We start from the raw sequence: 112,034 nt of genomic DNA, 5'->3' as shown, positions 1-112,034 counted from the left end.
CAGCTACTTCAAGCCTATGCCACACCTGCTGATCGTCGATGACGATGAAAATACCTGTGCCGCGTTGGCCGAGATCGCCGCGGCCGAAGGGTTTACGGCTGCCACCGCGGGCGACCTGCGCGAGGCGTGCCTGCAGATCGGCTGGCAGATGCCGGACGCCGTGCTGGCCGACCTGAAGCTGCCCGACGGCGACGGCAAGGACCTGTTCAACGAGATCGGCTCGGCGGGCGTCGACATCATCCTGATGACCGGCTATGCCAGCGTCGAGAGTGCGGTCGATGCGCTGCGCCTGGGCGCCACCGACTACCTGGTCAAGCCGATCAACGTGGCGCGCCTGCAGACGGTGCTCAAGCGCATCGCCACCACCGGCGACCTGCGCGCGGAAGTGCGCTCGCTGCGTGGCGAGCTGCGCCGGTTCGGGCGTTTCGGCCGGCTGCTGGGCAGCTCGGAAACGATGCAGAGCGTCTACGATCAGCTCGGCAAGGTGGCCCCGACCGAGGCCACCGTGCTTCTGATCGGCGAAAGCGGTACCGGCAAGGAATTGGCCGCGCAGACCGTGCACGAGCTGTCGGCGCGCCGCCGCCAGCCCTTCCTCGCGGTGAACTGCGGCGCCATCTCGCCGAACCTGATCGAGTCCGAGATGTTCGGCCACGAGCGGGGCAGCTTCACCGGCGCGGAGCGCCAGCACAAGGGCTACTTCGAGCGCGCGGCCGGGGGCACGCTGTTCCTGGACGAAATCACCGAGATGCCCATCGAGCTGCAGGTCAAGCTGCTGCGCGTGCTGGAGGCCGGCACGTTCATGCGGGTAGGCACCAACCGCGAGCTGCGCGCCGATGTGCGCGTGGTCGCGGCCACCAACCGCAATCCGGAAGAAGCGGTCGCCGAAGGCAAGCTGCGCGCCGACCTCTATCACCGGCTCAACGTCTTCCCGATCGAGTTGCCGCCGCTGCGCGCGCGCGGCGACGACGTGGTGCAGCTGGCCAATGCCTTCCTGGACCAGCTCAACGCCGAGCATGGTACCCAGCGCAGCTTCAGCCCGGACGTGCTGGTCAATGTCCGCATGCATGCATGGCCCGGCAACGTGCGCGAGCTGCGCAATTTCGTGCAGCGGGCGTACATCATGGCGGAGACCGACGTCATCGCCGAATCGCCCGTGCCGCTGCAGGCCGCGGCGGTGCATTCGCCCACTACCGCCGTCGTGTCCGTGCCGGTCGGCATGTCGCTCGCGGACGCTGACCGCCAGCTGATCTTCGCCACCCTGGAGCAATGCGCCGGCGTGAAGAAGCATGCGGCGGAAATTTTAGGCATCAGTTTGAAAACCTTGTACAACCGGCTAGAGGAATACGCCGCGGGCGGCAAGTTGCCGGACTCCTTGAAGCCCGGGGGCGGCAACCCTGTCGAGGGCCGCTCCACGGCCTCCAACTGAGGTGGCGCGGCCCACAAGCACGGCACGCCGCGACACCGCTCCCGGGCATGATGTCCCGCACCGCCCGTTGCACCCGCATCCCGACCGGGCACGACCATCCGAGGGACGCTCCTTGGCCCAAGGTATGCTTGGCATCCGGCAACCACAAACCTTTCCGCCCGCGATGGTGGTTCATCACAACCTGAGTGCCCATGTCTGAGCGGCCCCAATTCTCCCCCTCCTCCGAGCAGCATGCGGCTGCGGGGCGCGACGACGGCGGCGCGGTACCCGCGCCCTCCGAGGCGATGCCGGAGGCTTCGGGCGTCGGATCGGCAGCGGAAGTGGCCTCGCTGATCGACCAGGTGGCGCACGACCTGCGCTCCGCCCTGAACGGCATCCAGAGCTGGGCCTATGTGCTGGACCACTCGCTGGACGCCGCGCCCCCGCCCGCGCAACGCGCGCTGGCAGGCCTGCGCACCGCCATGCAGCTGGTACTGATCGAACATATGGAGGAGTCGGTGCGGCTCCTGGCGGACGACGCGCCGCCGCTGTGGCAGCCCACGGAGCTGAAGGCCGCTGTCAACGCCGCCATCGATGGCGTGCGCCCGGCCACCGAGCCGCGCCGCATCGCGCTGCCCGAGGTGGTGGTGGACGCCGTGAACGGCAATGCCGACACCACGGTCCAGGGCGACCCGCGCCGGCTGGAACCGCTGTTGCGCCATCTGCTGCTGCACTGCCTGAAGCAGGCGCGCAACGGCGACACCATCACGGTACGGCTGACGCCGTCGGACGAGGAGGTCCAGCTGCGCATCACCGAGAGCCACGTCCATGGCAGGCGCGCCGAGGAGCGCGTGTCCACACTGACGGACTTCTTCGGGCGCCGCGCCGTGCCGGGCAGCCGCACGCCGCCGCGGCAGAGCTCGGGGCTGATGCTCACGCGGCGGATGGTGGAAATGCTGGGCGGGCGTCTGGCCGCCGAGCAGGAGGACCAGTGTTCGGCCAACCATGGGAACGTCTGTATCGCCGTGATTTTCCCGAGGGCGCCTCGGCCGCATTGACTTGGGCCGCCGCACGCCGCGGTGCCCCGCCGCGCCACTGTACTTTTTACCGCTTCTGCATAAAAGTGCACCTAGGGACGCTGCAAATTCCCCGCGTTTTCCCTATTTTCCCGGCTTTCCCGACTGGCCCGTGCCTTGCATAGCCATGGTGGGTACACCTCGAAAGGAGTCCACCATGCAGAAGGCCAAATCCGCCGCCTCCACCTCCGCGAAGCCCGCCGCCAAAAGCACTGCGAAGAGCAGCGCCGGGACCGGCAAGGCGTCGTCCGACGCCCAGAAGAAGCCATCCGCGATGGAAGGGCGCGATGCCGATGAAGGCAGCAAGACTTACCAGGGCGCCGTCGACGAATCGCTGGAGATGACCTTCCCGGCCAGCGACCCGATTTCGCCCAGCGCAGCCATGCACGCCGAGAAGCAGACCGCGACTTCCCAGGACGACACGGACTGGGAGCTTCCCCCGGGCAGCGAACACCAGCCCCCGGAAAAGCCGGCCGCCAAGCGCGCCGGCAAGACCGACGGCAAGTCCGACGCCGACAGCAAGTCCGCCAAGGCCAAGTCGGGCAAGTAGACCGCGCGCCGGGCGTCCGGGACCCCAACCACCCAAGACCCCCGCGCAGCGCCGCCGGCGCTGCGTTCGCTTGATCCGCAGGAGAAGCCATGTCGCTCATCATTGCCGGTCGCTTCGACACATTCGTCGCCGCGGAAGCTGCCGCCGGCCAGCTTTTTTCGCGCGGCTTTCAGGAAGACGACGTCACCCTCTTCTTTGTCAATCCGGCCGGCCAGCACGGCCGCTTTCCGATCGGCGGCGATGTGAAGGTCGATGCCGGCGCCAAGAAGGCCGGCGCGGGTGCTGGCCGCGGCATCGTGATCGGTGCGATCGCCGGTGCCGTGCTGGGCGCGGTGGCGCTCGCGCTGATGCAGGCGTCGGTGCTCGTCATGGCGTTGGCCACGGGCCTGGGCGCCTATCTCGGTTCGCTGGTCGGCGCGCTGGCCATGACGCGCGATGGCGCCTCCAATGCGCCGCGCGAGGAAAACCTGCCGGCGACCAACACCATCGACGGCAAGACGGAACGCGATGCGGGCGTGCTGCTGGCCGTGCGCGTCGACGAGAACAACCGGCAGACCGCGGCCGACGTGCTGCGCGAGGCTGGCGCGATGGATCTGGAACGCGCCTATGGCCGCTGGAGCGAGGGACGATGGGTGGACTTCGATCCGCTGGTGCCGCCCGTGCCGGCCAGCCGGCCGTGAATTCACCCCGCTTCACCCGTTGATCGCGCGGCCGTTGCCGCCGGTCGCGTACCAGGTTCACCACCGAGCAGGAGGTAATGCAGATGAATCCAGTTGAACCCCCCACCGGCGATCTTCCCACCGGCGGCGCCGCCATCGTCGGCGACATCGACGAGAACCGCAGCGGTCCTGGCCCCTTCGTGATGGCCGCCGATACGCTGGAAGGCAACAACGTGATCGGCCCCGGCGGCGAGGACCTCGGCACCATCGACCACATCATGCTCGATGTGCGCGGCGGCCGCGTGGCCTACGCCGTGCTGTCGTTCGGCGGCTTCCTCGGCATCGGCGAGAAGCTGTTCGCGGTGCCGTGGTCCGCGCTGACACTGGATACCCGCCGTAAATGTTTCGTGCTCGGCGTGGACAAGGAAAAGCTGCAGGCGGCGCCCGGCTTCGACAAGGAGCACTGGCCGACCATGGCCGATTCGCAGTGGGCCACCAGCATCCATGATTACTACGGCGCTTCGCCGTACTGGAAGGAAGATCGCTACGATCCGTGGGCCTGAGCGTCGATGCCGCGCCGGTGGTCAAGCCGCCCCCGGCGCGGGCGCCCGGCTCAGGCTGTCTTGCGCTGAGCCGCCTTGGTCGCCGGCCGCTTCGCTGAAGCGGCCGTTTTCTTTTTCGCCGGTGCCCGCTTGGTGCTGGCCTTCGTGCTTTTCTTCGCGGCAGGCTTCTCCGCTTTCTCCGCTTTCTCCGGCTTCTCGGCCTTCGCCGATTTGCCCGCCGCCTTGCCGTCGCCGCCGCGCTGGGCAATGCTCTGCTTGAGCAGCGCCATCATGTCGATGACGTCGGCGGACTTGCGCGTGCCGGTGTCGCCCGCGTCCGCGGGCGTGAGCACATGGGTCTTGCCGGCCGAGATCTTTTCCTCGATGCGCTTGAGCAGATCGTCGCGGTAGGTATCGCGGTAGGCCTCGGGGGACCAGTCTTCCTGCATGTCCTCGACCAGTCTCGCCGCCATCTCGATCTCGCGCGGACTGACGCCGGCACTCTTGGTGCCGCCAGCAGGCAGGCGCAGGTCGTCCATCGGCAGCACTTCCTCGGCCCAGCGCATCGTGTTGAGCACCAGCGCCTGGTCCAGCACCAGCACCGCGGCCAGATGCTGCCGGTTGTGGATCACCACCAGCGCAAGCGCCGCGCGGCCGGTCTGGCGCAGGGTCTCGCGCAGCAGCGCGTAGCCCTTGTCGCCGCGCTTGTCCGGCTCCAGGTAGTAGGGCGTCTCGAAGTAGTACGGCGGAATCCGGTCCGCCTCGACGAAGCTGACGATGTCGACCGTCTGCGTGGCCTCCACGTTGGCCTGGCGGAAGTCTTCCGGCGACAGCAGCACGTACTCGCCTTTCTCGTACTGGTAGCCCTTGACGATGTGGTCCTTGTCGACCGTCTTGCCGGTGCGCTTGTTCACCCGCTGATAGCCGACCGGCGACATGTCACGCTCGTCCAGCCAGTCGAAGTCCAGCGCGTTGTCGCGCGCGGCCGCCTTCAGCACCACGGGGATATTGACCAGGCCGAACGAGATGGCGCCCTTCCAGATGACGCGTGGCATGGCAGTTCTCCCGCTAGTGGCGCCCGTAGGCGAAGCGCGCCGCCCGGCGCGATCTGGTGCGTTGCGCCGTCATCGCTCAGGCGCGCTGCGGCGGGGGCGGGGGAATGTCGCCCGGCGGCGGATCCATGACGGGCTCGTGCGGATCGGGATCGGGCACCTCGGGGCCGGGCGGCACCGGCGGGGTATCCGGCGTGGTGTCGGGTTCGGGCGTGGTATGCATGGTGGTCTCCTTGTCTGTCTTGTCGGCAGGTGCGGAAGCGGCGCCGTCGCCGGAAGCGCCGCCATCGGCGTTCAGCACCCGCGACAGCTCTTCCAGGTCGACCGGCTTGGTCAGGTGATGGTCGAACCCCGCCGCCTTGGTGCGCACCCGGTCGGCCGGCTGGCTGTAGCCGGTCAGGGCGATGATGCGCATGTGGGCGAGGTCCGGGATGGCGCGCAGCCGCTGCGCGATCTCGAAGCCATCCATGCCCGGCATTCCCAAATCCAGCAGGACCACGTCCGGCTTGTACTTGAGCGCGCGGACCATGGCGGCACCGCCGTCGAGCGCGGTGATCACGGTGTGGCCCAGGGCCTCCAGCGTCATCGCCATCGCTTCGAGCGCATCGACGTTGTCGTCGACCACCAGCACGTTGCGGGGACGGCCGGCGGGTTGGTGCAGCGAGCGCGTTGACGGCTTCCAGCTGCGCCACGGCTCCACCGGCAGCGACACGATAAAGGTGCTGCCGTGGCCGGGGCCCGCACTTTCGACCGAGAGCCGGCCGCCGTGCAGGCTGACCAGCTTGTGTACCAGCGACAGGCCGATGCCCGGGCCATCGCCGCCCGAGACGGCGACCGCCCCGGAGTCCGTGGTGGCGAAGCTGTCCCGCATCGCGCGCACGCGTTCGGGCGACAGGCCCGTGCCGTTGTCGGTGATCCGCACCGTCACCATGCCCTGATCGGCGGTGACATCCAGCGTCAGCAATCCGTCGGGCGGGGTGTACTTGGCAGCGTTGTTCAGCAGGTTGCCGAAGATCTGCGTAAGGCGGACCAGATCGCCGCGCACCGGCATCGGTCCCTCGGGCACCGACAGCCGCAGCGTGTGGTTGCGCGATTCGATCAGCGGCTTGACCGTCTCCACGGCGGTGCTCAAGGCGTTGCGCAGCTCGACCAGGTCGTGCCGCAGCACGATGCGGCCCTGCGTGAAGCGGGAGATGTCGAGCAGGTCGTCCACCAGCCGGGTCAGGTGATAGAGCTGGCGCGCGATGATGTCGCGCGCCTTGAAGTTGTCTTCGCGCGACGGCGCCAGATGCATCATCAGATCCGCGGCGCTGCGCATCGGCGCGAGCGGGTTGCGCAGTTCGTGAACCAGCATCGCGAGGAAATCGTCCTTGCGGCGCTCCTCCTCGACCAGCATCTTCTCGGCGCGCTTCTGCTCGGTGACGTCCTCGCAGACGCCGGCCACGCGATAAAGCTCGCCCTTGACGTTGGTCACCGGGAACGCGCGCGCGCGCACCTGGCGCGCCTCGCCGTCGGGGCGCAGCAGCGAGAACTCGATGTCCAGGCGGCCATCGCGCAGCATGGAGTCGCACGCGGTGCGAACGCGCTCGCGGTCCCTGGGGTCGATCCACTCGAAGCTGCGGCTCCCGCCGTTCTGCAGCGCCTCGGGGGGACGCCCGCTCAGCGCGAAAAACGCCGGACTGACGAACAGGAAACGCCGTTCGGCCGGATCGAAGATCCACAGCACATCGGAGAGGTTGTCGGCCAGCTGCCGGAACAGCAGTTCATTGTCGCGCAGGGCCTGCGACGTCCGGTGATACGCCTCCTCGGCCTGGCGCAGCCGCAGCAGCGCCTTGACGCTGGCCACCAGTTCCTCCGGCTCGACCGGCTCGACCAGATAGCTGTCGGCGCCGTGATCCAGCGCCTCGGCGCGGTAGCGGGGATTGCTGGTGTTGCCCGAGGTATGCAGGATCAGCGTGCGGCCGCTCTCGGGGTCGTCCTTGATCAACTGACACACCCGCAGGCCGTCGATGTCGGGTAGCCGCATGTCCAGCAGCACCAGGTCGGGACCATAGCGGCGCACCAGCGCAAGCGCCGACTCGCCTGTGCTCGCTTCCAGCACGGCGTAGCCGGCGCGGCGCAGGATGCGGCTCTTCACATAGCGGGACCCATCGTTGTCATCCACCACCAGCAGCAAAGGGCGCGTCGCGTCAGCGGGACCGGGCGTGGACGGAGGGGGTTGACTATTCATGGCGTGTTCAGGGATATCGTTTTTCAAATCAGCCTGTTGCATTCGGCGAGGTCCGGGCTCCCGGGCACGGACCGCCGGTCTACGCATGGTGTGTTGTAGGAATTACCAGCGTGCCGAAAGACGTGTTGTAAAGAATGCGTGGCTCCGCAGATCCCGGCGTTACCCGCCGGGAAGGTCTGACCCTCCAGTGGTCCGGGCGCCTCAACGGCGTTGCGCTTCGCCAGAGTGAGCCTCCGCGCTAGGTGCGGTGCCCCCGCGCGGGCCGCTGGTGCCGGGCGCTTCGACTGCCTTCTGGGGCAAGTCGCCGGGAGCGGTCTGCGAGGTGGGGGTGCTGGGGCCCTTGCCGAAACGGGCGGCAATGGTGTCCTGCACCTTGCCCAGCGCCTCCGCCTGGCGCTTGGCTTCCTCGGCTTCGCGAGCCTTCTTGGCGTCGGCCGCCTGCTGCTGCTCCGGTGTTGGCGGGGGCAGCTTCGCATGCGCGGGCAGGGCGCCCAGCGCGGCGGCAAAGGCGGCTGCGGCCAGCCACGGTCGAGGGGCAAGGGCGCGGGCGACGGAGGTCGCGAAGTTGGCAAACGGAGAACGGTTCATAGGGCCTCCCTGCGGCGAACGGTCGTGATGCGCCCGCGGCCGGGCAGGCCGGCGAGCGTTTCCATGCGCACAGAGTGGCAAGAACCGTGCCCTCCGCGGTGCCGGCTGCACCCGCCGCGTCGGGGCCCTTCAGTTCAGTCGGCGCGGATGCGCTTGATGGCAGCGGCGAGGGTTTGGCGCGTGGACGCGTAGCCGGCCCAGGGATCGTCGTCCGCCATCTCGTTCACCCGCGCGATGGCGTCGTCGATGGTCCATTGCGCGCCCGAGCGCAGCGATTTGAGTTCTTCCCAATGGATCGGCATGGAGACGCCCAGCCCCGGGCGGGCCCGCGCCGAGAAGGCGGCCGCCGTGGTGGCGCCTCGGCCGTTGCGCAGGTAGTCAATGAAGATCTTGCCGACGCGGTTGCGCGGCCCGCTCTTGGCCACGAAGCGTTGGGGGATGGTCCGGGCCATATGGACCACCACGTCCTGCGAGAACGCTTTCACCTCGTCCCACTCCAGCTTGCGCTGCAGCGGCACGACCACGTGCAGCCCCTTGCCGCCGCTCGTTTTCAGGAACGGCACCAGACCCAGCTCCTCCAGCATGGCTCGCGTGAGGGCGGCCGCCTCGGTGACGTGCTGCCAGGGTACGCCCTCGCCGGGGTCCAGGTCGAAGACGATGCGGTCCGGCTTCTCGATGCTGCGCTTGTCCGCATTCCACGTGTGGAATTCGATGACGTTGAGCTGCGCGGCGGCCACCAGCCCGGTCTCGGTCGCGACCTCCAGCAGCGGCGGGTGCTCCGGCCAGAGGCTGGGGTCCAGCTGCCGGATGCCGGGCATGCGCAGCGTGTCGCCATGCTTCTGGAAGAACAGCTCGCCGCCCACGCCCGTGGGGCCGCGCACCAGCGCCACCGGGCGCCCGGCCAGGTGCGGCAGCATGACCGGTCCGACGGCCTCGTAGTAGCGGACCAGGTCGCCCTTGGTCAGTCCCGTCGACGGGTCGATCACGCGGTCGGCATGGCTTACCTTGATGCCGCCGATCGTGCCGGCGCCGCCCTTGCCGCCAGAGCGGGCCGCGGCAGCGCCCGTGGTCCCCCCCGGGGCGGGGCGGCCGGCCTTGCCCGCGGCGGGCCCGGCTTTGGCGGCGGCCCTGGCCCCGCGCGGCGGCGAGCCGCCGCTATCGCTGTCGGGCGGTGGCACCGCCTTCTCCCGGCCGATCGCGCCCGCGCTCTTGTCGGTGCGCAACCCATGGAACACGGAGTGCCGGATCAGGCCGTCCTTGGTCCAGGCGCCGAACGAGACCTCGGCCACGAGCTTGGGCCGCACCCATAGTCCCTTGACGCCCGTGGGCACGTGGTGGAAGGGCGCTGCCTCGGCGCGCACGGCGTCCAGTTTCCTGCGGATGTCCTGCAGCGTATCGGTATCGAAGCCGGTTCCGACCTTGCCCGCGTACACGAGCCGTCCCTGTTCGTCATGGATGCCGAGCAGCAGCGCCCCGATGCCGGTGCGGCTGCCCTGCGGCTCGGTGAAGCCGCCGATGACAAACTCCTGGCGCTCGCTGCATTTGAGCTTGATCCAGCTGTCCGAGCGGCGGGACACGTACGGCGCGTCGAGCCGTTTGCCGATGACGCCCTCGAGCCGCAGCCGGCACGCCGCCGTCAGGATCTCGCCCGCGCCCACCTCGAAGCTTTCGGAGAAGCGCACGCGGTGCGGCGGAGCATCGGACTGGAACAGGCGCCGCAGCAGCGCGCGCCGTTCCACCAGGGGTACCTTGCGCAGATCGTGTCCCGCGTAGAAGGGCAGATCGAACACGAAGTACTGGATGCTGTCGGTGCGCGCGCTGTCAAACGCGTTCTGCAGCGCCTGGAAATCGGTGTTGCCATCCTCGCCGACGACCACGATCTCGCCGTCCAGCCAGCCCGACGGCAGGCCGAGCGCTGCGACCTGCTGCGCCAGCGATTTGAGCTTCGCGGTCCAGTCGTGGCCGTTGCGGGTGAACAGCGTCACCTTGCCGCCGTCGACGCGCGCCAGGATGCGATAGCCGTCGAACTTGACCTCGTAGACCCATTGGTCCGGATGGGCCGGGGCTTCGCTCACCAGCGTGGCCAGTTGCGGCGCGAGCGTCAGCGGCAGCGGGCCGGGGCGCGCCCCTTCGGGCAGCGCCGCGTCGTCGCGCTTGCCGCGTGCGCCGCGCTTCGCGGGACGCGGGGCGTCGTCCCTCTCGCCCTCGTCCACATCCTCGTCCTGCTCGAGTTCCTCGACGGCCGCGGCGACGCGCGACGCCTTGGCGCCCGCCGCGCCGGCCGCTGTCTTCTTCGCCTTCGTGGCGCCGGCGGCCGGCATGACGCCGGACAGCACGCTGTCCGGCAGCGCCTGCGTGATGTCGAACTCCGCGGCCGGACGCGCCCAGTCGTCGCGCTCCTTGATCAGCAGCCAGGGCTCCTGGCGCGCGTCGGCGCGGTTCTTCATCTTCACCAGGGTCCAGCCGCCGTGCAACTTCTCGCCCTGCAGCTCGAACTTCAGCTTGCCGCTGCGATAGCCTTCGTGCGGATCACCGACCGGCACCCAGGTGCCTCGGTCCCAGACGATCACGGTGCCAGCCCCATACTGCTTTTCCGGTATCACGCCTTCGAAGCTCGCGTATTCGAGGGGGTGGTCTTCGACATGCACGCCCATGCGTTTGTCCGCGGGGTCCAGGCTCGGCCCCTTCGGGATGGCCCAGCTTTTCAGCGTGCCGTCGAGTTCCAGCCGGAAGTCGTAGTGCAGACGGCGCGCGGCGTGCTTCTGAATCACGAAGGACAGCGCGGGCGTTTTTTTCGCGCGTGTCGCGCTCTTGCGCGCCGGCTCGCCCGCCGCGCCGCTGGGCTCGCTGGTCGTGCCGAAGTCCCGCATGCCGCGATATCGCGCGAGCGGGTCCGCCGCCACGTCATGCTTTGCCGGCGCCGTCTTCCGAGGCTTCGGATCCTTCGCTGTCTTTGATGTCCTCGCTGTCTTCGATGTCTTCGCTTTCTTTGCAGGCGTCGCCGTCTTCGCGGCCTTCGCAGACTTCGTGGCGGCGCGCGGTGTCGAGGCGGTTGGGCTCCTGGCCATATGAACGCTCCGTTAAGACGTCGTTGATGCCACGCGCTGCAACGCGCGACGCTATGTGCGGGTTCTAAGTGTGCTTATAAGACACAGCGGTGAAGGGGAACCATCGGGCCACGTCCTACAGTCCTCGAGGCGCGCGACTCGCGCCATGAACTTTATGCAGCCGCTGGTAAAAAGTACGAAACAGAAGCGGTCCCCGATGTCGAGCACGCGGCACACCGCGCGCTTGCGGTGACGGGTTGCCGGGCGCAAATGCGCTTGCCCACGCGAAGCGCGAACGCGGCAACGTGCACGGCGCAGCGCATGTTGGCATGGGTTTCGCGTCGTTTCCCCTTGGTTGCGCATCGCCCGACAACCTAGAGCGATGCCGGCAACACGTAGTCTTGTCCGTCAACGCCCAGCGGTGCGGACTGCTTATTCACCGTCCTGCGCAGGGGTTTGCCGCGGCTTGCCGCGGCCAGCGTCTCGCAGGCATAGCAGGAGTGATTCAATGACATTGCAAAGCCTCTCCAAATCCGCGCTCGTAGCCATGGTTCTGGCGGGCTCGTGCATCACGGTGGCCCAGGCACAGACCAGCACTGCGCCGACGACGCAGTACAGCCCCGCAGGCGATCCGGCGCCAGGGGGCACCCGCGACCCGTATACGAGCGGCGCGCGTACCGACCGCTTCGATCCTTACACCCAGGGCGCGAACCAGTCCACGCGCCAATCGCTTGCGCCGACGGGCGCCGAGTCGATGTCGGGCACGTATGGGGCGCATGGGTACATGGGCAGCGACGACACGCACTATCACGACCTTTACACGCTCGGCTCGCGCGTCGGCCGGCGCAGCCAGTTCCTCGACGGCGGCAATTGAGCCGCTAATGGAACCCGCCAACTGAGCGGCGGCCCGGCGGCAAGATGTGCGCCGGGCCGTGTTGCTTTTATCCGTGCTGTCTCAGCGGCACGGCGGAAACACGCACCACGATCCGTCGCGGTGCCGGAAGAAGATGATCGACAGCAACTCCCCGGCACGCTCGACGGCGACGCTGACGTAGGGCACGCGTCCGGCACCCGTGCGGCCGAAAGCGGTGACGCGGGCGGGTCCTTCGGCCACCGGTAGCCACTTGCGCACCATGGGACGCAGCGAGCGCTCGCTGGAACGCTTCCCGGATTCCTCTCGTATCCTCATGCACCGATCTCCCGTTCACGAAGCCGGACCAGGCTGGTCCGGACGCGGCGCGCGTGCGCGCGGTCCATGCCTGTAGCCTAGGACGGCAGCGTGCCGCTGGCCGTCGGCGCGGCCGACATGGCCGCGGCAGGCCGGCCGATTTCCTTGTCAGCGAAAGACCACAACCGCGGGGGCCGACCGCGCACGGATTGGACGCACGGATGGCAAAGAAAAGCCGGGTTGGATCTGGTTTTCCAACCCGGCATCCGAGGCCTGAGCCTCGACACTGTCCGCGCCCCGCGAACGGGGCGGCGCTGCGGCAGGCAGCGTGTCAGCGCATTATTTCAGCATCAGGTGTCGTGGGCCTTACTTGCGTTGGCCCTGGCCGCCCCCCTGGCTGCCTTGCTGGCCTTGCTGGCCTTGCTGACCTTGCTGGCCCTGCTGTCCCTGCTGACCTTGCTGCGGCTGGCCGCTGCGTTGGTCTTGCGTGCCCGACTGGCCTGACTGGTTGCCCTGGTTCTGGCCTTGCTGGCCGCCCATGCCGGATTGCTGCTGCGGTTGCTGTTGCTGCTGCTGACCACCGGAGGATTGACCTGGCTGTTGCTGTTTCATCACTGTCTCCATGTCGCGGCGGAACTGCCGCAACCGGAAAGGTGCAAGGGATATGCCAACGGCGTGACGGGCGATCCAAGGATGGCTCACGGCATGACGACCGCGCCGCACTGGCGCCTAGCGCCGCATGCGCTGATACATCTGCATCAGCGGCGTGGCCGTCGAGCCATGCAGCACGATGGAGACCACGACCGTGCATAGCGTGATGTGCAGAAGCAGGTCGGCGGCGGGAAGCCCGGGCGCGTGGGCCATCGCGTAAGCAAGGTAGTACAGCGATCCGATGCCCCGGATGCCGAACCACGCCGTCAGGCGCCGCTGCGCGGGACGCAGTCGCATGCCTGCGGTGGACGCATAGACGGACAGCGGCCGGATCAGCATGATCAGCAGCAGCGCAACGCCCAGGCTCTGCACACTGAAGCTTTCGCGCGTCAGCATGGCGCCGACGATCAGGGTCACGCACAGTTCCGCGAGGCGCTCCACATCCAGCGAGAATTCCGAGACGGTCTGCGCCAGATAGGCCGCGGCCTTGTTCTTGTGCGTCGCGATCTGTTCGAGCTCCTTGTGCTGCATCGGCCCGATGACGTCCTCAGGCGGCGTGGACGGGTTCTCCTGCCGCTCCACCTGCCGCATCGCCACGCCGGCGGCGAACACCGCCAGGAAGCCGTAGGTGTTCGCCGCGAGCGCGGCACCATAGGCAAGTCCGATCAGCCCCAGCGTAAAGAAGCTCTCCAGGCCGACCGCTTCGTGAAAGCGCATGCGCAACGCGAGAACCGTCCTGCTCGTGAGCCATCCCAGCACCGTGCCGATGCTCAGCCCGCCGAGGGTGGCCCAGATCAGGTCCACGCCGATCCAGCGCGTCAGACCGCTGCCCAGTTCATGATGGCCGAGCAGGCCAAGCCCCAGCATGATGAACGGAAACGCCGTCCCGTCGTTCAGGCCGCCTTCGCCCGTCAGTCCCATGCGCACCAGATCCCGGTCCTCGGTGGTCGCCATCTGCACGTCGGAAGCCAGCACCGGATCCGTCGGCGCGAGAATGGCACCGGCCAGTATCGCGATGCCGAGCGGCATGCCGAGCCATCCCATGCCGAGCGCAGCGACACCGGCGATGGTGAGTACCATCGCCACGGTGGCGAGCCGGATCGGCAGGCGCCAGACGGGGTACAACATGCGGATGCGCAGGCGCAGGCCGACGCCGAACAGCGATATCAGCACGGCCACTTCGGTGATCACTTCGAGCGCGCGGACGTGATCCGGGTCGTGCAGGTCCAGCACGATCAGCCCGGCGCCGGCCGGACCGAGCGCTACGCCGAACACCAGGTACAGCGCCGATGCGGAGATGGGCAGGCGCCTGACCACCGAGCCGATCAGTCCCATGGTCACCATCAGTCCGCCGATCACCAACGCCCACGTTGCGAACACGCTCGTCTCCGTATGGCAGTGGCGGCGGCCGCGAGCGGAGCGCCCACGCGATGTGCGCAGCGGCCGGCCGCCTGCCCTAATCGATCCAACTTAGCCCACACGGCAACGCGGCAGTGTCCGGCGCAGTCGCAGACCGCTGTAGGCCAACATCGGTAACGCTGGCGCCGTTCGACATCCATCGCGCGGGAACGGAGTTTGCGTGTTCGAGGTGGACAGCGGTCGACTTGCCGCGGCAGCGGCACGACCGATAACAACGACGATGACCACAGGAGCAAGCGATGAGCGATACCGCAGGCGACAAGAACGGCTCGCGCACGGGCGTCAAGAAGAGCGAAGCCGGCAAGGCGACCGCAGGCCCGGACGGCACGGTGCCCGACAAGGAAGCGAACCCGCCGGGCACTCGCGCGCAGGACGGCCAGTCCGACGCGATGCCCCGGCTGCCGCACGAGCGTGACGAAACTCACCAGAGCCAGCACAGCGGCCCGCGTCCGGTGGTCGAGCAGGCCGCGAGCGACAAGGAGCGCGGACTCGAGGAAACCGACCTGTACGGCTCGCGCGGTCAGCGGGTGCCGCCTCCCGACAACGGCGGCAAGCAGTAGGCCGCGAGCGCCTGCCCGATGCTAGTAGGGCTGCGACACGCGCTCGCGCGTGCGCCAGTTCTCGACGTAGCGATCGACCAGGCGGGCATCGCCGCGGATCAGGATGCCGTTCTCGGTGTTGCGCTCCTCGGCCGACTTGGTGAAATTGAAGGAGCCGGTAAAAACTGCCTCCTTGTCGAAAATCATCACCTTGTTGTGGGCGATCGCCGGCTTGCGGTCGATCAGTACCGCGATACCCTGGTTCTTCAGGAAGGTCGCGCTGGTATAGCGCTCGGATACCTGGCTCTTGTCCACGATCACGCGCACATCGACACCGCGCTTGCGCGCATGCAGGATGGCCTGCGCGATGGGCTTGCTGGTAAACGAATACGCCTGGACCAGCAGGCTGCGGCGGGTGCGGTCGATGGCGTCGATCAGCAGGTCCTGGCAGCTGGCGCCGTCGGGGGTGAAGCACAGCGTGTAGGTCGCGCCATCGGAGAAGGCGCGCGGCTTTTCCTCGGTGAACGGCTGCAGGCTGCGCTGGAAGGCGGCCGACACGGAGGGCGCAAGCGACGCGACGGCGTCGGCGGCGGTGGCGGAAGCGGCCGGATGGGCCGCAAGCATTCCCGCCAGCAGGGCGAGACAGGACGTCAATGGGCGTAGGCGCGGAAACACAGAAGTCACGATGTCGGCAAGGGCCGGCAGGCTAGCAGCCTATGCGTTGCGTGACAAGGCGTGACGTATGAAGGTCAGTGCGGTCGCGGGCCGAGGCGCACCGCGGTCTTTTTTCTTTATCAACCGGCAGATGCCAAGGAGAGTGAGATGTCGAACCATACCTACAAGCTTGTCGAAATTGTTGGCTCGTCGCCGGACGGCGTGGACGCGGCCATTCGCAGCGCCGTGTCCAAGGCCGCGGAGACGATCCAGAACATGGAGTGGTTCGAAGTGGTCGAGACGCGCGGCCATATCGTCGACGGCGCGGTGGCCCATTTCCAGGTCACCATCAAGGTCGGCTTCCGCGTGAACTGAGGCCCGGAAGGGGCGGCCGTGGCCGCCCCTTTCTTCCATGCCGCCCGCTTTCCGCACGCCGTCGCAGGACGGTGCGCGGGGCGGGCGGCGTCCGTTGGGGCCGCCTTGACCTGCCGATGCCGCAGGTGTAACCTCGTGTTCAATTAGCGAATTGAAGTTCGTAATTCGAACAACAGGTGGCCGGGCTGCCGATGTCGAACCGCGGACGCAATCGCACGGACCGCCGCAAAGAGCGAACAGGCCCCCAAGAGCCGCACGAAGTCCAACCAGATTCAGGTCTGCTAGCCACGTCCGCCGTGCCCGCCCTTTGCGGTGCCGAGCCGGACCCCTCGCCTGGCCAGTCCTCCGGAGACAGCACGTTCGCGCCGCGCCTTGCGGCAGCTCCGGTCGACCAGGACCGGGCTTTCGAACTGGAACGCACGTGATCAACAAGCTTTTTGACTCGGTGGAAGCGGCGGTGGCCGATATCCACGATGGCGCCACCATTCTCATCGGCGGCTTTGGCCTGGCGGGTATGCCGGCCGAACTGATCGACGCCCTGATCGCCCACGGTGCCCGCGATCTGACCATCGTCAACAACAATGCCGGCAACGGCGAGACGGGCCTGGCGGCCCTGCTCAAGGCCAAGCGCGTGCGCAAGATCATCTGCTCGTTCCCGCGCCAGGTCGATTCCTATGTGTTCGACTCCCTGTATCACGCGGGCGAGATCGAACTGGAACTGGTGCCGCAGGGCAACCTGGCGGAGCGCATCCGCGCCGCCGGCGCCGGCATCGGTGGCTTCTTCACCCGCACCGCCTACGGCACGCCGCTGGCCGAGGGCAAGGAAACGCGCATCATCGACGGCCAGGGCTATGTCTTCGAGTCCCCGATCCATGCCGACTTCGCGCTGATCAAGGCCGACACCGCCGACCGCTGGGGCAACCTGACCTATCGCAAGACCGCCCGCAACTTCGGCCCGATCATGGCCATGGCCGCCAAATGCGCCATCGTGCAGGTCAGCCGCGTCGTGGAACTCGGCGAGATGGATCCCGAGCACATCGTCACGCCGGGGCTGTTCGTCAAGCGCGTGGTCAAGGTGGGCGCCGCCGGCGCATCCGCCGAGAACGCCAACGCCGCCTGAAGCGCAAAGGAGAAACGATATGCAACGCCTGACACGCGATCAGATGGCCGCGCGCGTGGCCAAAGACATTCCGGACGGTGCCGTGGTGAACCTCGGCATCGGCCTGCCCACGCTGGTCGGCAACCATTTGCCGGCCGACAAGGAAATCCTGCTGCACAGCGAGAACGGCCTGCTGGGCATGGGCCCGGCGCCCGCGCCCGGCGAGGAAGACGGCGACCTGATCAATGCCGGCAAGCAGCCCGTGACCATCAAGGCCGGCGGTTCCTACTTCCACCATGCCGACTCCTTCGCCATGATGCGCGGCGGCCATCTGGACTACTGCGTGCTCGGCGCGTTCCAGGTTTCGCAAGGCGGTGACCTCGCGAACTGGCACACCGGCGCCGCTGGCGCGATCCCCGCGGTGGGCGGTGCGATGGACCTGGCCATCGGGGCCAAGCAGGTGTTCGTCATGATGGAGCACCTGACCAAGCAGGGCGAGAGCAAAATCGTGCCGGAGTGCACGTATCCGCTGACCGGCATCGGCTGCGTGACGCGCGTCTATACCGATCTGGCCACCATCGACGTGACGCCCGACGGCCTGGTCGCGCGCGACCTGGTCGAGGGACTGACCTTCGAGGAACTGCAGCGCCTGACCGGCGTGCCGCTCAAGCAGGCCCAACCCGCCTGAACGGGTTCGCGCCGATATCCACGACAAACACGAGACAGACGAGACAACCATGACCGAAGCCTTTATCTGCGACGCCATCCGTACCCCCATCGGCCGCTACGGCGGCAGCCTGTCCGCGGTGCGCGCGGACGACCTGGGCGCGGTGCCCCTGAAGGCGCTGATGGCGCGCAACCCGAACCTGGACTGGTCCGCGATCGACGACGTGATCTACGGCAACGCCAACCAGGCCGGCGAAGACAACCGCAACGTGGCGCGCATGTCGCTGCTGCTGGCCGGCCTGCCCGAGAGCGTGCCGGGCGCCACCATCAACCGCCTGTGCGGCTCCGGCATGGATGCCACGGGCACGGCCGCGCGCGCCATCCGCGCCGGTGAAGCGGGCCTGATGATCGCCGGCGGCGTCGAGAGCATGAGCCGCGCCCCGTTCGTGATGGGCAAGGCCACCACGGCCTTCTCGCGCGATGCGCAGATCTTCGACACCACCATCGGCTGGCGCTTCGTCAACCCCGCCATGCGGGCGGCCTACGGCGTCGATTCGATGCCGGAGACGGCCGAGAACGTCGCCACCGACTACAAGGTAAGCCGCGAAGACCAGGATCTGATGGCGCTGCGCAGCCAGGAGAAGGCCTCGCGCGCGCAGGCCGACGGCACGCTGGCGCAGGAGATCACCGCGGTCTCGATTCCGCAGAAGAAGGGCGAGGCCATCGTGGTCGAGCGCGACGAGCACCCGCGCGCCACCAGCATGGAAGCGCTGGCCCGGCTCAAGGGCGTGGTCCGCCCGGACGGCACCGTGACCGCCGGCAACGCCTCGGGCGTCAACGACGGCGCGTGCGCCCTGCTGCTGGCGAGCGAAGCCGCGGCGAAGCAGCACGGCCTCACGCCGAAGGCCCGCATCGTCGGCATGGCCACCGCCGGCGTCGCGCCGCGCGTGATGGGCATCGGCCCGGCGCCCGCCACGCAGAAGCTGCTCAAGCAGCTCGGCATGACGATGGACCAGATCGATGTGATCGAGCTGAACGAAGCGTTCGCGGCCCAAGGCCTGGCGGTGCTGCGCCAGCTTGGCGTGGCCGATGACGACGCCCGCGTGAACCCCAACGGCGGCGCCATCGCGCTGGGCCACCCGCTCGGCATGAGCGGCGCGCGCCTGGTGACCACCGCGATGTACCAGCTGCACCGTACCGGCGGCCGCTTCGCCCTGTGCACGATGTGCATCGGCGTGGGCCAGGGCATCGCCATGGTGATCGAGCGCGTCTGAGCGCCCGCGTTCGGGCCGGCATCTGCCGGCCCTGACCCTCTTGCCCTCAAGTCGGCCGCGGGGTCTGCCGTTATAGCCAGCAGGAAACGGCTCGGCGGCATCCGTCGCGGCGTCTCAGGTTTCCCAACGCAGTAAAGCTTAGCGGCCGGGCCGACTGGCTCGCCGGTCCCGCCGCGTCCTTTTTGCGCATGCCCGGTACGTTACCGTGCCGGAGTGGAGTCAATGATGTCTCTTCCCGTCGCCACGCTGGTGACCGGCGCCAGTTCCGGCATTGGCCGTGCCATCAGCGAGATGCTGCTGGCCGATGGTGTGACCCAGGTCGTCAACGTCGACTATGTCGCGCCTGACTGGTCGCATCCCAACATGACGTTTTTCCAGGCTGACCTGACCGATGCCGCCGCCACGCGCGCGGTGGCGCAGCAGGTGACCTCGCGCTTTGCCGTGACCCGGCTGGTCAACAATGCCGGCGCCACGCGTCCCGGCACCGCCGACACCGCCAAGGTGGAAGACCTCGACTACGTGGTGGGTCTGCACCTGCAGGCGTCCCTGCTGCTGACGCAGGCGTGCCTGCCCGCGATGCGCGCGGCCGGCTTCGGCCGCGTGGTCAACATGGCGTCGCGCGCCGCGCTGGGCAAGCCGGAACGCGTTGTGTATTCCGCCACCAAGGCCGGCCTGATCGGCATGACCCGCACACTCGCGATGGAGCTTGGGGGCGATGGCATTACTGTGAACGCCGTCGCGCCCGGTCCCATCGCCACCGAACTGTTCCGCCGCAGCAATCCCGAGGGCAGCGAACAGACCCGTCGCATCCTCGCGAGCATCGCGGTGAAACGCATGGGTACGCCAGAGGACGTGGCACGTGCCACGCTCTTCTTCCTTTCCCCTGAAAACGGTTTTGTCACCGGACAAGTGCTGTACGTCTGTGGCGGGACCACATTGGGCGTTGCGCCCGTATAACAAGTCAAGGCGCGCCGCGGCGTGCCGGCCTGACACACTCTCTCCCTGGAGCACACGATGAAGTTCAACACCCAACCCTCGCGCCGGCGCCTGCTGGCCGCCGGTGTGGCGCTGGCCGCCGGCTTTGCCGGCGTGTCCGGCTCGGCCTTCGCGCAAGGCACGTACCCGACCAAGCCGATCACCATGATCGTGCCGTTCTCCGCCGGTGGCACCACCGACATCCTGGCCCGCATCGTCAGCCTGCAACTGGGCAAGGCGCTCGGCCAGCCGGTGGTCGTGGACAACCGTCCGGGCGCAGGCGGCAATATCGGCGCGTCGCTCGCCGCGAAGGCACCGGCGGACGGTTATACGCTGTTCATGGGCACCATCGGCACGCACGCGATCAACCAGTCGCTGTACTCGAAGCTGCCGTACGACCCGGTCAAGGACTTCGCGCCGATCACCCGCGTGGCCATGGTGCCGAACGTGGTGGTGGTGAACCCCGCCGTGCCGGCGAAGAACATCAAGGAACTGATCGCCTACGTGAAGGCGAATCCGGACAAGCTGTCGTACGGTTCGTCGGGCAGCGGCTCGTCGATGCACCTGTCGGGCGAGCTGTTCAACTCGATGACGGGCCTCAATATCCAGCACATCCCCTACAAGGGCAGCGCGCCGGCGGTCAACGACCTGCTGGGCAACCAGATCGGCCTGATGTTCGACAACCTGCCGTCGTCGTACCAGCACGTGAAGGCCGGCAAGCTGCGTGCGCTGGCCGTGACCTCGGGCAAGCGTTCGCCCGCGCTGCCGGACGTGCCGACCGTCGCCGAAGCCGGCGTGCCGGGCTATGAGGCAACCTCCTGGTTCGCGCTGTACGCCACCGGCGGCACGCCGCAGGCCATCGTCGATCGCCTGAACGCCGAAGTGGTCAAGATCCTGGCCATGCCGGAAGTCAAGAAGCAGATGGACGGCCAGGGCGCCGAGCCGAATCCCGAGAAGCCCGCGCAACTGGCGGCCTTCATGAAGGCGGAAACCGCCAAGTGGGCCAAGGTGGTGAAGGCTTCGGGCGCAACGGTGGACTGATCCCCAACGCGCTTCGCAAGCAGCACGCAGTTCGCAACGAGCCGGCCTAGCGCCGGCTCGTTGCATTGGCGGCGCCGGTTCCGCACGGGACGTCTGTCCAGGCCCGCAGCGCGCGCGACAGCTGCGCGACGCCGTTGGCCAGCGCCGCCGTGTCGTGCCGGCGCAGCGCGAGTTCCAGAGCGTGGCAGCAGCGCGCCACGCGCTCGCAAGCGGCCATCCGCGCGGCCCCCTTGATACGGTGCAGCGCGGACCCGAAGGCATGCCAGTCCGCATCGCGCACGGCCTCCTGGAGCGAGCGCAGGTCCGCGGCGTTGGTCGACTGCAGCAGCTCGCGCAGGCGGTCGCGCCCGCGCGCACGGGCCACACCGAGGTCGACGGGCGTGGCACATGGCGCGTGGCATGCGCGGCCGGACGCCAGACGCAGCAGCAGCCTGCCGAGCTGTTCGATATCCACCGGCTTGACCAGGCACGCATCCATGCCGGCCTGCCGGGCGCTGGCCTCGTTCTCCGGGCTCGGGTCGGCCGTATAGCCGATCACGGGCTTGCGCGGCCAGTGGTGCCGCCGCTCCAGCGCGCGCCATCGCCGCACCGCTTCGAAGCCGTCCACGACGGGCATATTGCAGTCGATCACGAGCGCATCCAGTTCCTCGCGCCGCGACTGCGCCAGCCCGAGCGCCTGGGCCCCGTCGCTGGCGAAGATGGCTTCGTGCCCCAGGTACCGGAGCTGACGTGCCAGCAGCAGGCGGCAGACGTCATGGTCGTCGATCACCATGACGCGCAGGCGCACCGCGCGCTGCGCCGGCCGCCGCGCCGCGTGCCTGCGCGCGCGCTGGCAAGGCCCGGCATGGCGGGGCAGCACCAGCGACAGCGTGGCCACCGTGCCGACCCCCGGCTCGCTGTCCACCTCCAGGTCGCCGCCCATCTGCCGCGCCAGTTGCCGCGCCATCGGCAGGCCGAGCCCGGTGCCGGGGATGCCGCGCGCCGTGGCGGCACGGAAGAATGGTTCGAACAGGCGCGGCAGTTCGGTGCGGTCGATCCCCATGCCCTGGTCGCGAACGGTCAGGCGCAGGCGGTCGCCCTGGGCGGTTTCGCCGCAGTGCTCCAGCGCGATCGAGATCTCGCCTTGCGCGCTGAACTTGATGGCGTTGCCGATCAGGTTGGCAAGGATCTGCCGCAGCCGCGCCGGGTCCGCCAGATGCCGGTGCGGCATGGGCGCGGCATGCGCATTGAGCCGCAGCCCCTTGTCCGTGGCCATGGGCCGGTACATCCGTACCGCTTCCCACAGCAGCGAGCCGACATGGACGGCCTCGGGCCGGATGGCGGGGCCGCGCTCGCCGGTGCGGGCGATGGCCAGCATATCGTCCACCAGCCCGAGCAAGGCGCGCGCCGCGCCGTGGGCGGTGGCCAGCTGGCGCCGGACACCGCCACGCAGGCCGTGCTGGCGCAGCAGCATATCGAGGATGCCGATCAACGCCTGCAGGGGCGTGCGTATCTCATGGCCCGCCATCGCCAGCGCGGAGGGCTGGGCGATGCCGGCATCCGCGCAGTCCGCTGCAGGGCTGATGTCGACGAAGCCGCCCATCATTCCGGCCACGCCGCCATCGGCGGCGATCAGCGGGCGGGACCAGTGCCGCACGCGAATCTCGCGATCCCCGCTGCGCCAGCTGTGGCCGCAGCGGATCGGCCGCCGGGAGGCCAGCATTCGCTGGTCTTCCTGCCGTATTGCCATCGCCACCTCCGCCGGGATGGCGCTCGTCCGGGCGTCCGCCTGATTCAGCGTCTTGCCGAGCAACTGGTCGCGGCAGATGCCGAGGAAGCGCTCGTAAGCCGTGTTGCAGCCGATCAGGCGGGCCGAACCGTCGCAGAGATAGATCGGGTCGGGCAAGCCTTCGAACAGGGCCGCATCGAAAGCCATGCAGACGCGCAGCGTGCGGGTGGCCCGCGTCAGATGCCGGCCGCGGCGCCGCAATGCGAACAGCGCCGCCAGCAGCGCCACCGCGCTCACTGCCAGCATCAGCACGGCCCACATCAGCCACGCCCGCAGCGACATGCCGGCGAGCAGCTCCGGGGGCCGGGGAAACGCAGCGGCAGGCAAGGCCGGCAGCGCATCCCCGTTGCCCTGCCGGGCCGCGATCCGCGCACCGGCAAGGGACGCTTCACGCCTGAGCGGCATCACCACCTTGTCGTCCCCATAGCGCAACGCCACGGAGGTCGTTGTCATGGCCGGGGGAGGGGCCGCATGCGCCGGGGCCGGGCCGCCGCGCGTGGCCGCCCGCGCCATCTGGCCCGGCAGCAACGCCACGCACACCGCCGCCGCGCAACAGGCGGCCGCACTGGAACGCCGCTGTTCGCTATGCATGGCGTGGCGATGCGGCAAGGTGGGCACGGGGAGAGGGCGAATAGCAGGCGGGGCGGCGAATGCGGTGCGGCCGCGGCCCGCAACGGCGGACCGCGAGAATGCGGCGTGGCAACGGCATACAGGTTTCTCCGGTCAGCTCGTCGGGATGGAGCTGCCGGGAAAAGCTAGCCGGTTGCGGAATGTGAAACTATCGAACTTCGCCCAAACGGTGTCTGTCACGGTGGGCCAGGCTATCGCCCGGCGGACGCGGCGCGTCGGCGGCGATGGACTTGCTGGCGCGGTGCAGGGCGATGCTGTCGATGTCGAGCGCGGCCTCGGTGGTCGCTGCCGCTCCGCCAGGGCGCGTCAGGTTGGCCCATTGGGCGAGGATCTGGCGCGCGGTAGGCTCCATCCGCAACGCGTGCGGCGTGGGCTCCAGCATGCCGTTGCGCTTGACGAACAAGGGATCCCCCGTGATCTCGCGCAGCCGTGCGAGGCCGTAGGCAACGGTCGGCACGCGCCCCTGCGTGCGCACCGCCACGGCGTGCAGGTCGCGATATTCCATCAACAACACAAAGACGCCCAAAAGTTTGGTGCTGACGTGGCGCATAGGTCTTCCTTTCGTGTGTGAAGTCCAGTCCAGCCGCAATGTCGTTGGCCATCATCGGGCCTTGCCGCCCGGGAGATTGCCCGGGCGTCGTTCAGTGTCGTGCCTTGGTGGCGAGCGCGGGGCGCTAGGAGAAAGGGGGGCGGCGCGGTGTGGGTGAGGCGCCCGGCGCGGCGGGTGGTGCGCGCAAAGCGAGGAACGCGGCGCGGGCAGTGCCGGTTCTGGCGATGGTGGTAACAGACATAGGGTGGCTCCCTTGTCGGTGCATCCGACAAACAGGTAAAGCGACCCCGGATCCTCAGGCCCGATGCTGCGCCAGGATGCCGGAGCGGCGGCAAACTGCCGTTCCGGCTCTGCGATGCTGCCCTTGCTGAACGGCGAGTTTGGCCGCGGCTCGCGGGCAATCGATATGGCGCATTGCGGAAGTAGCTTAATACACCGCTTTGCAACTTCCTAGGGTTGGCGCGCCACTTTCTGATTGAGAACGATTGCGAATGTCGCGTGGTGGCGCGACATGACTGTCCGCGCGGGCGCGCGAAAACTCAGGTATCGCAGCTGCCTGGCGCGATGGCGACTTCCCCGACGGGACGGTTGCCGATGCCGGTGTACTGGAACACGAGCGTCAGTCCCAGGCGCCCGAGCACGGGCACGTCGGGATTGCGGCAGATGCCACGAACGAGCGCGGGCCGGGCGCTGGTCATGAAGGCGGTGGTCCCTTCGCGCGTGGCGTCGAACGTGACCAGGTTGAGGCGGAAGATCACGCGTTTGGCCGTGCCGGTGTGGCAGCCATCGAGCCGGGTGGCGGTATCGAGCGGAAAGGGCCCGGCACGGGTCAGCTCCCGGCAGGCGGAACCCAGGGCCGAATCGACGGCGCCCGGGCTGGTCAGGCGGGTGACGCCCGTCATGCCGGTCGGCTTGCCCTCGGCCACGCCGAACAGCAGCCGCGCCAGCGGCGTGAACGACGGGGGAGTCACGGACTCGGCGACCACTTGCTGCTGCTGCGCCGCGGCCGCGAGAGGGAGCAACGCGGACAGCGTCGCGAGGGAGAAACAGAGGCCGGGAGACGAATGTCGCATTGAGATCAGGTTATGAGCGTCGCCCTTCGTGGCGGGATATTCCTCCCTGTGCCGCGATGCAGGCCAGCGGCACAGTGCGACCATAACCAGCTTGGCCTCGCTACGCTGTCCGGCATCGTCCTACAAGGAGGGCCGCACTTCGGGTGTCAGCATTGTGACAACGCTGCCACTTCCCTTAATGTTTTGTCATAGAAACAACTACGGCCGGATTTTTTCCGGCTTTAGGTGCATTTTAAAGCGCAAAGCGGCCTGTTAGGGCTTCGAGGCTGTGCTACGCTGCAATGCAGCATTCCGTTGGAGTGCGGTTTCAGACAAGCAGGGAACAGCAATGATCAAAAGCCTTTCTGCCGAGTGGCACGAGCAGTTGCGGCAAATCGGCCGTGGTCCGCGCAAGGCGGCTTCGCACTGGAAGCGGTGGCTGGAGCGTCTCGAAGGGTTCCATCCCGCGGCACCGACGCCAAGAACGCGCGCGCCCGGGCCGGTGCGCGAAGCGCCGAGCGGCCCCTTGCCGGGCGGGTGGAGTTCGCACCGCTGTCGGCTGGCGCCGCTGCCCGGCGAGTTGCTGCCCCAGCTGTCATACCGCCTGTACGAGCCTGTGCGCGACGCGGGCATGCCGCGTCCGCTGGTGGTAATGCTGCACGGCTGCAAGCAGACGCCGGAGGACTTCGCCGCCGGCACGCGCATGAACGCGCTGGCCGAGCGCGAGGGCTTTCTCGTCGCCTATCCGGAGCAACCGCTGCGCCGGCAGTTGCAGCGCTGCTGGCAATGGTTCGACCTGCGCGCCGGCGAGGGCGGCCGCGAAGTGCAGGCGCTGGCGACGCTGGTCGATGCGCTGGCGGCCCGCCCCGATGTGCGCCCTGACCGTATCTATCTGGCCGGGCTGTCGGCCGGCGCCGCCATGGCGGCGGTGCTGGCGCTGCGGTATCCGCGCAAGTTCGCCGCGGTGGCGCTGCACTCCGGCGTGGTCATCGGCGCCGCCGATTCGCCGCGCGCGGGCCTGAAGGTGATGCGGCAGGGCGCGGCGGGCGATCCCGCGCTGCTGCTCGACGCGGCGGGCATCAGCCCGGGCTGGGAACCGATGCCCGCGCTGATCCTGCATGGCATGGACGACGACGCGGTGCATCCGGTCAACGCGCGGCTGCTGGCCCGCCAGTTCCTCGCCTACAACAACCTGCCCGACCGGCTCGACGACCAGATCGACGGCACGCGCGACGGGCGCGAGGCCGCCTCGGCCATGCCCCCGGGGCACTATGTCGACGCGCGCTTTCGCACGCAGCAGCGCGATCTCGTGCAGCTGTGCGAAATCGCCGGGCTGGGCCACGCCTGGAGCGGCGGGGACGACAACTTCCGCTTCCATTCGGCCACCGGCCCCGACGCCGCCCGGCTGATGTGGGAGTTCTTCCGCCAGCATCGCCGGGGCGCCTGAACTCGCGACGAAAAAAAAACGGGAGAGCCATGCTCTCCCGTCTTGCTTGCGAGCCGCGCAGCCGGTGCTCAGGCGCGTTTGCCGACGTTGGCGAACAGCGCGGTCGCCATGCCGAGCGCGCACAGGGCGACGACGTAGTGCGCCGGCGCCAGCGGATCGTTCCTGAGCATCAGCGTGACGATCATCGGCGTGAGGCCGCCGAAAATCGCATACGACAGGTTGTACGAGAACGACAGGCCGGAGAACCGCACATGCGCAGGGAAGGCGTTGACCAGCACATAGGGCACCGCGCCGATGGTGCCGACGGCGAAGCCGGCCAGCGCGTACAGCGGCACCAGCAGGTCCGGCCGCGCGCCGATGGTCGTGTAGAACGCGTAGGAACTGGCCGCCAGCAGCAGGCCGCCGAAGAACAGCGTGCGGCGGGCGCCGATGCGGTCGGCCAGGATGCCGGCCACCACGCAGCCGATCGACAGGCACAGCGTGGCGACGCTGTTGGCCACCAGCGCGGTGCGCGCATCGAAGCCGTATAGCTTCTGCAGGAAGGTGGGCGTCATCAGGATCACCACCACGATGCCCGCCGACAGCATCCAGGTCAGCAGCATCGACACCGCGACGGCGGCGCGATGGTCGCGCACCACGGCCTTGAGCGGCATTTCGGCGGCCAGGGCCTTCTTCTTCTGCAACTCGGCGAATACCGGCGTTTCATGCAGCCAGCGGCGCAGATACATCGACGCGATACCGAACACGCCGCCCAGCAGGAACGGCACGCGCCAGCCCCAGTCCGCCAGTTCGGCCGGATCGAAGATGGTGTTGATGCCGGTTGCGACCAGCGAACCGAGCAGGATGCCCGCCGTCAGGCCCGCGGTCAGCGTGCCGCAGGCGTAGCCGACATGGCGTGCCGGCACGTGCTCGGAGACGAACACCCAGGCGCCCGGCACTTCGCCGCCGACGGCCGCGCCCTGCATCACGCGCAGCAGCAGCAGCGCCACCGGCGCGAACAGGCCGATCGCATGGTAGGTAGGCAGCAAGCCCATCAGCAGCGTCGGCACCGACATCAGCAGGATGGACAGCGTGAACATCTTCTTGCGGCCGAGCAGGTCGCCGAAGTGGGCCATGATGATGCCGCCCAGCGGACGCGCCAGGTAGCCGGCGGCGAAGATGCCGAAGGTCTGCAGTTGCCGCAGCCATTCGGGAATCGAGGGCGGGAAGAAGAGTTGGCCGATGACCGCCGCGAAGAACACGAAGATGATGAAGTCGTAGAACTCGAGCGCGCCGCCGAGGGCGGCAAGGGACAGGGTCTTGTAATCCTGGCCGGTCAGGGGACGCGCGCCGCGCCCGGGCTGCGCGTCGGCCGTGCCGACGGTACTGCTGGTGGTGGACATGAAAAAACTCGCATGAGAAGGCACTCGCATGCGAAGCGTTGGCACGGAATACGTGACGGGGATGGCCGAGGGGTACAGCGCGGGAAATGCCGAAGCCAACGGCGGATAAGCCACTGGCATGCGGGGAGACGCTTCGCGAAGCCGAAACGATACCAGAGGTCGCTTTCAAAACCCTTTCGTTCCTATCAACAATGGCACGGGCATTTGGCGCCTTCCGGTCCTTCCCGCCTGCCCGAATTGCCTTTGCTTTGCCGCTATCCGTTGCGATAATGTCGGCGCAAAAAGTGAAATTCGGGGCACAAAGACCGGCGTAGCGGACAAAGAGCCGCCTTTTCCGGGCGGGGTCGCATCTTCTGGAATCACATGGCATCCAAGTTTTCCTTCGGGGCGGCGACCGCCACGCCGCGTCGCCGACTGGCCCTGCGCGTCGCGGGCGGCGTGGTCGCCGCGGTGGCGCTGTTCGCAGTGGCCGGCTACGCCGGCGCACCCGTGCTGATCAAGTCGTTCGGCGCCAGCAAGGCCAGCGAGGCGCTCGGCCGCAAGGTGACGATCGGCGACGCGCGCGTGCGGCCGTTCTCGCTGGCCGCGACCGTCTCCGACGTGACCATCTACCAGCCCGACGGCACGACGCCGATGGTGACGCTGCGCTCGGCGGACGTGGATGCGGCCTCGGCATCGCTGTGGCGCTTCGCGCCCGTGGTGGACACCGTCCATCTCGACGGGCTGACCGTCAACCTGGCGCGCGATGCCGCCGGCCGCATGAGCTACGCGGACATCCAGGAACGCCTGGCGGCGCGGCCGGCCGAGCCCTCGCCCAAGGAGCCGGCGCGGTTTTCGATCAACAACATCGCGCTGACCGGCGGCACGGTGGTGTTCGATGACAGGCTGCTGGGCCAGACCCAGCGCATCGAGCACCTGACGATCACGCTGCCGTTCCTGTCCAACCTGCCGCACGACGTCAATATCGTCACGCAGCCCACCGTCAGCGCGCAGGTCAACGGGTCGCCGCTGGCGCTCAGCGGCACCATGCTGCCGTTCGCGGACGCGCGCGAGGCCAATCTGAACCTGCATGTCGATGGCCTCGACGTGGCGCGCTACATGGTCTTCGCGCCTCCGCTTGCCGACGCGCGGGTCCAGGGCGGCAAGCTCGATACGCGACTGGCGGTGGGCTTTCGCCAGGACAAGGACAGGCAGGACATTTTCCTGTCGGGCACGCTGGCGCTGCGCGACGCCGATGTACGCAAGCGCGATGGTTCCCCGCTGTTGAAGGCAGGCACGCTGGCCGTCGACATCGGCCGGCTGGAACCGCTGGCGCGCAAGGCGCACGTCAAGGCCGTGGCGCTCGACGGGCTCGACGTGCAGGCCCTGCGCCGCGCCGATGGCTCGCTGGACCTCGCCACGGCGTTCGTGCCGACGCCCGCCGCCAAGCCTGCCCCGGCGGCGGCCGCGCCGGCACCCCTGGCATCGGCCGCACCCGCCTCCGCACCCGCCCCCGCGAGCGCGGCCGCGGCGGCCAGCGCTCCCCATGCCGCCAGCGCGCCCGCGCCTTCGGGCACGGCGGCCGCGCCCGCGACCGATCCCGCGCCCTGGACCTATGCCGTCGACCGCATCTCCGTGAACCAGGCCAGGCTCGCACTGCGCGACGAAGCCGCGCCTTCGGGCCCCGGCACGCTGGCCATCGGGCCGCTCGACGTGCGCGTGGACAACCTGTCGGGCAACAGCGACAAGCCCGCCGCGCTCGATGCCACGCTTGCGGTCGCGAAGGGCCAGACGGTCCGGCACAACGGCGCGCTGTCGCTGCGCGACCGCTCGCTTGCCGGCACGGTGCGGCTGGACGGCGTCCGCCCGCAGGGGTTCGCCGCCTGGTGGCCCACCGCGCTGCAGTTGCAGCTTGGCGAGTCGGCCGTGCAGGCCGAGCTGAACTACCGCATGTCATGGGCGGAGCCGGTGTTCCAGTTCGTGCTCGACAAGTCCCGTATCGAAGTCAGTCCGCTGCAGGCGACGCTGCGCAATGCCGTCGGCGTGCCGACGGGCGCGGATACCGGCACCCGCAATGGCGCCGCCGATGCGCAGCAGCAGGCGCGGCGCGAGCGGCGCGAGCGCATCGCGCGCGAGCGCGGCGATCTGGTGGGAGACAAGCTGCCGCTGATGCGCGCCGACAAGGTGGCCGTCGAGGGCCTGACCTTCGATCTGGCCCGGCAATCGGTGCAACTGGACGAGGTGCGGCTCGCCAGGCCGCAGTTCGCCGTGACGCGCGACCATCGCGGCGAACTGCTCGAGACGGCGCGGATCTGGGCCGTCGAATCGCGCGCGGCGCAGAGCCGCGCGGCCACCGCGCCGCCTCGGTCCCGCGCGGATGCCACGGCGTCCGCCGCGGCATCCGCCGCACGCCCCGCGCAGCCGGCGCCATGGAACGTGCTGGTCGGCAAGGTGGCCGTGGAGGGCGGCGCCGTGCGCCTGTCCGACTACGCGCCGGCCGCCGCGAACCGCAACCGCCCGGTGGTCCACCAGCTGCGCAACGTCGCGCTCACCACGGGTCCCATCCGCTGGCCGATGACGCCGGCCGCGATCCCGCTGAGCTTCAAGGCCGAATCGGGGCGGCGCGGGGCCCTGGCGATCGATGGCACGGTGGCACCCGCCACACCGGCCATGCAACTGCAGCTCGATCTGAACGACCTCGACATCGCCCCGCTGCAGCCCTACCTGGCCGATCGCTTCAACGCCGCGCTGCGCGGCGGCACCGCATCCGCCAAGGGCAAGCTGGCGCTGGTCGCGGCGCCGGGAAAACCGCTCGCCGTGAGCTATGCCGGCAATGCCCGGCTGGCCAATGTGCGGACCGTCGACCGCATCAGCGGCGAGGACTTCCTGCGCTGGCGCAGCGTCGCGGTGGCCGGCATCGATTTCCGCATGGACGAGGCCAAAGGTCCGCTGAAGCTGGGCCTGGACAACATCGTGCTGTCGGACTTCTATGCGCGCGTGATCCTGAACGCCAATGGCCGGCTCAACCTGCAGGATGTGATGTCGGGCGGCGCGGACAAGGGAGAGAGCGCGCCCACCAGGAGCCTCACGCAGGCGTCGCCCGGCGCGGCCAGCGCACCGGTGGCCGAGACGCCGGCGGGTCCGAAGCCGGAGATCCGCATCGGGGGCGTAAAGGTCGAGAAGGGCAATATCAACTTCTCCGACTTCTTCGTGCGGCCCAACTACACCGCCAACCTGACGGGCATGAAGGGCTCGGTGTCGAAGGTGGCCACCGGCGATCCCGCGCCGGCGGACCTGGTGCTGGAGGGCCGGCTGGACGACGATGCGCCGGTCACGATCAGCGGCAAGCTCAATCCGCTCGGCGAGCAGCTCTACCTGGATATCGCGGCCAAGGCGGCCGGCGTCGAGCTGACGCGCCTCACGCCTTACGCTGCCAAGTACGCGGGCTATCCGATCACCAAGGGCAAGATGACGGTGGATGTGGGGTACAAGATCGAGAATGGCAGGCTCGACGCGCGCAACCATCTGTTCCTCGATCAGCTCACCTTCGGCGATCGCGTGGACAGTCCCGACGCCACCAAGCTGCCCGTGCTGCTGGCCGTGTCGCTGCTCAAGGACCGCAACGGCGTGATCGACGTCAACCTGCCCGTGTCCGGCTCGCTGTCCGACCCGGAATTCAGCATTGGCGGCGTGATCGCACGGGTCATCGTCAACCTGCTCACCAAGGCGATCACGTCGCCGTTCTCGCTGATCGCGTCCGCGTTCGGCGGCGGCGACGAGCTGGGCTATGTCGAGTTCGCGCCCGGCACCGCGACCCTGGGCAAGCAGGAGCGCGAGAAGCTCGCCACGCTCGCCAGGGCGATGAACGATCGCCCGGCGCTGCGGCTGGAGATTACTGGCCGCATCGATCCGGCCACCGACGCTGAGGGCGCGCGCAAGGCATGGCTCGACGCCCAGGTGCTCGAGCAGAAAGTGCGCGACCAGCGCCAGCGCGCACGTGGCCAGAGCGCCGCCGAGGAGGCCGACGGCGACGGCGGCGAACAGGGCGCCAAGGTCACCGTGACGGCGCAGGAATATCCGAAGTACCTCGCGCAGGTGTACGACCGTGCGGACTTCAAGAAGCCGCGCAACGTGATCGGGCTGACCAAATCGCTGCCCACGGCCGAGATGGAGAAGCTGCTGCTGGAGAACGCACCCGTGACCGATGCGGGGTTGCGGGAGCTGGCCGAGCGCCGGGCGCTGCTGGTCAAGCAGACGCTCGAGCGCGAGGGCAAGGTGCCCGAGGCTCGCCTGTTCCTGACCGCACCGAAGCTGACGCCGGAGGGCATCAAGGACAAGGGGATGCCCAACCGTGTGGACTTCATGGTCAGGCAGTAGACGAGCGTGTGGCGGGCGGGCCCCATTGTGCGGCAGCTTGCGCCGGGGCAAGTGGGCTGCGCGCCGCTATGGCGGGTGCGGGAATGTTGCGACGCAAATCCGCGTATGATTCCGCCCGGAATCGATCGAGGTCATACAGGAGTTTTGCTTTGCAACAGGAAGCCGTCGCCTACAAGACGTGGGTTTGCGTGATTTGCGGATGGGTCTATGACGAGGAACAGGGCTGGCCCGAGGACGGGATCGCCGCGGGCACGCGTTGGGAAGACATCCCCGAAGACTGGCGCTGCCCCGAATGCGACGTCGGCAAGGCCGAGTTCGCCATGATCGAGATCTGATGATCCGATAGCGCGCGGTTGCACGCGCGCACGCCGCCCGGCGTTGCGCGCCACACCGCTGCGCACCGGGCGGACCACCCGGATGGCGCCGCCGCTAGATCAGCAGCGGTATCGCCTCCAGCACCAACACCCCGAACAGCACCCCCGCCACGACGCCGATGGTCCGGCAGCTGATCTTCAGCGCCCGCGCCGCCACCGGCACCAGTCCCATGAGGATCATGCCGACCAGCGCCATGGGGATCAGGAACACGAGATCGTGCAGATGGAATGACATGGCCGTCTCCTGTCTCTCTCAGTGGTGTTCTGTTGTGTTTTCAGTATAGGGAGGCGAGAACGAAGCAAACCTAGGGTTCTCCCTAGTGTCGCTGTGATCCGTCATGCCCGGCTTCGCACGTCGTGTGCCGCCGCAATGTCATGGCATGCGCGTCTCTCTCGCCCGGGGGCGTTGGCAATGGCGCCACAGCGCCTTGCACAGCGGTATGTTTCTCGCGCGCGTGTCCTATCCTGTGCAGTAGGTTCTGTCTCGTCACAACGTGTGGAGGTGGATATGGAATTGCACATGCACTCGCACCACTATGTGCGCCGTACCCCGGACTGGAGCGCGGCGGCGGTGTCCGGGCTGGCGGCTGGCGCGCTGCTGCTGGTGGCCGAATTGTTCTGGTCGACCATGATGGTCGGCACCAATCCCTGGCCCACCACGCGCATGATCGCGGGCATCGTCATGGGACCGGAGGTGTTGCAGAGCTCCATGTTCAGTCTCGGCACGACGGTCGCCGCCCTGGTGATCCACTTCGTGCTCGGCGCCGTGCTCGGCATGATCCTCGGCGCCATCATGGCGCCCTTCACGCTGGACTCGAGCATCGGCATGGCCATGCTGACCGGCGCGGTGTTCGGGCTGGTGATCTACCTGCTGAACTTCTATGTCATGACGCGCTTCTTCCCGTGGTTCGTGGATGCGCGCGGCTGGCATACGCTGTTCGGCCACCTGCTGTTCGGCGCGTGCGCGGCCATCGCGTACTGGAAGCTCGAGAGCAAGGACGTCCTGCACTGAGCGGTTCCGGAGCGCGCGGCGGCTACGACGGGCGGCCCATCACGGGCCGCCTTTTTCTTTTGCCGCGGCGCGCCATCCAAACATCCGGATGTCGCCTTGCGATGGCCTGAGCGCATGCACTAGTCTTAGCTCAACCCTGCGGGTCTTTCCGCAGCCTCATGCCGTGTCCGGGCATTGGAGGGGGTTGATATGGCAATGGCCATCGTTCTGGTCGTCATGGTGCTTGCCTCGGTGCTCTTCCATGTCCTGAGCCCGTGGCGGGCGACGCCGCTTGCGTCCAACTGGCAGCAGATGGACGACACGCTGACCATCACGCTCCTCATCACCGGCGCCTTCTTCATCGGCATCAACCTCTTTCTCGGCTACATGCTCTGGCGCTACCGCCATCGCGACGGCCAGCGCGCCGCCTACCAGCCGGAAAACCGCAAGCTCGAACTCTGGCTGATCGGCGGCACGACGATCGGCGTGATCGCGTTGCTGGCGCCGGGCCTGTTCGTCTATGCCGACTATGTGCGTCCGCCGCGCGACGCGATGGTGGTCGAGGTGGTCGGCCAGCAGTGGTCCTGGGGCTTTCGCTTTCCCGGTCCCAACGGCGAACTGGGCACCACGGATACGCGCTTCGTCGGGCCAGGCAATCCCCTCGGCCTCAATCCGCAGGACCCCAACGGGCAGGACGACATCATCATCACCAGCCCCGAGCTGCATCTGCCGCTGCACCGCCCGATCAAGGTCCTGCTGCGCTCCAAGGACGTGCTGCACGACTTCTACGTGCCGCCCTTTCGCGCGCGGATGAACATGGTGCCCGGCATGGTCACCTCGTTCTGGTTCACGCCCACGCAGGCGGGACGCTTCGACATCCTGTGCGCGCAGCTTTGCGGCGTGGGCCACTACAACATGCGCGGCAACGTGGTGGTCGAGGACCAGGCCGCGTTCGCGGGCTGGCTGCAGCGCCAGCAGAACTTCGCGGCGATGCAGGTGGCGGCCCCGCCCGTGGCGGCCGCGCGCGCGCCGCAGCCCGCCGGCGAAGGCGCGGGCAGCCCGGCGCAGAAGCCGGGCGCGGCCACGCCCGCCACGCTGATCGAGCAGGGCAGGGCGCTGGCCCAGAGCAAGGGCTGCGTGGGATGCCACAGCGTGGACGGCGCCCCGGGCGTGGGACCGACGTGGAAAGGCTTGTACGGACACACCAGCACGTTCGCCGACGGCAGCAGCGCAAAGGTCGACGATGCCTATCTGCGCCGCGAAATCGTCGATCCGCAGGCGCGCGTGGTGAAGGGCTTCCAGCCCATCATGCCCAAGATGCCGCTGCGCGAGGACGAGGTCGAGGCGCTGGTGGCCTATATCCGCTCGCAGGCGGGGGACGGCAAGGCCGAGGCGGCCGGCAAGTAGCCGCGGTACCGCGGGCCGCGAAGCCGCGGGACGACGCAGCAGGCGAAGACGGAGCCCGGCCACCGCGTACGGGCCCCGGGCACACAGGAGGGACACCATGGCATACGCCGACGATGCCGCCCATCACGCCCACGGCAGCTTCTGGACGCGCTATGTCTGGAGCCAGGACCACAAGGTCATCGCGGTGCAGTACACCATCGTCGCGATCATCGTCGGTCTGGTGGGCGTGGCGCTGTCGAACCTGATGCGCATGCAGCTGGGCTTTCCCGGCCGCTTCGAGTTCATCGACGCCAACCGCTATTACCAGTACGTGACCATGCACGGCATGATCATGGTGATCTACCTGCTGACTGCGCTCTTTCTTGGCGGCTTCGGCAACTACCTGATCCCGCTGATGGTGGGGGCGCGCGACATGGTGTTCCCCTTCCTGAACATGCTCAGCTTCTGGGTCTACCTGCTGTCGGTGATCGTGCTGCTCGCCAGCTTTTTCGTGCCGGGCGGCCCCACCGGCGCGGGCTGGACGCTGTACCCGCCGCAGGCCATCCTGCCCGGCACGCCCGGCTACGACTGGGGCATCATCCTGATGCTGGTGTCGCTGCTGATCTTTATCGTGGCGGCCACGATGGGCGGGTTGAACTACGTCACCACCGTGCTGCAGGCGCGCACGCAGGGCATGACGCTGATGCGGATGCCGCTGTCGGTATGGGGCATCTTCATGGCGACCATTCTGGCGCTGCTCGCGTTTCCGGCGCTGTTCGTCTCGGGCGTGATGATGCTGCTGGACAAGGTGATCGGCACCAGCTTCTTCATGCCGGCCATGGTGTCGATGGGCCAGCAACTGGACTACAAGGGCGGCAGCCCGCTGCTGTTCCAGCACCTGTTCTGGTTCTTCGGCCATCCCGAGGTCTATATCGTCGCGCTGCCCGCCTTTGGCATCGTGTCCGACCTGATCAGCGTGCATGCGCGCAAGAGCATCTTCGGCTATCGGATGATGGTGTGGGCCATCCTCGCGATCGGGCTGCTGTCGGTCGTGGTGTGGGCCCACCACATGTTCGTCAGCGGCATGAATCCGTACTTCGGATTCTTCTTCGCCACCACCACGCTGATCATCGCCGTCCCCACCGCGATCAAGGTCTACAACTGGGTGCTGACGCTATGGCGCGGCGACATCCACCTGTCCGTGCCGATGCTGTTCGCCATCGCCTTCATCAGCACGTTCGTCATCGGCGGTCTGACCGGGCTGTTCCTCGGCAACGTCAGCGTCGACATCCCGTTGTCCAACACCTATTTCGTGGTGGCGCACTTCCATATGGTGATGGGCGTGTCGCCGATCCTGGTGGTCTTCGGCGGCATCTATCACTGGTATCCCAAGGTGACCGGGCGGATGCTGAACGACACGATGGGCCGTATCCATTTCTGGGTGACCTTCGTCGGCACGTACGCGATCTTCTTTCCGATGCACTACCTCGGCGTGCTGGGCATGCCGCGGCGCTACTACGCCTTCGAGAACTACAGCTTCATTCCCGAATCCGCGCACACGCTGAACGCCTATATCTCGGTGGCGGCCTTCGTCGTCGCCACCGCGCAATTGCTGTTCGTATTCAACCTGATCTGGAGCGTGCGCCGTGGCCAGCCCGCCGGTGCCAACCCATGGCGCGCGGCATCGCTCGAATGGCAGACACCCGAAACACCGCCGGGGCATGGCAACTGGGGGCCGCATCTGCCGGTGGTCCATCGCTGGGCCTATGCCTACAGCGTGCCGGGCGCGAACGAGGATTTCATCGCGCAGAACGCCGCGCCCGACGAGGGCGGGGCGGAACCGGAGCCGCATGCCAGCAAGGGAGCTATCGCATGACACCCGATGCCACCTACAAAGTCGTTCGCGACGACTTCGGGCCGGCCCCGACCGATCCGGATGGCGCGACCGGCCGCGGTTTCGGCGCGCAGCCAAACAGCATCGGCCTGTGGGCCTTCATGGGGGTGGCCACCTCGCTGTTCTCGCTGTTCGTCGTGGCCTTCGCGCTGCGCATGGATTCGCCGGATTGGCACGCCGTCGCGTTGCCGTGGCAGGTGTGGCTGTCCACGGCCCTGCTGGCCGCGGGCAGCCTCGCCATGTCGCTGGCCGTGCGCGCGGCGCAAGCCGGCGAGCCGGAGCGGGCGCGGCTTGCCATGACCTGGGGCGGTGTGGCGGCCGCCGGCTTCGTGGCGAGCCAATGGTGGGCCTGGCAGGCGCTGCAAGCGGCCGACGTGTTGCCAGCGAACAATCCCGCCGCCGGGTTCTTCTATCTGCTGACCGGCATGCACGCGCTGCACGTGGTCGGCGGGCTCGTCGGCTGGGGCATGGCGCGCTTCGGCCGGCGCCACCAGGTGGACACGGTGCTGCGCATGCGGCTGTGCGCGCGCTACTGGCACTTCCTGTTCGCGGTCTGGCTGGTACTGCTGGCCGCGCTGGGCTGGCTGACGCCGGAGATCGTCCGCTTCATCTGCGGCACGGACTGACGCACGCCGCCGCAACCGCCTGCGCCTTCGACCACGACACAGGAGCCGCCATGTCCACGCCCATGCCCTCGCATCTCGCGCCGCCGGCGCCCGGCACGCCGGATCTTCCCGCCGGCCTGCGGGGCCTCGTCGCCGACTGGTCGTCGGACCAGTCGGCGTTCAAGGTGTCGTGGGGCAAGGCGATGATGTGGATCTTCCTGCTGTCCGACACCTTCGTCTTCAGCTGCTTCCTGATCGCCTACATGACCGTGCGGATGACCACCACGGTGCCCTGGCCCAATCCCAGCGAGGTGTTCGCGCTGCATATCGGCGGCGCGGACGTGCCGCTCGTGCTGATCGCCATCATGACGTTCGTGCTGATCACCAGCAGCGGCACCATGGCGATGGCGGTCAACTTCGCCTACCGGCGCGATCGGGCGCGCTGCGCCGCGCTGATGTTCGCGACGGTGCTGTTCGGCGCGACCTTCGTCGGCATGCAAGCCTTCGAATGGACCAAGCTGATTTCGGAAGGGGTGCGGCCCTGGGGCAATCCGATGGGCGCCGCGCAGTTTGGCTCGGCGTTCTTCATGATCACCGGCTTCCACGGCTTGCACGTGTCCTGCGGCGTCATCTATCTGCTGGTCGTCGCCCTGCGCGTGCTGCGCGGGCGCTACGAGCGGCTGGGCGACTATCAGATCGTGGAGATCGCCGGCCTGTACTGGCACTTCGTCGACCTGGTATGGGTCTTTATCTTTGCGTTCTTCTACCTGTGGTGAGGCATGCCATGGCAGATTCGGCCACCACCCCCCCGCCCGGCGCCGCCGCGCATCCGCCCGACTCCGCCACGGCGGCCGGCTCGCACGCGCCCGGACGCGTGCATCCCATCGGGGTGTACCTGAAGGTATGGGCGCTGCTGTTCGTGCTGTCCGCGTTCTCGTACGCGGTTGACTACTTCCACGTGCAAGGGATGCTGCGCTGGACGCTGATCATCCTGTTCATGCTGCTCAAGGCGGGGCTGATCGTGGCGGTCTTCATGCATATGGCATGGGAGCGGATGGCGCTGGTCTACGCCATCTTGCTGCCGCCGCTGTGCCTGCTGGTGCTGGTGTGGCTCATGGCCGTCGAGGCCGACTACACGTTCCTGCTGCGCGGCGAGTTCTTCCGCTAGCGAGAGGCCGTGGCCGTGGCGTCGCCGAGCGGCTCCGTCACGTGCGGCAGCACCGCGGCGCGCCAGCGGGCATAGCCCTTGCCGTTCAGATGCACGCCGTCATGCGTGTATTCGCGGCCGAGGTCGCCGTCGCTGTCGAGCAGGCCGCTGCCCACATCGATGTACCGGATCAGCGGATCGCTCTGCGGCAGGCCCGCGAGCAGCCGGTTCAGTGCCGTCACTTCGCGGTTGTCGCGCCCCGTGTCGCGCACCGAGCGGTTGACCGGCAGCGTGCTCTGGACATAGATGCGCGTGGCCGGGGAGATGGCGCGGATGCGCTCCACGGTCTGCTGATACTGCGCAAAGACCTGCCTGTGGTCTAGCACGGCCAGGTCGTTGATGCCCGCCATCAGGAAGATCTTGGCCGGCCTGGTCTTCGCGATGGATTCGATCCGGTTGAGCACGCGCGCGATCGAATCGCCGCCGATGCCGCGGTTGACCACGTTGGCGTTGCCGAGGAATTCGCCCCATTCGCCCGCCTCGGTGATCGAGTCCCCCACGAACACGATCTTTCCGGTGCCACCGCGCTGGTCCATCGCCTGCAGGTGTTCCAGCCGGCCCACGCTGTATCCGGAGCCGTCGTCGCCATTGCGGATCTTGAAGGCGAGGTATTCGAGGCCCCCCAGGCGATGGATCGCCATGCCGATCACGCCGGCGAGCGCCACATTCAAAGCGAGGGACGCGATAAGAACCTTGCGGGACAGCATGACGGCGCTCCGGCGGAAGACATCGGTCCCCACAGCTTGCGCACGCCGGCGGCGCGCTTCTGTCTGTTACCGCGCACAGGTAAGCAAGCCCTCGCCTTATCGGGCGTCGCGCTGGTCTCCGCCGTGGAAGACCGCCTCGATGTTGTAGCCGTCGGGGTCCAGCACGAACGCGCCGTAGTAGTTGGCGTGATAGACCGGCCGCAAGCCGGGCGCGCCGTTGTCCTTGCCGCCGGCGGCCAGCGCCGCCCTGTGGAAGGCATCGACTTCGCGGGCGCTCGCGGCGCGGAAGGCCAGATGGATGCGCGGGGTCGATGGCGGACCTTCGAACAGCCAGAAGTCGCCGCTGGGGTCGCCTTCGCGGGCGTCGGCCTCGGTGCCGAATCCGGCTGACTTGTCGCGTTCCTTGCGGATGGCGTAGCCGAGCGGCTTCAGGGCGGCCTCGTAGAAGGCCCTGCTCTTGCCGAAGTCGCTGACGGTGATGCCGGTGTGGTCGATCATGGTGGTCTTCCGTGAAAGCTGTCCGGACCCCGGTCGGGCCGCTTCAGCCGATGTCGATGGCGTCGACGCGGTCAGGGTAGAAGGCGAGGTAGCCGCCGATGGCGGCGACCGCCGCGTGCGGCGCCTCGTAGGTCCAGACCGCATTGGTGGCGCGCTCGCCGCCGTGCGGGATGCTGAAGTAGGCAGCATCGCCCTTGTAGGGGCAATGGCTGGCATGGTCGGTGCGCGCGAGCAGGGTCATGTCGACGTCCTCCCGCGGAATGTACTGCACCGGCGGATAGGAGGCCTCGCGCAGCGTCAGCGCGGCGCGCGTATCGGCGACGATGCGGCCGGCTACCGTTACCACCACGCGCGCCGGCTGGGGCGCGATGTCGATGGGGTGGTCCGGGCCCGGTATGCGGACTGGCTTGGCTGGCATGATCGCGTGTCCTGAAAGAGGTTTGCCGCGAAAGAGCGGGGCGCGGCCCGGGCCGGCCCCGAAATGAAGAAACGCCACGAAGAGATGGCAGGGCCGGCGATGCGCGTCCTGCCGGCCCTGCAGACCAGAGTAGCAAGCACCCGCCCCGGAAGAAATGCCCGGGTTGGAATACACCGGTCAGCAATCCGCAACGAACGCGGAACGCGCGGCCGGCCGGCACAGGCTCGCGGCGGTGCGGCAATGTCTGGTTACACGTTCAAAGATTCCGTCACCACGCCGCAACCCGCCGTGCGTTGCATTGAGGCATGCTTGCGGCTCATTCGCTTCTTTCAGGAGTCCATCATGCGCAATGCCCTTCGGCTGGCTGCTGTCGCATTGCTTTGCACAACGACGCTGGCCTCGGGCCAGGCAATGGCGCGCGACCACTATCACGGACATCGCGGCCATGGACACGCCTACCGCGGGGGTGGGGGCGACAACGGCGCGGCGCTGGCGGTAGGGGCGATCGTAGGCCTGGCGCTCGGCGCGGTGGCATTGAGCGCCGCGGCGGCGCCGCCGCCTGCGCCCGTGGTCGTCTCGCCCGCGCCGGTCGGCTATGCCCCGGCGCCCGTGACCTACGCCCAGCCGGCCATTCCGCCCGGCTATTGCTATCGGGAATACGACCGCGCCTATGTCCCCTGCCAGGCGGCCCCCGGGGGCTACTATCCGGGGCAGGCGTCGTACGGGTATTGACGGACCGGGCCGGGCGGCGCGGTCCGTCCGCGCCACCTCAGTCCGCCGTGATGCGGTTGGCCCGCACCACATCGCCCCACATCTTGTAGTGGGTCTGCGTCAGCGTGCCGAGCTGTTCCGGCGTACCGCCGCCGGGCTCGTCGCCACGGTCGACGATGTTCTTGACGATGGTCTGGTCCTTGAGGGCGGTGTTCATCCCGGCGTTGGCCTTCTTCACGATGTCGGCGGGAAGCCCCGGCGGCCCGTAGAGGCCGATGAACGAGATGATGGTGAAGTCCTTGACCCCCGCCTCGGCGGCCGTCGGCACGTCCGGGATCATGCCGACGCGCTTGGCGCCGGTGACCATCAGCGGCCGCAGCTGGCCGGACTTGATGAACGGCGCGACGACCGACGTCGCGTCGAACATCGCGTCGAGGCGCCCGGCCATCAGGTCCATCATCGCGGGGCTGCTGCCCTTGTAGGGCACGTGGTTCATCTTCGGCCCGCCCATCCGTTCGCGCAGCAGTTCCATCGTGACGTGCGGCAGCGCGCCGTTGCCGCCGGAGCCGTAGTCGATCGCCTTGCCCGCCTTGTCGCGCGCCTTCACCTCTTCGACGAACTGCGCATAGGTCTTGATCGGCGACGTCGAAGGCACCACCAGCACCAGCGGCGATTGCAGCAGCACGCCGATCGGCGTCAGCTTCTGCGGATCGACGATGCCCAGCTTGGTGTACACATGCGGCATGATGGTCATCGAGCCGTTGCCCACCAGCAGCTTGCTGCCGTCGGGCGGCGCGCGCATGACCTCGATGGAGGCGATATTGCCGTTCACCCCCGCCTTGTTGTCGATCACGAACGGCTGGCCCAGCGCGTTCTGCAGCCCGTTGAGCAGGACGCGGCCGGCGAAGTCGGTCTGTCCGCCCGGGGGGAAGCCGACCAGCAGCGAGACCGGCTTGGTCGGCCAGCTGTTCTGCGCCCAGGCGCTCGTCGCACCCATCGCCCCGAGGGCCAGCGTGGCGATACCCGCGGCCAGCGCGAGGCGGCGCGATGCCGCGAAAGTGTGTTTGGTGATTTCCATGACTCGTCTCCAGTTGTTCTTCTTTGGGATGGCGACACGCGCCGCGTCCGTCAGGACGCCTTGTCCAGCGCTTCCCACATGCCGTTGATATAGACCGCCCCGAGGGCCCGATCGTAGAGGCCATAGCCGGGTTTGCCGGTCTCGCCCCAGATCATGCGGCCGTGGTCCGGACGGAAATAGCCGTCGAAGCCGACGTCGTGATACGCCTTGACGATGGCCGCGATGTCCAGCGAACCGCAGCTGGACAGATGCGCGGTCTCCTCGAAATCGCCTTCCGGCGTCACCTTGATATTGCGCAGATGGGCGAAGTGAATGCGCCCCATGCCGCCGAATTCGCGCACCAGCGCCTCGACGTTGTTCTGCGGGCCGGCGCCCAGCGATCCCGAGCACAGCGTCAGGCCATTGGCCGGCGTGTCGGCGATCTTCAGGATGCGGGCCAGGTCGTCGCGGTTCTTGACGATGCGCGGCAGACCGAAGATCGGGCGGGGCGGATCGTCGGGATGGATGGCCATGCGCACGCCGCATTCCTCGGCCACCGGGATGATGGCGCGCAGGAAGTAGGCCAGATGCGCCCACAGCTTTTCCTCGTCGATCTCGCGATATTCCGTCAGCAGCGCCTGCAGTTCCTCGGGCCGGTAGCTCGAATCCCAGCCGGGCAGCGAGATGCCCTTGCTGATATCGATCTCCTCGACCTCTTTGGTACTGAAAGCGAGGCACGTCGAGCCGTCCTCCAGCTTCTTCGAGAGCGTCGTGCGGGTCCAGTCGAACACCGGCATGAAGTTGTAGCAGATCACCTCGATCCCGGCCGCGGCCAGGTTGCGGATGTTCTGCTGGTAGTTCGCGATCAGCCGGTCGCGGGTCGGCTTGCCCAGCTTGATGTCCTCGTGCACGGGCACCGATTCGACCAGCGTGAACTGCAGCCCGGCGGCCTCGATGGTGGCCTTGAGGGCGAGGATCTTTTCCATCGGCCAGACCTCGCCGACGGGCTCGTCGTAGATCGCCGAGACGATATGCGTCATGCCGGGGATCTGCCGGATGTATTCGAGACTGACCGGGTCGGAGGTTCCGAACCAGCGGAATGACATCTTCATGGATGCGGCCTTTGATGAGCGGTTGTGGCGAAGATGGACAGCGGCCGAGCCAGCGCCCATATTGGTGAACCATAGTGGTTCACCAATTATGAACTGGGTGCCCAATTTTGCCCTCATGGTTTACCATGGTGCGCATGGGTCGGACCGCCCGTTGCCGCGCGGCCGGTCCACCACTCAGCAGTCCGACGCCCTCATATCGATGCGACCAGCCACCAGCGCCCCCACTTCCCCTCCAACAATAGAAGAGTCCGCCGCCACCGACCGGTCTTATCTGAGCCTGGCGGGGCAGGTGCGTGCGCTGATCGCCTCCGGCGAGTTTTCGCCGGGCATGCGGCTGCCGTCGGAGCGGACGCTGGCCGAGCGCTTCGGCGTCAGCCGCACGCTGGTGCGCGAGGCCATCATCGCGCTGGAAGTGCAGGGAATGGTGGAGGTGCGGGTGGGTTCGGGGATCTATGTATGCGCCGCCCCGGGCGCGGCCGCGGCCCCGGATCCGTTCGCGCTGGCGTGGCGGCCCGGACCCATCGAAACGCTGCGGGCCCGCGTGCTGATCGAGGGCGAAGTCGCCAGCCTCGCGGCGGCCGAGCGCAAGGACGCGGACCTGGATCGGATGTTCGTCGCCCTGAGCCGGATGCGCGAGCACATGCACGACAAGCAGGCCAACGAGGCGGCGGACCGCCAGTTCCACCTGTGCCTGGCGGAGTCCACCGGCAACCAGGTGCTGTCGCACATGGTCGCGGCGCTATGGGACAGCGCGCGCGGCGATCCGTTGTGGAGGAAGATCGAGGAACACTTCCACACCACGTCGCTGCGCGAGGCCACGCAGGAGGATCACCAGAAGATCTTCGCCGCCGTGATGGAGCGCGATGCCCACGGGGCGCGCGCGGCGATGCGCGGCCATCTGGAGCGGGTGATCGGGGAGTTTACGCAGGCGTGGCGGTGAGGTGTTTCTTCCCTCTCCCGCTGGCGGGAGAGGGAAGCAAAACGGCGGTGTCTCAGACCTGGGTAATAAACTTCGTCACCAGGTAGCCGTCGAACGTCTCCGTGCCGCCCTCGCTGCCGATGCCGGAGTCCTTGATGCCGCCGAACGGCGTTTCCGACAGCGCCATGCCGAAGTGGTTGATGTTGACCATGCCGGCCTCCAGCCCGTTGGACACCAGCGTGGCCGTCTTCAGCGAGTTGGTGAAGACATAGGAGGCAAGGCCGAACGGCAGGCTGTTGGCCCGGCGCAGTGCGTCCTCGGCGTCCTTGAAGCGCACCACCGGCGCCACCGGTCCGAAGGGCTCGTCGACCATCAGCTTGGCATCGTCCGGCAGGTCCGTGATGACCGTGGGGGCGAAGAAATAGCCGCGGTCGCCGATGCGCCCGCCGCCGGCCACGACCTTGCCGCCGCGATGGCTGGCATCGTCCAGGAACTGCTCCATCGAGGCAATGCGCCGCTCATGCGCCAGCGGGCCCATCTGCGTGCTGTCCTGCAGGCCGTCGCCGACCTTGATCGAACCCATCACTTCGGTAAAGCGGGCCAGGAACTTGTCGTAGGCCTTTTCCTGGACGTAGAAGCGGGTCGGCGATACGCACACCTGGCCCGCGTTGCGGATCTTGAAGCGGGCCAGCATCTCCGCGGCCGGCTCGATATCGGCATCGTCGAATACCAGCACCGGCGAATGCCCGCCCAGCTCCATCGTCACGCGCTTCATGTGCGCGCCCGCCAGCGCGGCCAGCTGCTTGCCCACCGGCACCGAGCCGGTAAACGAGATCTTGCGCACGATTGGCGACTCGATCAGGTAGGTCGATACCTCGCTCGGCACGCCCCACACGATATTGAGCACGCCGGGCGGCAGGCCTGCATCGTGGAACAGCTGCGCCAGGGCGACCACGGCGCTGGGCGAATCTTCCGGACCCTTGAGGATCAGCGTGCAGCCGGCGCCCAGCGCCGCGACGATCTTGCGGATGGCCTGATTGAACGGGAAGTTCCACGGGGTGAAGGCGGCGCAGACGCCGATGGGCTCGCGCACGACGATCTGGCGCACATTGGGCTGGCGCGGCGGAATCACGCGGCCATAGATGCGGCGCCCTTCCTCGGCATGCCATTCGGCATGTTCGGCGCAGACCATCACTTCGGCCACCGCCTCGGCGAGCGGCTTGCCCTGGTCCAGCGTGATGTTGCGGCCGATGTCCTTGGCCCGCTCCCGGGTCAGTTCGGCCACGCGGCGCAGGATCTTCGAGCGCTCCAGCGGCGAGGTGGCCTTCCAGGTGGTGAAGGCGCGCTGCGCGGCGGCCAGTGCCCGGTCCAGGTCGGCGGTGGTGGCGTGCGGCAGCTTGCCGAGGACTTCCTGCGTGGCGGGATTGATCACGTCCTGTTCGCGACGGTCCCCACCTTTGACGAATTCTCCATCGATATAGAGGGCGAGATCCTGGTACATGCCTTGTTCTCCTGGTCTGGGATGGCCGGCGCCCGGCTGGCGCCCGCGGTCGAAACCGCAAGCTTAGCGCGTCGGCGGTGACTCTGCACCCCGGGGCGCCCGCACCGGCCTCGGGCGGGGTCTGCAACACATCCTTTCATTCTCCCTTCAACACGCCTGCACCGCGCTTTCACGCGCCTTACCGCCAGCTTTCAAATTCCATCACGGCGTGATCCGACGTGGTGGTTAACCCTTGGACGCCCACAGTGAAAGGCCACTGAAAGCGGCCTGAAAGAGCACTGAAAGAACGCATCTCTAACGTTGCATCCGTTTTGCGGATGCGCTTGCGCATCGCTTGCGCCAGTCACGACGGCGCGCCGATTGATACATTGTTGAGGAGAATCGTTTTGCGCATACGCAGCCAAAAGGACTTTGCCTCCGGCCTGATGTTTGTCCTGGTCGGACTTGGCTTTTCCTGGGTCGCCCGCGGCTATTCCATGGGAAGCGCCGCCAAGATGGGACCCGGTTATTTCCCCTTCCTGCTCGGTCTCGTGCTCGCCTTCCTCGGCGCGCTGGTGCTGATCGGCGCGCTCTCCAGCAAGGGCGAAGAGGACCAGCTCGCGCGCTGGGACGTGAAGATCCTGCTATGGATCCTCGGCTCGGTGGTGCTGTTCGGCCTGCTGCTCAAGCCCCTGGGCATGGTGCTTTCGGTGCTGGTGCTGGTGCTGGTGTCGTCGATGGCCAGCCATGAATTCAGCTGGAAGGGCGCCATCCTGAACAGCATCGTGCTGGTGCTGATCAGCATGGGCGCGTTCGTCTACGGCATCAATCTGCAGATGCCGGTGTGGCCTGCGTTCATTACGGGCTAAGGAGACGGCCAAATGGAATTGTTCGAGCATCTTTCGCTGGGGTTCTCCACGGCGCTTTCGATCCAGAACCTTGCGTACGCGTTCCTGGGCTGCGTGCTCGGTACGCTGATCGGCGTGCTGCCGGGCCTCGGGCCGCTGGCGACCATCGCCATGCTGCTGCCGGTGACCTACACGCTGCCGCCGGTGGCCGCGCTGATCATGCTGGCCGGTATCTACTACGGCGCGCAGTACGGCGGTTCGACCACGGCCATTCTGGTCAACCTGCCCGGTGAATCGTCGTCCGTGGTGACGACCATCGACGGCTACCAGATGGCCCGCCGCGGCCGTGCCGGCGTGGCGCTGGCCACCGCCGGTCTGGGCTCGTTCTTCGCCGGCTGCGTGGCCACGCTGATCCTGGCGGCCTTCGCCGGTCCGCTGTCGGAACTGGCGTTCAAGTTCGGTCCCGCCGAATACTTCTCGCTGATGGTGCTGGGCCTGATCGGGGCCGTGGTGCTGGCCTCCGGTTCGCTGGTCAAGGCCATCTCGATGATCGTGCTGGGCCTGCTGCTGGGCCTGGTCGGCACCGACGTGAACTCCGGTGCGGCGCGCTTCTCGTTCGACGTGCCCGAGCTGACCGATGGCATCGACTTCGTCGCGCTCGCCATGGGGATGTTCGGCTTCGCGGAAATCATCGCCAACCTGGAGCAGAAGGAAGCCCGCGAGACGTTCACGGACCGCGTGACCAACCTGTTCCCGACGAGGGAAGACTTCAGGCGCATGATCCCCGCGGTGCTGCGCGGCACGGCGCTGGGTTCGGCGCTGGGCATCCTGCCCGGCGGCGGTGCGGCACTGGCGTCGTTCGCGGCCTACTCGCTGGAAAAGAAGACCTCGAAGTTCGCGCACGAGTTCGGCAAGGGCGCCATCGAAGGCGTGGCCGGTCCGGAGTCGGCCAACAACGCGGCCGCGCAGACCTCGTTCATTCCGCTGCTGACGCTGGGCATTCCGCCCAACGCGGTGATGGCGTTGATGGTCGGTGCAATGACCATCCACAACATCCAGCCGGGTCCGCAGGTGATGACCAGCAACCCCGCGCTGTTCTGGGGCCTGATCGCCTCGATGTGGATCGGCAACCTGATGCTGATCATCCTGAACCTGCCCATGATCGGCGTGTGGGTCAAGCTGCTGACCGTGCCGTACCGCTTCCTTTACCCGGCGATCCTGGTGTTCTGCGGCATCGGCGTGTATTCGGTCAACAACCAGACTTTCGACGTGTTCATGGCCGCTGGCTTCGGCATCGTCGGCTACCTGTTCCTGAAGCTCAAGTGTGAACCGGCGCCGCTGCTGCTCGGCTTCGTGCTGGGGCCGATGATGGAAGAGAACTTCCGCCGCACGCTGCTGCTCTCGCGTGGTGATTTCAGCGTGTTCGTGACGCGGCCGCTGTCGGTGGGCCTGCTGATCGCCGCCGCCGCGCTGGTGGCCGTGGTGGCCTTGCCGTCGATCAAGGCCAAGCGCGAAGTCGCGTTCCAGGAAGAATAAGCGGACAGGGGCGGGCGGCGTTCATCGCGCCTCCGCCCCGCGTTGTCCGCGCTTTGCCCGCATGAAAAGACCGGCTCTCGACAGTCTCGTCTCCCGCCTCTACATCCTCAAGTTCGTCCGCTCGCATCCGTCCACCGTGCTCTCGCTGGCCGACCGGCTGCGCGAGCGCGGCATCGACAAGGACATCCGCGCGCTGCGGCCCATCCTGCGCAGCCTGATGATGGCCCGCGCGATCACCGCCCAGCTCGAAGAGGGCACCGGTCGCGTCTACAGCATCACGGACCGCGGCCGCGAGGAGCTGGACGTCTATCTCGCCCATCTTGACGTGCTCCATAACGACATCGGCGACGCCCCGTAAAGGGCGCCGCCGATGTCGTTGGTGCCGTCGTCGCGAGCCGGCCCGACCGGAGCCGGGGCCCGCCCGGCCGCGAGGCTTACTGGTCGAGCAACTCCGTCGCGGTCTGCGCGTCGTCGTTGGCCTTGGCGACCAGGACCTTGATATTGCCCGGCACGACCGCGCTGATGCCGTCGGTCGGGATCGTGGTGATCAGCCAGTCGGCGTTGTTGCCGATGTTGACCACGCCGGAGTTGAAGATCTCCGTCTTGGTGCCGGCCGCGGTCACGCGGATCACGTAGTCGCCGCCGTTCAGGTCGATGGAGTCGCTGCCCGATGCCGGCACGGCGCTCTTGTAGCCCACGTTGGCGAACGTCGGCGTGACATTGGCCAGGTTCGTGTTGGCCGGCGTCACATAGATATCCACGTTCGGCGCGTTGAACGACGCGTTCAGGCCGCGCACGCGCGCCTTGTCCGAGAACACGCCCTTGCCGTACGGATCGTCGATGGTCAGGATATCGGCGCGGCCTTCGCCCGGCAGGGCGACCACGGTGTACTTGTGGCCGTGTTCGCCGTTGAACGTCGTGCGGCCCAGCTCGGTGGTGGTGCCGGCGACGTTGATCGAGAAGGTCTGGTCGTTGTCGCTGTCGATGTCGAAGTACTTCGACACGAACTTGTACGGCACGTTGACGATGCTCGTCTTGCCGCCGTTCTGGTACACGTCGACGTTCGGGCCCGCCGGGATGGCGTGGACCACGCGGACCGTCGGCTTGCTGATGCTCAGTCGATCGTCGATGCCGTCATCGTCGCCGCCGCCGCAGGCGGTCAATGCGACCGTGGCCGCCATGGCCAGTCCAAGCGCGATCCCGGTTTTGGAAAAGATCTTCATAGGGTTCCCCTTACAGGTGAAATCGAAAAACTTGCCGGCTGCTCGCGCCGTACCGTGTTATCGAATATGACGAAAAGGGCAGTCGCGTGCCGTGATGGAACGATAGCGGCGAGCGCGCGGGGGAACCACATCGCCGGGTCCGATACGGGTGTCGGACAATTCCCACACCGCTGGACCGCGCCGGACCCGATCCGGAAGGGAAACGTCAGGCCATCATGACCTGGTTGCGGCCGTTGCGCTTGGCCATGTAGAGCCCCGAGTCTGCCGTCTCCACCAGCCTGCTGAACGGCACGTCGATGGCCGGCACCAGCACCGCGGCGCCAATGCTCACGGTGACATAGGGGCTGACGGTAGAGCCCGCATGAGGGATCTGCATGCCCTCGATGGCGCGGCGCGCCTTCTCGGCAAGCAGCCGCGCGCCGCCTGGCGAAGTCGAGGGCAGGATCATGGCGAACTCCTCGCCGCCGAAGCGCGCCGGCAGGTCCGCCGGGCGGGCGCAGTTGTCGCGGATCACGGCCGCCACGCGCCGCAGCACGTCGTCGCCCGCCACGTGGCCATAGGTGTCGTTGAACGCCTTGAACGAATCCACGTCCAGCATCAGCAGCGCAAGCTGACTCTGTTCGCGCTGCGCGCGGCGCCACTCCGCGCCGAGGTATTCGTCGAAATAGCGGCGGTTGGACAGGCCCGTGAGGCCGTCCGAATTGGTCAGCCGCTGCAGTTCGAGATTGGTCTCCAGCAGCTGCTGCTGGCTCTGCCGCAGCGCGCGATAGGCCTCGTCGCGTTGCAACAGGTTCAGGTAGGAACGCGAGTGGTAGCGCACGCGGGCCACCAGTTCGATGCTGTCCGGCAGCTTGACCAGGTAGTCGTTGGCGCCCGCCGCGAAGGCGGCGCTCTTCATCGTCGGTTCTTCCTTGGTCGACAGCACGATGATCGGGATATCGCGCGTGGCCGGATTGGCGCGGTAGTGCCGCACCAGCGTGAGCCCGTCGATGCCCGGCATCACCAGGTCCTGCAGGATCACGGTGGGCTTGGTGCGCTGCGCGACCGCCACCGCGTCCTCGGGCCGGGCGCAATAGTGGAAGTCGATGTCGCGTTCGGTGGCGAGCGCGCGCCGCACGGCTTCCCCGACCATGGCCTGGTCGTCCACCAGCAGCACCATGGCCTGGTATTCGTCGCCCACGCGCGTGGGGATGAGTGGCGGGGGAGTTTGGTTGGCTTCCATAGCCTCGTATCGATTCCTGTGAATGCGTCGTGTGGATCCGTCCGGCGATCCCGGGCGTTCATGTCGTTTGGGCCCGGGTCCCGCGGCCGCGCCATCCCGTTCGCATGGTCCTTGGCGTTCGCGCCCCTCTCAGAGCCGGCGTATTCCGCAGGCCTGCATCAGCCGCGGCGCGATCCGCTCCAGCGGCAGGATCTCGCTGGCCGCGTCGATGGCGGCGGCCGCCTTGGGCATGCCATATACCGCGCTGGTGGCCTCGTCCTGCGCGATGGTCAGGCAGCCGCGCGTGCGCATCGCCTTCAATCCCTGCGCTCCGTCCCGGCCCATGCCGGTCAGCAGCACGCCGATGGCGGGCTCCTGCCAGTAGCGGACCAGACTTTCGAAAAATACGTCGATCGACGGCCGGTACACGTGTTCGACGGGTTGTCTCGTGTAGACCAGCCGAGCCGGCGCCTTCGGTCCGGCGGGCGTGGCGTCGGCCGGGGCAAAGCGCAGATGATCGTTGCTGCCGGCCAGCAGCACCACGCCCGGCTGCGGACGGTCACCGTCACATGCTACCCGCACTGGCAGCCGGCATTGCGCATCGAGCCAGTCGGCCATGCCCGCCGCGAAAGCCTCGTCCACGTGCTGCACCGTCACGATGGCGGCGCCGAAGTCGGCCGGCAGCGCGCCGAGCAGGCCGGCAAGCGCCGCCGGTCCTCCGGCCGATGCGCCGATCGCCACCAGGCACGAAGAGCCGCCGGTGACGCGCGCGCCGACCTGCGGCGCCGGCACGCGGCCGGTTCGCGCGGCCAGCAGGTTGCCGATGTTGCCGATCTTGCGCAACAGGGGCCCGGCGAGCAGCCGTGCGTCCGGTTCGGTCAGCGTGGGCGTGTCCACCGCATCGATGGCGCCATGGCTCATGGCGTCGAACACCAGGTTGGCATTGCGCCCGAGGTCGGTGGTCACCACGACGATCGCGCACGGCGTCGCGGCCATGATGCGGCGCGTGGCCTCGACGCCGTCCATCACCGGCATCAGCAGGTCCATCAGGATCAGGTCGGGCGTATCGGCCGCGGCGCTGGCGACCGCCTGCTCGCCATCGGCCGCCTCCCATGCCACCTGGAGGCCGGGTTGCAGTGCGAGGGCGCGCCGCAGCGACGCAATGGCCAGCGCGGAGTCGTTGACGATCCCGATCCTCATGCCTGCGCCTCCCCGATCAAGTCATGCACCGCGTCGAGCAGCGCCGCATCGTGGAAGCTGCTCTTGGCCAGATAATAGTCCGCCCCGGCCTCCAGGCCGCGCTGGCGGTCCTGTTCGCGGTCCTTGTACGAGACCACCATCACGGGCAACTGGCGCAGCCGCGCATCCTGCTTGATCAGGCCGACCAGCTCGATACCGTCCATGCGCGGCATGTCGATATCGGTGATGACCAGGTCGAAGGCCTCGGCGCGCAGCTGGTTCCAGCCGTCCATGCCGTCCACGGCCACGGCCACGTCGAAGCCGCGGTGGGTCAGCAGCTTGCGCTCGAGCTCGCGCACGGTCAGGGAATCGTCGACCACCAGCACGCGCTTGCGCCGCCCGGGCACCGCCGCCGCGCCGGCGCGGCGCACGCCTTCGACGCGGCCCTCGGACAGCAGCCGCTCCACCGAGCGCACCATGTCCTCGACATCGAAGATCAACACCGGCGTGCCGTCCTCGGCGAGGCTCGCGGCCGCGATGTCCTTGATCTTGCCCAGCGCCGGCGCCAGCGGCTGCACCACCAGCACGCGTTCGCCCAGCATACGGTCCACGGCGATGCCGTAAGTGCGCTCGTGCTCGCCGACCACCACCACGGGAAGCGCCCGGCCGTCGCGCGGGGGCTCGGGCCGGCCGAGGATCTGCGCCGCGCTGACGAGGCCCACATGGCGGTCGCCGTAGCGGAAGTGGAAATGCTCGTGGTTCTCCAGTTGCTGGATGTCGGCGGGCTCGACGCTGGCGGCCCGGGCCACGAAGGCGAGCGGGAAGGCATAGGCCTCGCCGGCCACCTCGACCAGCAGCGCGCGCACCACCGACAGCGTCAGCGGCAGTTCCAGCTGGAAGCGCATGCCCTGGCCCGTCTGCTGGCTGATGCGCAGCTTGCCGCGCACCTGGCGGATCATGTCGCGCACCGCATCGAGCCCCACGCCGCGGCCCGAAACCTCGCTGACCGCCTCGCGCATGCTGAAGCCCGGCAGCAGCAGGAATTCGAGCAGCTCGGCCTGCGACAGGCGCGACGCGGTGTCCTCGCTGGCCAGCCCGCGCAGCACCACGGCGTTCCGCAGCGCGTGCAGGTCCACGCCGGCGCCGTCGTCGCCGATATCGATCAGCAGCCGGCCCGCGCTCTGGCGCGCGGCCAGGGTGATGCGGCCCTCCACCGGCTTGCCGGCCTCGCGCCGCCGCCCTGGCGCCTCGATGCCGTGGTCGATCGCATTGCGCAGCAGGTGGCCCAGCGGCGCTTCCAGCCGTTCCAGGATGTCGCGGTCGACCTGGGTACCTTCGCCCACGATCTCCAGGCGCGCCTGCTTGCCCAGCGAGCGCGCCAGGTCGCGCACCATGCGCGAGTAGCCGCCGATGCCGTCGGACAGCGGCCGCATGCGGCTTGCCAGCGCGGTGTCGTACAGCCGGCGCGACAGCCGCCCGGCGCGGTGATCGAACAGCTCCAGTTCGGCGGCGCGGCTGGTGAGCTGGCGATGGCTCTCGTCGAGCAGCCGGCGCGCCTCGGCCAGCATCGCGGCGGCGTTCGTGTCGGCTTGTGCCATGCCTTGCATCTCGGCCGCGCCCGTACCGAGCGCGGACTGCAGCCGATCCAGTGCCTGCATGGCGCGCATCTGCAGCCGGCGCGTCTGCTGCAGGCCGTCGCCGAAGGGCTTGAGCCAGTGCGATTCGACCAGCGCCTCGCCGGACAGGCCGAGCAGGCGGTCGATATTGTCGGCGGTGACGCGCAGCATCCGCTCCGGCTGCTCGCCGCTCGGCCGCGGGTCGGCGCGTTCGGCCGCTTCGGCCGCTTCGGTTGCCGCGATGGCTTCGGCGGCTTTCGTTGCCTCGTCCGGTGCGGCTGCCGCTCCGTTCGCATCCGCGCCGTCCGGCGCGGCCGCGGGGACGGACGCCACGGTCTGTGCGGCCTTTCGCGGCGCGGGCGCCGTGTCGGCGCCGTCCAGCAGCGCGTTCAACCGCGCTACCACGGCATCGATCTCCACTTTGCCCGCGTGCTCGGCCCAGTTCACGTCCCCGTCGGGCGGGGCGCCGATGCGCTGCAGCAGGTCGGTGCCGGTCAGCAGCGCGTCGATATGCTCGGGTGCCAGCAGCAGGCATCCGCCTTGCGCCGCGACCAGGCAGTCCTCCATCGCGTGGGCCAGGCGCACGCCGCCGTCCAGTCCGACGATGCGCGCCGCGCCCTTGAGCGAATGCGCCGCGCGCATGCAGGCCTCGAGATGGACGGCCGCGGTCGGTTCGCGCTCCAGCGCCAGCAGCCCCGCATCGAGCACGCCGGCCTGGGATTCCGCCTCGAGCGCGAACAGCTCCAGCAGCGAGGCGTCGCGCAGCTGATCGGAGTTCATGCGGCGCTCCGTAGCATGGCCTGCTGCAGCAGCGCGGCATCGAGCAGTCCGACGGTGCGGCCGGAGACGTCCAGCAGGCCCTGCGTCAGATGGCCGGCGGTGCGCACCACGGTGGTGGGCAGGGGCTTGAGCGCCGCCGTGGCGACGCGTTCGACCGCCGCGATCTGGTCCACCGGCATCGCCAGCGCATCGCGTCCATGACCCATGATCAGCAGCCGGCTGCCGGGCGTGACGGGACCGCGCGCCTGATGCGCCGCCGCGCCCGCATCCGCTTGCGCGGGCAATTCCCCCGGCCGTACCGCGGATTCGTCGGCCGCAATGCCGAGCAGCCTGGCCAGCGATATGCACACCAGCAGGGTGCCGCGCACGCTGGCCAGTCCCAGCACCGCGGCATTGCGCCGGTGAGGCAGCGTATGCAGCGGGCAGGGCGGGCTGACCTCGGTCAGCGCCGGGGCCGGCAGCGCGAGCCATTCCGGCCCGACGCGGAAGACCAGGCAGGACAGGTCCGCCGGCGAGGACGGCGCGGACGCTCGCGTGGCATCGCGCGCGGCTTCGCCGGGCGCCTCCTGCACGACCGGCAGCTGATCGAGCAGCGCCACGGCCGCGCGCGCATGCACCGGACAGTTGCGGCAATGGATGTGTTCGGCCAGGCGCGGGCAGCTGCCGTCGCCCTGCACGCCGATTTGGCGCCAACAGTCTTCGAAGGCCCCGATGCCGCCCGGGTCGGCGAAGCGCGGCTCAACCATGGCGCGGCCTCATCGTCGCGGTGTTCGTCCCGGTATCCGGGGCGCGCCGCGCGCGCGCCCTCATGCGGGCGGCGCCTTCGCTGTCGCCCCCGGCGTCGAGCAGCGCGGCCAGATGGTGCAGCGCCTCGGGATGGCCTGGGTCCAGATAGAGGGCGCGGCGATAGCCTTCGCGTGCCTGCGCGGCGTCGCCCTGCGCGTCGTGCAGCACGCCCAGCAGGCAATAGGCGGACGCCGTCGGAACGTGGGCGGCCAGATGCGCGCGGCACGCCGCGATCGCGGCATCGAGTTCTCCGCGATCTGCCTGCGCGGCGATCTTGGCGAGGGCGTCCGCTTCGGCGGTGGAGCGGTCGGGGACCGAGGGAGGGCGCCACGGCGCCGCCGGCTTGGCACGGGTGGGCGGCGCCCGGTGCGGCGGGGGCTTGGCCGGCGACGGCGGCGCCAGCGTGCCGCGCGTGTCGGTCGGGGCCGCATGGGCCCGCGACTTGTGGAAGGCGAAGGTCATCGGCACGCCGGCCGGCGCCAGGCCGTGCCGCGTCAGCAGGCTCGCCTCGGCCGGGCCGACGAACAGCATGCCGTCGGCGCAGGTCAGCCGCTGCAGCGTGTGCAAGGCGCGCTGCTGCATGTCCGGGTCGAAGTAGATCAGCAGATTGCGGCAGAACACGAAGTCATAGGGTGGCTCGCCGGCCAGCAGGCCGGGGTCCATCAGGTTGCCCTGCAGCAGCCGCACCTGCGCGCGCACGCTCCCGTCGAGCGCGTAGCCGCCGGCGGCGGCCTGGGTGAAATAGCGCTCGCGGAACTGCAGCGAGGCGCCGCGGAAGGAATTGCCGCCGTAGACCGCGGCCTGCGCCCGCTGCAGGGCGCGTGCGCTGATATCGATGGCATCGACGCGAAAGCGGGCCGGCGCAAGGCCGGCGTCCAGCAGCGCCATCGCGATGGAATAAGGCTCCTCCCCGGTGGAGCATGGCACGCTGAGCAGGCGCAGCGGCCCGCCGCCGTGGCGGGGGTCGGCCAGCCGCGCGCCGGCGTAGCGCCCCAGCGCGGCGAGCGCCTCCGGATGGCGGAAGAACCAGGTCTCGGGCACGACCACGGCCTCGATCAGCGCCTGCCATTCGGCCGGGTCCGCGTGCAGCAGCGACCAGTACGCCCCGATGTCGTGCACCGCGCGCGCGTCCATGCGCTCGCGCAGCAGGCGGGCGACCGCACCGGCGCCGATGGAGCCGGCATCGAGTCCGATGCGCTCGCGCAGCAATGCTTCGATATGGGCGGCGCTGGTCATGGCAGGGCCGCGTCCGTGGCGGCGAACAGGCGCGCTTGCACCGCCTCGGGCAGCAGGTCCGCGACGCGCACCCGCTGGATCAGCCCGCGCGCCTCGTGAAGAACCGGCCCCAGGTAGCGCGCCGGGGCGGTATCGACACCGGCGTCGATGAACGCGGCGGGATCGCAGCGCAGGGTCTCGGTCGCGTGTTCCAGCCGCAGGCCCAGCAACCGGGCCGGCTCCGTGGCAAGGCGGCGGTAGTGGACGAGGACGGTGCGCGTGCTGGTGCGCGTGGCCGCGGGCAAGCCGGTGGCCAGCGCGCTCATGTCGATCACCGGCACCGGGCCGCCCCGCCAGGGCAGCAGCCCGGCCACCCAGCCCGGCGTGCCCGGCATGGCCTTGAGCGCGGTCAGCGGCAGGACTTCTGCCACCTCGGTGGCATCCAGGGCGTAGTGGTCGGCGCCGATGCGAAAAAGCAGGTACAGCTTCATGGTGTTCATGGTGCCATCAGCCTGACAGCGCGGGACTTCCGGCTCAGACCTGGAAGCGCGACACGCCGGTGCGCAGATCGTTGGCCACCAGGGTCAGTTCGTCCAGCGCCTGGCTGGACTGCCGCAGCGACTCCACCGACTGCCGCGCGGCCTCGCTCAGCTGCATCAGCGCCTGGTTGATCTGCTCCGCGCCGGTGGACTGCGCCTGCATGCCCTCGTTGACCATCTGCACGCGCGGCGCGGCCAACTGCACGTTGCCGATGATCTGGGACAGCTGGTCGCCCACCTGCGTGACCTCGGCCATGCCGCGGCGCACTTCCTCGGCGAACTTGTCCATGCCCATCACGCTGGCCGATACCGCCGACTGGATCTCGCGCACGATCTGCCCGATGTCGTAGGTGGCCACCGCGGTCTGGTCCGCCAGCCGGCGGATCTCGGTGGCGACCACCGAGAAGCCGCGGCCGTACTCGCCCGCCTTTTCCGCTTCGATGGCCGCGTTCAGCGACAGCAGGTTGGTCTGGTCGGCGACCTTGGCGATGGTGGTGACCACCTGGCTGATATTGCCGGCTTTCTCGTTGAGCGCGGCGAGCTTGGCGTTGACCGAGGCCGCCGCGTCCATCACCTGGTGCATGGTCGATTCCATGCGCGTGAGGCTGGCCTGCCCGGTGCCGGCCAGGCCGGCGGTGTGTTCGGCGGCCTGCGATACCTCGTTCATCGTGCGCACCAGGTCGCGCGAGGTGGCGGCGATCTCGCGCGAGGTCGCGCCGATCTCCGTGGTCGTTGCCGCGGTCTCCGTGGCGGTGGCCTGCTGCTGGCGCGCGGTGGCGGCGATCTGGTTGACCGAGGTGGTCACCTGTATCGCCGAGCGTTGCGCCTGTCCCACCAGCGTGGTGAGGTCGTCCGTCATCTGGTTGAAGCCTTGCTCCAGCTGGCCGAACTCGTCGCGCCGCCCGAGCGAAAGCCGCGCCCGCAGGTCGCCGCCGCGCATGGTGCGCAGCACGCCGACGAAGGCGCGCATCGGCACCGCCAGATAGCGGAACAGTTGATAGCCGGCGACGACGGCGGCCACGATGGCGACGATCAGCGCGATCTCGATCCGGGTCTTGGCCGTGTCCACCGCCTCCACGATATTGGCCGATGCGCCGGTGGCCGTGCGCTTGTTGTCCTCCACCAGCTGCTGCAGCGTGGTGCGGCCTTCCTCCCACAGCTTCAGCAGCGGGCCCCGGGCCGGTGGCGGGGCGGCGCCGGCGGCGTCGGTCTCGCGCAGGGCCGCGGTGGTCTGTTCGTACTGCTGGCGGATCTGCTGGAAGCGCTGGAAGGCGGCCCGGTCCTCGGCCGTGGCAATGGTCAGGTCGTAGGAACGCAGCGCGGCGTCAAGCCGCTGGCGCAAGTCCTCCAGGCGCGCCAGCGACTGCGTGCGCTCCGCCTCGTTGGTGGCCGTGGCCAGCCGCAGGTTCACGACATACATCTCGCCCCAGGCGCCGCGCAGCACCGTGGCGGTGTCCAGGCCCGGCAGCGCGTCGTTGCGCAGCGTCGCCACCTCGCGGTCGATGTCGGACAACTGTTTGTAGGCGATGGCCGCCGTTACCAGCATGATGGCCAGGATCAGCGCGAAGCTGGCTACGATTCGCGTGCGGATGGTCCGATGGTTCAACGTCAGTCCCGGTTGTGTTTCGAGGAAGCGCGGCGCGGCAGCCGCCTTGCGGCCTCTGCAAGGGCCGTGCTATGTACGCGCGGCCAAGGGTACTGTAACGACCGGACGGGAACAAACCTTAGGAGTCAAGCGGCGGCTTGCCGTTGTTTTGGCCGCGGGAGGGGGTGGAAACCCGAGGGGTCTTTGCTTGATTTTTCTGGATTTTTCGTCACACTTCGCAAATAGTACAAAAAGCGGCGATGTCGACAATCACATACAAGGCAGGGATGGTGGCCAGGTCGGAAGTGGAGGCGGCCGGTGCCGCGCCCGATGCGGATTCCGATTCGCTGACCGGCGTGGCTTCCCGTCAGGCGTTCTTGAAAAGGCTGGAAGCCCGGTTGCAGGCGGAGGCGGTGCCTCGCTGCGCCTTGATCCTGCTCGGCATCGACGACTTTCGCGCGTTCAACGACATGCATGGGCATGCCGAGGGCGATGCCATCCTGCAAAGGGTGGCGCGCCGGCTGCGGGATGCGTCGCCGCGCGATGCGCTGATCGGCCGTGTTGGCGGCGACGAGTTCGGCGTACTGCTGCCCTCGATTTCCGATCCCACGCTGGTGCGCCATGTCGGCGCCGCCATTCTTTCCCTGCTGTCCGAGCCCCACGAATTCGGCGGCCGCCGCCACCATGTGCTGGCCAGCCTCGGCGCCTGCGTGATGCCGGCCGGGGGCGATGGCGTCTCGGACGCGCTGGCTTCGGCCAGCCTCGCGCTGGGCCGCGCCAAGCGCGATGGCGGGCGGACCATACGCTTCTTCCGCCCGGAGATGCGCACCGACGTCACCACGCGCCTGTCGCTGGTGCAGGCCCTGCGCGATGCCTATGCCCAGCGCCAGTTCGAGCTGCTCTACCAGCCCCAGATCGACCTGCGCGATGGCCGCGTGGTGGGCGCCGAAGCCCTGATGCGGTGGCGCCATCCGACCCAGGGCCTGCTGTCGCCGGCCGCCTTTATCGATGCGCTGGCCGCCAGCAGCGTGGCCGGCGACGTCGGCATGTGGCTGCTGCACACGGCCTGCGCCCAGGCGCGCGCCTGGGCGCTGCGCTTTCCGCTGTCGCCGCCGCGGGTGGCCATCAATCTGTTCGCCGCCCAGTTGACCGAGAGCCGGCTGCTCACCGAGGTCAGGCACGTGCTGCGCGAACTGGCGCTGGAGCCGGGCCGTCTCGAGCTCGAAATCACCGAGACGATCGCGCTGCAGCAGGGCGACGAGTTCTCCGGCCAGCTGCAGGCGCTGCGCCGCGACGGCGTGACCCTGACCTGCGATGACTTCGGCACCGGCTACGCGTCGCTGAGCTTCCTGAAGTCGTTCCCCGTCGATCGCATCAAGATCGACCAGTCCTTCATCCGCAACGTGACCAGCAACGCCGTCGACGCGGCCATCGTCCAGTCCGTGATCAATGTCGGCCGCGCGCTCGATATCGGCGTGGTGGCCGAGGGCGTCGAGACCGTGGATCAGCGCGACTTCCTGGTCGCCAACCATTGCCACGAGGTCCAGGGCTACCTGTACGGGCGGCCGATGCCGGCCGACAAGCTGACCGAATTCCTGCGCCAGTCGGCCCGCTGAAAGGCGCGCCGGCACGCGAACAAGCCGCCCGAGAAGCTCGCACTGCGCGCCCCCTTTTTAGGGTTCCATTGGCCGCTGCGACCGGTCCGGCTGGTTGGACAGCAATTGGCCATTTCCTGAAGGCATGCGACAAGAAGGCGTTTAGATCGTGCAGAAGGGCGTGATCCACGTACTCCAATGCCGCCATCATTACTAAGAAGAAGGGCCGCCCATGGGCGGCCCTTTTGCATGGTCGGCCGAAGCCTTACTTCGCCAGCTCCGACAGCCGCACCTGCGCGATCTTGCCCTCCTGCACCCAGCCCACCACGGTATCCGCCTGCGTGCCGCCCTTGGCGTCCAGGCCGTCGATCTCGTTGGGGTTGGCCTCCTTGGGCAATGCCTTCATCGCCTCCGGCATTTTGGCGCGGATGGCCGCGGTGTCGGACGTGGTGCCGGCCATCTTCATCGCGCCGGCCAGCGCCTAGACCATGGTGTAGTTCAGCGACATCTCGGTGGTGGCGTCGCGGTTGTCGTGCAGCTTCTTGTACTTGGCGTTGAAGCCGTTGGCCGCCGGGCGGCTGTCGCTGGCCAGCGGCAGCACGCCGATGGCGCCTTCGAGCATGCCCAGGCCGTTGGTCACGCGCGCCATCTCGTCCAGCTTGGCCTGGTCCATCACGATGAAGCCGCCCTTGAAGCCGAGCTCACGGGCCTGCTTGATGACCAGCGCCGTGGGCTCCGACGGTCCGCCGACGAACAGCACGTCCGGCTTGTCGGCCATCACGCGCGACACGCCGCTGTAGAAGTCGGTGGCCTTGGTGTACGACATCGGGTTGTTGCCCACCACCTTGCCGCCGGCCTTTTCCCAAGCCGGCACGAACGCCTGCACCCACGCCTTGGCGTAGTCGTGGTCGGCCGGCACCAGCGCCACGTTCTTGCCGTAGCGCTTCATCTGCGCCTTGACGAAGGGCTCGATATAGCCGGTGAAGGCCGGGGGGATGCGGATGGTCAGCTTGTTGCCCGCATCGGTGATGCGCGGCACGCTGGAATAGGCCATCACCAGGAATTTCTCCTGCTCGTTGAAGGCCTGCAGCGCGAAGATGCCGCCGGAGTGCGGCACGAACACTGCCGGCGTCTTGTGCTGCTGCACCAGGCGGCGGGCATTGATGGCCGATTCGGCCGGCGAGTACTTGTCGTCCAGCGCCACCACTTCGAACTTGACCTTCTTGCCCTTGACCTCGAGCCCCGAGGCGTTGATTTCGTCGACCGCCATCTGGATGCCGGACAGCACGTTCTTGCCGTACAGCGCGGCGCCGCCCGACAGCGGGCCGGTGTAGCCCAGCTTGACCACTTCCTGCGCGAACGAGGCGCCGGAGGCGAGCAAGGCGGCCAGCGCGGTGGCGGCCAGGGGGAAGAAGCGTCGCGTCCTGTTGATTTGCATTTCCTGTCTCCAAAAAGGTTGTTGCCTGTTGGTCTTGTTATTCGGGGTTGCGAGGATGGGTCCGGGGAAGCGGCGCGCGCTAGCCGCCGATGTAGGCGCGGCGCACGCCCTCGTCATTGAGCAGCGAGTCCCGGTCGCCTTCCATGACGATGCGGCCGCTCTCGATGACATAGGCGCGATGGGCGATGCCCAGCGCCGCGTAGGCGTTCTGCTCGGCCAGCAGCACCGTCGTGCCGGCGCGGTTGATGCGCTGGATCACCTCGAACATCTGCTTGACCACCAGCGGCGCCAGCCCCAGCGACGGTTCGTCGAGCAGCAGCGCGCGCGGGCGACCCATCAGCGCGCGGCCCAGCGCCACCATCTGCTGCTGGCCGCCGGACAGCGAACCCGCCATGTCGTCCTTCTTCTGGCGCAGGATGGGGAACATCTCGAAGACTTCCTCCAGCGACTGGCGGATGCCGGCGGCGTCGCGCCGGTGCACGTAGGCGCCCAGCGTCAGGTTCTTCTGCACGCTCATGGCCGGGAACAGCTTGCGGCCCTCGGGGCAATGCACGAGGCCGGACTGCACGATCTGCGAGGGCTTCATGCCGGACAGCTCGCGGCCGTCGAAGCGCATGCTGCCGCCGCTGGTGCGATGGATGCCGCTCATGGCCAGGAAGATCGAGCTTTTGCCCGCGCCGTTGGCGCCGAGCAGCACGACCAGTTCGCCCGCCTTGGCGTGCAGCGAGACATTGTCCAGGGCGCGGAAGCTGCCGTACGACAGCGATACGCGTTCAAGCTGCAACATGGTCCGCTCCCAGATAGGCCTCGATGACGCGCGGATCGCGCTGGATTTCGGCGGGCGTGCCTTCGGCGATCTTCTCGCCGTAGTTCAGCACGATGATCTTGTCGGCCAGCCGCATGATCATGTCCATCTTGTGTTCGATCAGGCAGACGGTCTTGCCGTGCCGGACCATCTTGCGGATCAGCTCGGCGAGCCCCACGGTTTCCTCGGGGTTCACGCCGCCGGCCGGCTCGTCGAGCAGCAGCAGCTCGGGGTCCGTGGCCAGCGCCAGCGCGAACGCCACGCGCTTGCGCTCTTCCTGCGTGATATCGGACGCGACCTCGTGCGCGAGGTGCGAGAGGCCGACGAAGTCCAGCGCCTCCTCCGCCTTGGCGCGGCACAGCCGCTCCTCCTCACGCTGGCGGCGCGTGTTGAAGAGCACGTCGCGCAGGGCGGTGCGGGTGCGCAGGCGGTGGCCGACGATCAGGTTGTCCAGCACGGTGGCGCGGTCGAACAGCGCAGTGGCCTGGAAGGTGCGCGCGACGCCGAGCCGCGCGATCTGGTCCGCGCGCAGGCCGGCGATGTCGGTGCCCTTGTACAGCACCTGTCCCGAAGTGGGGGCATGGGTGCCGGCCACCAGGTTGAAGAAGGTCGTCTTGCCGGCACCGTTCGGGCCGATGATGGCGTTGATATGCCCGGCCTCGAAGGTGACCGAGACATCGTTCACCGCGGTCAGGCCGCCGAATTTCTTGGTCAGGTTGCGGATCTCAAGCATGGTCGGCTCCTGCGTTGGCGGGGGCGGCGGCGGGCGCGGACCCGGCATGCGCGCCGTGGACCGACTTCGGCGCGCGGCTGCCGCGGCGCGCGGCGGCCGCCCGGCGGGCCTGGCGCTTCAGGTAGGAGCCCACCACGCCGTCGGGGAAGAAGATGATCAACAGCACCAGCGCCGGCCCGAACACCAGCATCCGGTAGTCCTGCAGGAACTGCAGCGACTGCGTGATCCACGGCACCAGCACCGCGCCGAGCAGCGGCCCGAGCAGCGTGCCGATGCCGCCGACGAGCATCGCCATCACCATGTCGAAGGTCAGGTCGGTGCGCGCGATATCGGGACCGAGAAAACGCACGTGCCCCGCGTACAGCGCGCCGGCGAAGCCCGCATAGCCCACCGACAGCACGAACGACAGCACCTTGGTGCGCATCAGGTTGATGCCCAGCGCCTCGGCCAGCGCGTCGCTGTTGCGCACGGCCATGAAGCTGCGGCCGATCAGCGAGGTCACGATCCGGTGCATCAGGAACACGCCGATGACGAGGAAGAACAGCACCAGGTAGTACTGCGCCTGCACGTTGTCGAAGGCGATGGGGCCGATCGCGGCGGGCACCGGAATGCCGATCAGGCCCACCGTGCCGTGCGTGAGGCTTTCCCACTTTTCGATCACCAGATAGATGATGTAGCCGATGCACAGCGTGAAGATCGAGAAGTAATGGCCCTTGAGCCGCAGCGATACTACGCCGACCACGGCGCCGATCACCATGCAGACCAGCCCGGACACCGCGAACGCGGCCCAGAACGGCACCTGGTGGTCCACCGTCAGGATGCCCAGCGTGTAGGCGCCGATGGCCATGAAGCCGCCGTGCGCCAGATTGAGCTGGCCGGTGTAGCCGGTAATCAGGTTCAGGCCCAGCGTGGCGATCGCGTAGATGAAGGCGATCGTCATCACGGTGAGGTAGTAGCTGTTCGGTGTCACCAGCGGGAACACCACGGCGAGCAGCAGCAGCAGCGCCCAGCCCGTCTTGCCTTGCAATGCGTTCATGTCGTTGCGCTCCTCAGGCGTGCTTGCCGGCGAACAGGCCCTGCGGCCGGATCGACAGGATGACCACCAGCAGCACGAAGGCGATGATGTCCTTGTAGTCGGTGGAGACGTAGAAGCCGCCGAAGCTCTCGGCCATGCCGATGATCAGGCCGCCCAGGATGGCGCCGGGAATGCTGCCCATGCCGCCCAGGATGATGATCACGAACGCCTTGGTGATCACCAGGTTGCCCATGCTCGGGTAGACCAGATTGATCGGCGCGTACAGCGTCGCGGCGATGGCGGCCAGCGCGCCCGAGATGGCGAACACCAGCAGCGTGACGCGCGTGGCGTCGATGCCCACCAGCGCCGCGCCCTCGCGGTTCTGCGCCATGGCCATGATGGTCGAGCCGGTGACCGTGCGCGTGAGGAAACAGATGCAGCAGCACCATCAGGCCGAAGGCGGCGGCAATGATCAGCAGACGTTGCAGCGGCGCGGTCAGGCCGAACAGTTCCACCATCTGGCCGTAGGGCGTGGGCATGCGGTGGAAGTCCGCGCCCCACAGCGCCTGCGCGCCGGCCTCCAGAAACAGCAGGATGCCGATGGCGGCAATCATGTCGTGCAGCTCGGGCGCGTTGCGCAGCGGATGGAACACCAGCCGCTCGGCCAGCATGGACAACAGCGCCACCGACAGCGCGGCCGCGCCCATCGCCAGCCAGTAGTTCACGCCCAGCGTCGTCATCATGTAGTACGACACGTAGGCACCGGCCATATAGAAGGCGCCGTGCGCGAAGTTGGGTACGTGCAGGATGCCGTAGACCAGCGTCAGGCCCAGCGCGACAAGGCTGTACACCCCGCCGAGCGTCAGGCCATTGAGGACTTGTTGAAGAAACAGTGCCACGGGCTCACCTCGAGCAATTCACGAACAAGGGCGCACGCGTCCGGCCGGCAGGCCGGGACGTGCGAAGAATGTCCGGCGCCAGAGCGCCGGCGGAAAAACGGGGTGAGGGCTTAGCGGCGGCGCGTGGCGGCCTGCCGTGTCGAAGGGTTTTGCATGCTTGTCTCCTGAATTCGGGTTGTCCCGGATGGCTTCCGGATGGGCGGCCCCGCGTGCCGGTGACGACGTGTCGTGGAGGCTGTCAGGGCCTTCCCGCACGGTCGTTCTTTTAATTGACTGTTGCATAGGGCTTGAGGCACAGTCAAGGACATTGGAAGAGTCTTCCGCACAGCGAAATAGCCGTGCGGCTTCCGCTTGTGTCGCTCGCGGGACCTCGCCGGTCCCGTCATTCGCCGCCGTCATCCGCCGTGTCATGAAGCGCACCACCTCGATCCCGGTCCGACCCGACGCACCCGCCGCCATGCTCGCGGCGGGGGTGCATGCCGCCTCTCCCGGCATGGCCGGCATGGCCGGCACGGCCGGCGACGAGGGCGATGACCGCAGCTTCGTCACGGCGCTCGCGCGCGGACTCGAACTGCTGCGCGCCTTCGGGCCGGACGACGACTACCTCGGCAATGCCGAGTTGTCGCGCCGCACCGGCATCCCGCGTCCCACGGTGTCGCGGCTCACCTACACGCTCACGCGCCTGGGCTATCTCGTCTACGCGGAGCCGCTGGAGAAGTACCGGCTGGGCCAGGGCGCGATGGTGCTGGGCCACCGCTACCTGTCCAATTCCGGGATCCGCGAGGTCGCGCAACCGTTGATGCAGTCGCTCGCGTTCGCCACCGACTGCACCGTGGCCCTGGCCGCCTCGGACCGGCATGAGATGGTCTACCTCGAGGTGTGCCAGCCGCGCGGCGCGCTGGTGATGCGGCTCGCGCCGGGCTCGCGCCTGCCGACGGCCACCTCTGCCATCGGCCGCGCGTGGCTGGCCGGCCTGGAGCCCGCGCGCCGCGCGGGCGTGCTGGCCGAACTGGAGCGCCACTACCAGGCGCGCTGGCCCGGCATCCGCAGCAAGCTGGACCGGGCTTTGCGCGACTACGCACGCCGCGGCTTCTGCCTGGCGCATGCCGAATGGGACCGCACGGTCAGCGGCGTGGCCGCACCGGTGGTGCTCGAAGGCGGCGCGGAAGTGCTGTCCATCAATATCGGCGGCGCCGCCACGCGGCTGTCGCCCGAGATTCTCGAAGCCAATCTGGGGCCGCGCGTGCGGCAGCTCGCCGAGGCGGTGCAGGGCCGCCTGTGGCGCGGGCAGGGATAGCGCCGCGCCGCACGCGTTCAGCGAAACCGCACCGGATCGGCACGGCACAGACCAATACCAACGACCGACCAAGGAGACAGGACAATGGATATCCAGGGAAAGACCGTCGTCGTGACGGGCGCGGCCACCGGCATCGGCCGCGCGCTGGCACTCGCATTCGCGCAGGGCGGCGCGCGCGGCGTGGCCGTGGCGGACCTCGATGAGGCGGGCGCGGTGCAGGTGGCCGGCGAGGTCGCCTCGGCCGCCTCGGCGTGCGAGGCGTTCGGCCGCCGTGTCGACGTGGCCGACGAAGCGGCCGTGCAGGGGCTGGTCGACGAGGCCACGCAGCGCTTCGGCCAGGTGGACGTGTTCTGCTCCAACGCCGGCATCATCCTGCGCAAGGGCCTGGAGGCATCGGCCGAGGACTGGCAGCGCATCTGGGAAATCAACGTGATGGCCCATATCCATGCCGCCAAGGCGGTGCTGCCCCAGATGCTGGCGCGCGGCGAGGGCTATTTCGTCAACACGGTGTCGGCCGCCGGCCTGCTGTCGCAGATCGGCTCGGCGCCGTATGCGGTGACCAAGCACGCGGCGATCGGCTTCGCCGAATGGCTGTCGATCACCTATGGCGATCGCGGGATCAAGGTCAGCTGCATCTGTCCGCAGGGCGTGCAGACGCGCATGCTGTTCGGCGAGAAGGGTGAGCGCAAGGGCTTCCTGCAGGAGGGCTCCGTCACGGCCGAGCACGTGGCGCAGGTCACCCTCGACGGCGTGCGCGACGAGCGCTTCCTGATCCTGCCGCATCCGGAGGTGCTCGAATACTACCGGCGCAAGGGCCAGGACTACGATCGCTGGCTAAAGGGAATGCGCCGGCTGCACGATAAAGTGATGAGCGAGTTCGGCGGCATTCCGGGCTGAGTCCGGCGCACCGCGCTTGCCAGCAGACCGCCCGCGACGGCGGCGGTGACGACCATAAATAAGACGGAGACAAACACCATGCGTATTTCCCGACTCGCGGGCGCGATGCTCGCGCTTTCCTCGGCCCTGGCGCTGCCGCTGGCGCATGCCGACACCTTCCCCTCCAAGCCCATCCGCATTGTCGTGGGCTTTCCCACCGGCGGCGCGCCCGACACGCTGGCCCGCATCGTCTCGGAGAAGATTTCGCCCTCGTGGAACCAGCCCGTCATCGTCGACAACAAGCCCGGCGCTGGCGGCAATATCGGCGCGGAGGCGGTGGCCCGCTCGGCGCCCGACGGCTATACGCTGGCGCTCGGCACGGTGGGCACGCACTCGATCAACGGGGCGCTGTACAGCAAGATGCCGTACGACATGGTCAAGGACTTCACGCCCGTGATGCTGGTCGCCTCGACGCCCAACGTGCTGGTGGTCCATACCGGCGTGCAGGCCAAGACCACGGCCGAGCTGATCGCGCTGGCCAAAGCGAAGCCGGGCGGCCTGACATTCGGCACGCCGGGCGTCGGCACCTCGCCGCACGTCGCGGGCGAGATGTTCAATTCGATGGCGGGCGTCAAGATCACGCACGTGCCGTACAAGGGCCGCGCGATGGCCATTCCCGATCTGCTCGGCGGCCATATCACGATGATGTTCGACAACCTGCCGTCGGCGCTGCCCGTCATCAAGGAGGGCAAGCTGCGCGCGCTCGGCGTGACGAGCCTCAAGCGCTCGCAGTCCGCGCCGGACATTCCGACGCTGGCCGAGCAGGGTCTTGCCGGCTTCGAAGCCGACTCGTGGTTCGCGATCTTCGCGCCGGCCAACACGCCCAAGGACGTGATCGCCAAGCTCAATACCGAGCTGAACCGCATCTTCACGTTGCCGGACGTGCAGGCCAAGCTCAAGACGCTGGGCCTGGACCCGGTGCTCGGCACGCCCGAGGCGCTTGCCGCGCATCAGAAGAAGGAAATCGCCAAGTGGGCGAAGGTGGTGAAGGAGTCGGGCGCGAAGGCGGAATAAGGCGCGCGCAGGACGGCCAGCCGGCGGGCCCGCCGTCCGGCTGGCTTCATCTTGTTCGTCCGGCCTACTCGTCCAGCATCTGCACGGGCCGCTCGGCCGGCGCCGCTTCGCGCTCGCGCAGCCGGCTGAAGCTGATGACCGCGCCCAGCGCCGCGACGCTCGCGGCCACATACAACGCCACGCGGGGCGCGGCCGACAGGCCGAGGCCGAACAGCACGGCGACCACGGCGGTGCCCGTGGTCTGCCCCAGCAGGCGCGTGGTGGCCTGCGCGCCGCTGGCGCCGCCGCTGCGGTGCGGCGGCGTGGCGCCGATCATCGCGCGGTTGTTGGGCGACTGGAACAGGCCGAACCCCAGCCCGCACAGCGCCATGCGCCACACCACATCGACGCTGCCGGCGTCGCGGTCCAGCAGCCCCAGCGAGACCAGCCCCGCGCCCAGGCACACCAGCCCGATGCCGGCCAGTACGCTGGCGGGATAGCGGTCGGACAAGCGTCCCGACACCGGCGCCATCAGCGCCACCATCAGCGGCCACGGCGTGATCAGCAGGCCCGTCTCCTGCAGCGAGCGGCCCAGCTGATATTCCAGGTAGAAGGGCAGCGCGACGAACGACAGCATCTGCGTCATGAACGAGCAGAACGACGTGCCCACCGCGAGCGTGAATGGCCGGCTCGCGAACAGGTCCACCGGTACCAGCGGCGCCGGCTGCTCGCGCTGCATGCGCACCAGCCACCAGCCCAGCAGCACCGCCGCCACCAGCGCGCCCGCCGCGAGCGGGCGCATTGCCGCGTGGCCCAGGCCATCCACGCCGAGGATGAACAGCGCGAACACGGCGGCAGACACCACCGCGCTGCGATAGTCGAACGCGCGCGGCTGCGGCGGCGTGACGGGCAGCGCGTTGCGGCTGAGCACCAGCGCGAAGATTGCCACCGGCACGTTCACGGCAAACAGCCAAGGCCAGCTGGCGACAGACAGGATCATGGCGCCCACCGACGGACCGATGCCGATGGTGATGCCCACGACCAGCGCATTGAGGCCGATGCCGCGGCCAAGCTGCGTGGGCGGATAGATGAAGCGGATCAGCGCCGTGTTCACGCTCATGATGCCCGCGCCGCCGATGCCCTGCACCACGCGCCCGGCCACCAGCATCGGCAGATTGACCGAGACGGCGCACAGCAGCGAGCCGGCCAGGAAGGTGGCCAGCCCATAGCGGTAGACGCGCTTGTAGCCCAGGATATCGCCCAGCGAAGACAGCGGCAGCAGGCAGACCGTGACGGCGAGCTGGTAGGCGTTGACCACCCAGATCGTGCGCGAGGGATCGGCCTGCAGGTCGCGCGAGATCGACGGCAGCGCGATATTGGCGATGGAGCCGTCGAGCACGGCCATGATGAGGCCGCCAAGCACGGTGGCGATGGCCCACAGGCGCTGAGGGTACGGAAGACCTTGATGTGGCTGCATCTGGCTGAAGCGGTGAGCAACGGAAGCGGCCTGCGCGAGCGAGCGCTCGATGCATGGGCCGCCATGGCAAGCAGCGGAACAACGGGGATCGGGCATCGCCGGCAGCCGGCTGCGCCCGGCGCGCCATTATCGGCGCGCGCCGTCTCGCTCGCAAACGCGGGCTTTGTGGTATATGGCGCGCGCGTGGCTCCGGTGGCAGGCATCGCCGGGCCGCAAGCAGGCAACGGAAGGGCTAGGGCGCGACCCTGCCGGCGCGGTCGCAGCGCAGCGCGCGGCCGTCCTGCACGCAGCCCACCAGACGGTTGCCGTCGCCGTCATGGCTGGTGAAGGTCCAGGGCGCCGCCGGCTCGGGGCCGCGCTCCATCACGAGGAAGCCGAAACGCAGGTGGTGCGCGATGCCGGCGATGCGCGTGCCCGGGGCTGGCACCAGTCCCGGCGGCAGCGGGTCAGGCAGGGCCTCGTCGACGTTGTCGCCGCCATTGCCGGAGACGATCGTCGCCGGATGAGGCGAGGCGAACGACAGCGCCTGGAAACTGTGGGCATGCCCGTGCAGCGCCAGCTGGATGCCCGAAGGATAGTAGGCCTGCCCGTGCAGGCTCGCCAGCACCGATTGCAGCGCCAGGTTGCCAGTGGGGCGGGGGTCGCCCGGTTCCGGATGGAAGGCCAGCACGGGATGGTGGCTGGCGAACACCGTGGTGCCCATGCCGGGCCGGGCCGCCAGCGCGGCGACCTTCTGCATCTGCCGCCGATAGACGCCGAAGCGCGCATCGGCGCTCGACAGTGGCCGCATGCCTGCGCGGGCGGAGTCGAAGACGATCAGCTGCGTGGTCTCGTCCAGGGGCAGCGCATACGGCTCGGTGTGGTCCGCGCCGGCGTCGTGCGCGGGATCGTCGCAGGAACGGTCGGCCCGGTAGGGATGCGGGTCCAGGAAGCGGAACCAGCCTTGCCCGGCGCGGCGGCATTCCTCGTGGTTGCCGCGCAGGAAGACCCACGGCGCGCGGGCCAGCAACGGCGCGGCGGGCGCGAAGAAGTCAGCCTGCCAGGAATCCCAGCCGTAGCCCCACGGGCTGCCGCTGCAGCCGGCGTTGCCGGGCGGGCATGGATTCTCGCGGTAGTGGTAGTCGCCCACGTGGATCACCAGGTCCGGCGAGAAGCGCGCGGCCATCGCCGCGATCGAGGCGAAGGGCCATGCGAGCGGGTCGTTGCAGTCCTGGAAGGGCGCGCCGCGCTTCATGCGGCAGCCGCTGTCGCCGAGCACGAGAATGCGGCGCGGCGCGGCCTTGGGCAATGGCAGTGGCTGATCGCCGATGCGCGCGTCACGGGCGCCGGCCGGGAGGGTCGCCTCGCAGACCGCCAGGGGAAAGTTCGCGGCTTTGCCATCCGGCGCGGATGCCGAGGGCCGCAGCGGCGCGGTGCCCGCGGGCGCGCGCAGGGACATCGGGCGGGCGTTGCCGTCGATGGTGATCGCGGGACAGCTGCCTGCCACCGCGGCGCGCGCCATGGCCTGGCCGTCGGCGCCCATCTGGACCCAGGCGAAGGGCTGCGGCAGTTGTGCGGCGGGGATGTCGGGCGTGGCGCAGCCGTGCAGGAGCGCCGCGGCCATGGCAAGCAGACACGGCACCACGGCGGCGGGACGGCCGTGGAAGGACGTTGGCGTGGACATGATGCTCGCTCGGTGGAGGCGCGCCGGGGTCGGCGTGCGGGTTGCCGGGAGGGGACTGTGCCGCGCCATCATACGATGGGGCGATGCGGTGAGCAGCTTACGGGCGGGGGATGGCAGGGGTGAGTCTTGCGCTGTCGTTGCTGCGGGCTTTCACCCTCGCCCCCAGCCCCCCTCCCGCTGGCGGGAGAGGGGAGCGAACCAGTCGCGATAGCGGGAGCGGTCAGTCGAAGCGGTGCTCCGACAGCTCCAGCACCTCGTGCCGGCTTTCCAGTTTCGACGCGAAGCGGGCTTCGAACCGCACGATGCGGCCCAACTCCGGCGCATACCAGGCGACGGCCGTGTACGGCACCGAGGTCGTACTTCCCGACTCTGCGTTGAAGCCGTAGAACGGACGCTGGATGTAGCCGTCGAAGGTGACGCGCAGCGCGCGATAGCTGCCGGCCGGTACGCGGACGGTCGTCTCGCTGCCGACGGTGGCGGTGAACTCCGTGCGCACGCCGCTCGACGCCTGCTTGAACGACGTCTTCCAGCGCGTACCCACCCTGGCCCCCGGCGGCACCCAGCCCCCGGGAGGCGAGGCGAGGTCGAACTCGCCGGCCATCGGCGTCTCGATCCGCTCCAGGCGGCCGTCCTTGCGTTCGAGGCGCGCGCCCTGGTTGAAGATCACGCGGTCCCCTTCGATGCGATCCACACGCAGCGTGATGGGGGTCTGCTTGTTCGTGAGCTTGTCGGTGAGGGTGTAGATCCAGCGTTCGCCCACACGCGGCGAAGTGGGGCCCGCCGTTTCGGCCGCGACAGCGGCAGCCGGAGCGGCCGGCGCTGCGGCGGCCACCGCCGTGGGCGCCGCCGCTGCCGTGGCGGCCGTCTTCTGGTAGTTCGCCATGGCGGCCGCGCCGCGCGTGCGCGCCTCGCCGATCCAGGCCGCGGGGAGCGCGCGCAGCCGCCGGTCGCCGGTGGCCGGCGCCGACACGATGCCGAGCAGGCGTCCCTGTTCGTCGAAGAGTCCGCCGCCGCTGTCGCGGCCGCCGGCCGCCGGGTCAGCCTCGAGCGAGAGCTGGATGCGGTCGAGCTTGCCGTCCGGGCCGGCCTGCAGGCCGGTGACCTGCGCCTCGCGCAAGGCCAGCGTGCGTCCATCGCTGACCGCCGCGGCATAGGCCTTCTGGCCGAAACCGGGTACCGACGCCGCCATGGCGACCGCGGGCGCGGTGAAGTTTTCCACCCGCAGCAGGCAGAGATTGCGCTCGACGTCCGGCGCCTCCAGCGTGGCGCCATAGCTGATGTTGTCGCGGCGCACCGCGATGGTGTGGGCGCCGGCGAGCACGTTGCAGGCCGTGGCGAGCAGGCCCGGGCCCACCACCACCGCGGAGCCGCCCGCGAGGGGCGCCTCGTTGGCGCTGTACGTGCGCACGCCGTAGACGCTCTGGCCGAGCTTGGCGATCGTGGGCGCGGACTCGGCGGCGAATGCGGACGACAGGGAAAGGGTGGCGGCAAGCAGCGCGGAAGTGTTCAGCGGCAAACGCATGGTGGCAGGCAAGCGGGAAAACGTGGAAACATGGGAAGGCCCGTCGGAGCCGGGCCGGTTCGGATCAGCGTGGCGCGAGCAGATGGCGCAGGTCGTCCATCGCGACAGGCTTGCCGCTGGACGGTGCGGTGCTGGCGGCCGCGGGCGCTCGGGCCGGAACTGCCGGCGCATCGAGGCTCGCTGAGACCGGCGCCAACGGTGCAGGCGCATTCGCTGCGACGGTCGTGGAGTCCGTGCGTACGGTGGAGCCGGCGGCGCTGTCGATCGGCGTGGGCAGACCGTCGTGGACGGTGTTGAATCCCATCTCGACGCGGATCAGTTCCGGATATTCGAAGGCCGCGCCGGAGGCGGTATCCACGGCGGCACCGATGGCGCCGCCAATGAGGACATTGCCGAATGCGATGCCCTTCGTGCTCGAGGCGACAGTGGCTGTGCCGGCGTCCATGCCGGGCTTTTCGCAGTGCACGGCCAGATCGCCATACGCGCGATTGATCGGCACCGTTCCCGGCGAGGTGACGTGATACGTGCCCTTGCTGTTGGTGAGTTCGCAGCTGGCGCCTTCCACCGGATGCTGATTCCGATGGGTCTGCACCAGCACGTCCTGCGTGGTGCCGCTGACAATGGATGCGCAGCCGCTGGCCAGCGATGCGCTGGCCAGCAGGCAACACAGAATCGACCGCATACCGTGCTTTTCCCGTGCGTATAGTTGTTTTGGTCGGCGCCTTCGATGTGCGCCGGACGTAACTCTACCGCTTGTCGGGAACGCTGTGGGTATTTTTGGCGTCCGGCGTCTACCGCCCCGTCGGCTGCAACTGCGCCAGGATGTTGGTCAGCCCCATCAACGCGTTCTCCAGCAGGTGCGACATGAAGCTGCCCATCTGCGGCATCACCAGCATCATCAGCACCATGCCGCCGGCCAGCGTCACCGGAAAGCCCACCGCGAAGATGGAAAGCTGGGGCGAGGCGCGGTTCAGGATGCCCATCACCAGGTTCAGCGTCAGCAACGCGGCGATCAGCGGCAGTGCCAGCAGTACGCCGGACGAGAAGACCGTGCCCCCGGCGCGCGCCACCGCCCCCCAGCCGCTGCTGGACAGCGGCGTGGCGCTGATGGGCAGGGCCGAGAAGCTGTCGACCACGGTGGCGAGCATCAGCAGGTGGCCGTCCATGGCGAGGAACAACAGCACCGCGATCACGTTGAGGAAGCGCGCCAGCACCATGGTCTGGCCGCCCGAGTTGCGGTCGTAGAACGAGGCGAACGACAGGCCCATCTGCAGGCCGACGATTTCGCCGGCGTACTGCACGGCGGTGAAGACCAGCCGCATCGAGAAGCCGAGCGCGATGCCGATGCCGATCTCGTTGAGGATGATCAGGAAGCCATCGAAGGAGTAGACCGGCACCACCGGAATGTCGCCGATGGTGGGCGCCACGGCGACGGTGATCAGCGCGGCCAGGCCGATCTTGGCCTGGCGCGGAATGGTGGTCTCGCCGAACAGCGGCGCGGTGCCGATCAGTGCCAGCAGGCGGAACAGCGGCCACAGGAAGTCGGCAATCCAGCCATACAGCTGGGCCGTGGTCACGGACACCATGTCGGAACTGCGTCAGTGTGCGAGGCCGGGAATGCTCTCGAACACTTCGCGCATGTAGTCGACGAACGTGTTGATCATCCACGGGCCGATCAGCACCATCGTGATGAACAACGCCAGCAGCTTCGGAATGAACGACAGTGTCATTTCGTTGATCTGCGTGGCGGCCTGGAACAGGCTCACGATCAGGCCCGCGGCGAGCGCCACCAGCAGCAGCGGCCCGGACAGGATCAGGGTCATCTTCATCGCGTTGGTCGCGATGGTCATTACTGTTTCCGGAGTCATGGCGCGCCCGCTCAGTTCATGAAGCTCTGGGCCAGCGAGCCCAGCAGCAGTTGCCAGCCATCGACGAGCACGAACAGCATCAGCTTGAACGGCAGCGAGATGGTCGCCGGCGGCACCATCATCATCCCCATGGCCATCAGCACGCTGGCCACGACCAGGTCGATGATCAGGAACGGAATGAAGATGGTGAAGCCGATCTGGAAGGCGGTCTTCAGTTCGCTGGTGACGAAGGCCGGTACCAGGATGCGCATGGGCACGTCTTCCGGACCTTGCAGGTCGGGCGTCTTGGCCATCTGCGCGAACATCGCCAGGTCCTTCTCGCGGGTCTGCTTGAGCATGAAGCTCTTCATCGGCGCGGCCGCGCGTTCGGCGGCCTGCTCGAGGCTGATGCGGTTCTCGGACAGCGGCTTGTACGCGTCGTTGTAGACCTGGTCCAGCACCGGACCCATCACGAAGAGCGTCAGGAACAGCGACAGGCCGATCAGGATCTGGTTGGGCGGCGAGGTCGCGGTACCCAGCGCGCTGCGCAACAGGCCGAGCACGATCACGATGCGGGTGAAGCCCGTCATCATCAGCAGCGCGGCCGGCAGGAACGAGAGCGAAGTCAGCAGCGCCAGCGTCTGCAGCGGCAGCGACCAGGTCTGGCTGCCGCCGGGACCGGGACGACTCACCACGCCGGGGAGCGTCTGGGCCTCGGCCAGGCCCGGCAACAGGGCCAGGGCGGCGGCCAGGCACACGCCGAGCGCGAGCGCCATGCCGGCCCGAGGCCGTGCCGGCGCGAAAAACGTGCGATTCATGACTTCAGGTTGTGTTGCATCGCGCGCAGCAGGCGCTGCGCGAAAGTGCCGGTCATCGGCGGGGTGGACCCCCGGTTCGGCGGCATGCCCATGGAACCCATGGCATCGGCCTCGCCGCCGTCTTGCGCCGGCAGCGTATGCAAGGTGCGGATTTCGCCCGCGCCCACGCCGAGCACGAGCCAGGTGCCGCCGACCTCGACCAGCACGAGCCGCTGGCGCGGCCCGAGCGAGGTCGTGCCGACCACCTTCATCGCGCCGGCATTGCCGGGTCTCACCAGCCCGGTGCGGCGCGCCGCCCAGGCGAGCGCCAGAATGAGGGCGATGACGGCGAACAGGCCAAGCCCGGCCTGCGCGAGTCCGGCCGCGCCGCTGACGACGACCTTGCCTTCCTCCGCCAGCGCGAGGCCGGGAAGCAGGGCGAGGGTCGGCGCCAGCAGGCCGGGCCGGAGGTTACGGCATGTCATTTGTTGAGCTTCCGGATGCGTTCGGACGGCGTGATGATGTCCGTCAGGCGGATGCCGAACTTGTCGTTGACCACCACGACCTCGCCTTGCGCGATCAGGTAGCCGTTGACCAGCACGTCCATCGGTTCGCCCGCCAGGCCGTCCAGTTCCACCACCGAGCCCTGCGCCAGCTGCAGCAGCGTCTTGATCGGCACCTTGGTGCGGCCAAGCTCCACGGTAAGCTGCACCGGGATGTCGAGAATCATCTCGATATCGTTGTGGAAGCCGCTCGTGGCTTCGCGGGCCAGCGGCTGGAAGACCGTCGACGCGGCCGGCGTGGCAGCGGGGGCCGCGGCCGGCGCCGCGGTGGCGGCTTCGGTGCTGGTTTGCTCGGCCAGGGCGCTTGCCCAGTCGTCCATCGGATCGGCCGGCTTGTCCTCTTTGCCGTCAGTCATGGTCGGTTTCCTTGTTGGAATCGCTGTCTTGGTGATTGATCATGCGTTCTACGCGCAGCGCGTATTGGCCATTCATGGTGCCGAAGCCGCACTGCATGACGGGCACGCCGTCTACCTTGCCGAACACCTGCTCGGGCAGCTCGATCGGCAGTACATCGCCGGCGCGCAGTGCGAGCACTTCGGCCACGGTACTGTTCATATGGGCGAACTCGGCAATGAGTTCCACCTCCGCGGCGCGCAACTGGTGGGACAGCTGTTCGATCCAGCGCTTGTCCACTTCCACTTCGTCCTGCAGCGGATTCATCAGCAGGTCGCGCACCGGCTCGATCATCGAGTACGGGAAGCAGACGTGCAGCTGGCCGCCCACCGCGCCCAGTTCGATATGGAAGGCGGTGGTCACCACCACTTCCGTCGGGATCGCGATATTGGCGAACTTGGTGTGCATCTCCGAGCGGACATACTCGAACTCGATGGGATGCACTGCCTGCCAGGCGTGGCCATAGCTGGCCAGCGCCAGGTCCAGCATGCGCCGGATGATGCGTTGTTCCGTCTGGGTAAAGTCGCGCCCTTCTACACGGGTGTGGAAACGCCCGTCGCCGCCGAACAGGTTGTCGACCACCAGGAACACCAGGTTGGGGTCGAACACGAACAGTGCCGTGCCGCGCAGCGGCTTCATGTGCACCAGGTTCAGGTTGGTCGGCACCGGCAGGTTGCGGACGAAATCGCCGTACTTCTCGATGCGGATCGAGCCGACCGAGATGTCGGCGCCACGCCGGATGAAGTTGAACAGCGCCGTGCGCAGCTGGCGGGCGAAACGCTCGTTGATGATCTCGAGCGTGTGCAGCCGGCCGCGGACGATGCGCTCCTGCGTGGCGAGGTTGTACGGGCGTACCCCGTCCTCGCTGACGGGCGCGCTTGCCTCGGGCGTATCGGCTTCGCCGGAAACGCCCTTCAGCAGTTCGTCTACTTCGTCCTGCGAGAGGAACTTGTCGTAGGCCATCTAGTGTCCTGCCCCATGAACGGCGGAATTAATGAAACGTCGCATATCCGGGCCCGCCGGCGCCGCGGCTTGCGCATCGGCTCGGGCAAGCGGTAAAGGCTCGGATAGTGGGCTTCATGTCGGGTTGGCGAGTGGGGCAGGGCACGGGCTTACTGCACCACGAAGGAAGTGAACAGGACATCGGTGATCTGCTGCGGCGGCAGGCCGCCCGCGAAAGGCTTGGCCAGCGCCTGCTTGATCTCCTCGGCGAGCTTGTGCTTGCCCTCCACAGTCGCCAGTTCCGGCGGCTGCTTGGCCGACAGCAACAGCAGAATGCGGCTGCGTGCCTCGGGCAGGTACTCGGCGATGCGCGCCTGGGTGGCGGCGTCCGCCACCTTGATCGACAGCCCGGTATGCAGGAAGCGGTCGCCGTCTTCACCCTTGAGGTTGACGGTGAACGCATCCAGCGCCACGAAGATCGGGGCGGGAATGACCGGTGCGGCCGGCGCCGGCGGGGCGGCGCGGTTGCTCAGGAGGCTGCCGAGAAAGAAGCTGCCCGCGCCCAGCGCGGCAGCCACCACGATGCCACCCAGCACCAGCTTGCCGCGGTTGCCCGAGCCGCCAGTGGCCGGGGAGGAAGTGAGCGTTTTCGCCATGAGATGCCTGTATCGGAATGCCCCGCCATCTTGAGGGAATCGAGGGCAAGCAATGGGCCGAAAAAAAGGGGTAAAGCCGCTCAGCTTGGCCCTTTGAGCTGAGCGGGCAGCGCCATCCGCGCCGGGCGGAAGGCAATTCCAGCGTCTATGACAGCGTTAACGAATGCTGTTGGCGGAACTTGAGGGCGCCGGCGTGTTCGGACTGGAAAGCGGTGGCCGTCTCGTATGGCGCGGGGAAACCCATTGCAACCCGGCGGCGCACGCGGGGCCAGCTTGGCGCCGACCGAGCCGGATGTGGCGGTTGAGGACCGTTTCCCGCCATCCGGACGGCCGCCGACCCGTGCATCGAACACGAAAGGGAAACCATGGAACGCGAACTGAAACTGCAGCTGGGCGATGGCCAGGCGGCGCAACTGCGCGATTCGGCCCTGCTGGCGTCCTTGCAGACCGAACCGCCGCATGCCGAGGAACTGGTCAGCACGTATTTCGATACCCCGGATCTGGCGCTGCACCGTCTTGGCGCCTCGCTGCGGGTGCGCACGGCCGGCAACCACCATGTCCAGACGCTCAAGACCGCCGGGCGCGTGCGGGCCGGGTTCTACGAGCGCGGAGAGTTCGAGGGCCCGGTCGCCGATGGCAAGCCGGACCTGGGCGCCCTGCGGGCGCACCTGCCCAAGGGGTCGGACCTGGGCAAGCTGCTGCGCAATGGGGCGCTGGCGTCGCGCCTGGCGCCTGTCTTCGTCACCCGGGTCAGGCGGTCCATTTCCCTGCTGCGCCTGCCCAAGGGCGACGAGATCGAACTGGCGCTGGACGAGGGCGTGGTGGAGGCGGGAGAGGCCTCGGCGCCGATCCACGAGGTGGAAATGGAGCTCAAGAGCGGCGCCCCGGAACACCTGTACCGCTTTGCGCTGGATCTGCTGGAGGATGTGCCGCTGCGCCCGGGCTACCTCAGCAAGAGCGAGCGCGGCTACGAGCTGCTGGGGCGCGAGCACCGCCGGGCGGTGCGCGCCGAGCCGCTGGCGCTGTCCAGGCGCGATACCCTCGAACGCGCCTTCCAGCGCATGGTCGGGAACTGCCTGGCCCAGGTCCACGGCAACGAGCGCGGGGTGGTGGCGGGCGACGACGCCGGCAGCGTCCATCAGATGCGGGTGGGCCTGCGCCGGCTGCGGTCCGCGGCGGACCTGGTTGCCCCGGTGATTGCCTTGCCGTCCGAGCTCGAGACGGAAATCCGCTGGATCGCCGGCGAACTCGGGCAGGCGCGCGACTGGCACGTGCTGGCGAGCACGACGCTGCCCGAGGTGGCCGGCGCCGCACCGGAAGACGCCAGCGTGGCGGCGCTCGGGCGGGCCTGCGAGGACACCGCGCGCGCGAACCGCGGGCGGGCCGCCGCCGCGGTGGATTCCGTACGCTACGCGCGGCTGATGATGGCGCTGTCCGGGTGGGTGGAGCGGCGCGGCTGGCGCGAGGACATGGACCCGGCCGCCCGGCAGGCGCTGGACATGCCCATCGTGAAGTTCGCCAACCGGACGTTGCGCGAGCGCCGCCGCAAGCTGCTCAAGCGCGGCCGGCGCATGTCCCGGCTCGATGCGCACCAGCGCCACCGCGCGCGCATCGCGGCCAAGAAGCTGCGCTATGCCACGGAGTTCTTTGCCTGCCTGTATCCGGAGAAAGCGGTGCGCCGCTTCGCCTCGGCGCTGGGCAAGCTGCAGGACGACCTGGGTTGGCGCAACGATGTCGCGGTGGCGGACGGGCTGCTGAAGACGCTGGCCCAAGAGCGCCCGGAAGCCGGTGCGGGGGCGGGCTTCGCGCGTGGCTATCTGGCCTCCCGCGTGCGCGCCGACGACGAGGCGCTGCGCAGGATGTGGAAGCGCTTCAAGCGGCAACCGCTGCCGCGCTGAAGGTCCGCGCCGCCCTACCGGGGGGCGCGCGGTTTCCTAGGCGGGGGAAGCCGCCGCGCCGTGCAGGAAGGCGCGCTCGGCCAGCGCCGGCAGCCCGGCCCGCGCGATGCGCCCGCGCCGCTCCCCGTCGAGCAGTCCGATCAGCAGCGACGCCCACATCTCCATCATCGCGGGCGCGCTGATGTCTATCCGGAACACGCCTTTCTGCTGGCCGCGCAGGAAAAATGCGTCGAGCTTGTTTTCCCAGCCGGTCTGCCAGTCGGTCGACATGCCCGAGACTACTTCCCGCCAGTAATAGATCAGGAAGGCCGCGACCTCGCGCTGCTCGATCATGTTCGCGTTCAGGCGGCGCAACGCCGCCAGTGGGGAAGGGTCGTCCAGCCCTGCCGAATCGATGACGCCGGCCAGCACGCCGGCGCAGTGTTCTATCAGGCGGGAGATCAGTTCGTCGCGGGTGCGGCAGAAACGGTACAGGGTGGCCTTGCTGATGCCGACGGCCTTTGCCAGTTCCTGAAGCGTGCCGCGGGGATGGTCCACCAGCGCGAGGGCCAGTGCGGCGAGCAATCGGCTGTTGTCTTCATGCGATGCGTTGGCAGCCGTCATGTCGATGTTGATTCCACTTGATAAGTCTGGTGATGCACTTTCCATGCCGGATTGGCCGGAAACAGCTTGGCTTGCTGCCGATTATCCGGCAAAAACCGTTCCGCACATCCCGCGTGAATCATTATTGATTCAATTGATTAAACAGAGTACCATCCGCGTCCTTATGCAACGCTGACGAGGGTATGAGATGGGGCACTTTTCCAGCCGTGGCCGGGGCACCCGCGCCGCCGTGGTTGCCGCCGTGCTGGTTGCCGCATGCGGCAAGGCGGAGCCGCCCGCCGCGCCGCCGCCGCCGGCAGTGGATGTGGTGACGCTGCAGGCACGCCCGATGGCGGTAAGCAGCGAACTGCCCGGGCGCATCGAACCGGTTCGGGTGGCCGAGGTGCGGGCGCGGGTTCCCGGCATCGTGCTCAAGCGCAATTTCCGTGAGGGCGCGGACGTGAAGGCCGGCGATGCCCTGTTCCAGATCGATCCCGCGCCCCTGCAGGCGGCGCTGTCTCGCGCCGAAGGCGAACTGGCCCGCGCCGAAGCCGCGCTGTCCGACGCCGAGGCGGTGGCGCGCCGGTACGCGCCGCTGGTCGAGATCGATGCCGTGAGCCGGCAGGATTTCGACACGGCGCAGGCGACGCTGAAGGGCGCGCAGGCGGCGCGCCGCAGCGCGGCCGCCGAGGTCCGCACGGCGCGCCTGAATCTGGACTATGCGACGGTACGGGCCCCGATTGCGGGGCGCATCGGCCGTGCGCTGGTCACCGAAGGGGCGCTGGTGGGACAGGGCGAGGCGACGCCGATGGCGACCATCCAGCAGCTCGATCCGGTCTACGTCGACTTCAAACAGCCTGTGGCCGACGTGCTGCGCATGCGGGAAGGGTTGGAGCAGGGACGCCTGCAGCCGGACGCGCAATCCGGCGTGCCCATCGTGGCCACCATCGAGGGCACCGACAGGAAGCGCGAGGGGCGCCTGCTGTTCTCGGACATCTCGGTCGATCCGGGCACGGGGCAGGTGTCGCTGCGGGGCCAGTTGCCCAACGCGGACGGCCTGCTGCTGCCCGGCATGTACGTGCGGGTGCAGGTCACGCACGCCGTTGACCCGGCCGCCCTGCTGGTGCCGCAACGGGCGGTACGCCGCAGTGCCGATGGCAAGGCGCAACTGCTGGTCGTCGGCAAGGACGATGTGGCTCAGGCCCGGCAGGTACGCACCGGCCGCATGCTGGGGGGCGAATGGCAGATCGTGGAAGGCCTCGCGCCCGGCGACCGGATCGTGGTGGGCGGCGAGGCGAACGCGGGACAGAAGGTGACCGTCACCCCTGTCGCGCCGCCGGGAAAGCGGGCCGCCGGCGCCGAACCCGTGCAGGCCGGTCCGGCCGATCGCGGCTGACCACCCGGACGCCGCGCCACTGAACACACATCATGCTGCCAAGATTTTTCATACACCGCCCCAACTTCGCCTGGGTGCTGGCGATTTTCATCGTGCTGGCCGGATTGCTGGCGGCCCCGTCGCTGCCCGTGTCGCAGTACCCCACGGTGGCGCCGCCGCAGATCTCCATCACCGCCATGTACCCGGGCGCGTCCGCCACCACGCTGGTGGACTCGGTGACCAGCGTCATCGAGGAAGAGCTCAACGGCGCCAAGGGGATGCTGTACTACGACTCGTCCAGCAGCTCCGCCGGCATCGCGGAAATCACGGTCACGTTCGCGCCGGGCGTGAACCCGGACCTTGCCCAGGTGGATGTGCAGAACCGGATCAAGCAGGCCGAGGCACGCCTGCCGGCGGCCGTCACGCGCCAGGGCCTGCGCACCGAGCAGGTCAGCGCGGGCTTCCTGCTGGTGTACGCGATCAACTTCAAGGGCGACGACGCCGGCAAGGACATGGTGACGCTGGCCGACTACGCGGCGCGGCGGATCAACAACGAGATCCGCCGCGTGCCAGGCGTCGGCAAGGTGCAGTTCTTCGGTGCCGAAGCCGCGATGCGGGTATGGATCGATCCGCAGAAGCTCTTGGGCTACGGGCTTTCCGTGGCCGATGTCAACGAGGCGATCGCCGCGCAGAACGTGCAGGTGCCGGCCGGCAGTTTCGGCAGCCGGCCGGGCAGCGCCGAGCAGGAGCTGACCGCCACCATCGCGGTCAAGGGCATGCTGGCCACCACCGAGGAATTCGGTGCCATCGTGCTGCGCGCCAATCCGGACGGCTCGAAGGTCACCGTGGCGGACGTCGCGCGGCTGGAGGTCGGCCTGCAGGACTACAACTTCGACATGCTGACCAGCGGCAAGCGCGCCGTCGGCGCCGCGGTGCAGCTGCGCCCGGGCGCCAACGCGCTCGAAACGGCGCGCGGCGTCAAGGCACGGCTGGACGAGCTGTCGAAATCCTTTCCCGAGGACATCGAGTACTCGATCCCGTATGACACCTCGCGCTTCGTGGAGGTGGCGATCGAGAAGGTCATCCACACGCTGCTCGAAGCGGTGGTGCTGGTCTTCCTGGTGATGCTGCTGTTCCTGCAGAACCTGCGCTACACGCTGATTCCGACCATCGTCGTGCCGGTATGTTTGGGCGGGACGCTGGCCGTCATGTACGCGCTGGGCTTCTCGGTCAACATGATGACCATGTTCGGCATGGTGCTGGCCATCGGCATCCTCGTCGACGATGCCATCGTCGTCGTGGAGAACGTCGAGCGCATCATGGCGGACGAGGGGCTGGGACCGGTGCAGGCCACCGCCAAGGCGATGAGCCAGGTGTCCGGTGCCATCGTCGGCATCACGCTGGTGCTGGCCGCGGTGTTCCTGCCACTGGCCTTCATGTCGGGATCGGTGGGGGTGATCTACCGCCAGTTCTCGCTGTCTCTTGCGGTCTCGATCCTGTTCTCCGGCTTTCTCGCCCTCACATTGACGCCGGCGCTCTGCGCGACCTTGCTCAAACCGATTCCGGCCGGGCACCACGAGGAAAAGCGCGGTGTATTCGGCTGGTTCAACCGCAAGTTCGGCGCCCTCACGGAGCGCTTTACCGTGCTGAACGCGAAGCTGCTGCGCCGCGCCGGCCGCTGCATGATCGTCTACGGTCTGGTGGTCGGCCTGCTGGCGTTTCTCTATGCGCGGCTGCCGGAGTCCTTCGTGCCCATCGAAGACCAGGGCTACTTCGTGGTGGACGTGCAACTGCCGCCGGGCGCCACGTACCAACGCACCGAGGCCGTGGTCAAGGAACTGGAGGGCCATCTGCTCGCGCGCAAGGCAATGGCGTCGACGACGATGGTGCTGGGCTTCAGCTTCTCGGGCAGCGGACAGAACGCCGCGCTGGGTTTCCCCACGTTGACCGACTGGTCCGAACGGGGCGGCGGCGAACGCGCCAGCGACGAGGTCGCCGCCTTCAACGCGAAGTTCGCGGGAATGAAGGAGGCGCGGGTGATGGCGGTGGATCCCCCGCCGATCGAAGGCCTGGGCAATGCCAGCGGCTTCGCGCTGCGGCTGCAGGACCGGGGCGGCGTGGGCCATGCCGCGCTGATGGCGGCACGCGATACGCTGCTGAGCCAGGCCAACGCTTCGCCGGTGCTGGCCTACGCGATGATGGAAGGCCTGGAGGACGCGCCGCAACTGCGCATCGACGTCGACCGCGACAAGGCCGAGGCGCTTGGCGTGGGCTTCGAGGCCATCAACACCGCGCTCTCCAGTGCGTATGGCTCGGCAACGGTGGGCGACTACGCCAACGTGGGCCGCCTGCAGCGCGTGGTGGTCCAGGCCGACGTGCGCGACCGCATGACGCCGGAGGCGCTGCTGGCGCTGAACGTGCCCAATACGCGCGGCGAGCAGGTCCCGCTGAGCGCCTTCGCCACGCCGGCGTGGGAGATCGGGCCGGTGCAGGTGTCGCGCTACAACGGCTATCCGGCCGTCAAGATCATCGGCGACGCCAGGCCGGGCTTCAGTACCGGCGAGGCGATGGCGGAGATCGAACGCATCGCGGCGGGCCTGCCCGCCGGTATCGGCTACGACTGGACCGGATTGTCGTATCAGGAGCGGCAGGCCGGGGCGCAGGCGCCGCTGTTGCTCGCGCTGTCGTTCCTGGTGGTGTTCCTGCTCCTGGTCGCGCTGTACGAGAGCTGGGCCATCGCGGGCGCCGTGATGCTGATCGTGCCGATCGGGGCGCTGGGGTCGGTGCTGGCCGTCAATGCCGTCGGCATGCCCAACGACGTGTATTTCAAGGTGGGCCTGATCACCATCATCGGCCTCGCGGCGAAGAACGCCATCCTGATCGTGGAGTTCGCCAAGTCGTTGCGCGAACAGGGCATGCCGCTGCTCGACGCCGCGCTGGAAGCGAGCCGGCTGCGCTTCCGTCCGATCGTCATGACATCGATGGCGTTCATCCTCGGCGTCGTGCCGCTGGCGATTGCCACCGGAGCCGGGGCGGCCAGCCAACGTGCGATCGGTACCGGCGTCATCGGCGGCATGCTGACGGCGACCACGTTGGGCGTCGTGTTCGCGCCGGTCTTCTTCGTCTGGGTGCTCTCGCGCTTCCGGCGCTATCGCGACGGCGCGCGCCCCGCCTCCCCGACCGGGAACACGACGAGCGAGGGGGCCCGATGAAGCGCAAGCGAATGTCGACGATGCTGCCGTGGCCGGTGCTCGCCGCCGCCGCGCTGGTGGCGGGTTGCTCGCTCGCGCCGGTGTACGAACGCCCCGCCTCGCCCGTGCCAACGCAATGGGCCTCCGGCCAGGCGAGCGCAAACGAGCCGCACGCCGGGCCCGTGGCACCCTCCGCGGCGCGCGTGCTGCAATGGCAGCAATTCATCGTGGACGACGAGTTGCGCCGGCTGGTCGCGACGGCCATCGGGAACAATCGCGGTCTGCGCCAGGCGATGCTCGATATCGAGGCCGCGCGGGCCGTGTACCGGGTGCAGCGCGCCGAACGCGTTCCCGCAATCCAGGCGGAGGCGGGCGGCAGCAGGCAACGCCTGGCGGAGGACCTGCGCCAGGCGGGCGTGGCGCCGGTCCAGCAGGCCGTGCAGGCCACGGCGGCCCTGCCGGCGTTCGAACTCGATCTGTTCGGGCGCGTGCGCAACCTGTCGGACGCGGCGCTGCGCGAATACCTGGCCACCGAGGAGGCGGCCCGCGGCGTCCGTGTCAGCCTGATCGCGGAGGTCGTGCAGGCTTATCTGGCGCGGGACGGCGCGCGGCGCCGGCACCTGCTCACGATGCAGACGCTGCGGGCGCGGGAAGCGTCCCTGCGCCTGATCGCGCAACGGCGCCAGGCCGGCACCGCCACCGCGCTGGACTTCTTCGAGGCGAGCGCGCTGACCGACCAGGCGCGTGCCGATCTGGAGAGGACCGACCGCGAAGTGCGGCAGGCCTCCAATGCGCTCGGGCTGCTCGTGGGCGTCCCGGATGCGGTACCGACGTTGCCCGACGCGCCGCGCGACGACCTGCTGCTGGTGCAGCGGCTGGCGGCGGGGACCCCATCGGACCTGCTGGCGGACCGTCCCGACATCCGCGCGGCGGAACAGCGCCTGCGTGCCCGCCACGCGGACATCGGCGCCGCGCGGGCCGCTTTCTTCCCGCGCATTACCCTGACCGGCATGTTCGGCAGCGCCAGCGACGAGCTCTCCGGCCTGTTCGGCGCGGGCCAGGCGGTGTGGTCGTTCGCACCGCAGCTGACCCTGCCGATCTTCTCCGGCGGCCGCAATGTCGCTAACCTCGACCTCGCCCAGGCGCGCCGGGACATGGCCGTGGCCGAGTACGAGAAGACCATCCAGATCGCGTTCCGGGAAGTCTCGGATGCGCTTGCCGCGGGCGACACGCTGCGCCGCGAGGAGATCGCGCGGCGCGCTGCCGCGCAGACCAGCGAGCAGACGCTGCGGCTGTCCGAGGCGCGCTATCGGGCCGGCGTCGACGACCACCTGCGCTACCTGGAGGCACAGCGCAGCCACTACGCGGCGCAGACCGCGTTGATCGAGGTGGCCGTCCAGCGACAAAGCGCCCTGGCTGCGTTGTTTCGCGCGCTCGGGGGCGGGTGGGCAGCCGACGAACCGCCGATGTCCGGCGCGATGCCGGCTGCCCCGCGCCCGCCCGCATAGCCGCGCCTCGGACTAGATCGCGCCCGCCTTGCTCAATGCGGCCAGGTCGCCGTCGGTCAGGCCCAGCGCCCCGAACACCTCGGCGTTGTGTTCGCCGACCGCCGGCCCCGAGCGCGGCGGCGGGGGCGCGAAGCCCGAGAAACGGGGCACCGCGCACGGTGCCGGGATCGAACCCAGTTCCGGATCGGGCAGCCGCACGATGGCCTCGCGCGCGCGCAGGTGCGGGTCGGCCATGACGTCGGCGATGCTGCATACCTTGCTGAAAGGCACCCCGCGCGGCTCCAGCGCCGCGGCGACCGCGGCGTACGGCTGCGCGCCAAACCAGTCGGCGATGGCGCGGTCCAGGGTGTCGAGGTGGCGAATGCGGGCCGGGTTGGTGGCAAAGCGCGCGTCGCCCGCCATCTCGGGCCGGCCGATGGCCTCGCACAGGCGCCGGAAGGTGGACTCGGACGAGGCCACCAGCGAGACCCACTCGCCGTCTGCGGTTCGGTACATATTGGAGGGCGCGGTGTAGGTGGCGCGGTTGCCGGCGCGCTGGCGCGCGACGCCGAGCTGTTCGTGCTCCACCGCAAGCGGCTCCAGCAGGCGCAGCAGCGCCTCGGTGGCGGACAGATCGATCTCGCGGCCGCGCTGGTCGGGGGCGCGCCGCTGGTCCGCCACGGCGGCCGCGATCGCGAACCCGCCGAACAGCCCCGCGATCATGTCGCCCACCGGGTAGTTCATGTGCATGGGGCTGCCCTCGACCTCGCCGCTCAGGTTGGTGAAGCCGCTCATCGCCTCGAACACGCGCGCAAAGCCCGGCCGCTCGGCATAGGGCCCGGTCTGGCCGAAGCCGGTCAGCCGCAGCACCGTAAGCCGGGGGTTGGCCGCGTGCAGCGTGTCCAGGTCCAGCCCCCAGCGCGCCATGGTGCCGGTGCGGAAATTCTCCACCAGCACGTCGAACTGCGGCAGCAGCCGCAGGAACAGCTCGCGCCCTTCCGGCGTGCGCACGTCCAGCGAAATGCCGCGCTTGCCGCGGTTGGTCACCTTCCAGTACAGCGGCATGCCGTCCTTGACCGGCGCGAGCCCGCGCAGCGGATCGCTGCCGTCGGGCAGTTCCAGCTTGACCACGTCGGCGCCCATGTCGGCACATAGCGTCGCGGCGAAGGGGCCCGCCACGACGGTGGCCATGTCCAGGATCCTGACGCCGCTGAGCGGTCCTGCCTGTGCGCCTGGCGGCTGCGTCTCGGGGTGGGTAGTCATGTCGTGAGCCTGCTTCGTCAATCGATCCGGCCAGCCTGGCAGCGGGGCGGACCGGAAGCAAGCACGGTTTCGCACAGCGAAACCGTCGTGCTACAACGTTGACTCTCCCCTCGCCGGAACCGAGCATGACTCCCAACGACAGCAAGCCCGCCATGGAACCGAACGCACCGCCGGGGCTGGCCAGCGCCGAGGAACTGGCCAGCGACAGGCAGTTCGCCACCAACCTCGCCCGCGGCCTGGATGTATTGCGCGCCTTCACGCCCGGCAGTCCGGTGCTCGGCAACCAGGACATCGTCGCGCGCACCGGACTGCCCAAGGCGACGGTATCGCGGCTGACCTACACGCTGACCCTGCTGGGCTTTCTCAGCCGCGTGCCGGGCAGCCAGCGCTATCGCCTCGGCGCGGGGGTGCTGTCGCTGGCTTATCCGATGCTGGCGGGACTGTCGATCCGGCAGATCGCCCGTCCCTACATGGAAGCGATCGCCCGCGAGACCGGCTGCACGGTGAACCTGGGCATGCGCGACCGGCTGGCCGCGGTGTACGTGGACACCTGCCGGGTCGATCCCGGCAACGTCTACCAGCCGGACATCGGCAGCTCGCGCCCGCTGCTGGCGACGTCGATCGGGCGCGCGGTGCTGCTGGGCTGCGCGGCGGAGGAGCGCACCGCGATCCTGAACCGGCTGCGGGTGGACGACGCGGAGCGGTTCGCGCGGGAAAAGCCGATGTGGCTCGACGACTGCCGGCATTTTCAGGCGCATGGCTTCTGCCTGAGCCGGGGCGAGTGGCGCAGCGACATCCATGCGATAGCCGCGCCGCTGCGCCAGGGGCTGCATCAGGACGCGTTTGCGATCAATTGCACCGTGTCCGCGGCGCGGGACAGGGGGAGCCTGCTGGTGCGCGAGGTGGCGCCGCGGATGCTGGAGGCAGTGAAACAGATCGAGCTGGCCTGCACGAGGTAGGAGACAAATACCGCTCCCGTGCAGTCGCCGGCAATTGGAACAGTGTCCCGCAGAGGGCGCACGGTATCGACGAAACGGAGACAGGCATGGAGCGAAACACGAATGGAGGCCGCCGGCGCTTGCTGACGGCATTGGGCGCCGCGGCGCTGGCGGGCGCCGCGCCCGCGTGGGGACAGGCGGCCGCGGGGGCGGATGCGGCCGGTTGGCCGGAGCGGCCGATCCGGCTGATCGTGCCGTTCTCGGCCGGCGGCGTGGTCGACCTGGTGGCCCGTACCACGGGCGAGAAGATGGCCGCGAGCCTGAAGCAGCCGGTCATCGTCGAGAACAAGACCGGTGCGGGCGGCTCCATCGGCACCGATATCGTGGGCAAGTCCGCGCCGGACGGCTATACCGTGCTGGCGGTCAGCCCCAGCCATGCGGTGGGACCGCTGCTGAACCAGAGCATCTCGTGGAACGCCGAGCGCGACTTCCGCGCCATCGGCGGCTTCGGCATGATCCCGAACGCCATCGTCGTGCCGGCCTCGTCCCCGTACAAGACGCTGCGCGAGCTGATCGAGGCGGCCCGCAGGCAGCCGGACAGCATCACCTACGCCAGCGCGGGCATCGGCACGTCCAACCATCTGTCCGCCGAGCTGCTGGCGCAGATGGCCGGCGTCAGGATCACGCATGTGCCGTACAAGGGCCAGCCCGAGGCACTGAGCGACGTGCTCGGTGCCCGTGTGTCCATGATGGCGCTGACGGTCGCCATCGCACAGCAGCAGGTGAAGTCCGGCAAGCTGCGCGCGCTGGCGGTGACGTCGGCCAAACGGTCCGCCACGATGCCGGAGGTGCCAACGGTGGCCGAGGCGGCGGGTCTGGCCGGCTACGAAGTCGGGGCATGGTTCGGCATGGTCGTGCCCGCCAAGACGCCGGACGCGGTCGTCCGCAAGCTCTCCGATGCCGCCGCCAGGGCGGTTGCTCAGCCGGAGACCGTCGCGCGGCTGACCGAGCTGGGCATGGACGTCGCGCCCCAATCCGCCGCGGCATTCGACCGCTACGTGGGCGCCGAGACGCGCAAATGGGCCAGGGTGCTCAAGGCCGCGGGCGTCAATCCGCAATAGCGTTCCGCCGCGTCTTCCCGAACCTTCCAACCATCGCGAGCATTGCCATGATTACCGATCCCCAACGCATGCAGGACCTGCTTGCCGAACTGCGACGCTTCGTGCTCCAGACCTGCATTCCGCTCGAGGCCCAGATCGACCGCGAGGACGTGATTCCCGAACCCGTGGTCGACGGCATGCGCGCGCTCGGCCTGTTCGGCCACAGCATTCCGCGCGAATACGGGGGCGGCGGGCTCACCTCCGAGGAACTGTCGCTGGTCAATATCGAGGTTTCGCAGGCGGCCACCGTGTTCCGCGCGCGCTTCGGCGGCAATACCGGCATCGCCTCCGAATCGCTGATCGCCGACGGCACGCCCGACCAGAAGCAGCGTTATCTGCCGCGGCTCGCGAGCGGCGAGCTGACCGGCTGCTTCGCGCTGACCGAGCCCGAGGCCGGGTCGGACGCCACCTCGCTGCGGACCACGGCGGTGCGCGACGGCGACCACTACGTGCTCAACGGCGCCAAGTGCTTCATCACCAATGCGCCCATCGCCGACCTCTTCACGGTGTTCGCGCGCAGCGAGCCCGATATCGCCGGCGCCCACGGCATCAGCGCCTTCCTGATCGAGCGGGGCACGCCGGGGCTGTCCACCGGCGAGCCGGAACGCAAGATGGGCCAACACGGCTCGCCGGTGGGCGACGTGTATCTGCGGGACTGCCGCGTGCCTGCCTCGGCGATCCTTGGCGGCGAGCCCGGGCGCGGCTTCAGGTCGGCGATGAAGGCGCTGAACAAGCAGCGCATCAACCTCGCGGGCCTGTGCGTGGGCCCCGCCATCCGGCTGGTCGACGAGATGGTGCGCTACGCCGCGCAGCGCCAGCAGGGCGGCCGGGCCATCGCCGACTACCAGCTCGTGCAGCAGATGATCGCCGACAGCAATACGGAGCTGCACGCGGCGCGCGCGCTGGTACTGGAAACCGCCCGCAAGCGCGACGCCGGGGAAGACGTGACCATGGAGGCTTCGATGTGCAAGATGTTCGCCTCCGAGATGTGCGGCCGGGTGGCGGACCGCGCGGTGCAGGTGTTCGGCGGCAGCGGCTATATGGCGCGCACGGTGGCCGAGCGCTTCTATCGGGATGTGCGGGTGTTCCGGCTGTACGAGGGCACCACGCAGATCCACCAGCTCAATATCGCCAAGCGGACGCTGGCGGCGCGCGCTGCGGCGCTGGCCGACGGGCCGGTAGGCCGCTAGCGGGCGGCGGCAGGGTGGGGCGCTGTTGGCTCGAAGCCACGCGGATTTTCCGGGCGGATCACGGTGGAACAAGGGTTTGCGGGCGATAAGTCTTATATAAGATATAAGACGTTTGACCAATGTCCCCGCAGCGCTTAAAATCGCGGCAAAACAAGTTTTGCCGCGTCCCCGGCACACGGGCGGCGCGTCGATCGTCACCCGCAACCGCAACAACTCACCCGCAGGTCCTCATGCTAGAAACCTATCGCGCCCATGTCGCCGAACGCGCCGCGCTTGGCATCCCCCCTCTGCCGCTTTCTCCCAAGCAGACCGCGGAGCTGATCGAACTGCTGAAGAATCCCCCGGCGGGCGAAGAGCAGACGCTGCTGGACCTGATCACCCACCGCGTGCCGGCCGGCGTGGACGACGCCGCGAAGGTCAAGGCCTCGTACCTGGCCGCCGTGGCGCTGGGCAAGGAAGCCTGCCCGCTGATCGACCGCGCCCGCGCTACCGAGCTGCTGGGCACGATGCTGGGCGGCTACAACATCTCGCCGCTGATCGAGCTGCTGGATGACGCCGACGTCGGCTCGGTCGCCGCCGATGCGCTGAAGAAAACCCTGCTGATGTTCGATGCCTTCCACGACGTCAAGGAAAAGGCCGACAAGGGCAACGCCAACGCGCGCGCCGTGCTGCAAAGCTGGGCCGATGCCGAATGGTTCACCAGCCGTCCGGAAGTGCCGCAGAGCCTGACGATCACGGTGTTCAAGGTGCCGGGCGAGACCAATACCGACGACCTGTCGCCGGCTCCGGACGCGACCACCCGCCCCGACATCCCGATGCACGCGCTCGCGATGCTGAAGAACAAGCGCGAAGGCGCGGCGTTCCAGCCCGAGGAAGACGGCAAGCGCGGCCCGATCAAGTTCATCGAGTCGCTGAAGGAAAAGGGCCACCTGGTCGCCTACGTGGGCGATGTGGTCGGCACCGGCTCCAGCCGCAAGTCGGCCACCAACTCGGTGCTGTGGTTCACCGGCGAAGACATCCCCTTCGTGCCGAACAAGCGCTTCGGCGGCGTGTGCCTGGGCAGCAAGATCGCCCCGATCTTCTACAACACGATGGAAGACGCCGGCGCGCTGCCGATCGAGCTCGACGTGTCGAAGATGGAAATGGGCGATGTGGTCGAACTGCGCCCGTATGACGGCAAGGCCCTGAAGAACGGCGAAGTGATCGCCGAGTTCGAGGTCAAGTCCGACGTGCTGTTCGACGAAGTGCGCGCCGGCGGCCGCATTCCGCTGATCATCGGCCGCGGCCTGACCGCCAAGGCGCGCGAGGCGCTGGGCCTGGCGCCCTCGACGCTGTTCCGCCTGCCGAAGGACCCGGCCGATACGGGCAAGGGCTTCTCGCTGGCCCAGAAGATGGTCGGCCGCGCCTGCGGCCTGCCCGAAGGCAAGGGCGTGCGTCCGGGCACCTACTGCGAACCGAAGATGACCTCCGTCGGCTCGCAGGACACCACCGGCCCGATGACCCGCGACGAGCTGAAGGACCTGGCATGCCTGGGCTTCTCGGCCGATCTGGTGATGCAGTCGTTCTGCCACACCGCCGCCTATCCGAAGCCGGTCGACGTGAAGACGCACCACACGCTGCCGCAGTTCATCAGCACCCGCGGCGGCATCTCGCTGCGCCCGGGCGACGGCGTCATCCACTCGTGGCTGAACCGCATGCTGCTGCCCGACACCGTCGGCACCGGCGGCGACTCGCACACGCGCTTCCCGATCGGCATCAGCTTCCCGGCCGGCTCGGGCCTGGTCGCGTTTGCCGCCGCCACCGGGGTGATGCCGCTGGACATGCCGGAATCGGTGCTGGTCCGCTTCAAGGGCGAACTGCAACCGGGCGTGACGCTGCGCGACCTGGTCAACGCGATCCCGCTGTACGCGATCAAGCAGGGCCTGCTGACGGTCGCCAAGCAAGGCAAGAAGAACATCTTCTCCGGCCGCATCCTCGAAATCGAGGGCCTGCCGAACCTGAAGGTGGAACAGGCCTTCGAGCTGTCGGACGCCTCCGCCGAGCGTTCGGCCGCGGGCTGCTCGGTGCGCCTGAACAAGGAACCGATCATCGAGTACATCCAGAGCAACATCACGCTGCTCAAGTGGATGATCGCCCAGGGCTACCAGGATGCGCGCAGCATCGCCCGCCGCATCAAGGCCATGGAAGCCTGGCTGGCCGATCCGAAGCTGCTCGAGCCGGACGCCGATGCGGAATACGCCGCCGTCATCGAGATCGACCTGGCCGACGTGCACGAGCCCATCGTGGCCTGCCCGAACGACCCGGACGATGTGAAGACGCTGTCGGATGTCGCTGGCGCCAAGATCGACGAAGTGTTCATCGGCAGCTGCATGACCAACATCGGCCACTTCCGCGCGGCATCCAAGCTGCTCGAGGGCAAGCGCGATATCCCGGTCAAGCTGTGGGTGGCCCCGCCGACCAAGATGGACCAGAAGCAACTGACCGAGGAAGGCCACTACGGCGTGCTCGGCGTGGCTGGCGCGCGCATGGAAATGCCGGGCTGCTCGCTGTGCATGGGCAACCAGGCGCAGGTGCGCGAAGGCGCCACGGTGATGTCGACCAGCACGCGGAACTTCCCGAACCGCCTGGGCAAGAACACCAACGTGTACCTTGGCTCCGCCGAACTGGCCGCGATCTGCTCGCGCCTTGGCCGCATCCCGACCAAGGACGAGTACATGGCCGACATTGGCGTCATCAACGCGAATGGCGACAAGATCTACAAGTACATGAACTTCGACCAGATCGAGGACTTCAAGGACGTGGCGGACACGGTGGCGGTGTAAGTCGTCGCTGTCGAGCTGCACGCCGAAAGCCGCCCGGTGTATGCCGGGCGGTTTTTTTTTGCCGCGACAGGGCTGGGCAACGCGGTTCACCCAACCAGCAACACCACCCCGCAAACGACCAGTGCCCCTGTCCACACCAGATCCACATTGACCCATCCCGTGCGCAGAAACGCGAGCCCGATCCGGTCGTAGACCAGCAGCGCGATGGCCGCGATGGCGAGCAGCATGGCGAGGCTGTGCAGGCCCAGCGCGAGCACGGCGGGAAGGATGGGGCCGCTCGCCGCGCCCGCCGCCGAGGTGCACAGCGGCAGCAGCACCGGTACCAGCATCAGGCCTGCACCATGGGCGCCGGCCATCATGAAGGACCACAGCGCGAGCCCCGCCATGCCGGTGCGCATGCCGATGCGCGGGCGGCGGCGATGGCCGCGCAGCAGGTGCCACAGCGCCCAGCCGATCAGCACGGCGCCGCCCGCGCGCGCGAACAGTTCGCGGTCCAGCAGGTTGCCCAGCGCCACCGCCCCGGCCAGTACGAGGCCGACGGCCAGTGCATGGCCCAGCGCGATCGGCAGCAGCGACAGCAGCACGACGCGGCGGCCGCGATGCAGGCCCAGCGCGACGGCGAACAGCCAGCCCATCGCGGGGTTCAGTCCGTGGAACAGGCCCAGCGCGGCGACGGTCAGCCAGGGCCACCATGCCGCCCATGCCGTGGCCGGATCGCCGAGCGAGGGATTTGCCGCATCGAACATCGCCGCGCCATCACGGGTAGCAATACGAGTCCGAGGAGCAGTCGCCGCCCTGCAGGCGGATCTGGTGCGGGCGATGGCCCTCGGGCCAAGCGAGGAAGAAGCGCGGGTCGAACTCGATGCCGCCGTCGGGACCGGCATCGAGCTTGACCATCCAGCCGTCGAGTCCTTCCGGATAGAACTGCGGGTCCACCGCGCCATAGAGCGAGTTGGTGAAGTACACGCGCCGGCCATCGCGGCTGACCTCGACCATCTGCGGGCCGCCGTTCAGCGCCCCGTTGCCCGCGCCCGGGTGCGAGGCGCGCGACACGATGCCGCCGATGCGCACCTTGCCCGTCAGCTTCGGCGCGAACGGGTCGGACACGTCGTATTGCAGCATGTCGCCGGTGGCCCAGCACGATACGTAGAGGAAGCGGTCGTCCATCGACAGGTCGATGTCGGTGACGAGCGGCGGGACCGCGCTGAAGCTCTGGAGCATCGGGGGCAACTGGGCGGGATCGGCCGGCTCGGCGGGGATCTCGATGATCTTGCGCACCGCCCAGTGGTTGCCCTCGCGATACCAGACCCAGATGGATGACGACAGGTCCTTCAGGCTGATCACGCAGTTGACGAAGCCATAGGCCTTGGTGGGATCGTGCGCCGGGCGCAGCTCGAACACCAGCTGGTGCTCCTCGCCGAAATCGATTTCCTGCACGTGCTTGCGCTGGGTCATGTCCCAGAAATGCAGGCGGCGGCCGTAGCGGCTGCCGAGCAGGATGTCGGGGACCAGTCCTTCCTCGAACATGTCGGGCGTGCCCCATTCGCTGGTGACGAGCGTGTCGTGGCCAAGATGCCACCAGCCGTCATAGGCGAAATGCTGCGAGCCGCGGTCCACCTCCCACTGGCCCAGCGGCTCGAAGCTCTGCGGGTCCAGCAGCGCGATGCCGCCCGGGCCCTTGCCCTCGGCATTGCCCAGCGCGGTCACGAAGATGCCGCCGGGGCCGCAATGCACCGTGTGCGGCCGCGTGTAGCCAGTGCGCTCGGCCAGCGTGTCGGGCTCGATCACCTTGACGATCTGCGGCTTGCGCGGGTCCGGCTTGGTGTCGACGATATAGATGCGCGAGGAGCGCAGGCCCGGCACCACGAGGTAGCGCCGTTCCATGTGCGGATGCGGCGCGTTCGGACACAGGCATGAGGAGCAGGCGTTCCACCCGAAATGGTGCAGCTCGTCGCCGGCATGCGGCATGGCGAGCTGGCCGACGATGTTGGCGTAGGTCGGCGATGCGGGGTCGACGTCCACCACGGCCAGGCCGTCGGGCCGGCTTCGCGTGGGATCGAACATCGCCACATAGGCCAGGGTTTCGGCGGGCGCCTTCGCCGCCATTCTGGGGGACGGGTAAAAACTGGGATCGGGCTTCCACGTGGCCATGTCGCACCTCCGCTAAAGAGGCTTTGACTATAGGCCACGCACGGCAAGAAAAAAGCCGGCCAGGGCCGGCTCGCGGGCCGCGGACGCCCGCCTGTCTTCGTGGCCTCGTCAGCCCTCGAGGCTCCGCTGGCGCGCGGCACGCGGCCCAAACAACCGCGTTTCCAGCCGCCAGACGGCATAACCCATGCCAACCCCGAGCGCATCGGCCACGAGGTCGATCCAGTCGGCGAAGCGGTCGGGCGTGAAGGACTGCAGCACCTCGATCAGGCCTCCGTAGGCGACCACCCCCACCAGCACCGCCGCGACATGCCGCGGATAGGCGCGCAGCCCCAGCCAGCCGAGCACGGCGAAGCCGAGCAGATGGTTGCTCTTGTCCCATCCGGTGGAGGGCAGGGGCGTTGCCGGCGGCAGCAGCGACAGCACCAGCACGCTGAGCGCGCACAGCGCGAACAGCCAGCGCCAGGGCAGGGACGGGCGGGCGGCAGGTTGTGTTGGCATGAGGTCGGGCAAAGTCGAAGGGGTGGAAAGGCGTGAGGGGCGCAGGTTCGCTACGGGGCTCAAGACTGCGCGGCGCCGGCCGATATGAGTCGGTAAAGATGGAGATTCTATGCCCTTCGACCCCGCCGTCCGGCAGCAGCTTGCCGCGGAAGTCGCCGGCTTTTGTTCGGCACCGCACTGCCGGATCCTGGTGGGCATTCCCGGCGTGCCGGGATACGGCCCCAATTTCGGCGACGGCGCGCATATCGCCGGCAGCGGGCTGTCCGCGCCCCGGCACGACATCGACATGGACGGCGACGTGCGCGAATCGGCGGCCAACGGCATCTGGCTGTGCCCGACTTGCCACCGCAAGGCCGACCGTTTCCCCGAGCAATATCCGGCCGCGCTGCTGCATCAGTGGAAGGCGGAGACCATCGAGTGGCTGGCGCAGCGGCGCCTCAACCCCACGCCGCCCACCGGGTTTGCCGATCTGGCCCAGCAGCTGCAGACCGCGCGCGCCTACCTGAACGACCAGGAGAAAGTGCGTACCGAACTACGCGCGCTGCTGACCGCGTGGCCCGGGCCGTTCCGCCGCGGCGTGGTGGTCTCGGAGCATCTGGCCAGCGAGGTCAATCATTTCTTTGTGCCCGGCTTTGGCCGGCTGCTGCGGGAGGACTATCACTGGTGCCTCGCTCCCGAGCTGCGGGCGAGGCAATGGGAACTGGGCCGCCTGCTGCTGTGCGTGGCGCAGGCACCGCAGTTCCGGCACCGGATGGCGAACCGGGAAGTTTCGTTTGCCTTCACCGGCCAGCCGCCCGACGAGGAATATCCGGACCCAGCGGCATCGGCGGTGGTCTGCTACCTGAGCTTTTTCCAGGAGTTCAGCCACTACGTGTTCGCGCAGCGGGTGCCGAGCTTCGGCCAGTTTCCCCGGCGTCCCGGCGGCTTCTAGCGACGCCATGACGAGCGCGGGAACGCCACCGACCACGGCATGGCGCTCCCGCAGGCACGGCGCTTACGTACGGGTCAGCTGATCCCGGATCGGCAGCGAGCGGATGCGCTTGCCAGTAGCGGCGAAGATCGCGTTGCACAGCGCGGGCGCGATCGGCGGCACCGGCGGCTCCCCGACGCCGCCAGCCGGCACGTCGAAGTCGTTGCCCACCAGCCACGTGCGGATGGCACGGGGCGCGGCCGTGGCACGCAGCACCTCGAAGTCGTGAAAGTTGCTCTGCTGCACGCGGCCGTCCTTGAACGTGATCTCGCCGGACAGCGCCAGGCTCACGCCCATGGTCGCGCCGCCTTCGACCTGCGAGCGGATGCGCTCGGGGTTGACCTGGGGACCGCAATCGATCGCCATGTCGATGCGCGGAATCGTCAGCTCGCCCTTCGGGCCGACCGCGACCTCGACGACGGCGGCGACATAGGACATGAAGCTGTAGGCAATGGCGATGCCCAGGCCATGCCCCTTCGGCAGCTTGCGGCCCCAGCCGGCGCGCCTGGCCGCTTCCTCCACCACGCGGCGCATCCGGCCGGTGTCCAGCGGGTACAGCGTCGGCGACTCCGTGTAGTTCCAGTTGTCGGACAGCGTGGCCGGATCGATCCGCCGGGGCGGACCGATCAGCTCCAGCAGATAGTCCTTCGGATCGCGTCCCGCCTTGTGCGCCAGCTCGGCGACGAAGCTCTGCACCGCGAACGCATGCGGGATATTGGACACCGAGCGGAACCAGCCGATGCGGGTGTGCGCCGGCACGTCGGCCGATTCCAGCCGGATGCCGGGGATCACGAAGGGCACGTTGATGGCGCCCATGCCGGCCTCGAACTCCGCCTTGCCCTGGGCACCCACCGCGAACGTGGAGGCGATCGTCGGCGCGGCCGAGCGATGCAGCCACGCCAGCGGGCGGCCGCGCGGGTCCAGCGCCGCTTCCATCCGCTCCACCGAGACCGTGTGGAAGTAGTCGTGATGGATGTCGTCGTCGCGCGTCCACTGCATCTTCACCGGCTTGCCGCCCAGCGCCTTGGACACCAGCGCGGCCTCGGAGACGAAATCCGACATGGACTTGCGGCCAAAGCCGCCGCCCAGCAGCGTGACATGCATCGTCACGTCCTTCGCGGCGAGGCCCACATGCTTGGCCACGCTGTCGCGCGCCCCCTGCGGGTTCTGTACCGGCGCCCACACCTCGCACTTGCCGTCGACGAAGCGGGCGGTGGCCACCGGCGTTTCCATGGTGGCGTGCGCCAGATGCGGGATGTAGTACTCGGCGGCGAGCTTGCGCGAGGGATTGGCGCCGGCAAGCGCCGCCAGCGCGTCGCCCTCGTTGCGCAGCGGCTTGCCCGGGCGCCGGGCCGCGGCTTCCAGCGCCGTGCGGAAGGCCGCCGAGTCATAGCCGGCGTTGGGGCCGTCGTCCCATTCCAGCTTCAATGCGGCGCGGCCCTGCATCGCGGCCCACGTGTTCCTTGCGACCACCGCGACGCCGCCCAGCGGATTGAACAGCGGGGGGCCCTCGTAGCCCTTGAGTTCGATCACGCGCAGCACGCCCGGTACCTTCAGCGCTTCGGTCGCGTCGTAGCCGCGCAGCTTGCCGCCGAACACCGGCGGGCGCGCCATCACGGCGTAGACCATGTCCGGCAGCCGCACGTCGATGCCATAGGTCGCGCGCCCGCGCGCGATGTCGCCGTTGTCGAACGGCATGACCTTGCCCTTGCCGATATAGCGGAACTGGTCGGGCGACTTCAGCGTGAGCTGCCCCGCGGCGGGCACGGGCTGTCTTGCCGCGTCCTGCGCCAGTTCGCCGAAGCCGAAGCGGCGGCCCGTCGGCAGGTGGATGACCTCGTGGTTGCGCGCCTGCACCTCGGCACGCGGCACGCCCCAGCGCGCGGCGGCGGTGGCTTCCAGCATGTGCCGCGCGGACGCGCCCACGCGCCGCATCGGCGCGAGGAAATGGCGGATGCTGCGGGAGCCGTCCACGTTCTGGTTGCCATAGCGCGTCTCGTCGCCGTCCGCCTGGACGATGCGCACGCGGCCCCAGTCCGCTTCCATCTCGTCGGCGACCACCATCGGCAGGCTGGTGCGCGCGCCGGTTCCCATCTCGGCGCGGTGCGCGACGATGGTCACGGCGCCATCGGCGGCGATCGACACGAACACCAGCGGATCGTCGACGGTGCCGCCCGGCATCGAATCGGCGCCGTACGCCTTCGGCTTGGCGCCCTCGTCCGCATGGGCGAGCGACACCAGGCCGCTGGCCTGCACGGCCAGGGTCAGCGCCGCGCCGCCCTGGAGGAAGCGCCGGCGCGCGGGTTTGTCGACGGCCCGCGTGGCTTGGGATGCGTTGGCGAATTCGCTCATGCCTTGCCTCCGCGCAGCGTCGCCGAGGCGGTCTTGATGGCCGCGGTGATGCGGTTGTAGGTGCCGCAGCGGCAGATATTGCCGCTCATGGCGGCCTCGATCTGCTGGTCGCTCGGCTGGGGATTGTCCTTGAGCAGCGCGGTGGCCGTCATGATCTGGCCCGCCTGGCAGTAGCCGCACTGGGCCACGCCGAGTTCGACCCAGGCCGCCTGAACGGCGCGGCCGACGCGGTCGCCTTCCATCGCCTCGATGGTGCTGATCTTCTTGCCCTGGACCGCGGAAATCGGCGTGACGCAGGAGCGCGTGGGCTGGCCGTCGACATGCACCGTACAGGCGCCGCACAGCGCCATGCCGCAGCCGAACTTGGTGCCGGTATAGCCCAGTTCATCGCGCAGGGCCCACAGCAGGGGCGTTTCGGCGGGCAGATCGACCTCGTGGCCTTTGCCGTTGATATCGAGTGTGGTCATCGCACTTCCTGTTCTTTTTGATTGGCGGGGGGCACAGCGGCTGCGGATTATGCCAGCTAGCTGCGTTTCGCGTGGGACAGCGGTCCGCACTCCCGCCCATGCCGCGGCGCGATCTAAGCGTGGGAGTTTCCCAAGGGGCGAAGCGCTGGTGACCGAGGCGCTGCGCCGGCAGCCGTGGGCGCCGGGCCTCGCCCCGCTATCCGAGCACCGACCGGATCGCGGGTTCGAAGCGGGGATCGAGCACCGCGCCGACGTTGAAGCGCGACCATGGCGACACCGCCTCCGAATTGACGCGGAACACCCGGCCGGGCGCGATCACCACCTTGCTCGGCAGCAGGCGTTCGGCCAGCGCGAGCGAATCGTCGACCGCCGGTAGCGCGCCCCACAGATACAGACTCTGCTCCGTCCTGGCGAAGACCGTCGCGTCCAGGTCCTCGAACAGGCGGACCGCCCGCGCGGTGGCATCGGCCAGCCGCGCGCGCAGCCGCGTGATGTAGCGCTGGTAGTGGCCTTCGCTCAGGATCACATCGACGGTGCGTTCGCAATACTCCGAACTGCTCACGTGCACCAGCGCCTTGAGATCGGCCAGGTCGCTCGCCAGGTCGGGATTGCAGGCGATGAAGCCCACGCGCAGCGCCGCCGAGAAGGACTTGGAGAAGCTGCCGATGTAGATGGTGCGCTCGAGCTGGTCGAGCGCCGCGAGCCGGGGCAGCGACGTGGGCTTGAAGTCCGCCAGCGCATCGTTCTCCACCAGCAGCAGGTTGTATTTCTGCGCGAGCTGCAGCACGCGGAAGGCCTTGGCGGCGGAGATGTCCGAGCCCGTCGGGTTGTGCGCCACCGACTGCGTGAAGAACAGGCGCGGCCGCTCCTGCGCCAGCAGCCGCTCCAGCGTTTCCAGGTCCGGACCGTCGGCCAGCCGCGGCACGCCGACGATTCTCGCGCCCGCGAGCTTGAGCTTGCCGAACAGCGGGTAATAGCCGGGGTCGTCCACCAGGACGGTCGCGCCTGCGGGCACGAAGTAGCGGATCACCAGGTCCATGGCATCGTTGGCGCCGTGCGTCAGCACGATGTCGCGCGGTTCGGCGCCGATGCCGAGATCGCCCAGCTTGCGCACCAGATGCTCCCGCAGCGGCCCGTAGCCGAAGCGGCTGCCGTAGCGGAACAGCGTGCCAAGGCCCGTGCGCACGACCTTGTGGTGGTACTTGTCCAGGCGCGCCTCGGACAGCCACTGCACCGGCGGAAAGCCGTCGCCCACGGCCAGCACGTCGGGCCGGCTCTTCAACTGCTCGCGCATCAGCCAGACGATGTCCATGGCGCGTCCGAGCGAGCCCGCGTCCTCCTCCTGGCGCGGCGCGGCGGCGCGGTCCAGCACGAAGTAGCCGGCGCCACGGCGCGGCTCGACCAGCCCCCGGCCCACCAGCAGCTCGAACGCGGCCACCACGGTGTTCTTGCTGTAGCGATGCAGTTGCGCCAGCTCGCGCAGCGACGGCAGCTTGTCGCCGGCGCGCCAGGCGCCCTCGGCGATCTGCCGTTCGATGGAATCGGCCAGGGTCTTGGCAATCGACTGGGAGCGCGGCGGGTTCACGGTGCGATGGGGGAGGGCGGGATCGACGACGGCGGCATTGCTGCATTGCGGGGACACTGTCCCGGCCAACTGTACCTTTTTGGCCTGGTACAGCATGCCTAAACTGTGCCCATTCTAATCATCACGGAGACACAGATGGTGGCCGATTCCCGCCTGCCGAACTTCCGCGCCATGGCGCCCGCCGAGCGGCTGCGCCATGTGGCCGCCGCGGCCGGGCTGACCGCGGACGAGGCGCGCCTGCTGGCCGAACCGGGCGCGCTCGGTACAGACCGCGCCAATGGCATGATCGAAAACGTCGTGGGTACGTTCGAGCTGCCGTTCGGCATCGCCGGCTACTTCCAGGTCAACGGGCGCGACGTGCTGGTGCCGATGGCGGTCGAGGAGCCGTCGGTCGTGGCCGCCGCGTCGTACATGGCCAAGCTCGCCCGCGAGTCCGGCGGCTTCGAGACCTCCAGCAGCGGGCCCCTGATGCGCGCGCAGGTGCAGATTCTCGGCGTCGCCGATCCGTATGGGGCCCGCCAGGCGCTGCTGCGGCACCGGCAGGACATCATCGAGGTGGCCAACGGCCGCGACAAGGTGCTGATCGAGCTGGGCGGCGGCTGCAAGGACATCGAGGTCCATGTGTTTCCCGACACCGCGCGCGGGCCGATGATCGTGATGCATCTGATCGTCGACGTGCGCGATGCCATGGGCGCCAACACCGTCAACACCATGGCCGAGGCAGTCTCGCCGCTGGTGGAGTCCGTGACGGGCGGCTCGGTGCGGCTGCGCATCCTTTCCAATCTCGCCGATCTGCGGCTGGCGCGCGCGCGGGTGCGGCTGCCCGCCCCGGTGCTCGGCACGCGGCAGCGCAGCGGCGCGGAGATCGTCGAGGGCGTGATCGACGCCTATACCTTCGCCGCGATCGATCCCTACCGGGCCGCGACGCACAACAAGGGCATCATGAACGGGATCGACCCGGTCATCGTGGCCACCGGCAACGACTGGCGCGCGGTGGAGGCGGGCGCGCACGCCTATGCCAGCCGCAATGGCCGCTATACCTCGCTCACGCATTGGGAGAAGGACGCCAGCGGGGCGCTGGTGGGCACCATCGAGATGCCGATGCCCGTGGGGCTGGTCGGCGGTGCCACCCGCACCCATCCGCTCGCCCGGCTGTCGCTGAAGATCCTCGGCGTGACCTCGGCGCAGGAGCTGGGCGAGATCGCGGTCGCCGTGGGGCTGGCGCAGAATCTCGGCGCGCTGCGCGCGCTGGCGACCGAGGGCATCCAGCGCGGCCACATGGCGCTGCACGCCCGCAATATCGCGCTGGTGGCGGGCGCCACCGGCGACGAGATCGAGCAGGTGGCCAGGCGCATGGCCGAAGAGCAGGACGTGCGCACGGACCGCGCGCTCGCGCTGCTGGCGCAATTGCGCCAGCGCTGACGACGCGGCGGGCGCGGCGCCAGAACGACCAACGAAGAGAGCGGCATCGCATGCCTGCGCATGCGCCACGCCGCCGCCAATCCGGAGACATTGCCATGAAGCAGCAGCAGACGCCGCGCGCGCGCGGCCTGGTGGAGATATGGGGCGACACCGCCGATACGGGCCATCTCGCGTGGTCCATCGCGATCGGCGCCGTGGTCAGCCTGGCCGGCTTCCTGCTGGCCAGCCGCGCGTTGGTCGGCCTCGCCGGATCGCCCGAACTGGCGCGCGCCTACGCCATGCTCGCCGGGCTGGGGGGATGCCTGCTGGCGGGCGCGATCTGCGCGCGCCTGTTTCCGCCCAAGCGGGAAGTGGTGGAGGGCCACGGCGCGCAGCCTGGCGACGTGGCGTGGCGCGAACAGGCATTGGACAAGCTCGCCGAGGAAGCGGGTGGCCTGGGCACGCTGGCCGACCTGCCGCCCGCGGTGGTGGCCGAGCTTAAGGAACTCGAGCTCTACGAGCTGTTCGCCGCGCGCGAGCGTGCCCAGGCCGTCAGCGCCACACCGGTACGGGCGGGTGCCGACGAGGCGCGCGATGCGCTGGCCGGCGTGCGCTCGAACGCCGCCTGAATCCGCCGCCCTCTATCCGGAGACTCCCATGATGGAATCCACCCTACTGACCCAGGTGCTGATCGCCGCGGCGATGGGCCTGGTCGGCGCCGTCGTCTTCGCCGCGATCGGTCTGGTCTCGGGCACCGACGAAACCGCCACGCTCGCGCCGCTGACGCTGCTGGTGGTGCTGCTCGGCGTGCCGCCCGCCGGCGTGTTCACCTTCTTTCTCGCCGGCGCGGTGGCCAAGCACATGACGCACGCCGTGCCGACCGCGCTGCTGGGCATTCCCGGCGACACGATGGCGACCCCGCTGCTGCAGGATGCCAATCATCTGCGCAACCTGGGCGCGCCGCATATCGCGCTGCGCAAGATGATCTCCGGCGCGCTGATCGCCGCCTTCGTCGCGGTGCCGCTGGCCGTGCTGTTCGCGGTGCTGCTGGCACCGTTCGGCCCCACGATCACCAAGGCCGCGCCGTGGATCTTCGTCGCGGCCGCCGTGATCATCGCCTACAGCTCGGCCGGCCGCTGGGCGTCGGTCGCGACGCTGGTGCCCTTCGTGGTGGTGGTCGTGGCGCTGCAGACGCTGACCGCGAAGTTCGGCGTGAAGCTGAGCATCAGTTATTTCCTGGGCATCGCCATCGGCCCGCTGATCGCCGACCTGTTCTCGTCCATCTCGCCGATGGATCGCCCGCGCATGCGGCGCGACAGAGTGCGGACATTCTCGCTGGCGCCTGACGTCAAGGGGTGGTCCGGGTATTTCCCCAATCCGCTGAAGGTGCTGGACCGCAGCCAGACGCGCTGGACCGTGGCCACCGCGACGGTATCGAGCGCCACCTTCGTGTTCAGCCCGGTGGCGATGACCGTGGTGCTCGGCGAACTGGTCGGCGCCCGCGTCAGGCACGCCTATCATCGGCTCACCACCGTGCTGACGGCCCGCAACGGCGTGACCGAGGCGACCTACATCGCCGAGGCGCTGATTCCGCTGATCGCCTTCGGCCTGCCGCTCAGCCCCGTGGCCGCCGGGCCCGCCGCGCCGCTGTTCAACGCGCCGCCGGTGTTCACGGTCGATGCGGGCGGCGGCCAGACCCACAATCTGCACAACCTGCTGAACCACTGGGAGTTCCTCGGCTACGGCCTGCTCGCCGTGGTGCTGGCCGCGCTGGTGTCGTACCCGTTCGCGATGAACTTTGCCCGCCGCGCCGCGCTGTTCGTGTCGCGCCGGGTGTCGCACGAGGCCATCATCGCCACGTTCGTCGGCCTGATCCTGGTCATCAGCGTGTGGGAAGGGCAGTTGCTCGGCGTGCTGGTGATCGTCACGATGGGCCTGCTGGGCGGGCTGCTCTCGCGCACCATCGGCTTCAATACCGGCGTGCAGTTCATGGGCTACTACACCGCGGTGCTGACCGTGCCGGCGCTGCTCAAGCTGATCGGCTAGCCCCGCGGCTCAGCCCGCCGCGGTGCCGAGGTCGAGGCTGGCGAACATGTCGGCCAGCGTCGGCACCGAGCGCGCCGGCCAGATCGCGCTCAGGTCGAAGGTCGGCAGCACCTCGCCGTCGCGGACCTCGCAAAAGCGCACGCCGTGCAGGTTCATCGAGCGGATCCAGCTCGGCAGCAGGGCCACGCCGCAGCCGCCGGCCACGCAGGAGAGCACCGTCAGCGTGCGGTTGGCCTCCTGCGCGACGAACGGCTCGTGGCCCGCCTTGCGCATCGCGTCCAGGATGCCTACGCAGAACGTGGGCAACTGGCATTGCGGGAACATGACCAGTCCGGCGGCAGCGATCTGCGCGAGCGAGACCTTGCCGTCCGCCTCCACCGCGAAATCGTCGGGCACCGCCGCGACCAGCCGGTCGCGCAGCAGCTGGCGCTCGCGCATCTTGCCGCCCACGGCCACGGGCGTATGCATCAGGCCGATGTCGATGGCGCCGGTCTGCAGCGCCTCGGCCTGCTCTGCATTGCTCATCTCGCGCAGCACCACGCGCACGCCGGGCGCACGCCGGCGCAGCTCGCGCAGCGCGCGCGGCAGCGTGTCGAACAGCGCGGAGGACACCAGTCCGATGGTCAGCTGACCCGCGCAGCCGCGCGCGATGTCCTGTGCGCGGCGCGCCGCGGCGTCGATGCGCGCCACGCTGGTACGCACGTCCTCCAGAATCGCCAGCGCGGCCGGCGTGGGCGCGGCGCCACGCCGCGAACGCTCGAACAGGCGCACGCCGAGCTCCTTCTCCATGCGGGCCAGCGAGGTGCTGAGCGCTGGCTGGGCGATGCCGAGCCAGTCGGACGCGCCGGAGAGGCTGCCATGGTCGACCACGGCGAGGAAGTGTCTGAGGTGCCGGGTTTCCATAATGAAGCGATATGAAAATGCATGGCATTGGGAATGGAAAACTATACCCGCCGTTCCTAGAATCGATCCCCAAAGCAAGAGGGGAAATCCTCCCCTAGTCGCTGACAAGCCGCTTTACGGCGCCCTACGGCGCGCGCAACGGCGCCTTTCGGAGTTTCGCCTTGCCCCCGGCCCTGCCATCCACTTTCTGCGAGCCGGCCGTCGATTCGCATGCCCATGTGTTTCACCGCGGCCTGACGCTGGCGCCCACCCGGCGCTACAAGCCCGACTACGACGCGCTGCCGGCGCAGTATGTCGCGCTGCTCGACGCGCATCGGCTCTCCCATGGCGTGCTGGTTCAGCCCAGCTTTCTCGGCGCCGATAACAGCTACATGGTGGGCGCGCTGCAGGCCAGCGAAGGTCGCCTGCGCGGCGTCGCGGTCGTGCAGCCGGACATCGACGCCGCAGGCATCGACGCCCTGGCGCGCGCCGGCGTCGTCGGCATCCGCCTGAACCTGTTCGGCATGCCCGATCCCGAACTGGGCGCGCCGCAATGGCGGCGGCTGCTCGAACTCGTCAATGCCGCGCACTGGCACGTCGAGGTTCATGTGCCCGCGGCGCGCCTGCCCGGGGTGCTGCCCGCGCTGCTCGATGCGGGCTGCCGCGTCGTGGTCGACCATTTCGGCCGGCCCGATCCGGCTCTGGGCGTGGACGATCCGGGCTTTCGCTTCCTGCTGCGCCAGGCCGACAGCCGCCGGGTCTGGGTCAAGCTGTCCGCCCCGTATCGCACCTGGGACGCGGACCAGTGCGCCAGCGCGCCGCGCGCCGCGGCGCAGCAACTGCTGGGCGCCTTCGGCGCCGAGCGCCTGATGTGGGGCAGCGACTGGCCGCACACCGAACACCGTCATGTGTCGTACCCGCCCGCCCGCCAGTGGCTGGAGGCCTGGGTCGACGATCCCACGCAGCGTCGCATCCTGTTGGCCGACACGCCGCTGCGGTTGTTTCAATTCCAGAGAGAACCAGCATGAGACTTTCCTCCCTTGTCCAGCATCTGTCCCGCCGCGCGGGCGTATGGATGGCCGGCGCCCTGCTGGCCGGTGTCGCGGGCACGGCCTCGGCGGCCTATCCCGACCGTCCCATCACGCTGGTGGTGACCTATCCCCCTGGCGGCACCGTCGACGTGGTCGCGCGGCTGATCGCCCCCAAGCTGTCGACGCTGCTGGGCCAGACCGTCGTGATCGACAACCGCGGCGGCGCCGGCGGCATGATCGGCGGTACCTTTGCCGCGCGCGCCAAGCCCGATGGCTACACGCTGATGCTCGACGCATCGAACCACGCGCAGAACCCGGCGCTGCACAGCAAGATGCAGTTCGACACGCTGAAGGACTTCGCGCCGGTCTCGCTGCTGCTGCGTGTGCCGAATGTGCTCGTGGTCACGCCCTCCTACCCGGTGCAGTCCGTCGCGGACCTGATCAAGCTCGGCCAGCCCGACTCCGGCAAGCCCATCCACTTCGCCTCCGCCGGCAACGGCTCGGCGCAGCATCTGGCGGGGGAGCTGTTCAACGTGCTGGCCAAAACGAACCTGGAACACGTGGCCTACAAGGGCGGCGGTCCGGCCATGGTCGACGTGATGGCGGGGCAGGTGCCGGTGATGTTCGCCAGCCTGGGCTCGGCCTCGCAGCACATCAAGAACGGCAAGCTGCGCGCGGTGGCGGTGGGCGGCGGCCAGCGCTCCAAGGCGGTGCCCAATCTGCCGACGATTGCCGAATCCGGCGTGCCGGGCTACGAAAGCTACGAGTGGAATGCGGTGTTCGCGCCGGCCGGCACGCCGCCGGCCATCATCGAGCAGGTCTCGCGCGCGCTGTCGCAGACGCTGAAGGACCCCGCCGTGGCCGAGAAGCTCGCGGGCATCGGCGCGGAAATCATCGGCTCCTCGCCGGCCGAACTGGACACCTTCCGCCGCGGCGAGATCGCCAAGTGGAAGAAGGTCGCGGCGCAAGCCAAACTGCAACTGGACTGAGCGTGCCGGGCGGCGCCGGTGCGGCGGTGGGTCCCGCCGCATCGTGACGTGCGCCGCCTGCGCGCGCGGCCATTCCGGCCACGGTCCTGAATCGACGGAAACGGGTATGTTCAACAAGATCAAGATCTCGCAGGCGCTGCTTGCCGTAGTGGTGCTGTTCCTGGTGCTGCAACTGTCGCTGGGCGCGCTGGGCTACTTCGCGCTGCAGCGCGTGAACGCGGACGTGCACACGCTGTATCGGAACTCCGTGCAGGAGGGCAACAGCGTCAACGCCGCCTCGCTGTCGCTGGTCGCGGCGCGTACCGACATGAGCCGCTACTCCACCCGCGTGGCACAGGGCAATGGCGAGGACAAGACGTCGCTGCTGTCCGCGCGCAAGCATCTCGCCGCGGCCGACAAGAGCTTCGCGGCCTTCGAGGCCGCGCTGACGGAGGAGGACCGCAAGGCCAGCGCCGCGCTGATCGACGCCTATCGCAACCTCAGCGGCAACCTGCAAGGCGTGGGGCGCGTGCTGGAGGCCGGCGACATGGAGGCTTACCTGAAGCAGGGCACGCAGAAGGCGCAGGACAAATTCATGGACGCGCGCGACGGCTTCATGGCGATGTCCGAGCAGGTGGGGCGCGCCGCCATGGACGATATCGCCGTGTTCCATCGCCTGTTCGTTGCCGTCCTTGGCGTGGTGCTGGCGATCAGCGTGGCCGCGGCTTTCGCCACCCACCAGCTGTCGCGACAGCTGATCGTGCGGCCGCTGGAACGGGTGGGCGCGCTGCTCACGCGCATCGCCGCCGGAGACCTGACCAATCCGATCGAGGACCGCGGCAACACCGAGGTGGGCACGCTGCTGGCGACCCTGCGTCGCATGCAGGCCAGCCTGGCTCGCACCGTCAGCCAGGTGCGCCAGGGCGTGGATGAGATCAATATCGGCGCCAGGGAAATCGCCTCGGGCAATACCGACCTGTCCAGCCGCACCGAGCAGCAGGCCGCGTCGCTGGAGGAAACCGCGGCGAGCATGGAGGAACTGGCCTCTACCGTGAAGCAGAACGCCGACAGCGCGCGCCAGGCCAACCAGATGGCGGCGCAGGCATCGAGCGTCGCGCATCGTGGCCACGAGGCGGTGGACAGCGTGGTGCAGACCATGGGCGCGATCGCGGGCAGTTCGACGCGCATCGCCGAAATCGTTGGCGTGATCGACAGCATCGCGTTCCAGACCAATATCCTGGCGCTCAATGCCGCCGTGGAAGCCGCACGGGCGGGCGAGCAGGGCAAGGGCTTCGCGGTGGTCGCCACCGAGGTGCGCAGCCTCGCGCAGCGCAGCGCGGCCGCGGCCAAGGAAATCAAGGGGCTGATCGAAGACTCCGTGCAGAAGGTCGAGGTGGGCTCGGAGCAGGTCAAGACCGCGGGCGCCACCATGCAGGAGATCCTGGATGCGGTCCAGCGCGTGACCGGCATCATGGCGGAGATATCGGGCGCGTCCGAAGAGCAGGCACGCGGCATCGACCAGGTCAACGGCGCGGTCGCGGAAATGGACGGCGTGACGCAGCAGAACGCCGCCCTGGTCGAACAGGCCGCGGCGGCCGCCGCCTCGCTGGAGGCGCAGGCGCACAAGCTGGCCGAGGCCGTGAACGTGTTTCGGCTGCCTGCGCGCGGCCAGACCCAGGACGCGCCCGGCAGCCTGCCGGTGGCCACGCCGCGCTCGCTGGCGATGGCCTGAGCCGCGCACTGGCTTCCCTGACATGCCGCCATGGTCTGCGCGCCGGGCGGCATTTTTTATTGAGTCCGTATCGCACCGCGCACATCGCGCTGGTAAGACTGGACCTACGCCAGTGTCCGCCTGCGTCCTATCCACGCTCGCGCGGCCGCTTGCTACCGTTGCAGACAGAACAAGACGATTGGCCAACTGACAGGAGCAACCTATGTCATTCGCGCTGTATCTGCTCGGTGTTTTGCTGGTGGTGGGCGGTATCGCCTGGGCCCTGATCACGGCCGGCGTGGCGCAGGTCTATGTGGCCATCGCCTGCGTGATCGTGCTGGGGCTGGGCATCATGGCCGCCGTGTCCCGCACGCGGACGAAAGACCCGTCGTAGCGCACCGCTTCGCGCCAGCGGAACCCTTGCCGCCGGCCCCGTCCCGGCGGCAAAATAGCCTCCGTCGAAAATGACGGGGCGGTATCGGTTAGTCCGCCCATGCCCGGCACGGGCATTCAGTCGGCATTGCCCGACCCGCGACCTTCTCCTGGCGCTCCAGGCGGAGGGCTCGCGTGCTCCTCTCCTTGACCCGCCCGGGGATGCCCATGCTGCCCCCATACAAGGAGTGCGAGATGAAACAGCGTGTGAGCGTCATCACCCTGCCCGTCACCGATCTGGCTGCTTCCCGGGCCTTCTATTGCGCGGGCCTGGGCTGGACCCCCGGCTTCGACGACGGTGACGTCATGTTCTTCCAGTGCAATGGGTTCGTGCTGGCCCTCTGGTCCCGGCGTTCCTTCGAACAGGACATCCAGGCGGCCAGCGCCGGCCATGGCCATGCCTTTGCGCTGGGCCACAACGTCGAGTCTCCCGGGGAGGTCGACCGCATCATGGCGCTCGCGCTGTCGCTGCGCGCGCCGATCCTGAAGCCGGCCAAGGCCACGCCCTGGGGCGGCTATTCCGGCTGCTTCGCCGACCCGGACGGCCATGTATGGGAGATCGCCCACAACCCAGGCTGGCACATTTCGGACGAGGGTTACGTGAGCATGCGCGGCTGACGCGACGAGGCCCGGATGCCGCCCGCGCGGCGGTCAGGCCATCGTGCCTTGCGCCGTGGCGTGGCGCAGGGCCGCCCGGGCCAGCAGCCGCGTGGAGTCCAACGTGGGCAGGGCCGCGTTCTGATCGTTCAATACCAGTGGCAGTTCGGTGCAGCCGAGCACCACCGCATCGCAGCCGTCCGCCTTCATGCGGGCAATCACGCCCTGCAGGCTCGCCACCGACTCGGGGCGGAACACGCCGCTGACCAGTTCGTCCATGATGATGCGATGGACCTCGTCGCGTTCGTCGCGGGTCGGCCGGATGGCTGTCAGGCCGCGCGCCGACAGCGCGCCGGGATAGACATCGCTATCCACCAGCCAGCCCGTGCCGAGCACGCCGATCCGGCGATAGCCGCGCGCGGCGGCCTGTTCCGCCGCCACCTCCGCGATATGCAGCCACGGCAGCGGCGAGCGCGGCGTGACCAGTGCGAGCGCCTGGTGAATCGTGTTGTCGGGGCAGATCACGAAGTCCGCCCCCGCCGCGGCCAGCTTCCGGGCTGACGACAGCATCAGGTCGGCGACGCCCTGCATGTCGCCGGCATCCAGGCATTGCACATAGGCGGCCAGCGAGTGCGTATGCAGCGAGACTTCGGGGTGCGCATGGGGGCCGAGCCACTGGGCGCCTTCCACGCAGATGGTCCGGTAGCACAGGGCCGCGCCTTCGGCGGAGCAGCCTACGATGCCGATATGTCGGGGCATGTCGTCATTCCTCGGTTGGCGGCGCGTCCCGCTTGCCGGGACGCGGTCGATGTCGCGAACAAACGCGCAGTATATTGGCCGCGGAGGCCGGCGTGGGGGACGTACAATTCGTCCTTTCCTCTTTCTGGCGTCTGACATGGCCACCATCGGAACCCCGCTCTCTCCCTCCGCCACCAAAGTCATGCTGCTCGGCTCCGGCGAGCTCGGCAAGGAAGTCCTGATCGCGCTGCAGCGGCTCGGCGTCGAAACGATCGCCGTTGACCGCTACGACAATGCCCCGGGCCAGCAGGTGGCGCACCACGCGCGCACCATCGCCATGAGCGATCCCGCGCAGTTGCAGGCACTGATCGAGGCGGAGCGGCCGGATCTGGTGGTGCCCGAGATCGAAGCCATCGCCACGCCGGTGCTCGAGGCGCTGGAGGCCGCCGGCACGGTGCGCGTCATCCCGACCGCCCGCGCCGCGCGCCTGACCATGGACCGCGAGGGCATCCGCCGCCTGGCGGCCGAGACGCTCGGGCTGCCTACCAGCCCGTACCGCTTCTGCGATTCGCTGGATGAGCTGCAGGCGGCCATCGACAGCGGCATCGGCTATCCGTGCGTGGTCAAGCCGGTGATGAGCAGTTCCGGCAAGGGGCAGAGCAAGAT

101 protein-coding genes and 3 pseudogenes (1 of these 104 running past the window's edge) are annotated in these 112,034 nt (G+C 68.7%); 50 read left to right on the top strand and 54 right to left on the bottom strand.

Annotated elements, in window-relative coordinates; translation table 11 throughout:
- Positions 1 to 16 precede the first annotated feature (16 nt).
- The 5 genes from LDO27_RS19755 to LDO27_RS19735 all read left to right on the top strand — a co-directional run bounded on the left by LDO27_RS19755 (position 17) and on the right by LDO27_RS19735 (position 4,253).
- A complete protein-coding gene (locus LDO27_RS19755) occupies positions 17 to 1,426 on the top strand; it encodes a sigma-54-dependent transcriptional regulator (RefSeq protein ID WP_222207087.1) in 1,410 nt (469 codons plus the stop codon).
- A gap of 191 nt (positions 1,427 to 1,617) precedes the next feature.
- Positions 1,618 to 2,463 (top strand): ATP-binding protein, encoded by an 846-nt coding sequence (locus tag LDO27_RS19750; RefSeq protein ID WP_224043590.1) that lies wholly within the window; start codon positions 1,618 to 1,620, stop codon positions 2,461 to 2,463.
- A gap of 175 nt (positions 2,464 to 2,638) precedes the next feature.
- Complete coding sequence (locus LDO27_RS19745; RefSeq protein WP_224043588.1) at positions 2,639 to 3,031, top strand: hypothetical protein; 393 nt, start codon at positions 2,639 to 2,641, stop codon at positions 3,029 to 3,031.
- Positions 3,032 to 3,120: 89 nt separating this feature from the next.
- Positions 3,121 to 3,711 carry a hypothetical protein gene (locus LDO27_RS19740; RefSeq protein WP_222207089.1) on the top strand — a complete coding sequence of 197 codons (591 nt, stop codon included), beginning with the start codon at positions 3,121 to 3,123 and terminating at the stop codon, positions 3,709 to 3,711.
- Between the two features lie 83 nt (positions 3,712 to 3,794).
- Positions 3,795 to 4,253, top strand: coding sequence for a PRC-barrel domain-containing protein (locus LDO27_RS19735; RefSeq protein WP_224043586.1), 459 nt, complete (start codon positions 3,795 to 3,797; stop codon positions 4,251 to 4,253).
- 50 nt (positions 4,254 to 4,303) lie between these two features.
- Here the strand turns inward: LDO27_RS19735 and ku are convergent, their stop codons facing one another.
- From ku to LDO27_RS19710, 5 genes are all read right to left on the bottom strand, one after another.
- Positions 4,304 to 5,287: a non-homologous end joining protein Ku gene (gene ku / locus LDO27_RS19730; RefSeq protein WP_224043585.1), complete on the bottom strand. Its 984-nt coding sequence runs from the start codon at positions 5,285 to 5,287 to the stop codon at positions 4,304 to 4,306.
- Positions 5,288 to 5,363: 76 nt separating this feature from the next.
- Positions 5,364 to 7,514, bottom strand: coding sequence for a hybrid sensor histidine kinase/response regulator (locus LDO27_RS19725; RefSeq protein ID WP_222207092.1), 2,151 nt, complete (start codon positions 7,512 to 7,514; stop codon positions 5,364 to 5,366).
- A 201-nt stretch (positions 7,515 to 7,715) separates the two neighbouring features.
- Positions 7,716 to 8,102 carry a hypothetical protein gene (locus tag LDO27_RS19720; RefSeq protein WP_224043578.1) on the bottom strand — a complete coding sequence of 129 codons (387 nt, stop codon included), beginning with the start codon at positions 8,100 to 8,102 and terminating at the stop codon, positions 7,716 to 7,718.
- Positions 8,103 to 8,236: 134 nt separating this feature from the next.
- On the bottom strand, positions 8,237 to 11,170 hold the full coding sequence (gene ligD / locus LDO27_RS19715) for a DNA ligase D (RefSeq protein WP_224043576.1): 2,934 nt from the start codon (positions 11,168 to 11,170) through the stop codon (positions 8,237 to 8,239).
- 353 nt (positions 11,171 to 11,523) lie between these two features.
- Positions 11,524 to 11,664, bottom strand: coding sequence for a hypothetical protein (locus tag LDO27_RS19710; RefSeq protein ID WP_224043574.1), 141 nt, complete (start codon positions 11,662 to 11,664; stop codon positions 11,524 to 11,526).
- Between LDO27_RS19710 and LDO27_RS19705 the strand changes: the two genes are divergently transcribed.
- Positions 11,658 to 12,023, top strand: coding sequence for a hypothetical protein (locus tag LDO27_RS19705; protein ID WP_222207094.1), 366 nt, complete (start codon positions 11,658 to 11,660; stop codon positions 12,021 to 12,023). The two genes, LDO27_RS19710 and LDO27_RS19705, sit on opposite strands and share 7 nt — an antisense overlap.
- An 81-nt stretch (positions 12,024 to 12,104) precedes the next feature.
- Here LDO27_RS19705 and LDO27_RS19700 read toward each other — a convergent pair whose 3' ends face one another.
- From LDO27_RS19700 to LDO27_RS19690, 3 genes are all read right to left on the bottom strand, one after another.
- Positions 12,105 to 12,338 carry a hypothetical protein gene (locus LDO27_RS19700; RefSeq protein WP_224043572.1) on the bottom strand — a complete coding sequence of 78 codons (234 nt, stop codon included), beginning with the start codon at positions 12,336 to 12,338 and terminating at the stop codon, positions 12,105 to 12,107.
- A gap of 345 nt (positions 12,339 to 12,683) precedes the next feature.
- Positions 12,684 to 12,929 (bottom strand): hypothetical protein, encoded by a 246-nt coding sequence (locus tag LDO27_RS19695; RefSeq protein WP_222207097.1) that lies wholly within the window; start codon positions 12,927 to 12,929, stop codon positions 12,684 to 12,686.
- A gap of 117 nt (positions 12,930 to 13,046) precedes the next feature.
- Positions 13,047 to 14,348 carry a cation:proton antiporter gene (locus LDO27_RS19690; RefSeq protein ID WP_224043564.1) on the bottom strand — a complete coding sequence of 434 codons (1,302 nt, stop codon included), beginning with the start codon at positions 14,346 to 14,348 and terminating at the stop codon, positions 13,047 to 13,049.
- Between the two features lie 278 nt (positions 14,349 to 14,626).
- Here LDO27_RS19690 and LDO27_RS19685 point away from each other — a divergent pair, with 278 nt between their 5' ends.
- Complete coding sequence (locus LDO27_RS19685) at positions 14,627 to 14,947, top strand: hypothetical protein (RefSeq protein ID WP_224043562.1); 321 nt, start codon at positions 14,627 to 14,629, stop codon at positions 14,945 to 14,947.
- A 21-nt stretch (positions 14,948 to 14,968) separates the two neighbouring features.
- Here the strand turns inward: LDO27_RS19685 and LDO27_RS19680 are convergent, their stop codons facing one another.
- Entirely contained in the window at positions 14,969 to 15,580 is a 612-nt protein-coding gene (locus LDO27_RS19680; protein ID WP_224043561.1) for a phospholipase D family nuclease, read from the bottom strand.
- 168 nt (positions 15,581 to 15,748) lie between these two features.
- Here LDO27_RS19680 and LDO27_RS19675 point away from each other — a divergent pair, with 168 nt between their 5' ends.
- From LDO27_RS19675 to LDO27_RS19650, 6 genes are all read left to right on the top strand, one after another.
- On the top strand, positions 15,749 to 15,955 hold the full coding sequence (locus LDO27_RS19675) for a dodecin (RefSeq protein ID WP_222207101.1): 207 nt from the start codon (positions 15,749 to 15,751) through the stop codon (positions 15,953 to 15,955).
- Between the two features lie 421 nt (positions 15,956 to 16,376).
- Positions 16,377 to 17,075 carry a 3-oxoacid CoA-transferase subunit A gene (locus LDO27_RS19670; protein WP_224043559.1) on the top strand — a complete coding sequence of 233 codons (699 nt, stop codon included), beginning with the start codon at positions 16,377 to 16,379 and terminating at the stop codon, positions 17,073 to 17,075.
- A 19-nt stretch (positions 17,076 to 17,094) separates the two neighbouring features.
- Entirely contained in the window at positions 17,095 to 17,742 is a 648-nt protein-coding gene (locus LDO27_RS19665; RefSeq protein WP_222207103.1) for a CoA transferase subunit B, read from the top strand.
- 49 nt (positions 17,743 to 17,791) lie between these two features.
- Positions 17,792 to 18,994, top strand: a complete 1,203-nt coding sequence (gene pcaF, locus LDO27_RS19660; RefSeq protein ID WP_222207104.1) for a 3-oxoadipyl-CoA thiolase — start codon at positions 17,792 to 17,794, stop codon at positions 18,992 to 18,994.
- A gap of 225 nt (positions 18,995 to 19,219) precedes the next feature.
- Positions 19,220 to 19,951: an SDR family NAD(P)-dependent oxidoreductase gene (locus LDO27_RS19655; protein WP_222207496.1), complete on the top strand. Its 732-nt coding sequence runs from the start codon at positions 19,220 to 19,222 to the stop codon at positions 19,949 to 19,951.
- Positions 19,952 to 20,008: 57 nt separating this feature from the next.
- Positions 20,009 to 21,010 (top strand): Bug family tripartite tricarboxylate transporter substrate binding protein, encoded by a 1,002-nt coding sequence (locus LDO27_RS19650; RefSeq protein ID WP_222207105.1) that lies wholly within the window; start codon positions 20,009 to 20,011, stop codon positions 21,008 to 21,010.
- A 46-nt stretch (positions 21,011 to 21,056) separates the two neighbouring features.
- Here LDO27_RS19650 and LDO27_RS19645 read toward each other — a convergent pair whose 3' ends face one another.
- From LDO27_RS19645 to LDO27_RS19635, 3 genes and pseudogenes are all read right to left on the bottom strand, one after another.
- On the bottom strand, positions 21,057 to 23,231 hold the full coding sequence (locus LDO27_RS19645; protein ID WP_224043558.1) for an ATP-binding protein: 2,175 nt from the start codon (positions 23,229 to 23,231) through the stop codon (positions 21,057 to 21,059).
- A gap of 472 nt (positions 23,232 to 23,703) precedes the next feature.
- Positions 23,704 to 23,958: pseudogene (locus LDO27_RS19640) on the bottom strand (LysR family transcriptional regulator); the annotation flags it as partial.
- A 539-nt stretch (positions 23,959 to 24,497) separates the two neighbouring features.
- Complete coding sequence (locus LDO27_RS19635; RefSeq protein ID WP_224043557.1) at positions 24,498 to 25,031, bottom strand: hypothetical protein; 534 nt, start codon at positions 25,029 to 25,031, stop codon at positions 24,498 to 24,500.
- A 328-nt stretch (positions 25,032 to 25,359) separates the two neighbouring features.
- On the opposite strand from LDO27_RS19635, the gene LDO27_RS19630 reads away from it, so the two are divergent.
- Complete coding sequence (locus LDO27_RS19630) at positions 25,360 to 26,457, top strand: extracellular catalytic domain type 1 short-chain-length polyhydroxyalkanoate depolymerase (protein WP_222207108.1); 1,098 nt, start codon at positions 25,360 to 25,362, stop codon at positions 26,455 to 26,457.
- A 68-nt stretch (positions 26,458 to 26,525) separates the two neighbouring features.
- On the opposite strand, the gene LDO27_RS19625 is transcribed toward LDO27_RS19630, so the two are convergent.
- Positions 26,526 to 27,839, bottom strand: coding sequence for an MFS transporter (locus tag LDO27_RS19625; RefSeq protein WP_224043555.1), 1,314 nt, complete (start codon positions 27,837 to 27,839; stop codon positions 26,526 to 26,528).
- A 363-nt stretch (positions 27,840 to 28,202) separates the two neighbouring features.
- On the opposite strand from LDO27_RS19625, the gene LDO27_RS19620 reads away from it, so the two are divergent.
- Both LDO27_RS19620 and LDO27_RS19615 read left to right on the top strand, forming a co-directional pair.
- Complete coding sequence (locus tag LDO27_RS19620; RefSeq protein WP_224043553.1) at positions 28,203 to 32,195, top strand: DUF748 domain-containing protein; 3,993 nt, start codon at positions 28,203 to 28,205, stop codon at positions 32,193 to 32,195.
- 149 nt (positions 32,196 to 32,344) lie between these two features.
- Positions 32,345 to 32,530, top strand: a complete 186-nt coding sequence (locus LDO27_RS19615) for a rubredoxin (protein WP_222207111.1) — start codon at positions 32,345 to 32,347, stop codon at positions 32,528 to 32,530.
- 94 nt (positions 32,531 to 32,624) lie between these two features.
- Here the strand turns inward: LDO27_RS19615 and LDO27_RS19610 are convergent, their stop codons facing one another.
- A complete protein-coding gene (locus LDO27_RS19610; protein WP_222207112.1) occupies positions 32,625 to 32,804 on the bottom strand; it encodes a hypothetical protein in 180 nt (59 codons plus the stop codon).
- Positions 32,805 to 33,077: 273 nt separating this feature from the next.
- Between LDO27_RS19610 and LDO27_RS19605 the strand changes: the two genes are divergently transcribed.
- From LDO27_RS19605 to LDO27_RS19580, 6 genes are all read left to right on the top strand, one after another.
- Positions 33,078 to 33,581 carry a hypothetical protein gene (locus LDO27_RS19605; RefSeq protein ID WP_222207113.1) on the top strand — a complete coding sequence of 168 codons (504 nt, stop codon included), beginning with the start codon at positions 33,078 to 33,080 and terminating at the stop codon, positions 33,579 to 33,581.
- A 189-nt stretch (positions 33,582 to 33,770) separates the two neighbouring features.
- On the top strand, positions 33,771 to 34,967 hold the full coding sequence (locus LDO27_RS19600; RefSeq protein ID WP_224043551.1) for a cytochrome c oxidase subunit II: 1,197 nt from the start codon (positions 33,771 to 33,773) through the stop codon (positions 34,965 to 34,967).
- A 97-nt stretch (positions 34,968 to 35,064) separates the two neighbouring features.
- Positions 35,065 to 36,822, top strand: coding sequence for a cytochrome c oxidase subunit I (gene ctaD / locus LDO27_RS19595; RefSeq protein ID WP_224043549.1), 1,758 nt, complete (start codon positions 35,065 to 35,067; stop codon positions 36,820 to 36,822).
- Positions 36,819 to 37,466, top strand: coding sequence for a cytochrome c oxidase subunit 3 family protein (locus tag LDO27_RS19590; protein WP_222207116.1), 648 nt, complete (start codon positions 36,819 to 36,821; stop codon positions 37,464 to 37,466). The genes ctaD and LDO27_RS19590 overlap by 4 nt, the downstream gene beginning before the upstream one ends.
- Before the next feature lie 62 nt (positions 37,467 to 37,528).
- Entirely contained in the window at positions 37,529 to 38,221 is a 693-nt protein-coding gene (locus LDO27_RS19585; RefSeq protein WP_377747778.1) for a heme-copper oxidase subunit III family protein, read from the top strand.
- An 8-nt stretch (positions 38,222 to 38,229) separates the two neighbouring features.
- The gene (locus LDO27_RS19580) at positions 38,230 to 38,613 is read left to right on the top strand and encodes a cytochrome C oxidase subunit IV family protein (protein ID WP_224043547.1); all 384 of its coding nucleotides are present in this window, start codon (positions 38,230 to 38,232) and stop codon (positions 38,611 to 38,613) included.
- Here LDO27_RS19580 and LDO27_RS19575 read toward each other — a convergent pair.
- From LDO27_RS19575 to LDO27_RS19565, 3 genes are all read right to left on the bottom strand, one after another.
- Entirely contained in the window at positions 38,610 to 39,359 is a 750-nt protein-coding gene (locus LDO27_RS19575) for a GDSL-type esterase/lipase family protein (protein WP_224043545.1), read from the bottom strand. The two genes, LDO27_RS19580 and LDO27_RS19575, sit on opposite strands and share 4 nt — an antisense overlap.
- A 96-nt stretch (positions 39,360 to 39,455) precedes the next feature.
- Entirely contained in the window at positions 39,456 to 39,857 is a 402-nt protein-coding gene (locus LDO27_RS19570; RefSeq protein ID WP_224043543.1) for a VOC family protein, read from the bottom strand.
- Between the two features lie 43 nt (positions 39,858 to 39,900).
- Positions 39,901 to 40,275, bottom strand: a complete 375-nt coding sequence (locus tag LDO27_RS19565; RefSeq protein ID WP_224043536.1) for a DUF427 domain-containing protein — start codon at positions 40,273 to 40,275, stop codon at positions 39,901 to 39,903.
- 342 nt (positions 40,276 to 40,617) lie between these two features.
- Between LDO27_RS19565 and LDO27_RS19560 the strand changes: the two genes are divergently transcribed.
- Positions 40,618 to 41,007 (top strand): mechanosensitive ion channel protein MscS, encoded by a 390-nt coding sequence (locus LDO27_RS19560; RefSeq protein WP_222207122.1) that lies wholly within the window; start codon positions 40,618 to 40,620, stop codon positions 41,005 to 41,007.
- A gap of 37 nt (positions 41,008 to 41,044) precedes the next feature.
- On the opposite strand, the gene LDO27_RS19555 is transcribed toward LDO27_RS19560, so the two are convergent.
- Both LDO27_RS19555 and uxuA read right to left on the bottom strand, forming a co-directional pair.
- Positions 41,045 to 42,064, bottom strand: a complete 1,020-nt coding sequence (locus LDO27_RS19555; RefSeq protein ID WP_222207123.1) for a Bug family tripartite tricarboxylate transporter substrate binding protein — start codon at positions 42,062 to 42,064, stop codon at positions 41,045 to 41,047.
- Positions 42,065 to 42,114: 50 nt separating this feature from the next.
- Positions 42,115 to 43,155 carry a mannonate dehydratase gene (uxuA, locus tag LDO27_RS19550; RefSeq protein WP_224043535.1) on the bottom strand — a complete coding sequence of 347 codons (1,041 nt, stop codon included), beginning with the start codon at positions 43,153 to 43,155 and terminating at the stop codon, positions 42,115 to 42,117.
- 199 nt (positions 43,156 to 43,354) lie between these two features.
- On the opposite strand from uxuA, the gene LDO27_RS19545 reads away from it, so the two are divergent.
- Positions 43,355 to 44,095, top strand: coding sequence for a FadR/GntR family transcriptional regulator (locus LDO27_RS19545; RefSeq protein ID WP_224043533.1), 741 nt, complete (start codon positions 43,355 to 43,357; stop codon positions 44,093 to 44,095).
- Positions 44,096 to 44,147: 52 nt separating this feature from the next.
- Here LDO27_RS19545 and LDO27_RS19540 read toward each other — a convergent pair whose 3' ends face one another.
- A complete protein-coding gene (locus LDO27_RS19540) occupies positions 44,148 to 45,575 on the bottom strand; it encodes an NAD-dependent succinate-semialdehyde dehydrogenase (protein ID WP_222207128.1) in 1,428 nt (475 codons plus the stop codon).
- Between the two features lie 386 nt (positions 45,576 to 45,961).
- Between LDO27_RS19540 and LDO27_RS19535 the strand changes: the two genes are divergently transcribed.
- The 3 genes from LDO27_RS19535 to LDO27_RS19525 all read left to right on the top strand — a co-directional run bounded on the left by LDO27_RS19535 (position 45,962) and on the right by LDO27_RS19525 (position 48,296).
- A complete protein-coding gene (locus tag LDO27_RS19535; protein WP_222207129.1) occupies positions 45,962 to 46,423 on the top strand; it encodes a tripartite tricarboxylate transporter TctB family protein in 462 nt (153 codons plus the stop codon).
- Positions 46,424 to 46,435: 12 nt separating this feature from the next.
- Positions 46,436 to 47,938 (top strand): tripartite tricarboxylate transporter permease, encoded by a 1,503-nt coding sequence (locus tag LDO27_RS19530; RefSeq protein WP_222207130.1) that lies wholly within the window; start codon positions 46,436 to 46,438, stop codon positions 47,936 to 47,938.
- A gap of 61 nt (positions 47,939 to 47,999) precedes the next feature.
- A complete protein-coding gene (locus tag LDO27_RS19525) occupies positions 48,000 to 48,296 on the top strand; it encodes a helix-turn-helix transcriptional regulator (protein ID WP_222207131.1) in 297 nt (98 codons plus the stop codon).
- 76 nt (positions 48,297 to 48,372) lie between these two features.
- Here LDO27_RS19525 and LDO27_RS19520 read toward each other — a convergent pair whose 3' ends face one another.
- The 8 genes from LDO27_RS19520 to LDO27_RS19485 all read right to left on the bottom strand — a co-directional run bounded on the left by LDO27_RS19520 (position 48,373) and on the right by LDO27_RS19485 (position 58,083).
- On the bottom strand, positions 48,373 to 49,161 hold the full coding sequence (locus LDO27_RS19520; protein ID WP_222207132.1) for a DUF4397 domain-containing protein: 789 nt from the start codon (positions 49,159 to 49,161) through the stop codon (positions 48,373 to 48,375).
- A gap of 205 nt (positions 49,162 to 49,366) precedes the next feature.
- Entirely contained in the window at positions 49,367 to 50,383 is a 1,017-nt protein-coding gene (locus LDO27_RS19515; RefSeq protein ID WP_222207133.1) for a diguanylate cyclase domain-containing protein, read from the bottom strand.
- A 129-nt stretch (positions 50,384 to 50,512) separates the two neighbouring features.
- The gene (cheB, locus tag LDO27_RS19510; RefSeq protein ID WP_222207134.1) at positions 50,513 to 51,562 is read right to left on the bottom strand and encodes a chemotaxis response regulator protein-glutamate methylesterase; all 1,050 of its coding nucleotides are present in this window, start codon (positions 51,560 to 51,562) and stop codon (positions 50,513 to 50,515) included.
- Positions 51,559 to 53,937 (bottom strand): hybrid sensor histidine kinase/response regulator, encoded by a 2,379-nt coding sequence (locus tag LDO27_RS19505; RefSeq protein ID WP_224043531.1) that lies wholly within the window; start codon positions 53,935 to 53,937, stop codon positions 51,559 to 51,561. Before LDO27_RS19505 ends, cheB begins: the two co-directional genes overlap by 4 nt.
- Complete coding sequence (locus LDO27_RS19500) at positions 53,934 to 54,683, bottom strand: chemotaxis protein CheW (RefSeq protein ID WP_224043530.1); 750 nt, start codon at positions 54,681 to 54,683, stop codon at positions 53,934 to 53,936. The genes LDO27_RS19505 and LDO27_RS19500 overlap by 4 nt, the downstream gene beginning before the upstream one ends.
- Positions 54,676 to 55,959: a CheR family methyltransferase gene (locus LDO27_RS19495; RefSeq protein ID WP_224043528.1), complete on the bottom strand. Its 1,284-nt coding sequence runs from the start codon at positions 55,957 to 55,959 to the stop codon at positions 54,676 to 54,678. Before LDO27_RS19495 ends, LDO27_RS19500 begins: the two co-directional genes overlap by 8 nt.
- A complete protein-coding gene (locus LDO27_RS19490; RefSeq protein WP_224043620.1) occupies positions 55,956 to 56,429 on the bottom strand; it encodes a chemotaxis protein CheW in 474 nt (157 codons plus the stop codon). The genes LDO27_RS19495 and LDO27_RS19490 overlap by 4 nt, the downstream gene beginning before the upstream one ends.
- A gap of 43 nt (positions 56,430 to 56,472) precedes the next feature.
- Complete coding sequence (locus tag LDO27_RS19485) at positions 56,473 to 58,083, bottom strand: methyl-accepting chemotaxis protein (RefSeq protein ID WP_224043526.1); 1,611 nt, start codon at positions 58,081 to 58,083, stop codon at positions 56,473 to 56,475.
- 266 nt (positions 58,084 to 58,349) lie between these two features.
- Here LDO27_RS19485 and LDO27_RS19480 point away from each other — a divergent pair, with 266 nt between their 5' ends.
- Positions 58,350 to 59,678: a putative bifunctional diguanylate cyclase/phosphodiesterase gene (locus LDO27_RS19480; RefSeq protein WP_222207500.1), complete on the top strand. Its 1,329-nt coding sequence runs from the start codon at positions 58,350 to 58,352 to the stop codon at positions 59,676 to 59,678.
- 244 nt (positions 59,679 to 59,922) lie between these two features.
- On the opposite strand, the pseudogene LDO27_RS19475 reads toward LDO27_RS19480, so the two are convergent.
- From LDO27_RS19475 to LDO27_RS19455, 5 genes and pseudogenes are all read right to left on the bottom strand, one after another.
- Positions 59,923 to 61,095 (bottom strand): annotated as a pseudogene (locus LDO27_RS19475) (ABC transporter substrate-binding protein).
- Between the two features lie 79 nt (positions 61,096 to 61,174).
- Positions 61,175 to 61,882, bottom strand: a complete 708-nt coding sequence (locus LDO27_RS19470; protein ID WP_222207139.1) for an ABC transporter ATP-binding protein — start codon at positions 61,880 to 61,882, stop codon at positions 61,175 to 61,177.
- On the bottom strand, positions 61,869 to 62,633 hold the full coding sequence (locus tag LDO27_RS19465; protein ID WP_222207140.1) for an ABC transporter ATP-binding protein: 765 nt from the start codon (positions 62,631 to 62,633) through the stop codon (positions 61,869 to 61,871). Before LDO27_RS19465 ends, LDO27_RS19470 begins: the two co-directional genes overlap by 14 nt.
- Positions 62,626 to 63,669, bottom strand: coding sequence for a branched-chain amino acid ABC transporter permease (locus tag LDO27_RS19460; RefSeq protein WP_222207141.1), 1,044 nt, complete (start codon positions 63,667 to 63,669; stop codon positions 62,626 to 62,628). Before LDO27_RS19460 ends, LDO27_RS19465 begins: the two co-directional genes overlap by 8 nt.
- A 13-nt stretch (positions 63,670 to 63,682) precedes the next feature.
- A pseudogene (locus LDO27_RS19455) lies at positions 63,683 to 64,547 on the bottom strand (branched-chain amino acid ABC transporter permease).
- A gap of 409 nt (positions 64,548 to 64,956) precedes the next feature.
- Here LDO27_RS19455 and LDO27_RS19450 point away from each other — a divergent pair.
- The 3 genes from LDO27_RS19450 (at position 64,957) to LDO27_RS19440 (ending at position 67,794) form a co-directional block, all read left to right on the top strand.
- Complete coding sequence (locus LDO27_RS19450) at positions 64,957 to 65,844, top strand: IclR family transcriptional regulator (RefSeq protein ID WP_224043524.1); 888 nt, start codon at positions 64,957 to 64,959, stop codon at positions 65,842 to 65,844.
- 84 nt (positions 65,845 to 65,928) lie between these two features.
- Positions 65,929 to 66,741, top strand: a complete 813-nt coding sequence (locus LDO27_RS19445; protein WP_222207144.1) for an SDR family oxidoreductase — start codon at positions 65,929 to 65,931, stop codon at positions 66,739 to 66,741.
- Between the two features lie 78 nt (positions 66,742 to 66,819).
- Positions 66,820 to 67,794 carry a Bug family tripartite tricarboxylate transporter substrate binding protein gene (locus LDO27_RS19440; RefSeq protein WP_224043522.1) on the top strand — a complete coding sequence of 325 codons (975 nt, stop codon included), beginning with the start codon at positions 66,820 to 66,822 and terminating at the stop codon, positions 67,792 to 67,794.
- 64 nt (positions 67,795 to 67,858) lie between these two features.
- Here LDO27_RS19440 and LDO27_RS19435 read toward each other — a convergent pair whose 3' ends face one another.
- From LDO27_RS19435 to fliL, 11 genes are all read right to left on the bottom strand, one after another.
- Positions 67,859 to 69,250: an MFS transporter gene (locus LDO27_RS19435; protein ID WP_224043520.1), complete on the bottom strand. Its 1,392-nt coding sequence runs from the start codon at positions 69,248 to 69,250 to the stop codon at positions 67,859 to 67,861.
- Between the two features lie 232 nt (positions 69,251 to 69,482).
- Complete coding sequence (locus LDO27_RS19430; protein WP_224043518.1) at positions 69,483 to 70,913, bottom strand: metallophosphoesterase; 1,431 nt, start codon at positions 70,911 to 70,913, stop codon at positions 69,483 to 69,485.
- A 220-nt stretch (positions 70,914 to 71,133) separates the two neighbouring features.
- A complete protein-coding gene (locus LDO27_RS19425) occupies positions 71,134 to 72,435 on the bottom strand; it encodes a S1 family peptidase (RefSeq protein WP_224043517.1) in 1,302 nt (433 codons plus the stop codon).
- Positions 72,436 to 72,499: 64 nt separating this feature from the next.
- Positions 72,500 to 73,117: a hypothetical protein gene (locus LDO27_RS19420; protein ID WP_224043515.1), complete on the bottom strand. Its 618-nt coding sequence runs from the start codon at positions 73,115 to 73,117 to the stop codon at positions 72,500 to 72,502.
- A 109-nt stretch (positions 73,118 to 73,226) separates the two neighbouring features.
- Entirely contained in the window at positions 73,227 to 74,021 is a 795-nt protein-coding gene (gene fliR / locus LDO27_RS19415) for a flagellar biosynthetic protein FliR (RefSeq protein WP_222207149.1), read from the bottom strand.
- Positions 74,022 to 74,033: 12 nt separating this feature from the next.
- Positions 74,034 to 74,303: a flagellar biosynthesis protein FliQ gene (gene fliQ, locus LDO27_RS19410; RefSeq protein ID WP_224043514.1), complete on the bottom strand. Its 270-nt coding sequence runs from the start codon at positions 74,301 to 74,303 to the stop codon at positions 74,034 to 74,036.
- 11 nt (positions 74,304 to 74,314) lie between these two features.
- Complete coding sequence (gene fliP / locus LDO27_RS19405) at positions 74,315 to 75,058, bottom strand: flagellar type III secretion system pore protein FliP (RefSeq protein ID WP_222207504.1); 744 nt, start codon at positions 75,056 to 75,058, stop codon at positions 74,315 to 74,317.
- A gap of 38 nt (positions 75,059 to 75,096) precedes the next feature.
- Positions 75,097 to 75,564, bottom strand: a complete 468-nt coding sequence (gene fliO, locus LDO27_RS19400; protein ID WP_222207151.1) for a flagellar biosynthetic protein FliO — start codon at positions 75,562 to 75,564, stop codon at positions 75,097 to 75,099.
- The gene (gene fliN, locus LDO27_RS19395; protein ID WP_222207152.1) at positions 75,561 to 75,998 is read right to left on the bottom strand and encodes a flagellar motor switch protein FliN; all 438 of its coding nucleotides are present in this window, start codon (positions 75,996 to 75,998) and stop codon (positions 75,561 to 75,563) included. The genes fliO and fliN overlap by 4 nt, the downstream gene beginning before the upstream one ends.
- The gene (gene fliM, locus LDO27_RS19390) at positions 75,991 to 76,998 is read right to left on the bottom strand and encodes a flagellar motor switch protein FliM (RefSeq protein WP_222207153.1); all 1,008 of its coding nucleotides are present in this window, start codon (positions 76,996 to 76,998) and stop codon (positions 75,991 to 75,993) included. The genes fliN and fliM overlap by 8 nt, the downstream gene beginning before the upstream one ends.
- Positions 76,999 to 77,147: 149 nt before the next feature.
- Entirely contained in the window at positions 77,148 to 77,633 is a 486-nt protein-coding gene (gene fliL / locus LDO27_RS19385; RefSeq protein WP_224043512.1) for a flagellar basal body-associated protein FliL, read from the bottom strand.
- Positions 77,634 to 77,998: 365 nt separating this feature from the next.
- Here fliL and LDO27_RS19380 point away from each other — a divergent pair, with 365 nt between their 5' ends.
- Entirely contained in the window at positions 77,999 to 79,531 is a 1,533-nt protein-coding gene (locus tag LDO27_RS19380) for a CYTH and CHAD domain-containing protein (RefSeq protein ID WP_224043510.1), read from the top strand.
- 36 nt (positions 79,532 to 79,567) lie between these two features.
- On the opposite strand, the gene LDO27_RS19375 is transcribed toward LDO27_RS19380, so the two are convergent.
- Entirely contained in the window at positions 79,568 to 80,134 is a 567-nt protein-coding gene (locus tag LDO27_RS19375; RefSeq protein WP_224043508.1) for a TetR/AcrR family transcriptional regulator, read from the bottom strand.
- On the opposite strand from LDO27_RS19375, the gene LDO27_RS19370 reads away from it, so the two are divergent.
- Genes LDO27_RS19370 through LDO27_RS19355 form a run of 4 tightly spaced genes read left to right on the top strand, consistent with a single transcriptional unit; the run spans position 80,133 to position 86,187 of the window.
- Positions 80,133 to 80,309, top strand: coding sequence for a hypothetical protein (locus LDO27_RS19370; RefSeq protein ID WP_224043506.1), 177 nt, complete (start codon positions 80,133 to 80,135; stop codon positions 80,307 to 80,309). The genes LDO27_RS19375 and LDO27_RS19370 overlap by 2 nt on opposite strands.
- Positions 80,310 to 80,321: 12 nt before the next feature.
- Positions 80,322 to 81,509 carry an efflux RND transporter periplasmic adaptor subunit gene (locus LDO27_RS19365; protein WP_224043504.1) on the top strand — a complete coding sequence of 396 codons (1,188 nt, stop codon included), beginning with the start codon at positions 80,322 to 80,324 and terminating at the stop codon, positions 81,507 to 81,509.
- A 35-nt stretch (positions 81,510 to 81,544) separates the two neighbouring features.
- Positions 81,545 to 84,700, top strand: coding sequence for an efflux RND transporter permease subunit (locus LDO27_RS19360; RefSeq protein WP_224043618.1), 3,156 nt, complete (start codon positions 81,545 to 81,547; stop codon positions 84,698 to 84,700).
- Entirely contained in the window at positions 84,697 to 86,187 is a 1,491-nt protein-coding gene (locus tag LDO27_RS19355; RefSeq protein WP_290368839.1) for an efflux transporter outer membrane subunit, read from the top strand. Before LDO27_RS19360 ends, LDO27_RS19355 begins: the two co-directional genes overlap by 4 nt.
- Positions 86,188 to 86,199: 12 nt before the next feature.
- On the opposite strand, the gene LDO27_RS19350 is transcribed toward LDO27_RS19355, so the two are convergent.
- Entirely contained in the window at positions 86,200 to 87,429 is a 1,230-nt protein-coding gene (locus LDO27_RS19350; RefSeq protein WP_224043502.1) for a CaiB/BaiF CoA transferase family protein, read from the bottom strand.
- A gap of 125 nt (positions 87,430 to 87,554) precedes the next feature.
- On the opposite strand from LDO27_RS19350, the gene LDO27_RS19345 reads away from it, so the two are divergent.
- From LDO27_RS19345 to LDO27_RS19330, 4 genes are all read left to right on the top strand, one after another.
- A complete protein-coding gene (locus LDO27_RS19345; protein WP_224043501.1) occupies positions 87,555 to 88,388 on the top strand; it encodes an IclR family transcriptional regulator in 834 nt (277 codons plus the stop codon).
- Positions 88,389 to 88,474: 86 nt separating this feature from the next.
- Positions 88,475 to 89,488 (top strand): tripartite tricarboxylate transporter substrate binding protein, encoded by a 1,014-nt coding sequence (locus LDO27_RS19340; protein ID WP_224043498.1) that lies wholly within the window; start codon positions 88,475 to 88,477, stop codon positions 89,486 to 89,488.
- 47 nt (positions 89,489 to 89,535) lie between these two features.
- Entirely contained in the window at positions 89,536 to 90,717 is a 1,182-nt protein-coding gene (locus tag LDO27_RS19335) for an acyl-CoA dehydrogenase family protein (RefSeq protein WP_224043496.1), read from the top strand.
- Between the two features lie 230 nt (positions 90,718 to 90,947).
- Positions 90,948 to 93,539 (top strand): bifunctional aconitate hydratase 2/2-methylisocitrate dehydratase, encoded by a 2,592-nt coding sequence (locus tag LDO27_RS19330; RefSeq protein WP_222207169.1) that lies wholly within the window; start codon positions 90,948 to 90,950, stop codon positions 93,537 to 93,539.
- A gap of 86 nt (positions 93,540 to 93,625) precedes the next feature.
- Here LDO27_RS19330 and LDO27_RS19325 read toward each other — a convergent pair whose 3' ends face one another.
- The 3 genes from LDO27_RS19325 to LDO27_RS19315 form a co-directional block, all read right to left on the bottom strand.
- Complete coding sequence (locus tag LDO27_RS19325) at positions 93,626 to 94,285, bottom strand: hypothetical protein (RefSeq protein WP_224043495.1); 660 nt, start codon at positions 94,283 to 94,285, stop codon at positions 93,626 to 93,628.
- A gap of 10 nt (positions 94,286 to 94,295) precedes the next feature.
- Positions 94,296 to 95,690, bottom strand: a complete 1,395-nt coding sequence (locus LDO27_RS19320) for a selenium-binding family protein (RefSeq protein ID WP_224043493.1) — start codon at positions 95,688 to 95,690, stop codon at positions 94,296 to 94,298.
- Positions 95,691 to 95,798: 108 nt separating this feature from the next.
- Positions 95,799 to 96,188: a VanZ family protein gene (locus LDO27_RS19315; RefSeq protein WP_224043491.1), complete on the bottom strand. Its 390-nt coding sequence runs from the start codon at positions 96,186 to 96,188 to the stop codon at positions 95,799 to 95,801.
- A 109-nt stretch (positions 96,189 to 96,297) separates the two neighbouring features.
- Here LDO27_RS19315 and LDO27_RS19310 point away from each other — a divergent pair, with 109 nt between their 5' ends.
- Positions 96,298 to 97,119 carry a hypothetical protein gene (locus LDO27_RS19310; protein ID WP_224043489.1) on the top strand — a complete coding sequence of 274 codons (822 nt, stop codon included), beginning with the start codon at positions 96,298 to 96,300 and terminating at the stop codon, positions 97,117 to 97,119.
- A gap of 63 nt (positions 97,120 to 97,182) precedes the next feature.
- Here the strand turns inward: LDO27_RS19310 and LDO27_RS19305 are convergent, their stop codons facing one another.
- The 3 genes from LDO27_RS19305 to LDO27_RS19295 all read right to left on the bottom strand — a co-directional run bounded on the left by LDO27_RS19305 (position 97,183) and on the right by LDO27_RS19295 (position 101,658).
- A complete protein-coding gene (locus tag LDO27_RS19305; RefSeq protein WP_224043487.1) occupies positions 97,183 to 99,510 on the bottom strand; it encodes a xanthine dehydrogenase family protein molybdopterin-binding subunit in 2,328 nt (775 codons plus the stop codon).
- The gene (locus LDO27_RS19300; protein WP_224043485.1) at positions 99,507 to 99,977 is read right to left on the bottom strand and encodes a (2Fe-2S)-binding protein; all 471 of its coding nucleotides are present in this window, start codon (positions 99,975 to 99,977) and stop codon (positions 99,507 to 99,509) included. The genes LDO27_RS19305 and LDO27_RS19300 overlap by 4 nt, the downstream gene beginning before the upstream one ends.
- A 196-nt stretch (positions 99,978 to 100,173) precedes the next feature.
- Entirely contained in the window at positions 100,174 to 101,658 is a 1,485-nt protein-coding gene (locus LDO27_RS19295; protein WP_224043484.1) for an aminotransferase-like domain-containing protein, read from the bottom strand.
- A gap of 39 nt (positions 101,659 to 101,697) precedes the next feature.
- Here LDO27_RS19295 and LDO27_RS19290 point away from each other — a divergent pair, with 39 nt between their 5' ends.
- From LDO27_RS19290 to LDO27_RS19280, 3 genes are all read left to right on the top strand, one after another.
- A complete protein-coding gene (locus tag LDO27_RS19290; RefSeq protein WP_224043482.1) occupies positions 101,698 to 102,984 on the top strand; it encodes a hydroxymethylglutaryl-CoA reductase, degradative in 1,287 nt (428 codons plus the stop codon).
- A 95-nt stretch (positions 102,985 to 103,079) separates the two neighbouring features.
- Positions 103,080 to 103,592 (top strand): hypothetical protein, encoded by a 513-nt coding sequence (locus tag LDO27_RS19285; protein ID WP_222207185.1) that lies wholly within the window; start codon positions 103,080 to 103,082, stop codon positions 103,590 to 103,592.
- Between the two features lie 28 nt (positions 103,593 to 103,620).
- Positions 103,621 to 105,009, top strand: coding sequence for a tripartite tricarboxylate transporter permease (locus LDO27_RS19280; RefSeq protein WP_224043480.1), 1,389 nt, complete (start codon positions 103,621 to 103,623; stop codon positions 105,007 to 105,009).
- A gap of 9 nt (positions 105,010 to 105,018) precedes the next feature.
- Here the strand turns inward: LDO27_RS19280 and LDO27_RS19275 are convergent, their stop codons facing one another.
- The gene (locus tag LDO27_RS19275) at positions 105,019 to 105,912 is read right to left on the bottom strand and encodes a LysR family transcriptional regulator (RefSeq protein WP_224043478.1); all 894 of its coding nucleotides are present in this window, start codon (positions 105,910 to 105,912) and stop codon (positions 105,019 to 105,021) included.
- A gap of 161 nt (positions 105,913 to 106,073) precedes the next feature.
- On the opposite strand from LDO27_RS19275, the gene LDO27_RS19270 reads away from it, so the two are divergent.
- The 5 genes from LDO27_RS19270 to LDO27_RS19250 all read left to right on the top strand — a co-directional run bounded on the left by LDO27_RS19270 (position 106,074) and on the right by LDO27_RS19250 (position 110,651).
- Positions 106,074 to 106,919 carry an amidohydrolase family protein gene (locus LDO27_RS19270; protein ID WP_224043476.1) on the top strand — a complete coding sequence of 282 codons (846 nt, stop codon included), beginning with the start codon at positions 106,074 to 106,076 and terminating at the stop codon, positions 106,917 to 106,919.
- Positions 106,916 to 107,911, top strand: coding sequence for a tripartite tricarboxylate transporter substrate binding protein (locus LDO27_RS19265; protein ID WP_222207188.1), 996 nt, complete (start codon positions 106,916 to 106,918; stop codon positions 107,909 to 107,911). The genes LDO27_RS19270 and LDO27_RS19265 overlap by 4 nt, the downstream gene beginning before the upstream one ends.
- A gap of 106 nt (positions 107,912 to 108,017) precedes the next feature.
- Entirely contained in the window at positions 108,018 to 109,622 is a 1,605-nt protein-coding gene (locus LDO27_RS19260) for a methyl-accepting chemotaxis protein (protein WP_224043474.1), read from the top strand.
- Positions 109,623 to 109,824: 202 nt separating this feature from the next.
- Positions 109,825 to 109,995, top strand: coding sequence for a hypothetical protein (locus LDO27_RS19255; protein WP_222207190.1), 171 nt, complete (start codon positions 109,825 to 109,827; stop codon positions 109,993 to 109,995).
- Positions 109,996 to 110,228: 233 nt separating this feature from the next.
- The gene (locus tag LDO27_RS19250; RefSeq protein ID WP_224043472.1) at positions 110,229 to 110,651 is read left to right on the top strand and encodes a VOC family protein; all 423 of its coding nucleotides are present in this window, start codon (positions 110,229 to 110,231) and stop codon (positions 110,649 to 110,651) included.
- 33 nt (positions 110,652 to 110,684) lie between these two features.
- Here the strand turns inward: LDO27_RS19250 and LDO27_RS19245 are convergent, their stop codons facing one another.
- Positions 110,685 to 111,389: an aspartate/glutamate racemase family protein gene (locus tag LDO27_RS19245; RefSeq protein ID WP_224043470.1), complete on the bottom strand. Its 705-nt coding sequence runs from the start codon at positions 111,387 to 111,389 to the stop codon at positions 110,685 to 110,687.
- Positions 111,390 to 111,525: 136 nt separating this feature from the next.
- On the opposite strand from LDO27_RS19245, the gene purT reads away from it, so the two are divergent.
- On the top strand, positions 111,526 to 112,034 hold the 5' end (the start) of the coding sequence (gene purT / locus LDO27_RS19240) for a formate-dependent phosphoribosylglycinamide formyltransferase (RefSeq protein ID WP_224043469.1). The gene runs 688 nt beyond the window's last position; only the first 509 of its 1,197 coding nucleotides appear in the window; its start codon is at positions 111,526 to 111,528; its stop codon lies beyond the right edge, outside the window.

This window comes from Cupriavidus respiraculi (genome assembly GCF_914271545.1).
Lineage (GTDB): Bacteria > Pseudomonadota > Gammaproteobacteria > Burkholderiales > Burkholderiaceae > Cupriavidus > Cupriavidus respiraculi.
Note: the sequence above shows the minus strand (reverse complement) of the source record. Positions and strands in the feature narration are given on the sequence as shown.

Bases quoted from the DNA above. Each gene is read 5' to 3' on its own strand.
- fliL (WP_224043512.1), bottom strand. From the start codon at position 77,633: ATGGCGAAAACGCTCACTTCCTCCCCGGCCACTGGCGGCTCGGGCAAC.
- LDO27_RS19250 (WP_224043472.1), top strand. From the start codon at position 110,229: ATGAAACAGCGTGTGAGCGTCATCACCCTGCCCGTCACCGATCTGGCT.
- LDO27_RS19310 (WP_224043489.1), top strand. From the start codon at position 96,298: ATGCCCTTCGACCCCGCCGTCCGGCAGCAGCTTGCCGCGGAAGTCGCC.
- LDO27_RS19685 (WP_224043562.1), top strand. From the start codon at position 14,627: ATGAGCGATACCGCAGGCGACAAGAACGGCTCGCGCACGGGCGTCAAG.
- LDO27_RS19265 (WP_222207188.1), top strand. From the start codon at position 106,916: ATGAGACTTTCCTCCCTTGTCCAGCATCTGTCCCGCCGCGCGGGCGTA.
- LDO27_RS19695 (WP_222207097.1), bottom strand. From the start codon at position 12,929: ATGAAACAGCAACAGCCAGGTCAATCCTCCGGTGGTCAGCAGCAGCAA.
- LDO27_RS19470 (WP_222207139.1), bottom strand. From the start codon at position 61,882: ATGTTGCAGCTTGAACGCGTATCGCTGTCGTACGGCAGCTTCCGCGCC.
- ctaD (WP_224043549.1), top strand. From the start codon at position 35,065: ATGGCATACGCCGACGATGCCGCCCATCACGCCCACGGCAGCTTCTGG.
- LDO27_RS19605 (WP_222207113.1), top strand. From the start codon at position 33,078: ATGGAATTGCACATGCACTCGCACCACTATGTGCGCCGTACCCCGGAC.
- LDO27_RS19580 (WP_224043547.1), top strand. From the start codon at position 38,230: ATGGCAGATTCGGCCACCACCCCCCCGCCCGGCGCCGCCGCGCATCCG.
- LDO27_RS19560 (WP_222207122.1), top strand. From the start codon at position 40,618: ATGCGCAATGCCCTTCGGCTGGCTGCTGTCGCATTGCTTTGCACAACG.
- LDO27_RS19295 (WP_224043484.1), bottom strand. From the start codon at position 101,658: ATGCTGTACCAGGCCAAAAAGGTACAGTTGGCCGGGACAGTGTCCCCG.
- LDO27_RS19430 (WP_224043518.1), bottom strand. From the start codon at position 70,913: ATGTCCACGCCAACGTCCTTCCACGGCCGTCCCGCCGCCGTGGTGCCG.
- LDO27_RS19575 (WP_224043545.1), bottom strand. From the start codon at position 39,359: ATGCTGTCCCGCAAGGTTCTTATCGCGTCCCTCGCTTTGAATGTGGCG.
- LDO27_RS19520 (WP_222207132.1), bottom strand. From the start codon at position 49,161: ATGAAGATCTTTTCCAAAACCGGGATCGCGCTTGGACTGGCCATGGCG.
- LDO27_RS19745 (WP_224043588.1), top strand. From the start codon at position 2,639: ATGCAGAAGGCCAAATCCGCCGCCTCCACCTCCGCGAAGCCCGCCGCC.
- LDO27_RS19570 (WP_224043543.1), bottom strand. From the start codon at position 39,857: ATGATCGACCACACCGGCATCACCGTCAGCGACTTCGGCAAGAGCAGG.
- LDO27_RS19420 (WP_224043515.1), bottom strand. From the start codon at position 73,117: ATGCGGTCGATTCTGTGTTGCCTGCTGGCCAGCGCATCGCTGGCCAGC.
- LDO27_RS19315 (WP_224043491.1), bottom strand. From the start codon at position 96,188: ATGCCAACACAACCTGCCGCCCGCCCGTCCCTGCCCTGGCGCTGGCTG.
- LDO27_RS19555 (WP_222207123.1), bottom strand. From the start codon at position 42,064: ATGGAAATCACCAAACACACTTTCGCGGCATCGCGCCGCCTCGCGCTG.
- LDO27_RS19325 (WP_224043495.1), bottom strand. From the start codon at position 94,285: ATGTTCGATGCGGCAAATCCCTCGCTCGGCGATCCGGCCACGGCATGG.
- LDO27_RS19505 (WP_224043531.1), bottom strand. From the start codon at position 53,937: ATGAACTCCGATCAGCTGCGCGACGCCTCGCTGCTGGAGCTGTTCGCG.
- LDO27_RS19275 (WP_224043478.1), bottom strand. From the start codon at position 105,912: ATGGAAACCCGGCACCTCAGACACTTCCTCGCCGTGGTCGACCATGGC.
- LDO27_RS19540 (WP_222207128.1), bottom strand. From the start codon at position 45,575: ATGTACCAGGATCTCGCCCTCTATATCGATGGAGAATTCGTCAAAGGT.
- fliO (WP_222207151.1), bottom strand. From the start codon at position 75,564: ATGACATGCCGTAACCTCCGGCCCGGCCTGCTGGCGCCGACCCTCGCC.
- LDO27_RS19720 (WP_224043578.1), bottom strand. From the start codon at position 8,102: ATGAACCGTTCTCCGTTTGCCAACTTCGCGACCTCCGTCGCCCGCGCC.
- fliM (WP_222207153.1), bottom strand. From the start codon at position 76,998: ATGGCCTACGACAAGTTCCTCTCGCAGGACGAAGTAGACGAACTGCTG.
- LDO27_RS19525 (WP_222207131.1), top strand. From the start codon at position 48,000: ATGAAAAGACCGGCTCTCGACAGTCTCGTCTCCCGCCTCTACATCCTC.
- LDO27_RS19330 (WP_222207169.1), top strand. From the start codon at position 90,948: ATGCTAGAAACCTATCGCGCCCATGTCGCCGAACGCGCCGCGCTTGGC.
- LDO27_RS19435 (WP_224043520.1), bottom strand. From the start codon at position 69,250: ATGCAGCCACATCAAGGTCTTCCGTACCCTCAGCGCCTGTGGGCCATC.
- LDO27_RS19480 (WP_222207500.1), top strand. From the start codon at position 58,350: ATGGTGGCCAGGTCGGAAGTGGAGGCGGCCGGTGCCGCGCCCGATGCG.
- LDO27_RS19630 (WP_222207108.1), top strand. From the start codon at position 25,360: ATGATCAAAAGCCTTTCTGCCGAGTGGCACGAGCAGTTGCGGCAAATC.
- LDO27_RS19600 (WP_224043551.1), top strand. From the start codon at position 33,771: ATGGCAATGGCCATCGTTCTGGTCGTCATGGTGCTTGCCTCGGTGCTC.
- LDO27_RS19375 (WP_224043508.1), bottom strand. From the start codon at position 80,134: ATGACGGCTGCCAACGCATCGCATGAAGACAACAGCCGATTGCTCGCC.
- LDO27_RS19350 (WP_224043502.1), bottom strand. From the start codon at position 87,429: ATGACTACCCACCCCGAGACGCAGCCGCCAGGCGCACAGGCAGGACCG.
- LDO27_RS19340 (WP_224043498.1), top strand. From the start codon at position 88,475: ATGGAGCGAAACACGAATGGAGGCCGCCGGCGCTTGCTGACGGCATTG.
- cheB (WP_222207134.1), bottom strand. From the start codon at position 51,562: ATGAGGATCGGGATCGTCAACGACTCCGCGCTGGCCATTGCGTCGCTG.
- LDO27_RS19290 (WP_224043482.1), top strand. From the start codon at position 101,698: ATGGTGGCCGATTCCCGCCTGCCGAACTTCCGCGCCATGGCGCCCGCC.
- LDO27_RS19530 (WP_222207130.1), top strand. From the start codon at position 46,436: ATGGAATTGTTCGAGCATCTTTCGCTGGGGTTCTCCACGGCGCTTTCG.
- fliN (WP_222207152.1), bottom strand. From the start codon at position 75,998: ATGACTGACGGCAAAGAGGACAAGCCGGCCGATCCGATGGACGACTGG.
- LDO27_RS19500 (WP_224043530.1), bottom strand. From the start codon at position 54,683: ATGGTTGAGCCGCGCTTCGCCGACCCGGGCGGCATCGGGGCCTTCGAA.
- LDO27_RS19300 (WP_224043485.1), bottom strand. From the start codon at position 99,977: ATGACCACACTCGATATCAACGGCAAAGGCCACGAGGTCGATCTGCCC.
- LDO27_RS19465 (WP_222207140.1), bottom strand. From the start codon at position 62,633: ATGCTTGAGATCCGCAACCTGACCAAGAAATTCGGCGGCCTGACCGCG.
- LDO27_RS19755 (WP_222207087.1), top strand. From the start codon at position 17: ATGCCACACCTGCTGATCGTCGATGACGATGAAAATACCTGTGCCGCG.
- LDO27_RS19545 (WP_224043533.1), top strand. From the start codon at position 43,355: ATGCGACCAGCCACCAGCGCCCCCACTTCCCCTCCAACAATAGAAGAG.
- LDO27_RS19345 (WP_224043501.1), top strand. From the start codon at position 87,555: ATGACTCCCAACGACAGCAAGCCCGCCATGGAACCGAACGCACCGCCG.
- LDO27_RS19260 (WP_224043474.1), top strand. From the start codon at position 108,018: ATGTTCAACAAGATCAAGATCTCGCAGGCGCTGCTTGCCGTAGTGGTG.
- LDO27_RS19255 (WP_222207190.1), top strand. From the start codon at position 109,825: ATGTCATTCGCGCTGTATCTGCTCGGTGTTTTGCTGGTGGTGGGCGGT.
- LDO27_RS19625 (WP_224043555.1), bottom strand. From the start codon at position 27,839: ATGTCCACCACCAGCAGTACCGTCGGCACGGCCGACGCGCAGCCCGGG.
- LDO27_RS19645 (WP_224043558.1), bottom strand. From the start codon at position 23,231: ATGACAACGACCTCCGTGGCGTTGCGCTATGGGGACGACAAGGTGGTG.
- LDO27_RS19650 (WP_222207105.1), top strand. From the start codon at position 20,009: ATGAAGTTCAACACCCAACCCTCGCGCCGGCGCCTGCTGGCCGCCGGT.
- LDO27_RS19445 (WP_222207144.1), top strand. From the start codon at position 65,929: ATGGATATCCAGGGAAAGACCGTCGTCGTGACGGGCGCGGCCACCGGC.
- LDO27_RS19585 (WP_377747778.1), top strand. From the start codon at position 37,529: ATGCCCTCGCATCTCGCGCCGCCGGCGCCCGGCACGCCGGATCTTCCC.
- LDO27_RS19285 (WP_222207185.1), top strand. From the start codon at position 103,080: ATGAAGCAGCAGCAGACGCCGCGCGCGCGCGGCCTGGTGGAGATATGG.
- LDO27_RS19280 (WP_224043480.1), top strand. From the start codon at position 103,621: ATGATGGAATCCACCCTACTGACCCAGGTGCTGATCGCCGCGGCGATG.
- LDO27_RS19425 (WP_224043517.1), bottom strand. From the start codon at position 72,435: ATGCGTTTGCCGCTGAACACTTCCGCGCTGCTTGCCGCCACCCTTTCC.
- ku (WP_224043585.1), bottom strand. From the start codon at position 5,287: ATGCCACGCGTCATCTGGAAGGGCGCCATCTCGTTCGGCCTGGTCAAT.
- LDO27_RS19495 (WP_224043528.1), bottom strand. From the start codon at position 55,959: ATGACCAGCGCCGCCCATATCGAAGCATTGCTGCGCGAGCGCATCGGA.
- LDO27_RS19565 (WP_224043536.1), bottom strand. From the start codon at position 40,275: ATGCCAGCCAAGCCAGTCCGCATACCGGGCCCGGACCACCCCATCGAC.
- LDO27_RS19710 (WP_224043574.1), bottom strand. From the start codon at position 11,664: ATGTCATTGAATCACTCCTGCTATGCCTGCGAGACGCTGGCCGCGGCA.
- LDO27_RS19610 (WP_222207112.1), bottom strand. From the start codon at position 32,804: ATGTCATTCCATCTGCACGATCTCGTGTTCCTGATCCCCATGGCGCTG.
- LDO27_RS19515 (WP_222207133.1), bottom strand. From the start codon at position 50,383: ATGGAAGCCAACCAAACTCCCCCGCCACTCATCCCCACGCGCGTGGGC.
- LDO27_RS19675 (WP_222207101.1), top strand. From the start codon at position 15,749: ATGTCGAACCATACCTACAAGCTTGTCGAAATTGTTGGCTCGTCGCCG.
- LDO27_RS19440 (WP_224043522.1), top strand. From the start codon at position 66,820: ATGCGTATTTCCCGACTCGCGGGCGCGATGCTCGCGCTTTCCTCGGCC.
- LDO27_RS19700 (WP_224043572.1), bottom strand. From the start codon at position 12,338: ATGAGGATACGAGAGGAATCCGGGAAGCGTTCCAGCGAGCGCTCGCTG.
- LDO27_RS19320 (WP_224043493.1), bottom strand. From the start codon at position 95,690: ATGGCCACGTGGAAGCCCGATCCCAGTTTTTACCCGTCCCCCAGAATG.
- LDO27_RS19620 (WP_224043553.1), top strand. From the start codon at position 28,203: ATGGCATCCAAGTTTTCCTTCGGGGCGGCGACCGCCACGCCGCGTCGC.
- pcaF (WP_222207104.1), top strand. From the start codon at position 17,792: ATGACCGAAGCCTTTATCTGCGACGCCATCCGTACCCCCATCGGCCGC.
- LDO27_RS19635 (WP_224043557.1), bottom strand. From the start codon at position 25,031: ATGCGACATTCGTCTCCCGGCCTCTGTTTCTCCCTCGCGACGCTGTCC.
- ligD (WP_224043576.1), bottom strand. From the start codon at position 11,170: ATGGCCAGGAGCCCAACCGCCTCGACACCGCGCGCCGCCACGAAGTCT.
- LDO27_RS19370 (WP_224043506.1), top strand. From the start codon at position 80,133: ATGTCGATGTTGATTCCACTTGATAAGTCTGGTGATGCACTTTCCATG.
- LDO27_RS19590 (WP_222207116.1), top strand. From the start codon at position 36,819: ATGACACCCGATGCCACCTACAAAGTCGTTCGCGACGACTTCGGGCCG.
- LDO27_RS19655 (WP_222207496.1), top strand. From the start codon at position 19,220: ATGTCTCTTCCCGTCGCCACGCTGGTGACCGGCGCCAGTTCCGGCATT.
- LDO27_RS19365 (WP_224043504.1), top strand. From the start codon at position 80,322: ATGGGGCACTTTTCCAGCCGTGGCCGGGGCACCCGCGCCGCCGTGGTT.
- LDO27_RS19450 (WP_224043524.1), top strand. From the start codon at position 64,957: ATGAAGCGCACCACCTCGATCCCGGTCCGACCCGACGCACCCGCCGCC.
- LDO27_RS19735 (WP_224043586.1), top strand. From the start codon at position 3,795: ATGAATCCAGTTGAACCCCCCACCGGCGATCTTCCCACCGGCGGCGCC.
- LDO27_RS19705 (WP_222207094.1), top strand. From the start codon at position 11,658: ATGACATTGCAAAGCCTCTCCAAATCCGCGCTCGTAGCCATGGTTCTG.
- fliP (WP_222207504.1), bottom strand. From the start codon at position 75,058: ATGGCGCTCGCGCTCGGCGTGTGCCTGGCCGCCGCCCTGGCCCTGTTG.
- LDO27_RS19355 (WP_290368839.1), top strand. From the start codon at position 84,697: ATGAAGCGCAAGCGAATGTCGACGATGCTGCCGTGGCCGGTGCTCGCC.
- LDO27_RS19460 (WP_222207141.1), bottom strand. From the start codon at position 63,669: ATGAACGCATTGCAAGGCAAGACGGGCTGGGCGCTGCTGCTGCTGCTC.
- LDO27_RS19665 (WP_222207103.1), top strand. From the start codon at position 17,095: ATGCAACGCCTGACACGCGATCAGATGGCCGCGCGCGTGGCCAAAGAC.
- LDO27_RS19335 (WP_224043496.1), top strand. From the start codon at position 89,536: ATGATTACCGATCCCCAACGCATGCAGGACCTGCTTGCCGAACTGCGA.
- fliR (WP_222207149.1), bottom strand. From the start codon at position 74,021: ATGGTGTCCGTGACCACGGCCCAGCTGTATGGCTGGATTGCCGACTTC.
- uxuA (WP_224043535.1), bottom strand. From the start codon at position 43,155: ATGAAGATGTCATTCCGCTGGTTCGGAACCTCCGACCCGGTCAGTCTC.
- LDO27_RS19750 (WP_224043590.1), top strand. From the start codon at position 1,618: ATGTCTGAGCGGCCCCAATTCTCCCCCTCCTCCGAGCAGCATGCGGCT.
- LDO27_RS19245 (WP_224043470.1), bottom strand. From the start codon at position 111,389: ATGCCCCGACATATCGGCATCGTAGGCTGCTCCGCCGAAGGCGCGGCC.
- LDO27_RS19725 (WP_222207092.1), bottom strand. From the start codon at position 7,514: ATGAATAGTCAACCCCCTCCGTCCACGCCCGGTCCCGCTGACGCGACG.
- LDO27_RS19490 (WP_224043620.1), bottom strand. From the start codon at position 56,429: ATGAAGCTGTACCTGCTTTTTCGCATCGGCGCCGACCACTACGCCCTG.
- fliQ (WP_224043514.1), bottom strand. From the start codon at position 74,303: ATGACTCCGGAAACAGTAATGACCATCGCGACCAACGCGATGAAGATG.
- LDO27_RS19305 (WP_224043487.1), bottom strand. From the start codon at position 99,510: ATGAGCGAATTCGCCAACGCATCCCAAGCCACGCGGGCCGTCGACAAA.
- LDO27_RS19380 (WP_224043510.1), top strand. From the start codon at position 77,999: ATGGAACGCGAACTGAAACTGCAGCTGGGCGATGGCCAGGCGGCGCAA.
- LDO27_RS19740 (WP_222207089.1), top strand. From the start codon at position 3,121: ATGTCGCTCATCATTGCCGGTCGCTTCGACACATTCGTCGCCGCGGAA.